Source organism: Streptomyces sp. NPDC006134, from assembly GCF_040628835.1.
Lineage (GTDB): Bacteria > Actinomycetota > Actinomycetes > Streptomycetales > Streptomycetaceae > Streptomyces.
The window spans coordinates 1-111,101 of the sequence record NZ_JBEXTV010000001.1 but is presented as its reverse complement, the minus strand read 5'-3'; the positions used below and the strand labels follow the sequence as shown (position 1 = coordinate 111,101).

Genomic DNA, 111,101 nt, shown 5'->3' with positions numbered 1-111,101 from the left:
CGTGTCCATCGGCCGCACGGTGAGGCCGGGGGTCGCGAGGACGCGTTCGGCGGATGCCCGGTAATCCGCCGGCGGTTCCCCGTCGCGGGGCATCGGAATGGAATAGGAGACGAGGTCCTTCGCCTTCCTGAATCCGCAGCGGGAGAAAAGCTCCGGGTAGTACGGGCGGGTGCGCGGGATGAGCAGGACGTGCGGCTGGTCGTGGCCCGCGATCTGGATGCCGCACTCGTCGTTGGTGGTGAGTCCGAGCGGGCCGAAGGTGCGGCGCATCCCGCGCGCGGCGAGCCAGGCGTCCGCCGTGTCGAACAGCGCGGCGGCGGCCACGGGGTCGTCGGCGCACTCGAAGAGCCCGATGACGCCGCAGTGCGGATCGTGCCGCTCGTTGAACCGCGGGTCGACGACGGCCGCGATCCGGCCGACGACGGTGCCCTGCCGGCGGGCGAGGAAGAGCCGGACGGCCGCGGTGCGGTGGTACGGGTTGCGGACCGGGTCCAGGAAGGACCGCCGTTCCCGCTCCAGCGGGGCGACCCACAGCGGGTCGTCGCGGTAGAGGGCGTACGGGAGCCTGATGAAGGAGGTCAGGTCGGAACGTCCGGCGACCGGGGTGACGGTGACGCTCATGAGACCCGGTCCATGACGGCGCACGCGGAGGTCTGCTGCCCCGGGGCGGCGGTGACGGACCCGGCGGGGCGGGCGGCGGGAACGGCGGGCGCGTCGGGGATCAGGCCGAGCTTTCGCCCCCCGGCCGCGAAGGCCGCCAGGATGCGCGCGATCTCCTCGTCGGTGTGCGTGGCCTGGAGCGACAGACGCACGAGGGAGCGCTCCTCGGGCACGGCGGGCGCGGAGACGGGGCTGGCGAGGACGCCCGCCGCGAGGACCTCCCGCCAGAGGGCGGTGGCCATGTCCGTACGGCCGGTGATGACGGGCACGATCGGGGTGACCGAGTCGCCGGTGTCGAAACCGAGGCCGCGCAGCCCGTCGCGGACCCGGCGGGCCACCTCCAGGGCGCGGGTACGGCGCTCGGGCTCCGTCTCGACGACGGTGAGGGCCGCCAGTGCCGCGGCGGCGGAGGCCGGGGGCATCGAGGTGGTGAAAATGACGGACCGTGAGGTGTGACGCAGATAGTGGATGACCTCGCGCGGCCCGGCCAGGAAACCGCCGATCGAGCCGAAGCCCTTGGAGAGGGTGCCGGTGTGGAGGTCGATCGCGTCCGGCAGTCCGAAGTGGTCGCCGACCCCGCGCCCCCGTGGACCGAGCAGGCCGATGTCATGGGCGCCGTCGACCACCAGGCGGGCTCCGTGGCGCCGGGCGAGCGAGGCGAGCTCCGGCAGCCGGCACAGGTCGCCCTCCATCGAGAACAGACCGTCCGTGAAGATCACCTTGGCGGCGTCCGGGTCGGCCGCCGCGAGCTTGCGCTCCAGGTCCGCCGTGTCCGAGTGGCGGTACCAGCGCCGGTCGGCGAAGCCGAGCCGCACGGCTTCGATCAGGGAGGCGTGGTTGGCCTTGTCGCTGAAGACCACGTCACCGCGGCCGAGGAGGGGAGCGAGCGCGAGGTTGGCCTCGAAGCCCGTCGTGGTCACGATCGCCGCCTCGCAGCCGAGGAACGCGGCGAGCCGGGCCTCCAGTTCTTCGTGCAGGGTGAGCGATCCCCCGATGAGCCGGCTCGCCGAGGACGAGGCGCCCCACCGGTGCGCGGCCTCGGCCGCGGCCCTCACGACCCGCGGATCGTGCGCGAGGCCCAGATAGTCGTTGCGGGCCGCCATGACCATGGGCTGTCCGTCGAGGAACACCTCACCGTCCCGCACCTCAAGGGCGTTGTAAATCGGCTTCGGCCGCATGCGGACCCCGTGCTCCATGACGGCCGTCAGCTGTTTGTCGAAAATATCTGCCACTGTATTCCTGTATTCGAATTCCAGCCCCGGATGGTCTTAGGAAGAGTGGTGGGGCGGCGACGGGAATCCTCTCAGCCGAACGAATCGAGAAGGAACTCGCCGCCTCGCCCGCTAGTCCGATCGAGTGAAAACGGGCTTCTTGTGTCGTGTTCTCGCCCCGTGGGGATCCTGAATGGGGTAAGGGGCGCGGCCCATCGGGCGGCCCATCAGGCGTGCGGGCGTCGCCCGGGGGTGTGCGGGCGTGCGGGTGTTGCCCGGGGTGCGGGCGTGCGGGCGCGGCCGGGGCCGGAGGTCTGGAGGTCTGGAGGTCCGACAGTTTATGGACTTCGAAATCCATAACGCGCTACAGTCGGCGGCATGGGCAGACCACGGTCGTTCAGGGAGTCCGACGTGCTCGACGCGGCGGCGGGGGAGTTCCGCGTGCACGGCTTCGCCGACACGTCGACCGAGCAGCTCTGTGAGGCGGCGGGCGTGCGGCGCAGCAGTCTCTACAACGCCTTCTCCTCCAAGGAGGAGCTGTTCGTAAGGGCGTTGGAGCACTATGCGAACGTCACCGGCGGCAAGCAGGAGTCGGTCCTGACCGACGAGAGACTCAGCGGCGCGGCACGCCTGGCCGGCCTGCTCGACCTCATCGTCGACGAGGAGCGCGAGGCGGCCGCCCGGGGGCACGCCGCTGGATGCATGGCGGTGAACACGCGCATGAATCCGGATCTGGGTGTGCGGGACGCCCGTGTCGAGCGGATCCTCGACAGGGCGCTGGACCGTCAGATCGCGCTGCTCGGCCAGGCCATCCGCGCGGGACGGCTCGACGGTTCCCTGAAGCCGGACCTGCCGGTGCGGGAGGCCGCGCTGTCCGTCGTCACCCTCATCTCCGGGCTGCGGGTCATGGCCCAGGCCGGTACCCGGCCCGAAGAGCTCGACCGGATCGCGCGGCTGACACTCGGGGCGCTCGCGGCCTGAGCCGGTCGCCGGCGGTCGGTCATCGACGGTCGGTCACCGGCGTGCGCGCGGGCGTCGCTCACGCATGCCCAAGTTTTGAATTCTCAGATACAGAACGGCGGATTCGCCGGTCGGTGAAGGAAGGACCTGAAGTGAAACGACAGCTCTATGTGCTCATGCTGACGATCCTCGTCGTGGTGATGAGCGAGCTCCAGATCGCCGGCATGATGCCGGTGATCGCCGACGACTTCGGTGTGAGCACCGGCCAGGTGGGCCTGCTGGTCTCCTTGTACGCCCTGGGCATGGCGATCGGGGGCCCGCTGCTCGCCTTCGTCTTCCGGCACAGCCCGCCCAAGCGGGCACTGCTGGGCGTGGTCGCGGCCTACGCCGTACTCGAGGTGATGGTTCCGCTCGTCCACGCGTACTGGTGGGTGGCCGTGGTCCGCACCGTGACGGGGTGCCTGGCCGGTGCCGGGTTCGGACTGTCGGTCACCTTCGGGGCGCGCCTGGCGCCGCGTCCGGAGAAGATCGGTGAGGCCATCTCGATCGTGCTCGGCGGGATCATGGTCGGGACCGTGACCGGCCTTCCCTTGTCCCACTTCATCGCCGGCCGGTGGGGATGGCAGCCCAGCTTCTACGTACTCGGGGCGGCCGCGTTCCTGCTGTTCCTGGTCAGCGTGGCCGCGCTTCCGCCGCTGGAGGCCGCCACCCAGGACGACGCCGCCCAGGACGTGCGCAACCTGCGCTCACCCCGGCTGTGGTCGCGGTACCTGGTCAGCCTGCTCACGGTCGGCGCCGCCTACGCCTCCTTCTCCTACTTCACTCCGCTTCTCGAGCAGAGCGCCGACTTCGCCACCGGCACCACGACCCTGATCCTGCTGGGGTACGGCCTCTGCTCCTACGTGGGCAACCTGATCGTCGGCAAGTTCGCCGACCGGCACGCGGTGACAGTGCTGCGGCTCGGGCACACGCTGCTGTTCGTCTCGCTGGGACTGCTGGCACTGCTCGGCCACGTGCCGGCCGTGGCGCTCGGGATGGTGCTCGTCGTCGGCCTCGCCGGGGTGACGATGAACCCCGCGCTGGTCACCCGGGTGGCCGAGGTCGGTGGTGTCGGGAACCTGGTCAGCACCGTGCACACCGCGGTCATCACCATGGGCGTCACCCTGGGGACCGCGATCAGCGCCCTCACCATCGGCCTGTTCGGGGACGACCCCGTCGTGGCGATGTGGACCGGTGCGGCCTTCGCCGTCCTGGCCGCCCTGGTGCTCGCGACGCAGACGAGGAGAACGGCGAGCACGAGCGTTCCGCCCGGCGAATCATGGGCGAGCTCGCCTGCCTCGGGTCTGTGACCAACCACCGGGCCGCCACCCGGCACCTGAGCGCTCCCGGTCCCGGCCCCGCTCCCGGCCCCGCTCCCGGTCCCGGCCCCGCTCCCGGTCCCGGCCCCGCTCCCGGTCCCGGCCCCGCTCCCGGTCCCGATTCCGGCCCCGGTCCCGGCCCCGGCCCCGGTCCCGGCCCCGGTCCCGGATCCGGTCCTGGCGGAGGCGAGTTCACCGGCCCCGGCGGCGAAGGCGGTCGCCGGGGCCGGGAAGGCCGCGGCTCGCCGACCGGGCCCCCATGGCCTGTTCCGGTCCCCCGGCCGGTTGTTAGCCTGCCGAACGGCCACATAGCCGAATAATCGAACGGTAGAGCAACCGTACGAGGATGGAGTCGCCGTGCCCCGCATCGCACTCGTCACCTGCCGTCCCCAGCCCGAGGTCGCCGCCGACCGCGACCTGCCGGTGCTGGTGCGGGCGCTCCGGGAGGCCGGGGCGGACGCGTCGGCCGTGGAGTGGGACGACCCCTCCGTCGACTGGGCCTCCTTCGACCTCGCCGTGATCCGCTCCACCTGGGACTACAGCTGGCGCGCGGCCGAGTTCACCGCCTGGGCCGAGGCGTGCGGCAAGGCGACGCGGCTGGCGAACCCGGCGGAGGTGGTGCGCTGGAACACCGACAAGCGCTACCTGGGCGACCTGGCGGCGGCCGGCGTCCCCGTCGTCCCCACCCGCTATCTCGCCCCCGGCGAGGCCGTCAGCCTCCCCGACGGCCACGAATACGTCGTCAAACCCACCTCCGGCGCCGGGGCCCGCTTCGCCGCCCGCTACACGCCCGACCGGCACGCCACCGCCGTACGGCAGGTGGAGCGCATGCACGCCGAGGGCTTCACGGCGATGGTCCAGCCGTACATGCGCGGCATCGACACCGCCGGGGAGCGGGCGCTGCAGTTCTTCGGCGGCCGGCTGCTGCACGCCAGCCGCAAGGGCGCGGTCCTCGCGCCCGGGACGCCGTACGACGAGCGGAAGGTGGCCCACCCCGGCCTGGAGCCCTGGCGGCCCACGGACGCCGAACTGGACGTCGCCCGGCGGGCCTTGGCGGCCGTCCCCGGGGCCGCCGGCCTGCTGTACGCCCGCGTCGACCTCGTGGACGGCGACGACGGCCGGCCGCATGTGATGGAGCTGGAACTGGTCGAGCCGAACCTCTTCCTCTTCCTCCACCCCGGCTCGGTGCCGGCCGTGACCGAGGCGATCCTGGCCGCGGCCACCCGCTGACCGCGGCTACCCGCTGACCACCGTCCGTTGCAGCAAGCCCCACGCGAACTCGGCGACGACCTCGTGCCGTACGCCGTGCGCGTCCGGGGCCGTGAAGGCCAGGCCCCACCGGCCCGGGGCCGACCCCTGCAACGGGCGGGCGGGTGCGAAGGCGCGGGTCGCCTCGTCGACGGTGCAGGACCAAGGGGTGAGGTCCTCAAGGACGGTCAGCCGTGGCGCGGGGGCGTCCGGCGCCCGCACCAGCCACGCGTTCCAGACCGTCCCGTCCCCGCCGACGAGCACCTCGAACCGCAGGTCCGGCCAGAGCGGCAGCGGCCACCGCCGGGCCTCGCACTCCAGGCCGCCCACGCGACGGACGGCCACCGACTCCGGCTCACCGAGCACCGCGCGGTAGCCGGCGGCGGCCGAACGGGCGCGCGGGGAGCGGACCATCGCCTGCCACCGCCGGTTGGCCTCCCGCATCCGCGCCGCCGGGACGCCCAGCTTCCGCCGCGCCTCCTCGACCAGCTCCGCGTTGAAGTCGGCCATGCGCCGCAACAGCACCAGCTGGAAGTCGAGAGGGGTGAGCGGGGTGAGCGGGGTGGGCGGGGCGTCGGGGCGCTTTCCGGAAGGCATGAATCCATCGTCGCCCCTCCCGGCCATTGCCCGCGTCACCCCTGTGTGTCTAGCCTGTGTTCGTCATGCCGATCGCCTGTTGATATCTCGAACAGCGGGATGTCTCCACCCAGGCGCCTGAGACACATAGGGAGGGGGCCGGTCGTGGGACGCCTCGTACCAGCCGTGACCCGGGCTCTCGACATTCTGGAGCTCTTCCTCGACGGGGACGGGACGCTCTCCGCCCCCGACATCGTGCGCAAGCTGCAACTGCCGCGCACCACCGTGCACGAGCTGGTCACCACGCTCGCCGCCCGGAAGTACATCACCCCGGTGCCCGGCCAGCCCGGACGCTACCGGCTCGGCGTACGGCCGTACCAGCTCGGCGCCCGCTACGCCGAGCACCTCGATCTCGCCGCCGAGGGCCAGCAGGTCGCCCGGACCGTCGCCGAGACCTGCGACGAGACCGTGCACGTGGCGATCCTGGAGGACACCGACGTCATCTACATCGCCAAGGTGGACTCCACGCACGCCGTGCGGATGGTGTCGGCGGCCGGACGACGGCTGCCCGCGCACTGCACCTCCGTCGGCAAGATGCTGCTGGCCTCCCTCCCCGAGCAGGAGCTCGCCGCCCGCATCCCGGACGGCGCCGAGCTGGTCGCGATGACCCCCAACAGCATCACCGACCCGGCCGCCCTGCGGCAGGCCCTGGCGGAGATCCGCGAGCGCGGCCTGGCACGGGAGAACCGCGAGTCCAACCCGGACGTCTCCTGCGTGGCCGCCCCGGTGCGCGACCGCACCGGCCGGGTCGTCGCCGCCCTGTCCATCTCCGTGCCGATGATCCGCTGGAGCGAGGAACGCCGCGCCGAGCTGGAGGAACTCGTGCTCAAGGGCGCCGCGGACCTGTCGGAGCGGCTCGGCTACCGGAGCGCGGCATGACCCACCACGGCACGAGGGGCACGGCGTACGAGGTGGCGGTACGGGCCGAGGCGGCCCTCGGCGAAGGCCCGGCCTGGGACACGGCGGAGAACCGGCTGATCTGGGTCGACATCCTGAACTCCCGCGTCCACACCTACGACCCGGCGACCGGCCGCCGCACGGTCCGCGCCACCGGGCAGCACGTGGGTGCCGCCAAGCCGCGCGCGGGCGGCGGGCTGGTCCTCAACCTGCGGGACGGGGTGGGCCTGGTGGACCCGGACGGCGCCTTCCGCTGGCTGCGCCACGACCCGGTCCCCGGCCGCCGCGGCAACGACGCCGCCGTCGCACCCGACGGCTCCCTGTGGGCCGGCACCATGCGCTACGACGAGGCGACGGGCGGCGGCACCCTCACCCGCCTCACTGCCGACGGGAGCGCCGAGACCGTCCTGGACGACGTGACGGTGAGCAACGGCATCGGCTGGAGCCCCGACGGGCGGCTGATGTACTACATCGACACGCCGACCGGGCGGATCGACGTCTTCGACGTCGACCAGGAGACGGGGCGGGCCGCCGGACGGCGCCCGTTCGCGCGGATCGAGGACGGCGCCGGTTTCCCCGACGGTCTCACCGTCGACGCCGACGGCTGCGTGTGGGTGGCCCTGTGGGAGGGCGCGGCGGTGCGCCGCTACACCCCGGACGGCAGGCTGGACCGGGTGATCGGGCTGCCGGTGCCCCGCGTGACGGCGTGCGCCTTCGGCGGCGCGGACCTGACCGACCTGTACATCACCACGGCCCGTACGGGTCTGACGGCGCCGCATCCGCTGGCCGGGGCGGTGTTCGTGGTGCCGGGCGCGGGCAAGGGCCTGCCGCAGCCGGCGTTCCCGGGCTGAGCCACCGGGCCACCCGCCCACGGCGACACCACCGGCCCACGGCAGCGTTACCGGCCCGTGGTGTCGCCACCGGCCCACGGTCGCGTTACCAGCCTGCGGTGGCGCCATCGTCCTACGGCGCCACCGGCCCACGGCCCCACCCCCGCCGCACGGCGGCCTCACCGCCCTACGGCAACCCCACCGCCTTGCGTTCCCGCACCGTCAGCGGCGGCCCGCTCAGCGCCGGCTTGAGGGGGCCGGCCGCCGCCGCCAGCAGGACCGACGGGGCCAGCAGCACCGCCGCGCTCCGCTCCAGCGACGTCACGTCGGTCACCCGGCGGGCGATCCGCCCGTTGCCGGTGGCCGTGTACATGAGCCGGCCGACGTACGCGGACAGGAGCCGGTCCCGCAGGGTGGGGCCGTGCTCCGCCGCGCCGGGGTAGAACACGTCCTGGCCCACGGCCAGGTCCCAGGCCGCGCCGATCACGCGCGCCACCGCCCGCTGGATCCGCCGCGCCAGCCCCGGCGCCGCCCACCCGTGACGGCCGATCACCTCCCGCAGGACGACGGCGCTCTGCGCGGAGGCCGACAGGCCGTGCCCGTAGAGCGGGTTGAACGCGGCGAGGGCGTCGCCGAGGACGGCGAAGTTCTCCGGCCAGGCGGGCATCCGCTCGTAGAAGTGGCGGCGGTTGACGGTGGTGCGGGTGAACGCCACGCCCGACAGCGGCTCGGCGTTCTCCAGGAGCCGGCCGATCACCGGGTGGCGCAGCTCCTCGCGGGCGAAGCGGACGAAGTCGTCGTCGGCGGGGGAGGGCTGCCCGCCGCGGGTGCCGGAGAGGGTGACGATCCAGCGGCCGTCCTCGATGGGCAGCAGGAAACCGGCCCGGCCCGGCCCGCCCTCGCGCGGATCGGGCTGGACGTTGACGACCGGGAACCCGCCCCGGGCCGCCTCGGGGGCGCGGTAGAGCCGGCTGGCGTACGCCAGTCCCGCGTCGACCTCGCGCCGCCGGGCCGCCGGCAGCCCGAGGGCCGCCAGCCACCGCGCCGCTCCGGAGCCGCGCCCGGTGGCGTCGACGACCAGATCGGCGGCGAGGGTCCGCTCGGGCCCGCCGTGCGGCCGTATCCGTACGCCGGTGACCGCGGCGGCCGTACCGGTCAGGCCCACCGCCTCGGTCCGCTCGGCGACCTCGACCCGGCCGCCGGCGAGGACCTGCGCGCGGACCGTGGCGTCCAGCAGGTCCCGTCCGGCCAGGATCACGTGGTGCGACTCGGGCCAGCGCCGGAACCAGCCCCGCGGCCCCAGGACGACCATGTCCGTGGTGACCGGCGCCCGCCGCGCCCCGGCCCGCTCCAGCGCCGCGCCGATCCCGGGCAGCAGGTCCTCCACGGCCCGTACCCCGCCCGACCAGAGCATGTGGGCATGGCGTGCCTGCGGCAGCCCCTTGCGGGGCGCGGGACGGGCGGGCAGCGCGTCGCGCTCCACGACGACGACGCGGCCGGCGTGCGCCGCCAGGGCGCGCGCCGCGAGCATGCCGGTGTGGGAGCCCCCCAGCACGACGGCGGTTTTGGAGGGCGCGGGACGTTCACTCATGGGTGGGCACTTTCTCCTGCCGGGGCGGTGGCGCGGGCGCGGACCGCCTCGATGTCGTCACGGCGCCGCAGGGCCCGGGAGACGGCCTGGATCTCCTGCAGCAGGTACGTGGTGTCGGGGCCGGACGGGGCGGCGGCGCTGTCGCTGTCCGGGGCGCGCTCCCTGATGGCGACGGCGTCCAGGATCATCACGGCGGCGGCCAGGGCGCGGGCCCGGCCGGGCTCGTGCCCCAGCGCGCGGGCCGCCTCGTACGCCCGCTGCCGCAGCTCCTCGTCGAGGTGCCGGGAGAGCTGGAGCAGCCCGTCGCGGACGAACGTCTCCCGGCGGATCAGGCGCACCTCCGCGCCGGCGCGCGGGGCGAAGGGCAGTCCGCCGCCGTTCACGGTGCGCATCAGCAGGTACAGGGGCCGCAGGCGCCGGTGGCCGCGCCGGATGCGCCACCGCTCGTGCAGGTACTGCCCGGAGTGCGGGAGGATGAAGCCGACCGCGACCAGGGTGGCCGACACACAGGCGGCCGAGGGCGCCAGGTCGGTGCTCAGCCAGTCCAGGTCGTGGCCGGTCATCCGGGCGCCGACCGCGGTGAGCTTGGCCGCGTCGAAGAGCAGGTTGGTCGCGTAGCCGACGCCCAGCAGCCGCAGACCCCAGCGCAGCCAGGCGTCGAGGCCGTCGGTGCGCACCCAGTTCCAGATCAGCCGGGCCGTGACGGAGCAGGCCACGGTGTGCGCGAGCAGGTAGAGCAGGATGCCCTCGCGCATGAACGGCGTGGTGGCGTAGTACGTGTCCAGGTCCTGGCGCCGCTCCACGGGCACGTCCGCGAGGACGAACAGCACCCACAGGGCGGCCACCACGCCCGCGTAGACGAGGACGACCCACCGGGCGGCGCGGCGCGTGGAGGCCGAGCGGTCGTCCAGGCCGTTGCGCCAGGCGACGATCAGCAGCAGCCAGGACGCGCACAACGCGGTGAGCAGCGAATACACCCAGGGTGCCGCGATGTTGGGGACGCCGGTGACGCGGTTGACCCAGCCGATGACCGGCGGGAACGCGAAGACGAAGACGGCGCAGGCGAACAGCAGCAGACCGCCGACGGCGCGCAGCAGCGGGTCCCGCCACATCCGGACCAGGCTGGGCAGCTTCATGGCCAGGGCCAGGGCCAGGGCCGCGATGGGCAGCCAGAAGGAGACGGAGAAGCCGCCGAGGACCCGGGCGGGGTCCAGGGCGAGACGTGCCGGGGTCACCGCTGCCGGCCTCCGCCGCCTCCGCGGTAGCCCAGCGACCGCTGCACCGGACCGGCGGGGGAACCGCCGTACGAGCCACCATAAGAGCCGTCGTACGAGCCGCCGTACGGACCGTCCGGGCGGCCGGTCACCAGCGGCCGGAACGCGGCGGCGAGCCGGTGGCCGAAGGCGTCGGCCTCGGCCTCGTCCGCCTCGCGGGAGCCGTTGCGGGCCGCGACGGGGGTGCCGCCCCGCCCGAGCGCGGCCGCCAGCCCGGCGGGCAGCGCGCCGCCCTTCCAGCCGGGTGCGCGGCCCGGTACGCGGTCCGGTGCGCGGCCCGGTGCGCGGCCCGGTACGCGGTCCGGTGCGCGGTCCGTGTCCGGACCGGCGACGTGGTGGTGTCCGTGCCCGGCGTGCAGGTGCCACAACTCGTGGCCGAGGATCACCAGTTGCTGCACGGCCTCGGCGCGCTCCTCGACGATGACCAGGTCGAAGTCGTGGAACTCCACCCACAGTCCGGTCACGTCGATCTCGTCGGGGAACCGCTCGAAGCGCAGTTCCACCGGCCGTCCGCCGCGCCGTGCGGCCATCTCCTCGCACACCGCCCGGCACACCGCCCGTACGTCGCCGGGGGGCCGGGTCCGGGCGTGGACCGCGGCGGCGAGGTCGCCGGCCAGCGCGCGCATGGCCGAGCCGGTGCGCGCGCGCCGGAGCGCCGCGACGAGCCGGGACGCCCTGCCGCGCGCGCCCGCCCTGTCCATCGGGTCCCCCTTCTCACCGCCGGTCGACGGCCGGTCCGAGCGTACGCGCCCGGGCCTGCCCGCGTCATGTGATCCGGTGACTGTTGTTCAACAAAGAACGATCACAAGTGAGCGGAAGTCCTGCGCAACCCATTGACGTGCAGGTCCTTCGACCTTACGGTCCCGTTCGAAGTTACGAGCGTCATTCGACATATCGAACGCCGTGGGCTTCGCGGTCGCATGCGGCGCCCGCGGGCCCCCAGCGCATCGAGCAACCGTTCACCGACAGATGGGCAGGGCATGGGACGACCTGGCCTCAATCGCAGGCAACTTCTGGCCGCGGCGGGCGGCCTGGCGGTCGCGGGCAGTTTCGGCTTCGCGGCCCTGGGCACGGGCGCCGACGCGCTGGCCACCGACGCGCGCACCCGGGTGCGCTACTGGAACCTCTTCAGCGGCGGCGACGGCGCCAACATGATCGCGATGCTGGACGCCTTCCGCAAAGACCACCCGGACATCGCCGTGAAGGACTCCACCCTCCAGTGGGGCAGCCCCTTCTACACCAAGCTCGCCATGGCGGCGGCGGGCAACCGCGCGCCGGACCTCGGCGTCATGCACCTGGGCCGCGTCACCGGCTTCTCGCCCGGCCGCCTCCTGGACCCCTGGGACGTGGACCTGCTCGCCGAGTACGGCGTGCACGAGGCGGACTTCAACCCGGAGCTGTGGAAGCGCGCCGTCATCGACGGCAAGCTCTACGCCCTGCCGCTCGACATCCACGTCCAGCTCTGCTTCTACCGCAAGGACGTGCTGAAGAAGGCGGGCCTGCTCGGCGCCGACGGGCGGATGGTGCCCGCGACCTCGCCCGAGGAGTGGTTCGGCATCCTGAAGGAGGCGAAGAAGGCCACCAAGAAGGGCTTGCAGACCCTCGGTTTCTGGCACAACGACCAGAACTTCCAGTGGTGGTTCTTCGTCGCCTTCTACACCCAGCTCGGCGGCACCTGGTTCGACGACGCCCGTACCGAGGTCACCTTCGACACCGGCAAGGCCACCCAGGTCCTGGAGTTCCTGCGCCGGCACATCACCGACGGGTACGCCCACCCGGGCTTCGGCGGCCAGGCGGGCGCCGAACAGTTCGTCAACGGCTCCCCCTTCGTCTGGGAGGGCAACTGGTCGGTGCCGGTCTTCGACACCGCGAAGCTGGACTACGGCGCCACCCCGCTGCCGCCCGTCTTCGGCAGGCAGGCCACCCACGCCGAGTCGCACGCCTTCGTGCTGCCGCACCAGGCGGAGCGCGGCGGCGCCGCCAACGACGCCGCCCACCGCCTCGCCGCCTACGTCGTCACCCACGCCCGGCAGTGGTCGGCCGGCGGGCACATCCCCGCCTACACGCCGACCCTGGCCACGGACGCGTACCGGAAACTCAGCCCGCAGAACGAGTACGTGACGGCGATGGACCACCAGGCCACCGAGCCCAAGGTGTGGTTCGCCGGCTCCACCGGCATCCTCGCCCAGCGCGTCGGCCCGATCGTCGTCTCCTCGACGATGGGCTCGGCCCGGCCCGAGGCCGCCGCCCGCCGGATGAAGGGCGTGCTCACCGAGCTGCTCGCCTCGAAGAACCCCATGGACGGCAGGACCGCCGCGCAGGGAGGTGCGGTCGCATGACGACCAGCGCTCAGACCGCCATCGCCCCGGCGCGCGCGAAGACCGCCGCGCACGGCGCCACCGTCCGCCGCAGGCAGGGCTTCCAGCACGGCGGCTGGTTCGTCGCCCCGTTCCTCGCGCTGTTCGCGCTCTTCGTGATCTGGCCGCTGCTGCGCGGCCTCTACCTCAGCTTCACCGACGCCAACATCTCCGGCGAGGGAGCGAGCTTCGTCGGCCTCGACAACTACCGCGAGGCCCTGCGGGACCCGCTGATGTGGGACGCGCTCGGCCACAGCGCGTACTTCACGCTCCTGGTCGTGCCCTGCATCACCGTCATGGCCTTCCTGCTGGCGATGCTCGCCCACCACATCGAACGCGGCAAGTGGCTGTGGCGGCTGTGCTTCTTCATGCCGTTCCTGCTGCCGTCCACCGTCGCGGGCAACCTGTGGCAGTGGCTGTTCAACCCCGGCACCGGCATGATCAACCACGTCTTCGGCCTGGAGACGCCGTGGCTGACCGACAAGTCGTACGCGATGCTCGCGGTCGTCATCACCACCCTGTGGTGGACGGTCGGCTTCAGCTTCCTGCTCTACCTCGCCGCGCTCCAGGGCATCCCCGCCCACCTGTACGAGGCCGCCAAGCTGGACGGCGCGAACGCCTGGCACCGCATGGTCCACATCACCCTGCCGATGCTGCGCAACATCACCGGCCTCGTCATCGCCCTCCAGATCCTCGCCTCGCTCCAGGTCTTCGACCAGGCCGTGGTGATGATGGACTTCGGGCCGGGCCCGGAGGGATCGACCCGCACCTTCGTGCAGTACACCCTCGAAGAGGGCTTCACCAGCTACCGCGTGGGCTACGCCTCCGCGATCTCCATCATCTTCTTCGTGCTCATCGCGGCCGTCGCCCTCGGGCGGATGTGGCTGCTGCGCAACCGTGAGGAGGGCGGCCGATGACCACCGCCGCAGCACCGGTGCGGACCAAGCCCCGCCGCACCTGGACCCCCGGCCAGATCGTGCTCACCCTCCTCGGCGTGGCCGTCTCCGCGGTGTTCCTCTCCCCGCTGGCCTGGGCGCTGTTCACCTCCCTGAAGGCGGAGACCGAGGCGGTCGAGGTGTCCCCGCACTGGCTGCCGAAGGAGTGGACCGGCCAGGCGTGGTCGGCCATGTTCGAGAACGGCAACATCGTCAACTGGTTCGTGAACTCCCTCGTCGTCTCCGTCTGTGTGACGGCCGTCGTGATGCTGGTGAGCGCGCTGGCCGGATACGGCTTCGCCCGCACCGAGTTCCGCGGCAAGGGCGCCCTGATGGGCCTGGTGATGGCGGGCCTGATGGTCTCCCCGGCCGTGCTCGGCGTCCCCCTGTTCACCACCGTCCAGCAGATGGGGATGGTCGACACCTACTGGGGCATGATCCTGCCGCAGTGCGCGCCCGCCGCGATGGTCTACATCCTCTACAAGTTCTTCCAGGGCATCCCGCGCGAGCTGGAGGAGGCCGCGTTCATCGACGGCGCCGGACGCTGGCGGGTCTTCTTCACCATCATCCTGCCGCTGTCCCGCCCCTCCCTCGCCGCGGTCGGCATCTTCACCTTCATCAGCTCCTGGAACAACTTCCTGTGGCCGTACATGGTGACCAACAACCCCGACCTGATGACCATGCCGAACGGCATCGCGACCGTCATGAACTCCTACGGCATCCAGTGGGCCCAGCTCATGGCCGGCGGACTGATGGCGGGCCTGCCGCTGATCGTCGTCTTCGTCTTCTTCCAGCGCCAGATCGTGGCGGGCGTCGCGCACACCGGCCTCGCCGGCCAGTGACCCCACCGGAAAGGCACACCCCGTGAAGCGCACCAGAGGGGCCGCCGTCCTCGCCGCGGCCGTCCTGTCCCTGCTCCCGGTCACCGCCCGGGCCGACACCGTCCACCCCGACCCCCAGCCGATCACCGGCCAGCAGATCATCCACGACCCCACGGTCCTGCGCCTGAAGTCCGGCGGCTACGTCGCCTACTCCACCGGCGGGATCATCGGCGCCCGCACCTCGGACGACCGCGTCCACTGGAAGGACGCGGGCAACGCCTTCGCCGAGCCGCCCGCCTGGTGGTACGAGTACAACGACACCGGCGACCCCTGGGCCCCCGACCTCTCCTACCGCGACGGCCGCTACTGGCTCTACTACGCCGTCTCCTCCTGGGGCACCAACCACTCCGCGATCGGCGTCGCCACCTCCCCCTCCGGCCTGCCCGGCACCTGGACCGACCACGGCAAGGTCTTCACCTCCGAGACCACCGACCACTGGAACGCCATCGACCCCGCCCTCATCAAGGCGGACGGCAGGCTGTGGATGGCCTTCGGCTCGTACTGGTCCGGCATCCGCATGGTCGAGCTGGACCCGCGCACCGGCAAGGCGCTCCCCGGCGCCCCCGTCCACCACCTGGCCACCCGCCCGGACGAGCCGTACGCCGTCGAGGGCCCGGCCGTCGTCAAACACGGCCGCTACTACTACCTGTTCGCGTCCCACGACGCCTGCTGCTCCGGCGTGAACTCCACGTACAAGATCAAGGTCGGCCGCTCCACGTCGGTGACCGGCCCGTACACCGACAGCACCGGCAAGCCCCTCCTGGAGGGCGGCGGCGACCTGCTCCTCGCGGGCCACGGCCGGTACGTCGGCACCGGCGGCCAGTCGGTCTTCCGCACCCAGGGCCAGGACTGGCTCGCCTACCACTACTACGACGCCGAGGACGCCGGCACGCCCAAGCTCGGTCTCAACCGCCTGAGCTGGGGCCGTGACGGCTGGCCCTCCGTCCGCTGACCCCCACCTCGAAAGGTCTCCATGCGCACCGCCCGCTTCACCCTCGACCCCGCCTTCACCGTCGCCGAGGTCAACCCCCGCCTCTTCGGCTCCTTCGTCGAACACCTCGGCCGCTGCGTCTACACCGGCATCTACGAGCCCGGCCACCCCGCCGCCGACGCCGACGGCATCCGCACCGACGTCCTGGACCTCGTCCGCGAACTGGGCGTCACCGCCATCCGCTACCCCGGCGGCAACTTCGTCTCCGGCTACAAGTGGGAGGACTCCGTCGGCCCGGTCGAGGACCGCCCCCGCCGCCTGGACCTGGCCTGGCGCTCCACCGAGACCAACCGCTTCGGCCTGTCGGAGTACATCGCCTTCCTGAAGAAGATCGGTCCCCAGGCGGAGCCGATGATGGCGGTCAACCTCGGCACCCGCGGCGTCGCCGAGGCCCTGGAGCTCCAGGAGTACGCCAACCACCCCTCCGGCACCGCCCTGTCGGACCTGCGGATCGAGCACGGCGACAAGGACCCCTTCGGCATCCGCCTGTGGTGCCTGGGCAACGAGATGGACGGCCCCTGGCAGACCGGCCACAAGACCGCCGAGGAGTACGGCCGCCTCGCCGCCGAGACCGCCCGCGCCATGCGCCAGATCGACCCGGGCCTGGAGCTGGTCGCCTGCGGCAGCTCGGGCCAGTCGATGCCCACCTTCGCCGAGTGGGAGGCGAAGGTGCTCCAGGAGACGTACGACCTGGTCGACTACATCTCCCTGCACGCCTACTACGAGCCGCTCGACGGCGACGTCGACTCCTTCCTCGCCTCCGCCGTGGACATGGAGTCCTTCATCGAGAACGTCGTCGCCACCTGCGACCACATCGGCGCCCGCCTGAAGTCCAAGAAGAAGATCAACCTCTCCTTCGACGAGTGGAACGTCTGGTACCTGTCGCGGACCGACGCCGAGGTCGCCGCCCTCGACTGGCCGGAGGCCCCCCGCCTGCTGGAGGACAACTACAGCGTCACCGACGCCGTCGTCTTCGGCTCCCTCCTCATCGCCCTGCTCCGCCACGCCGACCGCGTGACGGTGGCCTGCCTGGCGCAGCTCGTGAACGTCATCGCCCCGATCATGACCGAGCCCGGCGGCCCGGCCTGGCGCCAGACGACGTTCTTCCCCTTCGCCCAGGCGTCCCGGTACGGCCGCGGCGAGGTCCTCGACGTCCGCGTGGACTCGCCGACGTACGAGACGAAGAAGTACGGCGAGGCGGACCTGCTGCACGCCACCGCCGTGCGCGCCGAGGACGGCACGGTCACCGTCTTCGCGGTCAACCGCAGCCGCACCGAGGCCCTGCCGCTGGAGGTGGCGCTCAACGGCCTGGACCTGACCCGGGTGGTGGAGCACAGCGCCCTGTCGGACGCCGACCCCGACGCCCGCAACACCCTGGCGGAGCCCGAGCGGGTGACGCCGCACCGGGTGGACGGCACCGAGGTGCGGGACGGCCGGCTCACCGCCGCCCTGGAACCGCTGTCCTGGAACGTCATCAGGCTGGCCTGACGACCGCCCGGCCGGGGATATGGCCCGGTGGACAGCGCCCTCTTTGGCTCTGTCCACCGGGCCATGGCCACAGCAGGCTGAGGGGACCACCGACCTTGCGGAGATCCCCTTGAGTATCGCGTTCCTGCTGACCACCCTGGCCGTGGTGGTCACCCCCGGCACCGGCGTGGTGTACACGCTCGCGGCGGGGCTGTCCCACGGCCGCCGGGCGGGCGTCGTCGCCGCGTTCGGCTGCACCCTCGGCGCCGTGCCGCACCTCGTGGCGAGCATCGGCGGCCTCGCCGCGCTGCTGCACGCCCACCCCGCCGCGTACGAGACGGTGAAGTACCTCGGCGCCGGCTACCTGCTGTACATGGCGTGGGCCACCCTGCGGGACAAGGACGCGCTCGCGGTGGACGGCGGGGCCGAGCCGCGGCCGGCGCTCCGCGTGATCGTCTCCGCGGTGCTGGTGAACCTGCTCAACCCGAAGCCCACGCTGTTCTTCGTCGCGTTCCTGCCGCAGTTCGTCCCCGCCGGCGCGTCCGGCTCCGTCGGCGCGATGCTGTGGCTCGGCGCCGTCTTCATGGCGCTGACGTTCGCCGTCTTCACCGCGTACGGCATCTGCGCCGCCGCCGTACGGGACCGTCTGTCGGCCCGGCCGGGGGCGATGACCGGGCTGCGCCGGGCGGTCGCCGTCTGCTTCGTCGGCCTGGGCGCCCATCTGGCGGTGGCGTGAGCATGCGCTTCCGGCACGCGGACGTCCTCTGGTCCGCCCACCCCGGGCTCACCGCCGGCGCCCTGTACGCCACCGGTGCCGACACCGGCCCGCGTGCCGCCGGATACACCGAGCGCGCCCTGGCCCGGCTGGCCGGAGCCACCGAGAGCGAGTTCCCCGAAGTACTGGCCTGGCGGCGGGCGTTCACCCGGATGGGGCTCAGGCCGACGCAGTACCGGTGCGCCCGAGTTCGCCTTCGGCCCGTGACCTGTCCGGTGTGTTTGACCTGTCCGGTGTGTTTCCGGGACACGGGAAGCGGCGGCAAAGGGAAGCGGCCCCGGCGCTGAGCCGGGGCCGCTGGGGTCACGATCGCCGCTCGCCACGCGGTCAGCGAGGGCCGGACGGACCGTGGCGCCTGTCGGGGAGGAGAGCTTTCCCGGCGGTCGGGTCAGCGGTACTCGTGGTGCTTGACGAAGACGTTGGCCTGGGCGGCCTTGTCGCCCTCGTCCACGAGGTGGACTTCCTTCTTCTCCGACTGCTTCACGTTCTTCGAGCAGTCCAGGTTGTTGTTGGCCGCGGAGGCGATCGGGATGTCGAGGACCTCGACGACGTCGCAGCTCAGGATCTGGGTGTTGTTCTGGAACTTGGCGGTGTCGTCGTCGGCGGCGACGGCCGTGCCGGCGGCGGCACCGGCCAGGGCCAGCGCGGTGAAGGAGCAGGCGAGCGCCTTCTTGAGAGCCATGTGGGGGTCTCCTCTTAACTGGGGTGGGATCGTTCGTGAGGACGGGCGAATTCCCGGGGGAAAGCGACCGCGCTCGTGGGGCCACGCAGTTGCAGCTGCCGAACTTTTTCTACTGCAATTGTCGGCGCGACTGCTGATGTAACGAAGCCGGTGCTCGGCCGGTATTGCTCCGAAGAGGTGAAGTCGCTATCCGCGCGTCACGGACGTGACTTCCTCCGACTTGTAATTCTTCGAGCAGTCGATGTTGGTCTGTGCGGCAGACGCGATCGGCAGGTCGAGCACTTCGATATTCAGGCAGGAGAGGATCTGGGTGTTGTTCACGTACTGCTTGGTGTAGTGCTCGGTTTCGTCGTGCGCCTGGGCGGTTCCGGTGTGCAGGGCCGCCAGGGGCGCCGCGCACAGCGAGAGAACGGCGAGGCGAGTGCTCGGTTTCATGTTTCGGTCCTCGTCTGGTCGGGGGCGGGCTGCGGACGTGGACGGCATTCGCCTTCCTGTCTGTAGTTATGACAAGAAGTGCGCTCCGGCCGCGGTTCCTGCGGTCGCATATTAGTGGTCCGGACGGCTCGTGGCCGCCGAATCCCGCGTGGCTGCCAAAGGGGTGAACGAATTCCCCCGGAAGCACCAGGGGGCGAGGCCGCCCGGCGCGGCTCCCGAGGGCTTCGATTCCGGTTTCACTCGGTCGGAGCAACACCTGCGGGGTAAGGACTTCGTTGCATGAATAGCCACGCCGGGAACGCAGTCGTCATTTGGCTGTGTCCAACTGGCCGCGGCGTCACTGTCGAATGCAAGATGCTCATCGACGAGCGATTGCCCTCGGCATTCGAAACACACCCCAGTCAATGAGGAGACCCACACATGGCTCTCAAGAAGGCGCTCGCCTGCACCTTCACCGCGCTGGCCCTGGCCGGTGGCGCCGCCGGCACGGCCGCCGCCGGTGACGACGACACGTCGAAGTTCGACAACAGCCACCAGCTCCTGAGCTGCGACGTCGTCGAGGTCATCGACATCCCGATCCTCTCGGCGGCCAACAACAACATCGACTGCTCGAAGAACGTGAAGGAGTCGAAGAAGAAGGAAGTCCACATCGTGGACGAGGGCGACAAGTCCGCCCACGCCAACTTCTTTCTCAAGAACAAGGAAGACTAGTACCGACCGTCGGACGGGTGAGCCGTCGTCATCGACTGCTTGCCCGGACGAGGGACGGACGTGACGCGTCGCGTTGCATTCCGAGCGGCCCCCGATGCACACATCGGGGGCCGCTTCCCCGTTCCCGCGCGACGGCGCCGGACGGGTGGTTTTTCCGCGGCCGGTGCCGTCAGCCGGCCGTGCCGCCCCCGCCCATCAGGCCGACGAACATCGTCCGGTGCAGCACCTCGACATGGCGGCGGGCCGCCTCGCCGGCCGCGGCGGCGTCCTTGCGGCGCAGGGCGTCGAGGAGTTCCCGGTGCTCGCGGTTGGAGTCGCGCAGGGCGGCCATCGGATAGGGCAGGTAGTACCGGTAGAGCTCGCGCAGGACCGCTCCGTAGGGGCCGGTGAGGGAGGTGACGCCGGTCGCCTCGGCGAGCCGCAGGTGGAAGCGCTCGTCGCAGCCGTGGAACTCGGCCCAGCTCGGGGCGGTGTCCATCTCGTCGACCAGGTCCTGGAGCCGGGCGAGGTCCTCCGCGCGGGCGCGGGCGGCGGCCAGGTGCGCGATGCCGCACTCCAGGGCGAGGCGGTGGTCGATCAGCCGGTGCACGGCCTCGGCGTCCGCGCGGTAGGCGGCGGTGGCGAGGACCGCCTCCGGGGTCGGACTGGAGGCGACGAGAGTGCCGCCGCCGCGCCCCGGCCGCCGTACCAGGACACCGTCGGCGCACAGGGAGACCAGGGCCCGGCGCACGGTGATCTCCCCGACGTCGAGGGCCCGCGCGATCTGCGCGGTGCTCGGCAGCCGCTCGCCGGGCAGCAGCAGGCCCAGGTCCACGGCGAGGGCGATCCGGGCGCGCACCGCCTCCAGGGCGGACAGCCGGCGCACCCCGCTCAGCTCAAGCGCGGTGAAAGCGGCGGTGCCGGCGGTGGCAGTGGTATCGGCGGCGGTATCGGCTGAGGTGGCGGCGGTATCGGCTGAGGTGGCGGCGGTATCGGCTGAGGTGGTGGCAGTGGTCGAGGGCGTCTCAGGGGCGTCCATGACGTCACCCTAGCCAGCCCGGCGGGCCCCCTTCAGGAAAACTGCTCAAGATGAACACTCTTGTTTAAGTGCTCATCTTGAACTAGTTTCGCGTCCATGTCCCGACCCCTCCCTCTGGCTCTCGCCCAGCTGCCCCAGCACGACGCGCACGCACCGCTCACGGACTTCGCGGCCGAGGCGCAGAACCTCCTCGCCCGGTTCCCGCAGACCCGTCTGGCGGTCTTCCCCGAACTCCACCTGTGCGGCGTGGAGGGGGCGGGCGCCGAGGAGCACGAGCGGCTGCGGGAGATCGCCGAACCGCTCGACGGCCCCCGCGTCCGGCAGCTCGCCGAGCTCGCCGGGGACCTCGGCGTCTGGCTGCTGCCGGGGACGGTGTGCGAGCGAGGACCCGGCGGAGAGCTGTTCAACACCGCGCTGGCCTTCTCCCCGGAGGGCCGGCTCGCCGCCTGGTACCGCAAGGTGTTCCCCTGGCGCCCCAGCGAGCCGTACGACCCCGGTGACCGGTTCGTCGTCTTCGATCTCCCCGGGACCGGCCGGGTCGGCTTCGCCGTCTGCTATGACGCCTGGTTCCCCGAGGTCGCCCGCCACCTGGCGTGGCGCGGCGCCGAGGTCATCGTCAACCCCGTGATGACCACGACCGCCGACCGCGCCCAGGAGACCGTCCTGGCCCGCGCCAACGCCATCGTCAACCAGGTGTACGTGGTCAGCGTGAACACCGCGGGGCCGCGGGGCACCGGGCACAGCATGGTCGTCGACCCCGAGGGCCGCATCCGGGCCGAGGCGCCCGGCAACGGCCCCACCGTCCTCACCGACGTGATCGATCTGGACGACGTGACCCGCGTCCGGACGTACGGGACCGCGGGCGTGAACCGCATGTGGGACCAGTTCACCGAGGCCGACACACCGATCGAACTGCCGCTGTACGGCGGGCGCATCGACCCCCGCACCTGGCGCCCGGGCACCTGACGCCTGACGCCCGGCTCCTTCCCCTCCGTTCCTTCCCCCGGCCCTTCCCCGTGCGTCCCCGCCCCCGTACGTCCGGGCTCCTCCGCGCGTCCCCGTGCCTCCCCGCCCCCTCCCCGTGCGTCCCCGCCCCTCCCTGCGCGTCCCCGCCCCTCCCTGTGCGTCCCCGCCCCTCCCTGTGCGTCCCTGGAGACTCCATGTCCGTCGACACCTCCGGCGCGCCCGCCCTCGCGCGCACCCTCGGCCTGAGAGCCGTCGTCCTGTTCGGCCTGGCCTACATGACCCCGCTGATCGTGCTCGGCACGTTCGGCGTGGTCGCCGACACCACCGGGGGCGCCACCCCCACCGCGTACCTGCTCGCGCTCGTCGCGATGCTGTTCACCGCGCACAGTTACGGCCGGATGGCCGCGGCCCACCCCGTCGCCGGATCGGCCTACACCTACGTCCGCAAGGCCGTCGACGGGCGGCTGGGCTTCCTCGTCGGCTGGGTGACGCTGCTGGACTACTTCTTCCTGCCCATGGTCATCTGGCTCATCGGCGGGTCGTACCTCCAGGCGCAGTTCCCCGATGTGCCGTTCTGGGTGTGGATCGTCGGCTTCGTCGCCGTCACCACCGCGCTGAACGTCCGCGGCATCAAGACCGCCGAACGGGTCAACGACCTGCTGATGGTCTTCCAGGTGCTGGTCATCGGCATCTTCGTCCTGCTGTGCCTGCGCCATGTCGTCGCCGGAGAGGGAGCCGGGGGACTGGTGAGCGCGCACCCGTTCGTCAACGACGCCACCACGGCGGCAGGCATCTCGGCGGGTGCCGCCATCGCCGCCTACTCCTTCCTCGGCTTCGACGCCGTCACCACCCTGACGGAGGAGACGGTCGAGCCGCGGCGCACCATGCCCCGCGCCATCCTGCTCATCGCGCTGCTCGGCGGCGGGATCTTCGTGCTGGTCGCCTACGCCACCCAGCTCGCCCATCCGGGCAGCGCCTTCGACGACTCCGGCTCCGCCGCGTTCGAGATCGCGAAGACCATCGGCGGCGACCTGTTCTCCTCGGTCTTCCTCGCCGGTCTGGTGGTCGCCCAGTTCGCCTCCGGCATCGCCGCCCAGGCGAGCACCTCCCGGCTGCTGTACGCCATGGGCCGCGACGGCGCCCTGCCGCGCAAGGTCTTCGCCCGCCTCCACCGCGGCTACCGCACTCCCGCGGTGAACGTCCTGCTCACGGGCGCGGTCGGGCTGATCGCGCTGCGGCTGGACGTGGCGACCTCGACGTCGTTCATCAACTTCGGCGCGTTCGTCGCCTTCACCTCCGTCAACGTCGCCGTCATCGCGACGTACGTGCGGGCCCGGCGCGCGGGCCGGTCCCTCAACCCCCTGCCGTACGTCGTCGCCCCGGCGATCGGCGCCGCCGTCGACCTGTACCTCCTGTACAACCTGGACGGCAAGGCGCTCACTCTCGGCCTGATCTGGCTCGTCCTCGGCGTCGTCTACCTGGCCTGGCTGACCCGCCTGTTCCGCCTGCCGCCGCCGGAGCTGTCCTTCACGGACGCGGAGCCCGCCGGTTCCGAGCCGGCGCCCCCGGCGGACGGCGGTCGCTGAACCGCCCCGTCCCCGCCCCGCTCTCCGCCCTGCCCCCGCCCGCGGGGGCCCCGGCGACGATGGCACCATGAGCGCGATGAACGAGGGGGAGGCGGGCGGTGCCGCCGTCGGTTCCGATTTCCTGCAGCTCGACGTCCGGGACGCGCCGGACGGCGGCAAGGCGGACTGGCTGGCCGGGCGGCTGCGGCAGGCGATGGCCGACGGCCGGCTCGCGGTGGGCAGCAGGCTGCCGCCCACCCGGGTGCTCGCCGCCGAACTGCGCGTCTCGCGCGGGGTGGTGACGGAGGCGTACCGGCGGCTCGCCGAGGAGGGCCACCTCCAGGGGCGCCGCCGCGGCGGCACGGTGGTGGTCGCGGCCCCCGTCGCGCAGCCGCCCGCCGCCCCGCCCGCCGGACCGTCCGCCGCCCCGCCCGTGGTCCACCCCCCGGAGCCCGGCGCGCTGTTCGCGGGGGAGCCGGGCGCCGCCGTGTTCGACGCGCTGCGCGCCGCCCCCGCCCGCGCGGTGCTGCTCACCCCCGCCCACCAGTTCCCCACCGGCGTGGTGACCGGCGGCGGGCGCCGCCGTGAGCTGCTGCGCTGGGCGGTGGACGGCGGGCTGATCCTGGAGGACGACTACGACGCGGAGCACCGCTACGACCGGCCGCCGGTCCCGGCGCTGCGCGCCCTGCTGGCCGACCGGGTCTGCTACATGGGCAGCGTGTCCAAGCTGCTCGCGCCCGCGCTGCGGACCGGCTGGATGGTGCCGCCGCCCCGCCACCGGGACGCGCTGACCGAGGCCAAGCGCTTCACCGACCTGGGCAACGCCGTGCTGCCGCAGCTCGTGCTGGCCCATCTGATGGAATCCGGCGACCTGGAGCGGCACCTGCGGCTGCTGCGCGGCCGTCACCGGCGCCGCCGCGACGCGATGATCGGCGCCCTCGCCGCGCACCTGCCGGGCGCGGTCGTGCACGGTGCCGCGGCCGGCCTGCACCTGACCGTCACCTACCCGCACGACGTGCCCGACACCGCGCTGGCCGCCGCCGCGCTCGCCCGGGGCGTGAAGTGCCAGCCGCTGTCCTGGCACCGGCAGCGGGCGGGCCGCCCCGGCCTCGTCCTCGGCTACGCGGCCACCCCGCCCGGCGTGATCGCCGAAGGGGTGACCGCGCTCGGCGAGGCCCTGCGCGACCTGGCCTGACGCCCGGGGCGGGCGGCCTCACCGGCCGCGGAGGACATCGGCACACCGGCTGCCGGTGAGCACGGTCACGGTCCGGGCGGCGCGAGGGACCCGACGCGTTCCCCGCACGCGTGGCGGGCCTTGCCCTGGGCCGGGACCGCCGGGACGCCCCGGCGACGGGCGGGCAGCCGGCGGTGGCCGGCGCGGTGACCGTGAGGGTTCACCGGGCCGAGCCCTGCGGAATGATCGCGTCATGACTGAGATCGTGCTGATGTCGGAACCTGGCCACCTGTCGGGCAGCTCGCTTCATGAAGCGCGAGGTCAACCGCCGAGGGCGCCGACGAACTGCTGTACGGCCTCAAGCACGGGCAGACCGACGGCGCCCGCCAGCGACGCTACCCCGGCTACGGTCGTCAGTGCCCGATGCAGGCGAGAAGGGTCCGTTTGCTCGGCCGCCTCCAGCGCTGGAAGGTGCTCGTCGATCAGTCGCTGGTTTTGGTCGGAGACCTGTGTGCGCAGCTCTCGTACGGCGCTCAGAAGCTGGCTGTGAGCCTCTGAGCCGATCCCGGAGCCGTAGACTCTGTTGGTGCCGGTGTTGTAGTTACCCACCTGGTAGATGCGGTCACCGAAGTGGTAGTCACCGCTCATCGGCCAGCCCTCCCGATGTTGTGGTTACCGATCTGCTGGATCCTGTCACCGATCTGCAGGTTCTCGACCGTGACCTGGAACTCCGCCTGCGGGTCGTCGATCGCGTCCGTAATTTTGCGGACGAGGTCGTCGACGACGGCGCGGCTTTCGCTTGCGATCAGGGTGGAGGGCGGCCCGGAGGTTTCGATCACCAGGGCGTAGAGGATCTTCCTTGTGCAGATCTCGGCCATCGCCAAGATCAGGAAGAGGTAGAAGATGATCCCACCGACTTTCACTGTCCAGGTGAGAAATACCACGGGCCCCCACTCGGGGAAGATGCCCAGGAACCATAGTGCGATCACACCGAACAGCGTCATCGCGATGCCGATCCCGAATGCCTTGCCGGCTTCCTCGGCGCGCCGGGGCGGTATCTCCGCCGTTCTGGCGCGGGCGATGTTCTGTAGTGGGTAGGCGTCGCCGTCCAGCCACAGGACGCGACGACTGACGCGGACGTTGACTAACTCTCTTCTCGGCACCAGGCCCCCATGATTCCTGAGTGCTTATAAGGTCAGCATCCTAGGGCGTCAACCAAGCAAAGGGAAAGAGGTTGATTCATGCGGCCCGGGGGGCGGATTGCCCTGTGGGCCAGGCCGTCTTGGAGGAAGGGTGTCGTTGCCGCGCAGGTGAGCGGTTGCGCGGTATGTCCCAGATAAAAGATCGAGGAGCGCGCTGAAGCGAAGTGCCGGCAATCGACGGCAGCGGGGCAACCGGGGCGTGCAACGCCACCGTGCCCCTGGTGTGGCCGACGGCGTCCTTCGCACCCGAGAGTCCCGTGCCGTGCAGTCGTTGCGGTTGCCGGTGACCGGCCGGCCGACGGCGACGACGAGCCGGGTGCCGGCGTCGATGACGGACTGCTCGGCAACGGTCGTGGACCGGGCGAGTCGCGCGGAAAGCCGATCACCGGCCGGGGGCCCGGCCGGTACAGCCGTCGGGTGCTGCTTCACCGCGAGGGCGACGCGGACCGCGCCCGCCCACACCAGGGCGGCTCCCAACAGATGGAGGACGACCGCCACCGCGGGCAGCGAGGTCAGGGACTGGACCACACCGACCAACCCCTGCACCAGGAAGACGGCGAGGAACATCCCGGTGCGCCTGCGGGCCGGGGAACCGCCGGGCAGAGCGGTGAACAGCAGACCGCCCAGGACGAGGCATCCCGCCGCGATCACACCGTGCACCACGGTGACGCCCGCCCAGTCGAAGGGCATCCGGTGCACATCGGAGGAGTCACCCGCGTGCGGCCCGGAACCGGTGACCGCCGTGCCACCACGAGCGGCAGAGCCGTGGCGGCCGGCAGGGACCGGCTCAGGGCGACGGCGCGCCGCGGCAGGGCGGCCGGCCCGGGCACCTCGGGCTCCGGACCCCGCACGCGTTCCCAGGTGACCACCGCCGCGGTCAGCAGCAGCGTCGCGGCGAGGAAGTGCGCGGCGACGACGTACGGGCTGAGCCGCATCCATACGGTGACGCCGCCGACGACGGCGTTGAGGACGATGACCCAGAACTGGGCCCATGCCCCGCGCAGCACCGCGCGCGAGGGCTCACGCTGCAGCCGTGCCGCGATGATGAGCCAGCCGACCACCACGCACAACGCGCCGGTCAGCAGCCTGTTGCCGAACTCGATCGCACCATGCACGCCCATCTCGGCCGTGGGCGCCAGGCTCCGGCTGGTGCACGAGGGCCACGTCGGGCAGCCGAGCCCGGATCCGGTGACCCGCACGACACCGCCGGTGACGATGATCGCGACGGCCGCTGCCATCGACGCCACCGCGGCCACGCGCAGGCTGCGCGGCCCCCATGTGTACCGGCTGGCCAACCAGGACAGCGGTGTCCGCACGACGACTCCTCGCTGACGACGCGTGTATCACCCGTGGCCCACCCTGGCCAGGGCCGCGGGGTCCCCGGCTGCCGCCCTCCGCCTGGAACGGCGTGCGTCCGCCCGGTGCGCAAGTGGCCGTCCGGGTGGGCACGTCGTCCGGACCGCGCGACGCGCTGTTCCGGCTTGAGGCCCGGCTCCGCCCTTCGGGGAACCGGGCGGTTCGGGGCGGCGTCCTTCCACGCGTCCGCACGATCGGCTCGCTGAAGGACGCATCCGTGACCGGTACGGCCGCCCGCCACCTCTATCTCGCCCGTCACGGCGAGGCAACGCCGGACGAGAGCGCGTTGACGGATGCGGGGCGCCGCCAGGCCGTCCTGCTGGGGGAGCGGCTCCGCGGGGTCCCGTTGGCGGCGATCCACCACGGGCCCCTCGCCCGTGCCGAACAGACCGCCCGGCTGATCGGTGAGCAGCTCGACGGGGTTCCCCGCCGCCGTTCCGAAGCGGCCGGCGACTACCTCCCGTACCTGCCGGCGCGCGACGAACTGCCGCCGGAGGCAGCCGACGCCTGGACCGGGTTCCTGCACCGGTTCACGGCCGAGGAACGCGAGCGGGGCCCCGCGCTGGCGGCGGCGGCACTCGCGGAATTCACCGGCACCGTCGCCGGAGACGAACCGCAGCACGAGCTCGTCGTCACCCACGACTTCCTCATCGGCTGGCTCGTCCGGGCCGCCCTCGACGCGCCGAAGTGGCGGTGGCTGGGCCTCAACCACGCCAACGCGGCCCTGACCGTCATCCGCTACTCACCCGGCCGTCCCCCGGCGGTCCTCCTCTTCAACGACACCGGCCACCTCCCCGCCGGGCTCCGCTGGACCGGCTTTCCGCAGGAGCTTCACGTCTGAGGCCCGTGGCCGAGACCCGTGGCCGAGACCCGTGGCTGGGACCGGTGGCTGGGACCGGTGGCCGGACCCGTCGGGGTCCGGCTTCTCCCGGTCGCCTCACCGGCCGGGAGAGTCCACCGGTGTCACCGGCACCCCTCCGGCCGCCGCGCCCAGCAGGGTCAGCCGCACCTCGCCCGGCCCGGACGGGGTGGTGCCGTCGGCGAGGACGGCCAGCGCGAGGGTGTTGGCGCCCCGGGTGCGCAGGATGCCGTTGGGCAGGGCGACGGGGCGGCGCGGGCCCGCGTCGTTGACGTACTCGCCCATGTTCCAGCCGTTGAGGAAGACCTGGACGCGGTAGGCGCGGCCCGGGTCGTCGTCGAGGACCAGGCCGACGGAGGCGTCGACGTCCCGGGGCACCGACAGCCGGAACTCCGTCCGGTACCAGGTGACCCCCTGCCGCCGGTCGCCGCGCGGGAAGGCGGTCTCCTCCCAGCCGCCGTCGTCGTGGCCCGGCAGGTGCCAGCCGTGCCGTTCGCCGTACAGGCCGCCGTTGTTGAGCGGCCCGCGCACCGGGTCGGGGGCGCCGGCGCCCCGCAGCCGCCACCGGACCTCCGGCGACGCGCCCTGGAAGAAGGCGCCGGTCAGGCCGCGGGCCGCCTTGTGGGTGCCGCGGCCACCGCCGTCCTGGCCGTGCGCGGTCCGCCGGACCAGGACGGACAGGACGGGAGTGTCGTGCGGCCGGTCCCGCAGCCGTTCGCGCAGCCCGGCCGGCAGGCGGAAGCGGGCGGTCGCCGCCCAGGTGTCCTTGCCCGCCGGGTTCTCCTCCGGCGGCGGCATCCGGTGGGTGCCCAGCGGCTCCCCGTCCAGCCAGGCCATCAGCAGCCCGCCGGAGCCGGTGCGGTAGGCGAGGGAGACGGACGTCAGGCCGGCCGCCCCGGTCAGGCGGCCCCGGTACCACACGTCGCCGTAGTGGTAGCCGTAGTCGTCGGCGAAGAGGACGGGCTGCGCCTTGGGCACGGGCGTCGTGCCGTGCGAGGTCTTCCGCACCGCCGCCGTCCAGTCCCCGTCGTCGAAGCCGGGGCGGGCCTCCGGGTTCTCCGTCCTGCGGCGCCAGCCGCCGAGCGCGGGCAGCACCACGTGCGGCGCCCCGGGCAGCGGCCGCAGGGCGGTCAGGCCGCCGGAGCGGCTGGTGCGGACGGGGCGCGCGGTGCCGTTCCAGGTCACGTCCGTGACGCCGCGCGGCCCCCACACCTCCAGCCCGTTCTCCTCGGTCGTGTCGCCGGTGAGCCGCACCGTGCCACGGTCCACGGAGGCGGACCGCAGCAGCGCCGGGCCCTGGACGAGGAGCGGGCCCGACGGGGTCCGGCACGGCCACAGCCGCAGCGAGGTCTCGTCGTCGGCGAACAGCAGCAGCAGGGGCCGCTCGGAGCCGCCGCCGTCGATCCGCACCCGGATCAGCCCGCCGTCGCCGAGCGGCGCCGTCACCTGGAGCCGGCCGCGGTCGTCGTACGCCCACGCCGCCTCCTCGTCCAGCCGCCAGGGCCGGGGCGTGGCCGGGAAGTCCAGCACGACGTGCGCCATCTCGCCGCGCCGCCCCGTGAACACGGCGATGTCCCGCTCCCCGGCGGACAGGAACACCATCGGCTGCGCGGTGGAGTACGCCAGCTTCCGCCCTGCGCCCAGCGGCAACCCGGCGACCAGCAGCTTCGCGTCGCGGGCCGGGACGGTGACGGGTACGTCGATCCCGGTGCCCGGCAGCGGGGAGGAGACGTCGGCGGCGGAGTCGTTGCGCACGACGTACACGTGGGTGCCGGTGTCGGGGTTGGCCAGGTGGGCGACCGCCAGCCGCTCGTCGGCCCCGCGCACCTCCGCCGCCCGCTCCAGCCGGGCGAAGTCCGGTACGTGCCGCAGCAGATGGCCGATCTGGTGCGTGGCCGCGAGTTCGTCCGTCGGCTGCCGTCCCGCGTCCAGGGCCGCCCCGCGGTCGTACGCGGCGGGGGCGCCCGGCGCGGCCAGCCACCCCCACGAGGTGCCGCCGAACGCCAGCAGGGCGCCGGGCAGCGCGGCCCCGTCGGCGAGGCGGGCCAGCCCCAGCCGCCGCACCCCGGCGGCACCGTGCGCCGCGGTCTGTTCGGCGTACCCGCTCACGAGGGGTACGTCGACGCCGTCGGCGCGGATCTTCGCCCGCAGGTGCGCCGCGTACGCGTCGGCGTCGGCGGTGTCCGGGGCCTCCTCCGGCTGGTAGAGCAGGACCGTGCCCCGGCCCCGGGTGTACAGGTGCCGGACGGCGACGGCGTCGACGGCCGCCAGCCACGCGTCGGCGTGCCGCAGGTACGCCGGGTCGGTGGTCCGTGCCCGGCCCCGGGCCGCCGTCAGCCAGCCCGGGAGCCCGCCCGCGTCGAGACCGGCGCCCAGGTACGGGCCGGGCCGCAGGATCACGTACAGCTCGCACTCGGCGGCCGTGCGCAGGAACAGGTCCAGGTCGCGCACGCCGGTGAAGTCGTGGCGGCCGGGCGCGGGGGAGTGGACGTTCCACGGGACGGGGACGCTCACCGCGTTGAAGCCGTACGCGCGCATCTTCTCCAGCACGTCCCGCCACAGCGACGGGCTCGGCAGCCGGAAGTAGTGCATCTCGCCGGGCCACAGCACCAGGCGCCGGCCGTCCACCAGCAGCGAGTGCCGGTCGAACCGGACGTCGTGCCGCCGCCCGTCCGCGGCCGGCGGGGCGGGCGGGGCGCCGGTGGGTACGCCGGAGGACGCGCCGGACCCGGCCACGGCCCCGCTGCTGCCGCCGACACTGCCGCCGAGCGCCAGGCCGAGGACGGCGGTGCCCGCGAGGCCGCCGAAGGTACGTCTGCTGAGCGCCAAGGGAGCGCCTCCTCTTGCCTGTCCTGCCGCGGTGCGCGCCCGCGTCGATCGTGTGCGGGGGCCATTGTCCACAGCGGGCGGTGCCCGGGTCACACGAGGTACGGTCGAAAGACCGCGCGGACCAGGCACGTTGACCCCTGCGGGGGTGAGTACACGTACTCATGTGCGCGGTGGACGGCGCCCGGCAGGCTGCACGCATGCGCCTGCCATTCCTTCCCAAGCCCGTCGTGACGGCCGCGTTCGGCTGCCTGGTCCTGTCCCTGTCCCTGTCTCTGTCCGGCTGCGGCGGCGAGCCGGCCGCCACCGGCCGGACCCCCGCGACGAGCGCCGCCCCGGCGGCGGACCCCCTCGCTGCCGCGGCCGGCGCCGACGACCCGGAGCTGCGGGCCTTCGCGATGCTGACCCGCGTCATGGAGAGCTGCGACCCGGACGCCCCCGACGGCGGCGACGGCAGCGGTGGCGTGCCCGAGCCCGAGGATCTGCCGGGCTGGGAGGGCGGGGCCACACCGTCGTACGGGACCGGCGGGACCCCGTCGGGCGTCCCGGACGCGAAGGGCGAGATACCGGTTCCCCTGGACGCCCCCGCGCCACCGAAGTCGTCACCAACCCCCAGACGGCCCGGACCGGTCGGGGAAGTGCCGCTGGCGGACGGCGACAAGTGCGACGGCGAGGCACACGCGCGGCGCATCGGCGAGGCATTCGGCGGCACGGGACCGACCGGTCACCGGGAGATCCGTGAGAAGCTGACGGGCCTGGACTACCTGCCGTCGTGGATCCACCGGATGCCGGACCGGGCGGGCGCCCCCCGGGCCCGGCTCGACCTGCGCTTCATGGGCAGCCAACTGGCACTGGAGATCACCGGCACCGGCGACGGGGTGACCGTCGAGGCGTTCGGGGCTCCGGAGACGGAGGACGTGCGGGTGACCGACGTCGTGCGGAAGCGGGACAACGGAGGCGGACGGGCGTGAACAGGCGGCGGCGGAAGAAACTGGCGGCCCGGCTCGTCGGGGCGGCGATGCTCGGCGAGACCGCCGACGTACGCCGCCTGCTGCGCGCCGGGGCCGACCCGAACCGGCCCGACGCCGACGGCACGACGCCCCTGTACGCGGCCTCGGTCCACGGCGCCGCCGACACCGTCCGCCTGCTGCTCGGGGCCGGAGCCGCCCCCGACCTCGAGAGCGGCCACGGCTCGGAGGGCACGCCCCTGTGCGGGGCCGCCTGCTGGGGCCACACCGACGCCGTCCGCGCCCTCGTGGAGGGCGGCGCCGATCCGGGCCTGCGGGAGGACCACGGCACCGGGTACACCCCGCTGGAGTGGGCCGTGAAGGGCGGCCACGCCGAGACGGCGGCCCTGCTGCGGGCGGCGTCTACCGCAGGTGGGTGAGGAAACCGGCCCAGGAGGTGGGGGAGAGGGTGAGGTGGGGGCCCTGCCTGCCCTTGGAGTCGCGGACGTGGACGGTGTGGGGGCAGGCGGCTATTTCGACGCAGTCGCCGTCGCCACCGCTGCTGTAGCTGGATTTGCGCCAGGAGAGGGCGACCTCTGCGCAGTCGTCGCCCGAGGCGCTGCTGTAGGTGCTCTTGAACCAGGCCAGTTCCGGGGCGCTCATAGGTCTCCTCGCATTCGTTGCAACAGAGTCATGGAGTCCTGGAGGGTGAGAGCCTGTGAACGCATCCTGGCATACCGCCTCTGGAGTACGCCGACCACTTTTACGTCGGTGAGCAACTGCCCGCTTTCTTGGCCTTCGTCGTACGCGAACCACTTGTTCGCCGACGTCTCCAGCAGCCGGATGGGCCCTTGCAGCCCGGAGTGTGACGTCCGTACCAGCGGCATCACCTGGATCTCGACGTTGCGCAGCTCGGCGGCCATCGCCCGTACGTACGCCTCCGTCTGCAACAGCCCCGGCACCATCCGGCACTCGTACGTGTACAACGTGATCGCCACCTGCTCCAGCCGCGCCCACTGCCGGAACCACGCCGCCAGCCCCGGCTGCCGTGCCAGATGAGCCGACGTCCTCCGCAGTGCCCCCGTGTTGCCCAGTGCCTCCTCCGCCCGTTCCACGAACGCCGGGTCGGGCATCCGTCTGCCCAGCTCCACCGACGCCACCGTGTGCTTGGAGTACCGGACCAGCTCGCCGAGCTCCTTCCGGCTCAACCCCGCGTGTTCCCGCAGTCCTTGGACCATCGCCCCGAAGGTCCGCAGGCTGTCCGACGACTCAACGACCACTGCCGGTCACCTCCCACAGTCCCGGCCATGGTCACGGAAGGTGACACGTACTGTCCAGATCGTGACCGCGCACGCTGCCGCAGCGTACGTGGTGCCGACCTGGAGAAGTGCCGTCCCGGCAGGCCGGATTGGGCGCATGACAGCACCGCCTTCACGCCGACGCCCGGTTACCGTACGTGTGTTCACCCAGCGGCTGAGCTCCACGCCGCGCGGCGCCCGGCTCGCCCGGCGCCTGGCCGCCGCCCAGCTCGACGCCTGGGGCCTCCCGCACGGCACCGAGGCCGCCGACGCCGTCGTCGCGATCGTCGCCGAGCCGGCGGCGAACGCCGTCACCCACGGCCGCGTCCCCGGCCGGGACTTCGAGCTGCGGCTCTCGCTCGTCACGGGCGGCGTCCGTATCGAGGTGACCGACACGCACGGTGGCCCGCCGTGTCCGGAGGTGCGGCCCACCGGTGGCCTCGACGAGTGCGGCCGGGGTCTGTTCCTGGTGGACGCGCTCGCCGACCGCTGGGAGGTGCTGCGGCGCGATCCGTCGCCGGGAAAGACGGTCCGCGCGGAGGTGGACGTGCCCGGCTGGCTGTCCGTGGTGCGCGGAAGCTGCGCGAACCATTGACGCGCACGGGGAGGGGGCCTACGTTCCGTCCGAACTGGCGATCCATGTTCGACATTCCGAACAGGAGTCCTCCCCATGAGCCGCAAGAGCCGCATGAGCCGCACCAGAACCACCCTCCTCGCCCTCCCCTCAGCCGCCCTGCTCGCCCTCGTCCCCACCACGGCGTCGGCGTACCCGAACCCCGGCCGGGTCACCGGCTCCGTCGTCACCCACGACCCGACGATGATCCGCACCTCGTCGGGGCAGTACCTGCTCTACGCCACCGGCGGCGGCATCAGCAGCAAGACCTCCTCCGACCGCACCGCCTTCTCGGCCGGCGCCGACGCCTTCTCGTCCCGGCCGGGCTGGTGGCGGACCTATTCCTCGGTCCCGGAGTCCTGGGCGCCGGACATCTCGTACCACGGCGGCAAGTACCTGATGTACTACTCCGTCTCGTCGTTCGGCTCGAACACCTCGGCCATCGGGCTGGCCGGTTCGACGACGGGCCTGCCGGGCAGCTGGACCGACTACGGCGTCGTCTACACCTCGAACGCGTCCAGCGACTACAACGCCATCGACCCCAACCTCTTCGTCGACGACGACGGGAAGTGGTGGCTGTCCTTCGGCAGCTGGTGGACCGGCATCAAGATGATCCGGATCGACCCCGCCACCGGGAAACAGCTCGCCTCCGACACCACCCGCTACTCGCTCGCCTCCCGCCCGACCGGCACCAAGGCCGTCGAGGCCCCCTTCATCGTCAAGCGGAACGGGTACTACTACCTCTTCGCCTCGTACGACACCTGCTGCGCCGGGACCAGCTCGACGTACAAGGTGAAGGTGGGGCGGGCCACCAAGGTCACCGGGCCGTACCTCGACAAGAACGGCGTGTCGATGATGAACAACGGCGGCACGCCCGTCCTGGAGTCGCACGGCAGCGTCGTCGGCCCCGGCGGACAGTCGATCATGAAGGACGTCGACGGGGACCTGATCGTCTACCACTACTACGACGCCAACGACAACGGCACGCCCAAGCTCGGCGTCAACCTCCTGAACTGGAGCAGCGGATGGCCCGTCGCCTACTGACCCTGCTGGCCGCGCTGCTGCTCGCGCTGTCGCTCGGGCAGCCGTCCGCGAACGCGGCCTCGTTCACCAATCCGGTCAAGCCGGTCAAGGGCGCCGATCCCTGGATCTCGTACCACGACGGCAACCACCACCTGGTGACGACGAGCTGGACCGACGTCATCACCATCCGCAAGGCACCCACCCTGGCCGGGCTCGCCACCGCGCCCGGCGTGCAGGTCTGGAAGGGCGACGCCGCCTCCCGGTGCTGCAACATCTGGGCGCCCGAGCTGCACTTCCTCAACGGGCGCTGGTACCTGTACTACGTCGCCGGGCAGAACGTGTCCGACTACAACCCGACGCAGCGCAGCCACGTCCTGGAGAGCGCCGGGTCCGATCCGATGGGGCCGTACACCTACAAGGGGCAGCTCAACTCCGCCTGGATGCTGGACCCGAGCGTGCTGAACGCGGGCGGCCGGCTGTACATGCTGGGCAGCACGCACGACGGGACCCAGAACATCGTCATCGCGCCGATGGCGAACCCGTACACTGTCGGCGGCCCGTACCGGACGATCTCCACACCGACGTACGCCTGGGAGCGGCAGGGCGGCGCGGTCAACGAGGGGCCCGAGGTGCTCCAGCGCGGCGGGCGCACGTTCCTCGTCTACTCCGCCAGCGGCTGCTGGACCCCCGACTACAAGCTGGGACAGTTGGAGCTGACCGGCTCCGACCCGCTGGCCGCGTCCTCCTGGACGAAGAAGTCCACGCCCGTCTTCCAGCGCAGTGACGCCAACGGCGTCTACGGGCCCGGCCACAACGGCTTCTTCACCTCCCCGGACGGCCGGGAGAGCTGGATCGTCTACCACGCCAACGACGGCGCGGGCGAGGGCTGCGACAACGGGCGGACGACCCGGGCGCAGAAGTTCACCTGGAACGCGGACGGCACGCCGAACTTCGGCACGCCGGTCCGTCTGGGCGCCTCGCTCACCGGACCGTCCGGGGAGCCGGCCGCCTCCTCCGGCACGTACACGCTCACCAGCCGCAGCAGCGGCAAGTGCCTGGAGGTGGCGGGCGGTTCGGCCGCCGACGGGGCCGACGTCCGGCAGTGGGCGTGCGGTGGCGGCGGCCATCAGCGCTGGCGGCTGGAGGACCTCGGCGACGACACCCACCGGCTCGTCAACGCGGCCACCGGGAAGGTGCTCGACACCGAGAACTGCTCCGGTGCCGACGGGGCCGACCTCAGGCAGTGGTCCTGGCTGGACAACACCTGCCAGCGGTTCCGCTTCGTGGCCACCGACGGCGGCCACGTCCGGATCGTCAACCAGGCCACCGGCAAGGTGGCCGACGTCGCGGACTGCTCCACCGCGGACGGTGCCGACGTACGGCAGTGGACCTGGCTGAACAACGCGTGCCAGCAGTGGAGGCTCACTCCCGCGTAGTGCCCGCGGAACCTCCGCCGGGGGTGGCCCGTGCCCGACGGCACGGGCCACCCCCCCCGGGACGGATCGCGGACCGGCGCCGAGGAGGAAACCGCGTGGAGGAGCGAGGAGCGCGGCCGAGGCGTGGTCCCGCGTCACCCGCCGGCCGGCCGGGAACGCGCCTGCCCGCGCCGACGCGTCGGTCCCGTCCGCCCGTCCTCGGGCCGGGACCGGGACATCAGGGCGGCTGGGGCAGGGCGATGCCGGTGGGCACGGTGGCGCGACCCCGCGCAGCCGCCGCGTTCACCGGCCCGCGGGGCCTCGGTCCGGAGCACGCGCAAACCGGAGCGACGCTTTCGGCAAGTTCACGCTCCGCGGGCCCGGTCGCCGCGCGAATCCAGCAGTTCACCGCACGGTCGGCGGCACTTCCGGGCGCGGGCGAAGGGCGGAGCTACTGAATCGGTTCCGCGTCGCCCGGAAGGCCTCACCCGATCAGCGGCCCGGTCGATAAATTCGCCGCATGACCAGTTCCCGCCGCTTGGCGAAAGCCGTCATCCCGGCCGCCGGACTGGGCACGCGATTCCTTCCGGCGACCAAAGCCGTGCCGAAGGAAATGCTGCCGCTGGTGGACAAGCCGGCCATTCAGTACGTGGTGGAAGAGGCTGTCTCGTCCGGCCTCTCCGACATCCTGATGGTGACGGGGCGGAACAAGCGCCCCGTGGAGGACCACTTCGACCGCGGTTTCGAACTCGAGACCACGCTGCGGGAAAGAGGCGAGGACACCAAGCTGTCCCGGCTCACCTCTCCCGCTTCTTTCGCGAACATCCACTATGTGCGCCAGGGAGACCCGCGGGGACTCGGCCACGCGGTGCTGCGGGCGGCGTCCCACGTCGGCGACGACCCCTTCGCGGTCCTCCTCGGCGACGATCTGATCGACCCCGGGGATCCGCTGCTGGCCCGCATGGCCGAGGTCCGCGACCGGTACGGCGGCAGCGTGCTGGCCCTGATGGAGGTCGCCCCGCACGAGACCTCCCGGTACGGGTGCGCCGCGGTCACCGAGACCGGCGAGGACGACGTCCTGCGGGTGACGGCGCTGGTGGAGAAGCCGTCTCCGGACCGGGCGCCGAGCCGCTACGCGGTGCTGGGCCGCTACGTCCTCGACCCCGGCGTCTTCGGCGTTCTGCGCCGCACCGGGCCGGGGCGCGGGGGCGAGATCCAGCTCACCGACGCCCTCGACACGATGTGCGGGACCGGGGTCGCGGGCCCGGTCCACGCGGTGGTCTTCTCCGGGCGCCGCTACGACACCGGTGATCCCGGCGAATACCTGCGCGCCGTGGTCCGGCTGGCCTGGGAACGCGAGGACCTGGGTCCGGATTTCCGGCGGTGGCTCGGCGAATTCGTTGCCTCCCGCACGCGCCCTCCGGCAGCCGTGGAAGACCTGGAAGCCGCTTGAGGAGAAGGGAATACGGAAAGGAGTCCTTGTGGATCTGGAACTCGCCGGAAAGGTGTACGTCGTCACCGGTGCGTCGGCCGGGATCGGCGCGGCCGTCGCGCAACTGCTGGCCGCCGAGGGCGCCCGCGTGGTCGGTGTGTCCCGTCGCGCCGAGAAGTGCGATCCGGATGACGGAAACATATGGGCATTCGCCGCGGACGTCACCGATCCCGAGGCCGCCGAGCGCATCGCCGAAGCCGCGCTGAGCCGGTACGGGCGTATCGACGGCCTGGTGAACAACGCCGGTGGCCTGACGTCCCGTACGGGTTTCCTCGACACCACCGACGCCGACTGGAAAGCCTCCTTCGAGCTGAACCTGCATGCCGCGGTGCGGATGACCCGGGCGGTGCTGCCGACGCTCGTCGGGCAGCGCGCGGGAAGCATCGTGCACATCGCGAGCGAGGCCGCCCGCTTCCCGGCCCCGCCCCTGCTGGACTACGCGGCGGCCAAGACGGCGCTGCTGTCGGTCTCGAAGTCCCTGTCGGCGGAGTTCGCGCCCGTGGGCGTGCGTTCCAACGTCGTCTCCCCGGGCCCGACCCGCACCGAGCTGTTCGACGCGCCGGGCGGCTTCGCCGAGCAGCTCGCGCAGCGCTACGGCACCTCTCCCGACGAGGCCGTGGACCGCTTCATCCGCGAGGAGCGCCGGCTGCCGATCGGGCGCATCGGTCACCCGCGGGGCGTGGCCGCGGTCGTCGCCTATCTGCTCTCCCCCCTGGCCCGCCAGGTCACCGGCGCCGAATGGGCCGTCGACGGCGGCGCGCTGCGCCAGATCTGACGTCCTCCCGCAGGCACCGCCTCACCCCGGCAAGCGATCGCCCTTCCCCTGCCCGCCCCATCGACCTTGAGTGAGGTGTACATGACATCCCGTTCCGCGGTGTCCGCGCGCGAGACCGCCGCGTCCCTGGACCGCCGCTCCCTCCTCGCCCGCGGCGCCGCCCTCGCCGGCGGTGTCACGGCGGCGGCCGCCGGGCTGACCACCGCCGCCTCTCCCGCGCACGCCGCCGAGCCGTACGAGACGGGCGCGCTCATCGGCCCCGACGACCCGCGCTACCCGCTGCTGACCACGGGGAACAACCAGCGCTACGTCGCCCGGCCCGACTACGTGAAGATGATCCGCTCGACCCAGGACGCCGAACGCGCGCTGAGCGCCGCCCACCGGGCCGGCAAGCGGGTCTCCGTGCGCAGCGGAGGCCACTGCTTCGCCCCGCTGGTGTGCAACCCGGAGGTCGAGGTGATCCTGGACTTCTCGGAGATGACGGACGTCGGCTACGACCCGGCCAGACGCGCCTTCTACGTCGAACCCGGCGCCCGGCTGCTCAACGTGTACGAGGCGCTGTACAAGGGCTGGGGCGTCACCATCCCCGGCGGCATCTGCTACAGCGTCGGCGCCGGCGGCCACATAGCGGGCGGCGGCTACGGACTCCTCTCCCGCGCCCACGGCCTGGTCGTCGACCACCTGTACGCGGTGGAGGTCGTCACCGTCGACGAACGGGGCCGGGTGCGCACCACGGTCGCCACCCGCGAGGCCGACGACCCCGCCAGGGACCTGTGGTGGGCGCACACCGGCGGGGGCGGCGGCAACTTCGGCCTGGTCACCCGCTACTGGTTCCGCTCGCCCGACGCCAGGGGCACCGCCCCCGAGGACCAGCTGATGTCCCCGCCCTCCAAGGTCCTGGTCCACGCGGTCGACCTGCCCTGGGAGGACCTCGACGAGGCCCGGTTCACCCGGCTGCTGAAGAACTTCGGCGCCTGGCACGAGGCCAACAGCGCACCGGACTCCCCCTACCGGCACCTGTCCAGCCTCTTCAACGTCAGCTCGCGGGCCCATGGCAGCCTGGGCATGTTCACCCAGGTGGACGCGACCGTGCCCGGCGCCCGCAAGCTGCTGGACGACTACTTCGCCGCGATCACCGCCGGCACCGGCCTGACCGCACGGCCGATGGCCAAGGGCAACGGGGAGATCCCGCACCTGCCGGACCTGGCGGAGCCCCGCGTGATGCCGTGGCTGAACGCCGCCCGGCTGGTCGGCACGAACAACCCGACCATCACCGACCCCACGTCCCGGGCCGCGCACAAGTCCGGCTACATGCGCCGCAACTTCAGCGACCAGCAGATCGCCGCCCTGTACAAGTACATGACGCGGCCCGACTTCAAGAACCCGGACACCATGCTCGTGCTGTTCTCCTTCGGCGGCCGGGTCAACGCGGTCGCACCGGACGCCACGGCGAACGCGCAGCGCGACTCCGTGTTCAAGATGACCTTCCAGACCTTCTGGCCCGACGCGCGGGACGACGATTTCCACCTGGACTGGATCCGCGGCCTGTACGCCGAGTTCTTCGCCGAGACCAAGGGGGTCCCGGTGACCGACGGCCGCACGGACGGCTGCTACATCAACTACTGCGACACCGACATGGCGGACCCGCGCCACAACCGCTCGGGCATCCCCTGGCACACCCTCTACTACAAGGACAACTACCCCCGGCTGCAGCAGGTCAAGAAGCGCTGGGACCCGGGCTGCTTCTTCCGCCACGCCCTGTCCGTCGAGCCGGCCGGGACGTGACCCCCACCGCCTCGGTCCGACATCCGAATCGGGAGACACCTGATGCGAACCGTCGCCGTGGTCCTGGGCACCCGCCCGGAGGCCATCAAACTCGCCCCGGTGATACACGCTCTGCGGGGGGACCCCCGTTTCGAGCCGATCGTGATCTCGACCGGCCAGCACCGGGAGATGCTGGACGAGACGATGCGGGAGTTCGATCTGAGCCCCGACATCGACCTGGCGGTCATGGTCCCGGGACAGACGCTCTCGCAGACCACCTACCGCGCGCTGCGCGAACTGGAGGGACAGCTCGACTCCCTCAAGCTGGAGGCCGTGCTGGTGCACGGCGACACCGCCACCACCATGGCCGGCGCGCTCGCCGCCTTCCACCACCGGATCCCGCTGATCCATGTGGAAGCGGGCCTGCGCAGCGGGTTCCTCGGGTCGCCCTTCCCGGAGGAGGGCAACCGCCGCATGATCGCCCAGATCGCGGCGCTGCACCTGGCCCCCACCCCGGGCAACAAGGCGAACCTGCTGAGCGAGGGCATCGCCGAGGAGACGATCGCGGTGACCGGCAACACGGTCATCGACGCCCTGCACTGGGCCGGGAACAAGGCGGACAGCTTCGGCCACCCGGCGCTGGAGGACCTGGACACCGACACCCGCAAGGTCGTCCTCGCCTCCGCGCACCGGCGGGACGCCTGGCCCCACCTGCCGCAGATAGCCCGCGCCTTCGCCGCCATCGCCGACGAGCCCGGCACCCGTGTCGTCGTACCGCTGCACCGCAACCCGGCGGTGCGCGAGGCGGTGCTGCCCGAGATCGAGGGCCACCCGGACATCACCGTCGTCGACCCGCTGCCGTACCTGAACTTCTGCCGGCTCATGCGGCGCGCCGACATCATCCTGTCGGACAGCAGCGGCGCCCAGGAGGAGGGCCCGGCGCTGGGCAAGCCGACACTGGTGATCAGCAACGTCACCGAGAGGTCGGAGGCCGTGGTCGCGGGCACCGCCCGGCTGGTCGGCACCTCCTACGACGGCGTGTACACCCACACGGTCGAGCTGCTGCGGGACGAGGAGGCCTACGCGCGGATGGCCTCCACCGCCAACCCGTACGGTGACGGGCGCGCCACCCGGCGCACCGTCGACGCGATCGCGCACTTCTTCGGCGACGGCCCGCCGGCCGAACCGTTCGTGCCGGAGACCGAGACCGAGACCGCGACCGAGACCGAGACCGAGACCGCGACCGAGACCGACGAGCTGAGCCTGGAGCCGGCCCGGACAGCGGAGTTCGCGCGCTCATGACGGAACCGGTGACCACTCGGACCATGGACGCCGGTGCCGTGGGCGCGGTGCGCGCCCTGGACCTCGGCGGCGGCCACGTCACGGCGACCGCGGTGGCGGACGCGCGCGAGTACCGGGTCGACGGGCGGGCGATCGTCGTCAACTGCGGGACGCGCGACGCGTACGTCGCCGAGTCCCCACGCCGGCCGATCCCCCCGCTGACCTCGACGACCGTGACCGACACGGTGATCGGCGAGGCCGGGCTCCTGCTCGTGCTGCGCACGGACGACGAGGACGCGGCGGACATCGGCGGCATCACGCGGACGCCGGGCTGGGCCCGGCTCGGCGAGCTGCTGGGCGACCGGATCGCGGACGGGCCCGGCACCACCGGCGGTGTGCCGTTCGACGCGCGGATCCCGCTGTGGCGGGGCCCGCAGGAGACCGCCGGACGGGTCGCGTTCGACCCGGCGCACATCCTGCGCGAGACCCCGGTCCCCGGAGCCGCGGAGCTCTTCGAGGTGCGGGTGAACCTGTGGTTCGCCCCGGCGGGGACCGACTGCTTCATCCACAACCGGCACGAGTTCATCGAGGTCCACACGCAGGTGGCCGGCCGGGGGCGGATGCAGAAGTTCCGGCGGCAGGACCACGGCACGCTCTACCAGGACCTGCCGATGAGCCCCGGATACACCACGCCGGACCCGTTCTGCTCGCTCGGGCCGGACGGTGCCTTCGTCTACCCCTGGCACCAGTACCACGCCGACACCGACTGCGTGTGGCTGGCGATCGAGTACCACCGCTTGGCGCGGTGACCGTTCAGCGGAGTGAGGACATGAGCGACATCAGGATCCCGAAGTTCACCCCGGAGCTGGTGGCCGGCCAACTGCGGGACGGCTACTGGCTGGAGGCCCCGGACATCGACGGGGACGGCCGGCCCGACCTGTTCGGCTACGGGCTGCGCCTGGGCGAGATCTACTGGTACCAGAACGACGGCGAGTGGACCCGGCGCCTGGCGGCCGACGGCTTCCGCATGCCGGTCGGCGCGGACTTCGCCGACGTCAGCGGCAACGGCTCGCCCGACATCATCGTCTGCTACGAGCTGTACGGGCCGATCGGCACCATCGTCGACCCCGACCCGCAGGGCGGCAAGATCGCCTGGCTGGAGAACCCGGGCGCGCCCGACAAGGACCCCACGCGCTGGACGAAGCACTACGTCGGCCGCGCCACCGGCATGCACCGGCTGCGGGCGGGCTACTTCACCCAGTCGGAGCGGCTGGAGATCATCGGTCTGCCCATCGTGGCCGAGGCCGACGTGCACGCGGTGCTGCCGGTGGTGCTGTTCACCCAGCCCGATGACGTGCTGACCGCCGGGGAATGGCCGATGACGGTCATCGACGACACGAACTTCCGCATGATCCACGGAGCGGAGAAGAAGCGGGGGCTCATCCCCGGCTCGGACCGGGACTCGCTGCTGCTGGCCTCCGACGAGGGGGTCACCTGGCTGTACTACGACGCCGAGCGCGGCGAGTGGGTCCGCGAACACATCGGCGCCGGCGAGCTGACCCAGTTCGAGCGGACCGGTTTCCGGGGCAGCGGTGACCTGGACGCCGGGCGGCTGGGGGACGACCCCATGGCGTACGTCGCCGCGGTGGAGCCGTTCCACGGCAACACGGTGGCCGTGTACACCAAGCGGGAGGACGGGACCGGCTGGCAGCGGACGCTGCTGGACGTCTACGGCGACCCGAACGAGAACGGCGAGGGACCCGGCCACCAGATCGTGTGCGCCGACTTCGACGGCGACGGCGACGACGAGTTCCTGGTGGCGCTGCGCGGCCCGTGGCCCTGGCAGGGCGTCATGTACTACAAGGCCGTCGACGCGGCCAAGGGCATCTGGACCAAGTGGCGGGTGTCGGACGAGTCCGTCGCGCGCATCGCCACGGCCGACTTCAACGGCGACGGCCGGCTCGATTTCGCCACCATCGCGTACTCGGTGCAGAACTACTACGTGGCCGAGGACGCGAAGATCGTCGTTCACCGCAACGAGACCGACACGGCCGGCGGCACCGCCGGGTAAGGCGCGCGCCGGAGGTCCGGGGCGGTCGCGACAGGCCGCCCCGGACCGTTTCCCCCTGGCGACAGGGGTTCTCCGAGACCGGGAAAGGCCCCACAGGAGCTTCATCTCATGAGCATGTCCACAGTGCGTTCCGCCGCGGACACCGGGCCCGCGGGTCCGGCCCGGCTGCCGTCGCTGACCGGCCTGAGGTTCTTCGCGGCACTGCTCGTCTTCCTCTTCCACACCTCCCTGTCCAACTCGCCCATCCCGCCCAACGACCCGATCAACCCGTTCGCCGACGCCGGTATCGCGCACGCCTACGAGAAGGCGTTCCTCAACACCGGGTACATCGGGGTGTCGTTCTTCTTCGTGCTCTCCGGCTTCGTGCTGACCTGGTCGGCCCGTCCGGGGCAGTCCGCACGCGCCTTCTGGCGCCGCCGGATGACCAAGATCTTCCCGAACCACGTCGTGGTGTTCACGGCCTCGCTCGTCCTCTTCGCCGGGGCCACGATCACGTCCGTCGGGCAGTGGCTGCCCAACCTGCTGCTGGTGCACACCTTCTTCCCGCAGCCGGAGATCAACCTCAGCATGAATCCGCCGAGTTGGTCCCTCGGCAGCGAGTTGCTGTTCTACCTGCTGTTCCCGCTGCTGATCGTGCCGGTGCGCAGGCTCCGGGAGGGCGCGCTGTGGGGCTGGGCGGCGGTCATGGTCGCCGGCACCGTGGTGGTCCAGCTCGTCTCGACGTACCTGGTGCCGGACACCCCCAAGTCGGCGATCACCCCGATCTCCGACAAGCAGTTCTGGTTCGGCTACCTGTTCCCGCCGGGCCGCCTGTTCGAGTTCGTGCTCGGCATCCTGCTGGCGCGTATCGTGCTGGCCGGCCGCTGGCCGCGGTGGATGGGCACCGGCGTGTCGCTCGCGCTGTGCGCGCTGGGGTACGCGGCCGGGTTCGTCGTGCCGTTCCCGTACACGTTCGTCGTCGCGACGATCGTCCCGATCGGCGCGCTGATCGCCTCGGTGGCGGCGGCCGACGTCGCCGGGCGCGCCACCTGGCTGCGCAGCCGGCCGATGGTCTGGCTCGGCGAGGTCTCCTTCGGGTTCTACCTCGTGCAGGGCGTGTCCATCTTCTACCTGCGGTCCCTGCTGGACGGCGCCACCTACGGCGTGCCCGTGGCGCTGCTGGTCGTCGCCGGGTTCTTCTGCACCTCCCTGCTGGGCGGCTGGCTGCTGTACCGGTTCGTGGAGATGCCGGCCATGCGCCGCTTCAGCCGCAGCCGCAAGGCGGTCCGCCCGGCACCGGCCGAGCCGGTCGTCGCGGCCGAGCCGGCCGCCCCGGCCGAGCCCGCCGGGCCGCGGCCCACGTCGCTGGGCGCCCACTGAACTCCGGGAGCACGGGCGGGGGACCGGGAACGACCCGGCCCCCCGCGCCGTGTTCTGCGCCCGGCCCCTCACACGTCGGCCGGGGCGAGCGGCACGCCGGCCGCGGAGAACTCGGCGAGCAGCCGGTACGAGGACAACCGGTCCCGCGGGTCACAGGCCAGCGTGTTGACCATGATCTCGTCGACGCCGTGCTCCTCGGCCAGCGCGGCGAGCCGCCGTACCACCTGCTCCGGTGTCCCCCACACCAGGGAGGCCCTGTGGACGGCGGCGCGCTGCACCTCCAGGGAGGTCCAGCGGTGGCCGACCGCCTCCTCGGGGGTGGGCAGCGGGAGGTCCTCGCCCAGGTCCTTGCGGCTGCGCCACAGGAGGACGCTGTGCGCGAGCGCCTCGGCCCGGTCCTCGCTCTCGGCGGTGACCACGCGCACCGCCAGGACGCCGCCCGGTGCGGGCCGGCTCGCCCGCTCGGCGAAGGCCGTACGGTAGGCGGCGAGCGACTCCCGCGCGGGACGGGGGTCGAGGAAGTGGGCGAACGCGTAGTCCGTCCCCAGCTCCCCCGCGAGCGCGGCCGACCCGCCGCCCGCGCCCAGCAGCCACATCCGCGGCGGCACGGGCGGGACCTGCGTCCCTTCCCCCGCTTCCGGCCCGGCACCGTCCATGCCGAGGAGCACCCGCAGCGCCCGCACCCGCTCGGGGAAGTCGTGCGCCGGACCGCCCGCACGGCCGAGGCCCAGGTCGACCCGGTCCGGGTACAGCGAGGCCAGCACGCCGAAGACCTCGGCGACCTTCACCGGCGAGTAGCGGGGCAGCAGCACCCCGCCGGTGCCCACCCGCATCCGGCCCGTGCGGGCCAGCAGGACCGCCGCCAGGATCTCCGGGGCACTGCCGGCGAACCCCGGCGATCCGTGGTGCTCGGCCACCCAGTAGCGGACGTATCCCCACTCCTCGGCGGCCTGCGCCAGGTCGACCGAGGCGCGCAAGGCGTCGGCCGGGGTGAAGCCCGCGCCGACGGGCGACTGGTCCAGCACCGACAACCGCGGGACCATCGGCGCTCCTCCTCTCACTGTCCCGCCCGCACGACGGCGGGCACGATCCGGTAGTCGCGCTGGAAGACGAGGTTGTGCAGATCGCCGGTGGCGATGGCCCGCAGCGTGGGCACCTCGGCCGCGGCCTGCTCGGGGGTGAACACGTTCAGCGGCCAGTCGTGGACGGTCGCGCCCCGCAGGTGCGGGTGGTGGAAGCCCCGGCCGTAGAAGGCGAGCAGCGTGATGGGGGCGATCCGGGCCTCCCGCTGTTCGGGCCAGGACAGTGTCCACTCGGCCCCGAGCCCTCCGTCCGCGGTGCGCCGCACGCCGCTCGCCGTCACCTCGCCGGTGTTCAGCAGCAGGGCGGTGTCGAACTCCCGGAGGACCTGGACGGCGTAGGGGTGGAGCAGTTCCACGGCGTGCTCGAAGTGCCGTTCCTTGCCCCGGCGCGTGACCGTGTCGCCGCCCTCGCCGTGGGTGCCGTCCCGCAGGTCGGCGAAGTGCCGGGCCAGTGCGGCGAGGTGGGGCAGCTCGGTCTCGGTGTGTGCGGTGGTCATGTCGTCTCCTTCGGTGACGTGAGGTGCCGGCGCAGGGCCGTGCCGAGCCAGCGCCGCAGACGTGGGTCCCCCCGACCGGGGCCGTGACCGGCGAGGAAGACCGCGTGCGGGGTGTGCGGGAAGACCCGCAGCCGCACGGAGGTGCCCGCCTCGCGCAGCCGCCGGGCGTACTCCGTCACGTCGTCGCGGACCGGGTCGAGGTCCCCGACGGCGAGCACGGCCGGTGCCAGTCCGGCGAGCCGGCCGGCCTCCAGGGGGGTGCTGTACAGCGGTACGCCGCCACGTACGGCCGTACCCGCGCCGCCGCGGTACATCCGCCACGCCCGCCGCAGGTCGTCCGCGGCCGGGAACGCGCCCGGGTCGCGCGTGTAGGCGGGGGCGGTGCAGCCGGGGTCCAGCGGCGGGTAGGCCAGCACCTGCGCGGCCAGCGGCTCGTTCCGGTCGCGCCGGGCCAGGGCCGCGCAGGCGGCCAGCGTCCCGCCCGCGCTGTCCCCGCCGACCGCCAGCGGCTCGCCGCCCGCCTGCTCCTCGGCCCAGGCGAGGGCGGTGAGCAGGTCGTCGAGCTGGGCCGGGTGCCGGTAGCGGGGGGCGAGGCGGTAGCCGGTGCTGACCACGGTGCATCCCGACACCCGCGCCAGGTCCGTGACCGGCTGGTGCCAGTGCTCCAGGGAGCCCGCCTGCCAGCTGCCGCCGTGCGCCCAGACGAGCCAGCCGAAGGCGTCCGCGCCGGGGCGGTAGACCCGGACCGGGACGCGGTGCGTGCCGGCGTCGAGCCACAGCGCCTCCCAGGCGGGCCCGCCGGGCCGACGGCCGTCCGGGCGGGCCGCTACGGCCTCGCGGCGGCCCGGACGGTCGTCGTGCGGCGCGTACCGCCGGGCGTTACCGAGCACGGGAGGCCGCGCCGCGCAGGAAGACGGCGCTGGTGAGCACGCCCAGGAGCACGATGGCGGCGTTCACCGCGATCGCGACCTTCAGGCCGCCGAGGATGGCCGAGGCACCGGTGCCGGCCATCGCGGCGGTGGCGATGGCGCTCATGATCGGCGTGCCCATGGTGATGCCGATCTGCTGCGTCATGGTGGCGAGCCCGGTGGCCAGGCCCTGTTCGTGGTCGGCCAGCCCGGCGGTGGCGGTGACCATGAAGCCGACGATGACGAGCATGTTGCCGACGCCGCCGGCGAAGGTGGCGGCCAGCAGCAGCCACATCCACCCGCGGTCGTCGCCGAGGCCGAGCAGGGCCGCCGTGAACACCGTCTGCAGCAGTCCGCCGGCGATCAGCGTGCTCTTGCTGCCGATCTTCCCGATGACCTTCGGGGCGACGGAGCCGCCGACGACCGTGCCGATGCCCAGCACGCCGAAGGACAGGCCCGCGGCCAGCGGCGAGAAGCCCAGGACCTCCTGGAGGTAGAGGGTGAGCAGGAAGACCAGGGAGGTCTCGGTGAGGAAGGCGATCAGACCGGCGAGGTTGCCCCAGGCCACCGACCGCTTGCCGAGCACGCCGAGCGGCACCAGGGGCACCGCCACCTTGCGCTCGACGGCGTAGAAGACCAGGAGCAGCACGACACCGGCGGCCAGGGGCAGCAGCGCCGAGGACGAGCCCCAGCCGTGTTCGCCGGCCTGCGTGAGGCCGAAGACGATGGAGAGCAGACCGAGCGTGACACTGACGGCACCGGGCACGTCCAGCTTCGGGCGCTCGTCGGGACGGGACTCCTTGATGACGGTCGGCGCGGCGAGGAGAACGGCGAGGGCGACGGGCACGTTGATGAAGAACGCCCATCGCCACGACAGCAGGTCGGTCAGCAGACCGCCGAGGATGGCGCCGGCGGTGAACCCGGCGGACATCAGCGCGCCGTTCAGGCCGAGGGCCTTCTCGCGCAGCGGCCCCTCGGGGAACGACGTGGTCAGCAGGGACAGGCCGGCCGGGGTCACCGCCGCGGTGGCCAGGCCCTGGAAGACCCGCGCCGCGATCAGCACCTCGGGGCTCTGTGCCAGGCCGCCCACCAGCGAGGCCACGCCCAGTACCGCGAGGCCGCCGAGGAACAGCCGCCGGCGCCCGAACAGGTCGGCGACACGTCCGAACAGCAGGGTGAAGCCGGCCGCGCACAGGGCGAACGCGGTTCCGATCCACTGCAGGTGCGCCAGGGAGAAGCCGAGGCCCTCGCCGATCACCGGCAGGGCGACGTTCAGGATGGAGAAGTCCACGGCCAGCATGAACTGGGCCGCGAGCAGCAGCACCAGCACCAGCCGCAGCCGGGGGGTGAGGACGGCCGGGGCCGTACCGGCGGCCGCACCGGGGGCACCGGCAGGACCGGCCGTACCGGCGGCCGCACCGGCAGTACCGGCGGTTTCCGCATCGGTGATGGACATGAGGTCGGTATCCCTTTCTCTCGAGCGCGGGCGTCTTGCGCGCCGCTCGGGAAAGAGACTCGTCCGCGTCGGGGAGGCCAGCCAGAACCCTGTCTCGCACAGTCAGCGCAAGGGTGGTCATCTCATGACCACCCTCACCGCTCCCGACGGCCGTGACCCGCGGGCATCATGGACGAAGAGCCGCTCACCACCGCAGGCACCGTCGCCCGGCGACCGTGCGGCCGGGCACGTACGACACGGGAGGCATCGATGGACGCTCCGTCCGAGCTGGGAGACTTCCTCAAGTCCCGCCGTGCCGCACTCCGGCCCGAGGACGTCGGCATCACGCCGCATCCGACCCGCCGCCGCGTCACCGGGCTGCGCAGGGAGGAGCTGGCCATGCTCGCCGGCGTCAGCATCACCCACTACACCCGGCTCGAACAGGGCCGTGCCACGAGTGCTTCGGACACCGTGCTGGACGCGATCGCCCGCACCCTGCGGCTCACCGAGGACGAGACCGCGCACCTGAAGGACCTGGCCCGGCCCTCCGCCGCGTCCCGCCCGGCACCGCCGCGGGTGGAACACGCCAGTGCCTCCGCACGCCAGCTGCTGGCCGCGATGACGGACGTGCCGGCGCTCGTCCTGGACCGCCGCAACGACGTCCTCGCCTGGAACGTGCTGGGTCACGCCCTGCTCGCCGGGCACCTGCCGTCCGACAGCCCCGACACCCCGGGCGACCGCCCCAACCTGACGCGGATGCTCTTCCTGGACGAGCAGTACCGCGAGCTGTACACCGACTGGAACGAGGAGGCGCAGCTCGCCGTCGCCTCCCTGCGCCTGGTGGCCGGCCGCCACCCCGACGACCGCCGGCTGGCCGAGCTCGTCGGCCAGCTCACCGTCCAGTGCGACGAGTTCGCCTCCCGCTGGGCACGGCACCCGGTGCGCACCTGCACCTCGGGCGTGAAGCGGCTGCACCATCCGCTCGTCGGCGCGATGGACCTCAGCTTCGAGAACCTCGTCATCCCCGGTACGTCCGGACAGCGGCTGATCGCTTACACCGCCGAGCCCGGCTCGCCCTCCGAGGCGGCGCTCCGCCTGCTGGGCAGCGTGGCCGCCTCCGAGGGCTCGACGGACGAGGATGTCTCCCCGGCCGCGCGGCGCTGACGGCGCGCGCCTGCGGCCGGGACCGCCCGCCCGGCCGGGACCGGCCGGGCGGCCCGACGCGGACGACCTGGTGCGGACGGCCCGGTGCCGGCGGTCCGGTGGGGCGGGTGGTCCGGCGCGGGCGGCCCGGCGCGGACGAGACGGTCCGGCGCGGGCGGCCCCGGCTCAGGCGGGGCGGCGCCCGGCCGGCACCAGCACGGCCGGACGGGTGGAGCCGACCAGCCGCAGATGGGCGTACGCGGCGGACACCATGGTCATGTGGTGGTGCCAGGCGGGGAAGGAACGCCCGGTGAAGTCCAGCAGCTCGTACCGGCCGTCCATGCACTCGGTCGTGTCGAGGGCGCTGACGTAGCAGCGGGCCAGCTCCAGGAGTTCGTCCAGGCGGTGGTGCACGAGGTTGGTGAGCCAGAGCCGGGAGTCCGGCGCCCCGTCCGGGCCGAGCTCGCTGAACAGCCGGTAGGCCCGCCGCTCACCGCCGGCCCCCGGCCTCTCCCGCTCGGGCCGCCAGACCAGCGCGGACAGCACCTGGGTCTGCCGGAAGCGGCCGTCGGAGCCGGTGACGGCAGCGGCGTGGCGGTTCCACATCCGCGGCACGCCCGCGTCCGCCGCGCCGCCTGCCGCGCCCCCCCGGCCCGCGCCGGGGCCGCCCCCGCAGCGCCCCGCGCGGAGGCCCGGCCGGGCGCCCCTCGCCGGCCCGTCCCGCGCCCGCGGACAGAGCGCGCGGGTGGACGGCGACGACGAAGTCCCACCCGGCGGCGTCGAGCAGTTCGGTCAGCTCCGACACGTCGGGCGCCTCGGTCATGTCGGCCACCACCGGCACCCGCGGTGAGCCGGTGCGGCCGGCCCGGTCGGCGATCAGGTCCAGGGCGTGCCGCCACTGCGGACGGAAGCGCTCGGCCTCGGGGATGCGTGCCCGGCGGCGCAGCCCGGGGTCGTCGGTCCACTGCCGGGGCAGGAACAGCCGCCAGTCGACGGGGAAGTTGGCCCCCGGGCACGACAGGAAGAGGACCGTGGCCGTCTGGCAGTTGACGGTGCGTCCGGACAAGGGGTCGAAGCGCTGGTGCACGCCCACCGACTGGTCCCCGCGCTTGGGCAGGATCACCGGGGTGACGGTCCACGCCCGGACCGACGAGCGCTGTCCGATCCACCGGACGAGCGCGTCACGGCCCGGCTCCCAGTCCCAGGGGCTGCTGTTGATGAACTGCTGCAGCGAGTACCAGACGGTCGGCGAGTCGGACACGGCCCCGGCCAGTCGGCGCACCGACTTCTTGCCGTCGGTGAGCAGCAGTCCTTTCAGATAGGTGCCGGCCCACCGGCGTTGATCAGCGCGCGGCAGGTACCCGAAGATCTGCTGGGCGAAGACTTCGACGGAACGCGCGCCCATGTCCGCTGGGGTCTGATGTGCGGATAACGAGAACACGGCCGTTGCTCCCTCTGCACAGTGCGAGAACAAGTCGGTTGCGCATCAAACCATTTGCGACCGGTAGGGGCCGTGACGTAGACCTCACGACCAGCCGACAGAAGATTAAATGTGCGTATCGATCGCTGAAAGCAGGCAGAGTGCGGTCGCCGTTGCCCCCGCCCGGTGCGGGCCGGGCCGCGCGGTCGCCGCGGCTCGGGCCGTCGAGACCGCCCGGCGCCCAGGAGGAGAAGCGTCCACCGGCGCGCCGAGCGGCACGGCCCGCGCTCCCCGCGCGGGCCGTGCCGCTCACCCGTCTCCCTCACCCGTGCCGTGCGCGGACCTCAGGCGCCGAACGAGTGGATCGTCGTCGTCCGGTACGTCTGCCCCGGCCGCAGCACGGTCGACGGGAACGACGGCTGGTTGGGGGCGTCCGGGAAGTGCTGGGTCTCCAGGCACAGGCCGTCGCCCTGCCGGTACAGGCGCCCGCTGGTGCCGGTCAGGGTGCCGTCGAGGAAGTTGCCGGAGTAGAACTGGAGGCCCGGCTGGTCGGTGGCGATCCTCAGGGTGCGGCCGGAGGACGGCTCGCGGAGCGTGGCGATGTGCTCGGGGCGGGCGGTGACGCCCTTGTCGAGGACCCAGTTGTGGTCGAAGCCCTGGGCCGTGACGAGCTGCGGGTGGGCGGCGCGGAGGTCCCGGCCGACCGGCTTGGCGCGGCGGAAGTCGAGCGGGGTGCCCGCGACCTTCGCCAGCTCGCCGGTGGGGATCAGGCCCGCGTCGGTGGGCGTGTAGCGGGACGCGGCGATCGACAGCTCGTGGTCCTCGATGGTGCCGCTGCCCTCGCCGGCCAGGTTCCAGTAGACGTGGCTGGTGAGGTTGACGACGGTGGCCTTGTCGGTGGTGGCCTCGTAGTCGATCCGCCAGTCGCCGCCGCGGGTGAGCGTGTACGTCACCGTCGCCCTCAGCGTGCCCGGGTAGCCCATCTCGCCGTCGGCGCTCGTGTAGGACAGGCGCAGGCCGACGTCGGAGCCCTCGGCGAACGGCTCCACGTCCCACACCCGCTTGTCGAAGCCCTGGGCGCCGCCGTGCAGGCTGTTGTCGCCGTCGTTGACGGAGAGCTGGTACTCCTTGCCGTCCAGGGTGAAGCGGCCCCGGTCGATGCGGTTGCCGTAGCGGCCGATCAGGGCGCCCATGTACGGGCTGGAGGCGACGTAGTCGTCGAGGTTGTCGAAGCCCAGGGAGACGTTGGTGTACCGGCCCCGGCGGTCCGGGATCTCCAGGGACTGCACGATGCCGCCGTAGGAGAGGACCTTCATCCGCGTGCCGCCGTTCTCCAGCGACCAGCGGTGGACCTTCGTCCCGTCGGCGAGCTTCCCGAAGAGTTCCTTCACCGGCTTCCTGCCTCCCGTGGCGTGTGCGGGGCCGGCCGTGGTGGCGGCGGCGAGGCCCGCCGCGGCGGCGCCCGCGATGACCGTGCGTCTGCTCAGTTCCATGTGCGGCTCCTGCGAAAGGAAGGGCCCCGCCGTCCGGCGGGGCCCGGATGGCTTACGAACCGACCCTGCGCTTGTTCCACACGTCGAACCCGACCGCCGCCAGCAGCACCAGGCCCTTGATGACCTGCTGCCAGTCGGTGCCGATGCCGACGAGGTTCATACCGTTGTTCAGCACGCCCAGCACCAGGCCGCCGATGATCGCGCCGAGGACCGTGCCGACGCCGCCGCTCATCGACGCGCCGCCGATGAACGAGGCCGCGATGGCCTCCAGCTCGAAGTTGAGGCCGGCCTTGGGCGAGGCCGCGTTGAAGCGGGCGGCGAAGACCAGGCCCGCCAGGGCCGCGAGCATGCCCATGTTCAGGAAGACCAGGAAGGTGACCTTCTTGTCCTTCACGCCCGACAGCTTCGCCGCGGGCAGGTTGCCGCCGATGGCGTAGATGTGGCGGCCGACGACCGCGTTGCGCATCACGTAGCCGAAGCCGACGACCAGCGCGCCGAGGACGAGCAGCACGATCGGGGCACCCTTGTAGCTGGCCAGCAGCAGCGTCACCACCAGGACGGCGGAGACCAGCGCGACCAGCTTCAGCAGGAACAGCTTGGCGGGCAGCACCTCCAGCGCGAACTCCTGCTGCCGCTTGCGGTCGCGCAGCTCCTGGAAGACCACGAACGCGATCACCGCCAGGCCCAGCAGCAGCGTCAGGTTGTGGTAGTTCGTCTCCGGGCCGACCTCGGGCAGGAAGCCGTTGGCGACCTTCTGGAGCCCCGACGGGAACGGGCCGATGGTCTGGCCCTCCAGGAAGATCTCCGTCAGACCGCGGAAGAGCAGCATGCCCGCCAGGGTCACGATGAACGACGGGATGCCCAGATACGCGATGAAGAAGCCCTGCACGGCACCCGCCGCCGCGCCGATCGCCAGGCACAGCACCAGCGCCAGCGGCCAGGCGATGTCCTGCTCCACCATCAGCACCGCGGCCACCGCGCCCACGAACGCCGTCAGCGAGCCCACCGACAGGTCGATGTGGCCCGCGATGATCACCAGCATCATGCCGATCGCGAGGATCAGGATGTAGCTGTTCTGGAGGACCAGGTTGGAGACGTTGCGCGGCAGCAGCAGGTCGCCGCCGGTCCACACCGCGAACAGCGCCACGATCAGGCCGAGGGCGATCAGCATGCCGTACTGCCGCATGTTGCGCCGCAGGCCGTCGAGCATCAGCCCCAGCAGGCCCTGGCCGCCGGCCGGTCCGCTCTTGCCGGGCGGCGCGGGCGCCGGGCTCTCGGCGGTGACATCCGTGCTCATCGGGTTACCTCTTTGTCCTTCGTCATCTGACGCATCAGCGCTTCCTGCGAGGCCTCGGCCCGCGAGAACTCACCCGTCAGCCGCCCCGCGGCCATCGTGTAGATGCGGTCGCACATGCCGAGCAGCTCCGGCAGCTCGGAGGAGATGAAGACGACCGCCTTGCCCTGGGCGGCCAGCCGGTCGATGACCGTGTAGATCTCGTACTTGGCGCCCACGTCGATGCCGCGCGTGGGCTCGTCCAGGATCAGCACGTCGGGACCGGCGAAGATCCACTTGCTGAGCACGACCTTCTGCTGGTTGCCGCCGGACAACTTGCCCACCGGCTCGAACACGGTCGGCGCCTTGATGTTCATGGACTTGCGGAAGCCCTCGGCGACCTGCCGCTCCTCGTGCTCGTCGACCACACCCCGCCGGGCGACCTTCCGCAGCGCGGTCAGCGAGATGTTCCGGTTGATGGTGTCGATGAGGTTCAGGCCGTAGTGCTTGCGGTCCTCGGTGACGTACGCGATGCCGTTGCGGACCGCCTCGGGCACGGTCTTCGTACGGATCTCCCGGCCGTCCTTGAGGACCGTGCCGCCCGCGTACCGGCCGTAGGTGCGCCCGAAGACGCTCATCGCCAGTTCCGTGCGGCCTGCGCCCATCAGGCCGGCGATGCCGACGATCTCCCCGCGCCGCACGGTCAGCGACACGTCGTCGACCACCTTGCGCTGCTGGTCGATGGGGTGGTGCACGGTCCAGCCGCGGATCTCCAGCGCCGGTGCCGCGCCCTCCTCCGGCCGGTGCGGGGTGCGCTCCGGGAAGCGGTGCTCCAGGTCGCGGCCGACCATCCCGGCGATGATCCGGTCCTCGGTCGTCTCCGGGGCCTTCACGTCGAGGGTCTCGATGGTGCGCCCGTCGCGGATGATCGTCACCGAGTCGGCGACCTTGCGGATCTCGTTCAGCTTGTGGCTGATGATGATGGAGGTGATGCCCTGGTCCTTCAGCTGGAGGATCAGGTCGAGGAGTTTGCCGCTGTCCTCGTCGTTGAGCGCCGCCGTCGGCTCGTCGAGGATGAGCAGCTTCACCTTCTTCGACAGCGCCTTGGCGATCTCCACCAGCTGCTGCTTGCCCACGCCGATGTCGGCGACGCGGGTCTCCGGGTGCTCGTCCAGGCCGACCCGGCGCAGCAGTTCGGAGGCGTGCCTGAGCGTGTCGTTCCAGTCGATGAAACCGCGCGCGGCGTGCTCGTTGCCGAGGAAGATGTTCTCCGCGATCGACAGGAACGGCACCAGCGCCAGCTCCTGGTGGATGATCACGATGCCGCGCTGTTCGCTCGCCCGGATGTCCTTGAACCGGCAGGGCTGCCCCTCGAAGAGGATCTCCCCTTCGTAGGTGCCGTGCGGATGGACGCCGGAGAGCACCTTCATCAAGGTCGACTTGCCGGCGCCGTTCTCCCCGCAGATGGCGTGGACCTCGCCCTGGCGGACGGTCAGGGTGACGTCCGACAGCGCTTTGACACCGGGGAAGGTCTTGACGATCGAGCGCATTTCCAGGACGGGTCCCGCCATGGTCGTGCCTTCCAATCCTTCGGTGGGCCCGGTTACTTGAGGTCGTTCTCGGTGTAGTAGCCGTCGTCGATGAGCGCCGTCTTGTAGTTGGACTTGTCGACGCTGACCGGCTGGAGCAGGTACGCGGGGACGACCTTGGCACCGTTGTCGTAGGTCTTGGTGTCGTTGACCTCGGGCTTCTTGCCGTTCAGGGAGGCGTCGACCATGTTCGCGGCGACCTTGGCGAGCTTGCGCAGGTCCTTGTAGACGGTCTGGGTCTGCTCACCCGCGATGATCGACTTCACGGAGGCGAGCTCCGCGTCCTGGCCCGTGACGACCGGCATGGGCTTGGCCTCGGAGCCGTAGCCGTCCGACTTCAGGGCGGACAGGATGCCGATGGAGATGCCGTCGTAGGGGGAGAGCACCGCGTCGACCCGGGCGCTGCGGTAGCTGGAGGTCAGCAGGTCGTCCATGCGCTTCTGCGCGGTGCCGCCGTCCCAGCGCAGGGTGGTGACCTGGTTGAGGGCGGTCTGCTTGGACCGGACGACCAGCTGGCCCTTGTCCATGTACGGCTTCAGGACGTTCATCGCGCCCTGGAAGAAGTACTTGGTGTTGTTGTCGTCGTTCGAGCCGGCGAACAGCTCGATGTTGAACGGCCCCTTCTTGCCCGCCTTCAGGCCGAGCTTCTCGGCGATGTAGCCGCCCTGGAGCTCGCCGACCTTCTCGTTGTCGAACGAGGCGTAGTAGTCGACGTTCTCGGTGCCCAGGATCAGCCGGTCGTAGGAGATCACCGGGATGTCGGAGTCCTTGGCCTGCTGGAGCACGTTGTTCAGGGACTTGTTGTCGATCGCGGCGATGATCAGGGCGTCCACACCCTGCGTGATCATGTTCTCGATCTGGGAGACCTGCTGGTCGGGGTCGTCCTCGCCGTAGACGAGCTTGGTCTTGTACCCCTTGGCCTTCAGTTCCTTCTCGACGTTGGCGCCGTCGGCGATCCAGCGCTCGGAGGACTTGGTCGGCATCGCGATGCCGATGGTGGCATCCTTCGCGTCCCCCGCGCCCTCCTCGCTGCCACCCTCGCTGTTCTGGCCGCAGGCGGTCAGGGCCAGGGCGAGGGAGGCGGAGGCGGCTATCGCGGCGAGTGCGGCTCTGCGGTTGCGCATGGTCATCATCCTTGATGTGTGTGCAGGGCTCGGGCCTGGCGGCTCGCAGGACGCTCCGAAAGGGGTGGTGCGGGGAGAGTGCGGGGAACGACCGAGAGCAGGTGTGTGGGATTGTGCGCGGCTGTGTCTTCTTGTGTGAAGAGAAATTCCGTAACGTTATGAAGCAGTCCGCGTGATGAAGCAGTCCGCATGATGAAGCAGTCCGTTTCATGACGCGGTCCGCGTCACGACGTGGTCTCGAACCGGTTGAGCGTGCCGGGCAGCCGCGAGCCCAGCGGGGCCATGTCGCCGTCCGCCCCGTGCCGCGCCAGCAGGTCCAGCGCGAGCCGGCCGCGCCGCACCCGCTCCTTCGCGGTGGCCAGCGTCAGCTCCCGCATGTGGTGCCCGTAGGGGTAGATGCCGGGCGCCTTGGCGAGGCCGAACTTCAGGTAGAGCGGGGCGCCGCGCCGGATCAGCTCGGCCACCTCGTACATGCGCACGTAGCCGCCGAGGTCGTCCGGGGCCTCGATGTACATGTCCATCGGGGCCGCCGACACCCGCCGGATCTCGGTGAGGTGGTCCAGCGTCAGGTCGCTGGGCACGTTGACGGAGTCCGCGCCGAGCCGCTCGTACACCGCGAACGACGCCGGGTTGACCGGCCCGACCAGCGCCGAGACCTTCAGGGTGGTGTCGGCGGGGATGATGCCGGCGGCCCGCGCCCGGTGCAGCGTCCACAGCACGCCCTCGTCGGCCACGAGCAGGCACTTCACGCCCAGCTCGGTCGCCCGGACGGCGTCCTCGACGCACCCGGCGACGGCGTCGTGGCCGCGCGCCCGCAGACCCGCCCCGCCCGAGTCGGTCCGGGTGGAGCCGCCGATGTCCCAGGTGCCGCGCGGGCCGGTGAACAGGCACAGCTCGATGTCCCGTTCGGCGGTGGCTTCGACCATCTCCGTGATCTCGGCGTCGGTGAGCATCCACACACCGCTGCCCTGGCTGATGCGGTGGATCGGCACGTCCAGCCGCGAGGACTCCTTCAGGACCACCGCCAGCGCCTCGGGCCCCTCGCAGGAGGGGATCTCGGTGCGCCAGCGACCGCCGCCGGGGAAGGAGTGCGGCGAGGCGTCGGCGGGGTCGGGGGCGGGCGCGGCCAGGCCCAGGGCGGCGAGCGCGGGCTCACCCGGCTTGCGGGCTGCCGTGGCGGAAGCGTCGGTCACAAGCTGTCCTTAGTGTTCGGTATATCGGACGAAGTTCGCGGCTCAAGGCGTGCGGGGGGCTGGGGTACGCCGGTACGGCGGACGTCAGGTCACCCCGTACCGGCGTACGACTACGGGCGGAGCGATTACGGGTGCAGCAGGACCTTGCCCACCTTCGGATCGCCGGACCCCACCAGCTCCAGGGCGCGGGAGAACTCGGCGAGTTGCAGCTCGTGCGTCACCAGCGGCAGCGGGTCGAGCAGCCCGGCGCCGAAGACCCGCACCGTGTGCGCCCAGGCGTCCGGCGGCGCCCCGAAGACGGTGTGCACCTCCAGCTGCCGCACCACCAGGTCGGTCGGGTCCAGTCCGGCCGCGCCCGGCGCCGGGATGCCCGTCAGCACCAGGCGCCCGCCGCGCCGCAGCAGCCCGGCGGAGGTGCGGGCCGCGTCGGCCGACCCGGCCGTCTCGATGACGACGTCGAAGTCGCCGGGGAGCTCCTGGTCCTTGGTGCGGAAGTCGGTGGCACCGAACCGCCGGGACAGCGCCTCCCGGTCGGGACGGCTCCCGACCACCAGCAGCTCCGCCGGGGAGGCGGCCCTGAGGAACTGCACGGCGAACATGCCGAGCGTGCCCGTGCCGACGACGGCGACCCTCTCGCCCGGCCGCGCGTTCGCCTTGAGGGCGGCGGCGGCGATGCAGGCGGCCGGCTCCAGCAGGGCGGCGGCGGTGAGGTCGGCGCCGTCCGGCAGGGGGTGCAGCAGGCGCGCCGGGAGGGTGAGGGTGGGGGCCATGGCGCCCGGCTGGGTGAAGCCGGTCTCCTCGTACCCCGCCGTGCACAGGGTCGTCTCGCCCGCGTGGCAGCGGTCGCAGACCTGGCAGTTGCGGAACCCCTCGCCGACGACCTTGCGGCCGGTCAGGGAGTCGGGGACGCCCGCGCCGACCCGCTCCACGGTCCCGGACCACTCGTGGCCGGGCGTGAGCGGGTAACGGACGTACCCCTCGGGCCGGTTGCCCTGGTAGACCTCGCGGTCGCTGCCGCAGATGCCGACGGCGTGCACGCGGACCAGGGCCTCGCCCGGACCGGGGTCGCGGGGCGTGTGCTCGGCCAGGTGGAAGGCGCCCGGGGCGTCGACGACGACGGCGGAGCTCACTGGGCTTCCTTCGGGTTCCGCTTCTCCCAGCCCTCGGCCCACAGGTCGAAGTGGGCCCGCTGCTGCGGGAACTCGGCGGCGGCGTCCACGTCCAGCTCGACGCCGAGGCCGGGCGCGTCGGAGAGGTGGAAGTACCCGTCGACCACCTGGGGGGCGCCCTTGACGACCTTCTTGATCTCCGCGTCCGCGAAGTCGTTGAAGTGCTCCAGGATCTTGAAGTTCGGGGAGGTGAAGCCGACCTGGAGGCTCGCGGCGGTCAGGACGGAGCCGCCCACGTTGTGCGGGGCGACCAGCATGTAGTGGGTCTCGGCGGTGGCGGCCAGCTTCCGCGTCTCCCAGATGCCGCCGATGTGGCCGACGTCCGGCTGGATGATGTCCACGGCCTGGCTGTCGAACAGCTCACGGAACTCGATCCGGTCGTGGATGCGCTCACCGGTGGCGACCGGGATGTCCACCTTGGCGGCGATCTTCTCCAGCGCCTTCAGGTTCTCCGGCGGGCAGGGCTCCTCCAGCCAGGCCGGCTTGAACGGCGCCATCTCCTTGGCCAGCCGGACGGCGGTGGCGGGGGAGAAGCGGCCGTGCATCTCCAGCATCAGCTCGGCGTCGGGGCCGATGGCGTCGCGGACGGCCTCGATGAGGGAGACGGCGTACAGGGTCTGCTCGTGGTCCAGCTCGAAGTGGCCGGTGCCGAAGGGGTCGATCTTCAGCGCCTTGTAGCCGCGCTCCATGACCCCCTGGGCGGCCTTGTGGTACGCCTCCGGCGTCCGCTCGGTGGTGTACCAGCCGTTGGCGTACGCCTTCACCTTGTCGGTGACCTTGCCGCCCAGCAGCTGCCAGACGGGGACGCCGAGGGCCTTGCCCTTGATGTCCCAGCAGGCCATCTCGATGACGGCGATGCCGGACATCACGATCTCGCCGGCGCGCCCGTAGTCGCCGTACTTCATGCGCTTGACGAGGTCCTCGACAGCGAACGGGTCGGAGCCGAGAATGTGGTTGACCTCGGCCTCCTTGAGGTAGCCGAGCAGGGCGTCGGTGTGCCCCAGCATCCGGGTCTCGCCGACCCCCGTGATCCCCTCGTCGGTGTGCACCTGGACGTAGGTCAGGTTGCGCCACGGCGTTCCGACCACGTGCGTGCTGATTCCGGTGATGCGCACGGCAGTTGCCCCTCGCTCTGTTCGATATTTCGGCACTCGTTCGAAATGCTGGCGTGACAGTAAGGAGGGTCCGGCGGGGGTGTCAATGGGTCGCGCGCATAACGGTTTCCCACACAACCTTCACAGCCGGATCTAGGAACGCGACCGGCGCGGAATCTAGTCTTCCCGCGTCATGGACTACTGCCACCCGTGCCGACGGCACCTCAACGGCGCCCTCGCGTGCCCGGGGTGCGGCACGTTCGCCGACAGGCTCCCCGCGTACGCCGGGGAACCGGCCGCGCAGCCGCACGGAGGCGCGGCGTACGGAGGCGCGGTGGCGACCGGGGACGAGTGGAGCGGGTCGTACGGCGACGCGGCGTACGGCGGCACGGCGTACGGCGGCACGGCGTACGGCGATGTGGCGTACGGCGATGTGGCGTACGGCGACGCGGTGTACGGAGGCGCGGAGACGGCCGGGGCCGAGAGGGCCGAGCCGGACGGTGGCGCGGGGGAGTGGGCCGAGAGGGCCGAGGCGTGCGGCGATGCGGGCGAGCGGGCGGATCGCGCCGCTCCGGCGGGCCCGGCCGACCGGACCGCCCACCCCGGTCCGGGGCGTGCCGGGGCCGGCCGCCGGGACCGCAAGGCCGCGGCGCACCGCCGTCGGCGGCGCCGGACCCTGTTCGTCGCGGCGGGCTTCGCGCTGGCGGCCGGCGGGCTGAGCCTCGCCGAGCTGGGCGTGGACAAGCAGGGCGGGCCGCCGCGGCCCGTGGCCGCCGGGGGCGACGCCCCGGAGGAGGTGGCACCGGCGGAGGCCGGGCAGTCCGCGGTTCCCCGCGACGGCACGCCACTCCCCGGCGGAACGGCGTCCGCCGCGCCGGGAGCCTCCCCGTCCGCCGCGCCGTCGGAGTCGGCCTCCGCGTCGCCGACGGGCGAGGCGTCGCGGGTGGCGGAGGGCGAGGCGGTCGACGCGGATCCCCGGCCCGCCTCCACGGCCCCGCCCTCGGCACATCAGGCCGTACGCCCCTCGGCGCCGGGCGCGACGCACTCGTCGGCACCGGCCGCGGAGCCGACGAGTGCGGCTCCGTCCCCGCCTCCGTCCCCGGCGCCGACCGAGACGTGCGACCGCTTCCTGTGGTGGTGCACGTAGCCCTCCGGGCCACGCGCTTCCGTCTGCCGTCACCTGCCGCTGCCTTCGGTCACCAGCCGCTGTCTGCCGTCACCCGCCGCTGCCTTCGGTCGCCAGCCGCTGTCTGCTGTTACCAGCCGCCGTCTGCCGTCACCTGCCGTCTGCGGGTCGCCACCCGTCTCCGCCGCCGCACCCTTGCCTACACATACGGCCGACCGTATTCTCACTGCATGGATACGCAGCTCACCGAAGAGTCGGATCCGTTCTGCCTGACGCCGCTGGACGCGGCGGCGCTCCTCTTCGACGCCCCCTGGTCCCGCTACGCCGTGATCGGGGACAGCCTGTCGGCGGGCACGGGAGACCCCCGCCCCGGCTACACCGGCCTGGGGTGGTCCGACAGGTTCGCCCGCGTCCTGCGCCGCGTGCGGCCGGACCTGGAGTACCTCAACCTCGCGGAGGCCGGCGCCACCACCGCCCGCACCATGGAGAAGCAGGCGGACGGCATGCTGGAGTTCGGCCCGGACCTGCTGCACCTGCCGTGCGGCGCGAACGACCTGGTGTGCCGCGCCCCCGACTTCCGGGCCGTGGAGCGGGAGATGCGGCGCATGTACGAGGTGGCGGCCGGCACCGGGGCGCGGCTGACCACGTTCACCCTGGGGAAGGCGTACGTCGTGCCGGGCTTCCCCGACTGGTCCGACCGGGTGGCCAGGGTCAACGAGATCACCCGGTCCCTGGCCGCCGAGTACGCAGCCGTGGTGGTCGACATGTGGGACCACCCGGTCAACGCCCGGGAGGACCTGCTGAGCGAGGACCGCATCCACTTCTCGGCGTCCGGGCAGGCGGTCATGGCGGCCGAGATGGTCAAGGCCCTGGCGTACACGCTCGGCCGCGCCGCGCACGTCTGACCTGCAGCGCCCAGCCCTCACACCCCGAACCAGATACGATCGAACGTATGCAGGAAACGGCGGAGATCACGGACAAGCGCCTGCTGCGCGGCGCCCGGACGCGCGGGATCGTGCTGCGGCGGGCCGTGGACCTCGCCTCGCTGGAAGGGCTGGACCACCTGTCCTTCGGGCGGCTGGCCGGCGACACCGGTCTGAGCAAGGCCGGCATCCAGACCCTGTTCCGCACGAAGGAAGCGCTGCAACTGGCGACCGTCGGCTTCGCCCGAGAGATGTTCGTCGACGCGGTCGTCCGCCCGGCCGCTTCCGCTCCGCGGGGCCTGCGGCGGCTGTCCGCGCTGCTCGACCGCTGGGCGGAGTACGCCGAGGCGCCGCTGTTCGCCGGCGGCTGCTTCTGGGCCGCCAACCTCGCCGGCTTCGACAGCAAGGCGGGCCCGGTGCGGGACGCCCTCTTCCGGGACCAGCGGGAGTGGCGCGAGACCCTCGCGAGCGAGCTGCGCTACGCCGTGGCGGCCGGGGAGATCGCCGCACTCGACATCGACCTCGCCGCCTTCCAGATCGACGCGCTGCTGAGCGCCGCCAACACCGCCCTGCGCACCGGGGACGACGACGTGGTGGACAAGGTCCGGCGCATCATCGACGGCTCCCTGACCGTACGCGGCTGAGGCGCCCCGCCCGGAGGGGCGCGGACGGCCCCGGCGACCGCCCCCGGTCCGCCGCCCGCGCCGTTTGCTCCGTCTGCTCCGTCGGCTTGTTCCGTCTGCTCCGTCGGCTTGTTCCGTCTACTCCGCCAGCATGCGCCGCAGCGCGTCCCGCAGCGCCAGCCGCTCCGGCTCCGACAGCCCCGCCAGCGGTTCCCGCGCGAACCGCAGGGAATCACGCAGGCCGCGCGCCACCCGGCGCCCCTCGGCCGTCACCGCCGCCACCTTCACCCGCCGGTCGCCGGGGTCCGGCCGCCGCTCCACCAGCCCCCGCGCCTCCAGCCGGTCCACGATCCCGGTCACGTTCGACGGCTCGCAGCGCAGCCGCTGGGCGAGCCTGCGCATCGGCAGCGGCTCCAGCGACAGCAGGCTCAGCAGCCGGGCCTGCGCGCCCGTGAGCGAGTGCTGCGCGGCGGCCTCCTCGTAGTCGGCGTGGAAGCGGGCCACGGCCTCGCCTATGAGCTCCACGACCTCCAGGGTCAGGGCGTCGGAACGGGGGGCCGGGTGTGAGGTGACCATGGGTTCAGGGTACCCAGTTGTTTGACAACCTGAAATGTTCAGGAGCATGGTTGTTTCAGGTACTGAAGTAAACGCCGTGCTCCCGAGAGGAAAGGCGCTCCCCCATGACCGACTCCCCCACCCTCCCCGCCGTCAACCGTGAATGGCACCTGCTGAGCCGGCCGGTGGGCTGGCCCAAGCCCGAGGACTTCGCCCTGGTCGAGGCGGAGATGCCGGAGCCGGGCGAGGGGCAGGTGCTGGTGCGCAACCTGTACCTGTCCGTCGACCCGTACATGCGCGGCCGCATGAGCGCCGCCAAGTCCTACGTCGCCCCCTTCGAGCTGGGCAAGGTCATGCAGGGCGGCGCGGTCGGCGAGGTCGTCGCCTCGAACGCCGAGGGCATCGCCGTCGGCGACCACGTCCTGCACTTCTTCGGCTGGCGCGAGTACGCCGCCGTGGACGCGAAGCACGCCGTGAAGGTGGACCCCGAGGCCGCGCCGCTGTCGACGTACCTCGGCGTGCTCGGCATGACCGGGCTGACCGCCTACGCGGGCCTGCTGCGCACCGCCGCCTTCAAGGAGGGCGACGCCGTGTTCGTCTCCGGCGCCGCCGGGGCCGTGGGCAGCCAGGTCGGGCAGATCGCCAAGCTGAAGGGCGCCTCGCGGGTCATCGGGTCCGCCGGGTCGGCGGAGAAGGTCAAGCTGCTCGTCGAGGAGTACGGGTTCGACGCCGCCTTCAACTACAAGGACGGGCCGGTGGACGAGCAGCTGCGGGCCGCCGCCCCGGACGGCATCGACGTCTACTTCGACAACGTGGGCGGCGACCACCTGGAGGCCGCCATCGGCTCGCTGAACGAGGGCGGGCGCATCGCGATCTGCGGCATGATCTCCGTCTACAACAACACCGAGCCCGCGCCGGGTCCGAGGAACCTGGCCCGGCTCATCCAGACCCGGGGCCGGATCGAGGGCTTCCTCGTCGGCGACCACTACGACCTCCAGCCGCAGTTCGTGCAGGAGGTCGGCCCGTGGGTCCGCGACGGCCGCCTGAAGTACCGCGAGACCGTCGTCGAGGGCATCGAGAACAACCTGGAGGCGTTCCTCGGCGTCCTGCGCGGCGACAACATCGGGAAGATGGTCGTCAAGCTCTGACGCCCACGCGCCCACGCGCCCGCACGGCCACGCGCCCGCACGGCCACGCGCCCGCAGGCGCACGCGTCCGCACGGCCGTACACGCGGGCTGCCGTACGCGCAGGTGGCCGTACACGCGGGAGATCGCACGTGCGGACGACCTCCCACCCCGGCGCCCTTCACCGGGTTTCCGGCATGCGGTAAATTCTTTCCAGTATCTGTCGCGATCGTGGGCGCGAGTCGCGGCGGACCGAGGAGGAAGACAACCGCATGCCGATTCAGCAGTCCGACGTCCTGTACACCGCCGTCGCCACCGCCGAGAACGGCCGTGACGGCCGGGTGGCCACCGATGACGGCAAGCTCGACGTCGTCGTCAACCCGCCCAAGGAGATGGGCGGCAGCGGCGCCGGCACCAACCCGGAGCAGCTGTTCGCCGCCGGGTACAGCGCCTGCTTCCAGGGCGCGCTCGGCGTCGTCGCCCGCGAGGAGGGCGTCGACGTCTCCGGCTCCACCGTCACCGCCAAGGTCGGGATCGGCAAGAACGACGAGGGGTTCGGCATCATCGTCGAGATCTCCGCGAACATCCCGGGCGTGGACGCCCAGGCCGCCAAGGAGCTCGTCGAGAAGGCCCACCAGGTGTGCCCGTACTCCAAGGCCACCCGCGGCAACATCACCGTGACGCTCGTCTGAGCGCGGTCGTTGACCACGGCGAAGGCCGCACCCTCGGACGTGGGGTGCGGCCTTCGCCCGTCTCGCGGACCTCAGAGGGCGGCCCGGTGCACCGCCCGCACGAACGCCTCGTTCTCCGGCGCCGCCCCGCCCGGGAACGCGCACCGGCGCCGCGTGTAGCCGTACGCCAGGCCGCTGCGCGGATCGGCGAACGCCTGCGAGCCCCCGGCCCCGCTGTGCCCGAAGGCGCCGGCGCCCAGGAACGGGTACCAGACGTGTCCCGTGGCCTGGAAGCCGAACCCGTACGCCCGGTGGACACCGGCCACCAGGTCGTGGCCGACGGAGTGGACCTGCCCGGCCAGGGCGAGGGTGTCGGGTTTCAGCAGCGGCGGCCGGCCGTCCACCTCGCTGATCGCCGCCGCGTACATCCCGGCGAGCCCGCGCGCCGAGGCGACACCGCCCGCGGACGCCGGGCCCTTGGCGCGCACCAGGCGCGAGTTGGCGTGGTCCACCAGCTCACCCGCCCCCGGCACATGGGTGTTGAACGCGATCGAGGCGAGCGTGTGCGGCCCCGTCGGCGTCCCGTCCAGCACCGCCTGCTGCTCGGGCGTCGGCGCCATCGGCTGCACCGGCCGGAAGCGGGGCTCCTCGGACTCGGGCAGCCCCAGGTGGAAGTCCAGCCCGTAGGGGGCGCGCACCCGCTCCTCGTACAGCTCCCGCACCGTGCGGCCGGTGGCCCGCCGTACGACCTCCCCGCCGAGCGCGCCGGCCGTCAGCGCGTGGTAGCCGAAGGCGGCGCCGGGCCGCCAGAACGGCCGCTGCCCGGCCAGCCGTTCGGCGATCACCCGGTCGTCGGCCAGCTCCTCGTCCGTGAACCCGGCGTCCAGCCCGATCAGACCCGACCGGTGCGCGAGCAGGTCCCGCAGGGTCAGCCCGTCCTTGCCCTCGGTCCCGAACTCCGGCCAGTACTCCGCCACCCTGCGGTCCGGGTCCAGCACGCCGTCCTGCACGAGCAGCGCGACGACCAGGTACGCGGCGCCCTTGGTGGAGGAGAAGACGCCGTACAGGGACTCGGCGGTGACCTCCGGGCCCGCCCACAGGTCGACGACCTTGCGGCCGTGCACATAGGCGCACAACTGGCCCTCGTAGTCGGGGCGTTCACCCTTCACGAACGCGGCGAACTCCTCCCGGACCTCCTCGAAGCCGTCGGCGACGGTGCCGTGGATCTCCTGCGTCATACGCTCTCCTCAGCCGCTCTTCGGGGGACTGCGGCAGGGATCGTACGACGGGCGACATCTGTTCGGCTGGTCGATCGGTCCGGCACGGGAGACGGGAGGCCGCGGCCTTCGTCCCGCCCGGTAGAGTGCGCCCATGCGCGATCTTGGGGCGGGGTTCCGGTACCTCCTGGAGGGCCAGCGCTGGGTGGCCCGGCACGGCAAGAGCTACGGCTTCGGACTGCTCCCGGGCCTGATCACCCTGGTGCTGTACGCGGCGGCGCTGGCCGCGCTGGCGCTGTGGGGCGAGGACGCCGTGGCCTGGGCGACGCCCTTCGCCGACGACTGGGCGAGCCCCTGGGCCGGGCTGTTCCGCGGCTTCCTCACCGCCGTGCTGTTCGCGCTCGCGCTCCTGCTGGCCGTGCTCACCTTCACGGCGGTCACCCTGCTGGTCGGCCAGCCCTTCTACGAGAGCCTCTCCGAGCAGGTCGACCGGGACGTCTCCCCGGACGGCACCGCCCCCGAGTCGGGCCTGCCGCTCTGGCGCGAGCTGTGGGTCTCCGCCCGGGACAGCCTGCGGATCGTGGTCCGGGCCGCGGTCTGGGGCGTGCTGCTCTTCGCCCTCGGCTTCATCCCGGTGGCGGGCCAGACCGTCGTACCGGTGATCGGCTTCTTCGTCACCGGCTTCTTCCTCACCGAGGAGCTCACCTCCGTCGCCCTCCAGCGCCGCGGCGTCGTCCTGCGCGACCGGCTCGCCCTCCTCCGCTCCCGCAAGACGCTCGTCTGGGGGTTCGGCACCCCCCTGGGCCTGGCCTTCCTCGTCCCGTTCGTCGCGGTGTTCCTGATGCCGGGTGCGGTCGCGGGCGCCACCCTCCTCGCCCGCGAGCTGCGCGGCGAGGAGAACCGCGGCCGGGACGAGGACCCCGCCGCCGCGGACGGAGCGGACGGAGCGGAGGAGCGGAGCCTCCGGCAGTGACCGGGTGACCGGGTGACCGGATGACACCGGGCGAGCGAGTGCCCCACGCGAAGGTGACCGGGATGCTCGCCGGCGCCGGCACCACCGCCCCGGCGGTCCCCGGCGTCAGCCTCGCGTCCGCTCCGCCGCACCGAGCGCCACGGCCACGATCGCGCGCACCTGCGCGACGATGTCCAGCCGGTTGCGCACGAACCGCGGGTCGGTGACCTCGGTGGTGTTCCCGGCGCCGAACTCCAGCACCGGCGTGTGCACATGCCCGCCCGGCAGCGTCCCGCGCAGCCCCAGCCGGTCCCGCAGCAGCGTCGCCCGGTAGGCGATCTCGTTGGAGAGGTAGTCCCCGCCGCCCCCGGCCCGGGCCGTCGAGCCGGGAGTCGGCCCGTCCGGCCGGACGACGGGCTCGGTGCCCCCCGCCGGGATCTCGGTCACGCCCGTGTTGTCGTACACGGGGAAACGCCCGGTCGCCGCGGCCGTGATCTCCCGGTACGGCAGGGTGGTCGTCGTCCACTGCGGCTGCGAGGCCGGGTCGGCGACCGGGACGGTCTCCGTGCGGGAGACGTTCTCGTTGTCCGGGAAACCGCCCCGCCAGGCCCCGTTCGTCCGCTCGATGTCGAACCGCCCGGCACGGCCCTGGCTCACGGTCGCGAATAGATCGGCCCGCGGCAGGTACGGCCGCAGCGTCCGCTCCACCGTCCCCTCCCCGAAGTCCCGCCAGCGCACCGGGAACACGGCCGTCTCCACCCGCGCCGGACCGGCCGCCGTCTCGATCACCGTGCCGTCGAGGGCGAGCGCGGCGGCACCGGAGGGGTTGGAGGTGCGGATGTCCCGGTCCAGGGTGAACGGGTCGAAGCCGGTGACCAGGACCCGCTTGAGGCCCTCGCCACGGGGGTGGCGCAGGTCGGCCTGGCCGCGCGAGGTGCGCTCCAGCTCGCCGAGGAGCCGGGCCCGTTGCCGGTCGCCGAGCCCGAACTCCGGCTCCCAGGTCCGTATCTCCCGGGCCATGGCGAGCCGCGCCCAGTACAGCGGCCGGTCGTCGTCCCGGCTGAGGTCCCCGCCCGCCGGGCCCCGGCCCTGCGCCCGGTCCACGGCCCGCCGCCACAGCGCCGAGCCCTCGCGGACGACGGTCCGGCGGGCCTCGGCACAGGAGCGCGCCCGGCCCAGTGCGCGGGCGAAGTCCGCCGTCAGGGAGTCGAATCCGGAGCGCCGCAGGATCTCCTGCGGCACGGCCCGGTCGAGCCGCCGCTCCTCGACGGTGGGGGAGGGGGCCGCCGTGGCCGGCGGGGAGGCCGGAACCGCCGCGGCCGTCGTCGCCGGGGCCGCGAGCCCCGCCACCAGGACCAGGCCGGCCAGGCCGATGCGGACAGGTGTGGATCTCACGAGGACTCAGGTCCTTCCGTCGCCGTGGGGTGCCGCCGGACCGCGGCAGTATCCCGTGACGGCAGGGGCGTACGCCATGGTGCGTGGCGCACGAGGCGGCCGGTGCGCCTTCCTTGTGCTCCCGTACGGGAGACGGGACGACCGGTTCGTGTCGGTGTGTGAAGGGTTCGTACGGACCCCGGGCGGGTCGCGCGATCCCGGGGCGTGGGCCCGCCGCGACGGCTAACGTCTGACCCGGTAATCCCTCCACCCCCCGCCGGCAGCCCCGGCCCGGGACCTGACGGCCGGGCCGGGGCTCACGGCGTCCGGCCCCGGTGCGCAATGAACACCCAGCATGTGGTGGATGCACAGCGCACGTCGGACGCTCAGCGCATGACGGTCGCTCAGCGCGTGGTGAAGCCGTACACCGTCTCGGACCGGTACACCTCGCCCGGCCGCAGCACCGTGCTCGGGAACTCCGGGCGGTTCGGGGAGTCGGGGAAGTGCTGCGTCTCCAGCGCGATGCCGGCACCGGGTCCGAAGGGCTCGCCCAGGTGGTCCGCCGTGTAGAGCTGGAGGCCGGGTTCGGTGGTCGCCACCGTCAGCGCCCGCCCGGACGCCGGGTGATACAGCTCGGCGACCTCCACGGGCGTGGCCGTCACACCCTTGTCCAGGACGAAGTTGTGGTCGTAGCCCGTCCCGGCCGGGCGCGCCCGCCGGAAGTCGAACCGGGTCCCGGTGACGTCCTCGGGCGCCCCCGCCGGGATCAGGTCCGCGTCGACCGGCGTGTACCGGGAGGCCGCCAGCCGCAGTTCGTGGCCGCCCACGCCGCCCGCGCCGCCCGTACCGCCCGCGCCGCCCAGGTCGAAGTAGCTGTGGTTGGTCAGGTTCACCACGGTCGGCGCGTCGGTGACCGCCTCGTAGGCGATCCGCAGCGCCCCGGACGCGTCGAGCGTGTACGTCGCCGAGACCTCCAGGCGCCCCGGGAAGCCCTCCTCGCCGTCCGGGCTGACCCGGGACAGGCGGACCCCGTGGTCGACGGGGGAGGCGTCCCACACGTGCTGGTCGAAGCCGCGCGCGCCGCCGTGCAGGCAGTTCGGCCCGTCGTTCCGCGCGAGCGTGTGCGTCCGCCCGTCCAGCGTGAACCGGCCGCCCGCGATCCGGTTGGCGTACCGCCCGACGAGGGCGCCCAGGTACGGCTCCGGGTGCGCCAGGTAGCCGTCCAGGTCCGCGAACCCCAGCACCACGTCGGCACGCCGCCCGTCCCGGCCGGGGACCTCGGCGGACTGCACGATGCCGCCGTAGGACAGGACGCGGACCCGCACGCCCGCCCGTTCCAGGGTCCAGCGGTGGACGGGCGTGCCGTCGGGAAGTGTGCCGAAACGTTCGTTCATGTGCGGAACTCTAGGTCACCGCTCCTCGGCCGTGACCGTCCGGTAAGCGATCTCCGCCAGCCGCGCCTGCCCGTCCACGCTCGGGTGGAACCAGTCCCAGTGGCTCAGCTGCTCCGTGCCGAAGCGGAACGCGTGCACCGCGCCGCCGTCGCTGCGGCACCGGCGGTCCCGCGCGCAGACCTCGCGCAGGACCGCGTTGTACTGCGCCACCCGCCGCTCCACCGCGTCCCGGCGCTGTACGGCCGCCGCGTCCAGGGCGTCCGCGTCTCCCAGCATCGACGGGCAGACGCCCAGCTTCCACACCTGCTTGCCCAGCGGGTTGGTACGCCCCTGCGACCACAGCCGCTTCAGGTCGGGGATGCTCGCCACGTACACCTGAGACTTGGGCAGGGCTTTGCGCAGGGTGCGCATCGCGTCCTCGAAACCGGCCCGGAAGTCCGCCACCGGGGTCATCGCCGACACCGAGGCCCGGCAGGCGTCGTTCGCCCCCACCATCACCGCCACCAGCTCCGGCCGGCGCGCCGCAGCCCGGGCCATCTGCCCGGGCAGGTCCGCCATCCGCGCCCCGGTGACCGCGTAGTTCCAGCTCCGCTCCGCCGCCTTCGCCCTCCCCAGCAGCCGCACGGCGAGACTGTCCACCTCCGGGCTGCTCCCCGTCGCCCACGACACCTCCGGGCAGTCCGACAGGACCGAGCAGGCGTCGAAGCCGCGGGTGATGGAGTCGCCCACGGCGGCGACCGAACCGGGGCTCGGGTCCCAGACCGGGGCCGGAGGCGTCCGCCGCGCCTCGGGGGCGGAGGAGTCCCCGCCGGCCGCGTCACAGCCCGCGACGCCCACGACGGCGGCGGCGAGCACACTGAGGACCGCCCGCGTACGGCGGCGTCGGCTCCGCATTCCCTGGTCCCTTCCGGGTCCGTGTCCTCGGTCCCTCGGTCGTCCCGGTCGTCCTTCCTTGCCCAGCAGAACCCATGACAGCGCGTCAGGGTTCCCCGGGGCGGCGATGCGGCGGCTCACCGCCCGTACAAGCGTCCTGCCGGGTGAATGGCCGATGATTCCCGGCACCGGGACCGACGGTACGTCACACTCCGCGCCTCGCCGCACGGTAGCCTCGCCTCAACGTGACCTGCCCGGTCACGGCCGTTCCGCCCGTTCCGAGATGTCCCGCTCTGCCCGGAGGTTCCGGTGACGACACGTGGAGTTCTGTACGTGCACTCCGCGCCGCGCGCGCTCTGCCCGCACGTCGAGTGGGCCGTCGCCGGTGTGCTCGGCACCCGCGTCAGCCTGGACTGGATCCGGCAGCCCGCCGCCCCCGGCACCTGGCGCTCGGAGTTCTCCTGGCAGGGCCAGGCCGGCACCGCCTCCAAGCTGGCGTCCGCGCTGCGCGGCTGGCACCTGCTGCGCTTCGAGGTGACCGCCGAGCCCAGCGCCGCCGCCGAGGGCGAACGCTACAGCTGCACGCCCGATCTCGGTATCTTCCACGCCGTCACCGGCATCCACGGCGACATCCTGATCCCGGAGGACCGGCTGCGCGCCGCCCTGGTCCGCTCCCAGCGCGGCGAGACCGACCTGGAGGCCGAGCTCGCCAAGCTGCTCGGCAAACCGTGGGACGACGAACTGGAGCCGTTCCGGTACGCGGGCGAGGGCGCGCCGGTGCGCTGGCTGCACCAGGTGGTGTGACCCCCGGCCCCGCCGCCGAGCACCGCCGAGCACGCGAGAAGGGCCCCCACCCAGTAGTGGTGGGGGCCCTTCTCGGCTGCGTACGGGCGGCTGCCGTACCGTCGGCTCAGACGGTGCGGAACGCCAGCACCACGTTGTGCCCGCCGAAGCCGAACGAGTCGTTCAGCGCGGCGATGCGGCCCTCGACGGGCAGCTTGCGCGCCTCGTCGCGGACGATGTCGGCGTTGGCCTCGGCCTCGGGGTCCAGGTTCTCGATGTTGATGGTCGGCGGGGCCACCCGGTGGTACAGGGCGAGCACGGTCGCGACGGACTCCACGCCGCCCGCGCCACCGAGCAGGTGACCGGTCATCGACTTGGTCGCGGAGACCGCGAAGTGGTCGGTGTCGTCGCCGAACACCTTGCGCAGCGCCTTCAGCTCGGCGATGTCACCGGCCGGCGTGGAGGTGGCGTGCGCGTTGACGTGCACGATCTCCTTCGGGTCCAGGTCGGTGCGGTCCAGCAGGTTCTGCAGGGCGTGCGCGATGCCGCGGCCCTCCGGCTCCGGCTGCACGATGTCGTGGCTGTCGGCGGAGATGCCCTGGCCGACCGCCTCCGCGTAGACGCGGGCGCCGCGCGCGGCGGCGTGCTCGGCGGACTCCAGGACGAGCACGCCGGCGCCCTCGCCGAGGACGAAACCGTCACGGGCGACGTCGAAGGGGCGGGAGGCGCCCTGCGGGTCGTCGTTGTTCTTGGACATCGCCATCATGTTGCCGAACGCGGCGATGGGCAGCGGGTGGATCGCCGCCTCCGTACCGCCGGCGACGACGACGTCGGCACGGCCGGTGCGGATCATCTCGATGGCGTAGCCGATGGCCTCGGCGCCCGACGCGCAGGCGGAGACCGGCGTGTGCACGCCCGCCCGGGCGCCCACGGCCAACCCCACGTTGGCCGACGGGCTGTTGGGCATCAGCATGGGAACGGTGTGCGGGGAGACGCGGCGGACGCCCTTCTCCTTCAGCACGTCGTACTGGTCCAGCAGGGTCGTCACGCCGCCGATGCCGGAGGCGATGACCGCGCCGAGCCGGTCGGGGTCGATGGCGGCGCCCTCGCCGGCCTTCGCCTCGAAGCCGGCGTCGGCCCAGGCCTCCTTGGCCGCGATCAGCGCGAACTGCGCCGAGCGGTCCAGGCGGCGGGCCTGCGGACGCGGGATGACCTCGGTCGGCTCCACGGCGACCGGGGCCGCGATGCGGACCGCCTGCTCGGCGGCCCACTCCTGCTCCAGGGGCTTGGCGCCGGAACGACCGGCGACCAGGCCCTCCCAGGTCGAGGCTGCGTCGCCACCCAGCGGTGTGGTTGCGCCGATACCGGTGACGACCACGGTGCGATTGGTCGGGCTCACGGGAATTCTCTCTCCAACGTTGACGAGGATCAGCGGCGCCACCGCCGGGTGGCGGGGCCGGGGCACCGGCCCGAGCAGACTCAGGCCTGGTGCTTGAGGATGTAGTCGGTCGCGTCGCCGACGGTCTTGAGGTTCTTGACGTCCTCGTCCGGGATCTTGACGTCGAAGCGCTCTTCGGCGGCGACGACGACCTCGACCATGGACAGCGAGTCGACGTCCAGGTCGTCGGTGAAGGACTTGTCCAGCTGGACGTCCTCAACCGGGATGCCGGCGATCTCGTTCACGATCTCCGCGAGACCGGCGACGATCTCTTCCTGAGTGGCGGCCATGGTGGCGCTCCTTCGTTGTGTTCCAGAGGATCCAGAGAATGCGGCACCCGCCGCGTCAGCGGCAGGAGGCGCGGGTTCCCGTACCGGGGAATGATCCGGTACGAAAGTGCCTAAGGGAGGGTAACGACCGTCGCGGCGTAGACGAGACCCGCCCCGAAGCCGATGACGAGCGCGGTGTCGCCGCTCTTCGCCTCGCCGGTCGCCAGGAGCCGCTCCATCGCGAGCGGGATCGAGGCGGCCGAGGTGTTGCCGGTGGTGCGGATGTCACGGGCGACCGTGACGTGCTCCGGCAGCTTCAGGGTCTTCACCATCGAGTCGATGATCCGCACGTTGGCCTGGTGCGGGATGAAGACGTCCAGCTCGTCCGGGGTGATTCCGGCCGCGTCCAGCGCCTGCTGGGCGACCTTCGCCATCTCGAACACGGCCCAGCGGAACACCGCCTGGCCCTCCTGCGTGATCGCAGGAAACTTCACGTTGCCCTCGTTGTCGAGGGGCAGCTCGGAGACGTCGCCGATGCGGTACTTGTTCCACGGGACCGTCTGCTTGATCGTTTCGGCCTTGTCGCCCTCCGAGCCCCACACGGTCGGGCCGATCGCCGGCTCCTGGGAGGGGCCGACCACGACCGCGCCCGCGCCGTCGCCGAAGAGGAAGGCCGTCGCCCGGTCCTCCAGGTCGGTCAGGTCGGAGAGCCGCTCCACGCCGATGACGAGGACGTACTCCGCCGAACCCTCGACGACCATGCCCTTGGCGAGGGTGAGGCCGTAGCCGAAGCCCGCGCAGCCCGCCGAGATGTCGAAGGCGGCGGCCTTGTCCGTGCCCAGCTTGTCGGCGATCTCGGTGGCGACGGCCGGGGTCTGGCTGAAGTGCGACACCGTCGAGACGACCACGGCGCCGATCTGTCCGGCGTCGATCCCGGCGTCCGCGAGGGCCTTGCCGGAGGCCTCGATGGACATCGCCGCGACCGTCTCCTCCGGCGACGCCCAGTGCCGGGTCTCGATGCCGGAGCGGGAGCGGATCCACTCGTCGGACGAGTCGATCTTCTCCAGGATCACCTCGTTCGGCACCACCCGGGTCGGGCGGTAGCCGCCGACACCGAGGATGCGCGCGTACGGGGCGCCCTTGCTGGGCTTGATCTTCGACATGTTCTCGGGCTCCTTGTCAGGCGCCCGCCGCGTCGGCGGCAGGTGTTGACGTCTCGGCGACGAGCTCGCGAGCGGCGTCGAGGTCGGCGGGGGACTTCAGAGCCAGCGTCTTGACCCCGGGCAGTGCCCGCTTGGCCAGCCCGGTGAGGGTGCCGCCGGGGCACACCTCGATCAGGGCGGTGACGCCGAGCTCCTTGAAGGTCTCCATGCACAGGTCCCAGCGGACCGGGTTGGCGACCTGGCCGACCAGGCGGTCGAGCACCTCGGCGCCGGAGGCGACGGCCTGCCCGTCCCGGTTGGAGACGTAGGCGACCTTCGGGGCGGCGGGCGTGAGTGCCTGGGCGGCCTCGGCCAGCTTCTCCACGGCGGGCGCCATGTGGTGGGTGTGGAAGGCGCCGGCGACCTTCAGCGGGACGACCTTGCGGACGCCCTCGGGCTTGTCCTCGTTCAGCGCGGCGAGCTGCTCCAGGGTGCCGGCCGCGACGATCTGGCCCGCGCCGTTCATGTTGGCCGGGGTCAGGCCCAGCTTCTTCAGGTGCGCGACGCTCACCTCGGGGTCGCCGCCGAGCAGCGCCGACATGCCGGTCTCGGTGACCGCGGCGGCCTCGGCCATGGCCAGGCCCCGCTTGCGCACGAGGGACAGCGCGGCGGTGTCGTCGAGGACGCCCGCGAAGGCGGCGGCGGTGATCTCGCCGACGCTGTGGCCCGCGACCGCACCCGGGGCGATCTCGGTCATGTCACCGAGTGCCGCGGCCGAGAGAATCCCGGCGGCGACGAGCAGCGGCTGGGCGACGGCGGTGTCGCGGATCTCCTCCGCGTCGGCCTTCGTGCCGTAGTGGACGAGGTCGAGTCCGATGGCGTCCGACCACGCGGCGACGCGGTCGGCGGCACCGGGCAGTTCGAGCCATTCAGTCAGGAAGCCGGGCGTCTGGGCGCCCTGGCCGGGAGCGACGAGTACGAGCACTCTCACACTCTCTCTTGGGGACGGCCGCGGCCGCCCGTGGGGACAGGGACGAAGAACACGAGGGGGTTTTGTAGGTCCTCGACAAAAGACTAGGTTTGCTGATCTCCGTCGGCCAGACGCCCCAGGATCAGCGCGATCCGCAGCGTGAACGCCGAGCGTACATCGGAGGGCGACCAGCCGGTGACGTCAGTCACACGTCGGAGCCGGTAGCGCACGGTGTTGGGGTGGACGAACAGCATCCGGGCGGCCCCTTCCAGACTGCTCGCCTGCTCCAGGTAGACGCTCAGCGTCTCCAGCAGCGCGGCCCCGGCCTCCTCCAGCGGTCTGTAGATCTCCTCCACCAGCTGCTCGCGGGCCGAGGGGTCTCCGGCGATCGCGCGCTCCGGAAGCAGATCGTCCGCCAGCACCGGCCGCGGGGCGTCCTGCCACGCCGAGCACGCCTTCAGCCCGGCCGCGGCGGCCTGCGCGGACCGGGTCGCCGCCTGGAGGTCCGGCACGACGGGCCCGGCGACGACCGGGCCCTGCGCGAACGGCCCGATCAGCGACTTCGCGACGGCGAGGGGGTTGTCGCTGCCGCCCGCGATGACGACGAGCCGGTTCCCGAGCACCCCGGTCAGCACCTGGAGCTTGGCGTGCCGGGCGGCCCGCCGGATCGCCTCCACGGTCAGCTCCGAGTCGCCGTCGGGTGCCGTGCCCAGCACCACGCACACGTGCTCCGGGGAGTTCCAGCCCAGCGCGGCGGCCCGGGACACCGCCCCCTCGTCGGCCTCCCCGCTGAGCACCGCGTTCACCACGAGGGACTCCAGCCGCGCGTCCCAGGCACCGCGTGCCTCGGCGGCCTGGGCGTACACCTGCGCGGTGGCGAAGGCGATCTCGCGGGCGTACACCAGCAGCGCCTCGCGCAGCACCGACTCGTCCCCGGGGGCGGCGACCTCGTCGATCGCGGACTCCATCACCTCGATCGTGGTCCGCACCATCTCCACGGTCTGCCGCAGCGTGATCGCCCGGGTCAGCTCGCGCGGCGCGGTCCCGAAGACGTCGGTGGAGATGGCCTGCGGGGCCTCCGGGTGCCGGAACCACTCGGTGAAGGCGGCGATGCCCGCCTGGGCGACCAGCCCGATCCAGGAACGGTTCTCCGGCGGCATGGCCCGGTACCAGGGCAGTGTCTCGTCCATCCGCGCGATCGCCTGCGCGGCGAGGGAGCCGGAGGACTGCTCCAGCCGCCTCAGGGTCGCGGTGTGCGGATGGGCGGGGTGCGGGGCGGGTTCGGGCCTGCTGGTTTCGGGTTCGGGCACGGGACAAGACTGCCTCATCCGGACGGCGGCGCGTGCCGCCGGGTCTACGGTGGACGCCGTGATCGACGTACGCCGCGCCGACGAGCGCTACCCGGGAGGCGAGGCGGAAGCCGGCATCACCACCCGGCACGCCTTCTCCTTCGGCCCCCACTACGACCCCGAGAACCTGCGCTTCGGCGCCCTGATCGCCTGCAACGAGGAGCGGCTCGCCCCCGGCGCGGGCTTCGACGAGCACCCGCACCGCCACACCGAGATCGTCACATGGGTGGTGGAGGGCGAGCTGACCCACCGGGACAGCACCGGGCACGAGACGGTCGTGCGCCCCGGGGACGTGCAGCGGCTCAGCGCGGCGGGCGGGGTGCGGCACGTGGAGCGCAACGACGGGGACGCGCCCCTGACCTTCGTGCAGATGTGGCTGGTCCCGCGGGAGGCGGACGGCGACCCGCGCCACGAGGTCGTCCGCGGCCTCGCCGACGCCGCCCCCTACGCCGTCCCGGAGGCCGGCGCGGTCCTGCGCGCGCACCGGCCGGGGGCGGGGCAGCGGTGGGCGGTGCCGGACGCGCCGTACGTGTACGTCCACGTCGTCCGCGGGACGGTACGGCTGGCGGACACCGAGCTGGGCCCCGGGGACGCGGCGCGCCTCACCGGGGAGCGGGGCGTGGCGGCGGCCGGGGTGACGGACGCCGAGGTGCTGGTGTGGGAGATGTCCGCCTAGCAACTGCCCGGCGGGTCTTGGCTGACGGTCTCCAGCAGATGTGCCACCAGGGGACTTGGGTCGTCCTTGCGCCAGGCGACGGCGACCCGCGTACGGGCGGTGCCGGGCTCGATCCCGCGGAAGGCGACGCCCTTGAGGCGGATGCGCCGGATGCTCGCCGGGGCCAGGGAGACGCCCAGACCGGTTTCCACCAGGGCGCACACGGTCTGCCACTCCACCGCGTGCTGGGCTGTCCGCGGGGTGAACCCCGCCGCGGCGCACAAGCCGGTGATCTGGTCGTGCAGGCCCGGGCCGACCGCGCGGGGCAGCAGCACGAAGGGCGAGTCCGCCAGCTGCTCCAGCCGCACGGTCCGCCGGGCCGCCAGGGGGTGGCCGGCCGGCAGCACCGCCACGAACGGCTCGCGCAGCACCGTCCGGAAGCCGAGCTCCGGCTCGTCGTCGGGAGGCTCGCGCAGCAGGCCGACGTCGATGGCCTTGTCGTGCAGAGCGGCGATCTGCGGCGCGGTGGTCATCTCGTGGATGTCCAGGCGCACGTCAGGGAACCGCTGCCGGAAGGTGCGCAGCAGGCCGGGCAGGACGGTCAGGGCGAGGGAGGCGGCGAAGCCGATCCGCAGGCGGCCGGTCCGGCCGCCGCCGACGGCCCGGGCCGCGGCCAGGCCGTCCGCGAGGTCGGCGAGGGCCCGCCGGGCGGCGGGCAGCAGTTCCCGGCCCGCCGGGGTGAGCGCGACGCGTCCCGGTTCCCGGCTGAACAGGGCGTGGCCGACCTTGTCCTCCAGGCGGCGGATCTGCTGGCTCAGCGGCGGCTGGGCGATGCCCAGGCGGGCGGCCGCGCGGCCGAAGTGGAGTTCTTCGGCGAGCACGACGAAGGCGTGCAGCTGCCGCAGGGGCAGTTCGGGGCGCTCCATACCCCTAGGGATATCAGGCCATGCCGCACGCTGTATTAGACGTATCCGGGCCGGCCGCTTAGCGTTCGGCGCATGACAGAGCGACGCGCGATCCTCAGCGGCTCGGCCTTCGAGGAGCAGATCGGCTATGCCCGTGCCGTGGTCGACGGCGACTGGGTGCACGTGTCCGGGACGACCGGGTTCGACTACACCACCATGACGATCTCCGACGACGTGGTGGAGCAGGCGCGGCAGTGCCTGCGCAACATCGAGGCCGCGCTGGCCGAGGCGGAGTGCACCTTCGCCGACGTGGTGCGGGTGCGCTACCTGCTGCCCGACCGCGAGGACTTCGAGCCCTGCTGGCCGGTCCTGCGCCAGGCCTTCGGCGAGGTGAGGCCGGCGGCCACCATGCTCGTGTGCGGCCTCGCCGACCCCCGGATGAAGATCGAGACAGAGGTGTACGCGCGGCGGCCCGCCGCGTGACGGCCCGCACGGTCCGCCGCGGGGGAACGCGGGCGCCGTGCCCGGGCCGTCACCGTGGCCGTGGCCGTGACCACGGTCCGTTCGCGGCTCCTACCTCGATCCGCCGGACAGGCCCCGGCGTGCCTCGGCGAGGACCGCGTCCGTGAACGGCGGCCACGCCTCGACCGCCCAGGGGCCGAACGCCCGGTCCGTCAGGGCGACGCAGGCGAGGCCCGCGTCGGGGTCGATCCACAGGAACGTACCCGACTGGCCGAAGTGCCCGAACGTGCGCGGCGAGGACGACGCGCCCGTCCAGTGCGGGGACTTGCCGTCGCGGATCTCGAAACCGAGGCCCCAGTCGTTGGGGTTCTGGTGGCCGTAGCCCGGCAGGACGCCCTTGGTGCCCGGGTACTGCACGGTCATCGCGTCGGCGACCGTGCGCGCATCCAGCAGGCGCGGCGCCTGCACCTCGGCGGCGAACCGCAGCAGGTCCTCCACCGTGGACACCCCGTCCTTGGCGGGGGAGCCGTCCAGCGTGGTGGACGTCATGCCCAGCGGCTCCAGCACCGCCTGGCGCAGGTACTCGGCGAACGGGATGTCCGTCGCCTTGGCGATGTGGTCGCCGAGCTGCTCGAAACCGGCGTTGGAGTACAGCCGCCGCTCACCGGGCGCCGCCGTCACCCGGTGCTCGTCGAAGGCGAGGCCGGAGGTGTGGGCGAGCAGGTGGCGGACGGTCGCGCCGGGCGGCCCGGCGGGCTCGTCCAGCTCGATCGCGCCCTCCTCGTAGGCGACGAGGGCCGCGTACGCCGCGAGCGGCTTGGTGACCGAGGCCAGCGGGAACCGCCGCCCGGCCGGGCCGTGCACCCCCGCCACCGTGCCGTCCGCGCGTACGACGCCCGCCGCGGCGGCGGGAACCGGCCAGTTCTCGATCAACGCAAGGCTCTTCAAGGACATGCCTGTGAGCCTAAGCGGCTCACGGGTACGGCCGCACCGAGGGGTCGGAGTCACACGTGAAGCCCGGCGGCCGGTACGGCGGCCCGGCGCCGGGGACGCGGCCGGCGTCACGTGCCCGGCGCCGCGCTCGCGGAACCAGGCGAGGAGTTCCTCCATGCAGGCGCGCGCGTGGCCGCGCCGCCGCGCGTCCGGGTCGGTGGCGACGCTGAAGACGTATCCGGTCATCCCGTGCGGGTTGCCCGCCCGGCCGATCCGGTACTCCAGCGTCCCGGCCACCAGTGCCGCCAGCGCCCCCGGCCGCCGGGGGTGATCCACGACGAACGCGGCGAAGTCCCCGTCCGGGTCGGCCGGTTTCCTCCGCAGGAGCGGCAGGGACGCCGCGTGCCACTCGGCGGACGTGGGCGCGGCGGCCATCGAGTCGATCATCACTTGGCGCAGACGCAGGACTTCCCCGGCGTCCTCCGGCACGGCACGGCACGGCGTACGAGAGTCATGGTGGTGCACGCCGGCCGGCGGTAGCGTGACGCGTCCCGCGCATTTCCCGTCGCCGGCGCTTGCTTGGAGTGCGCTCCAAGGTTCTAGCTTGGGGCCATGACGGTGACGGAGACCACGACCACCCGGACCGGCGGCTGCGCCGGACCGCCCCAGGGCGACCGGCGTCCGGACGGGCAGGACAGGTACACCATCAGTGAGGTCGCCACCCTCACCGGCCTGACGGCGCACACCCTGCGCTGGTACGAGCGGATCGGGCTGATGCCGCACATCGACCGCTCGCACACCGGCCAGCGCCGCTACCGCAACCGCGACCTCGACTGGATCGAGCTGGTCGGCAAGCTCCGGCTGACCGGCATGCCGGTCGCGGACATGGTGCGGTACGCCGAACTCGTGCGGGCGGGCGACCACACCTACGCCGAACGCTTCGCACTGCTGAAGGCGACCCGGGAGGACGTCCTGGCCCGGATCGCCGAACTCCAGGGCACGCTCGCCGTGCTCGACCGGAAGATCGATTTCTACGCGGACGCCGGGCGGGCCCTGGCGTCGGAGAGGTCCCGATGACGGACAGCACCCTCACGACAGTGACGCTGGGCACGGACGGCCCCGAGGTGGGCGTCCAGGGCCTGGGCTGCATGGGCATGAGCTTCGCCTACGGGCCCGCGGACGCCGGCGCCTCCCGGGCGACCCTGGAACGGGCGCTGGAACTCGGCGTCACGCTCTACGACACGGCGGACGCCTACGGGGCGGGGGAGAACGAGCGGTTCCTCGCGCCGTTCTTCGCGGCGCACCGCGACGAGGTCGTCATCGCGACCAAGTTCGCCCTGTCGATCCCGCCGGACGACCCGACCAAGCGGATCATCCGCAACGACCCGCCCTACATCCGCCAGGCCGTCGAGGCCAGCCTCAAGCGCCTCGGCGTCGACGTGATCGACCTCTACTACATGCACCGGCGCGACGTGAACGTGCCGATCGAGGAGAGCGTCGGCACCATGGCGGAGCTGGTGCGCGAGGGCAAGGTCAAGCACCTCGGGCTGAGCGAGGTCACCGCCGACGAGCTGCGGGCCGCGCACGCCGTGCACCCGATCGCCGCCGTGCAGTCGGAGTGGTCGCTGTTCAGCCGGGACATCGAGGCGCGGGTGGTGCCGGCCGCCCGTGAGCTGGGCGTGGCCCTCGTGCCGTACTCGCCGCTGGGCCGGGGCTTCCTCACCGGGGCGTTCGTCCAGGCCGAGAAGGACCTGACCGCCGACGACTTCCGCCGCCAGCAGCCCCGGTTCACCGGTGACAACGCCGCCGCCAACGCGGCGCTGCTCCAGCCGGTGCGGGCCGTGGCCGAGGCCCACGGCGCCACCCTCGGGCAGATCGCGCTGGCCTGGGCGCAGCAGCGGGCGGCGGTGCACGGCCTGCCGGTGGTGCCGATCCCGGGCACCCGCAAGCCGGAGCGGGTGACGGAGAACGTGGCGGCCACGCGGATCGTCCTGACGGAGGATCAGCTGGCGCTGCTGGAGCCGATCGCGGGCAAGGTGGCGGGGGACCGGTACGCGGACATGGCGTTCACGTCGGCGGGGCGGGAGTGAGCGGACGGGAGTGAGCGGGCTGGGACGAGCGGGCTGAGTGAGCCGGTGGCCGCGGGGCGGCCGGCGGTCACAACTCGGCCAGCAGCTGGGCCTTCTTGGCGGAGAACTCCTCGTCCGTCACCAGTCCCGCCTGGTGCAACTCGCCCAGGTGACGGATGCGCTCGGCGATGTCGGCGGGGTCGCGGCGGGCCGCCGCCACCGGGAGGGCGGCCACCGGGCCGCGCTCCCGGACCGCCGCCAGCACGGCGGCGGCCAGCGGCAGCGACTCGTGCACGGCCCCGTAACCGAGCCCGAACACCACGGCCGCCGGGTCCTGGTCGGCCTGCGCGGGCGGCGCGGCCCCGTCGCGCCGCAGCAGCCGCAGATACCCCTCGAACACCTCCGGCGAGCGCCACTCCACCCCGGCCAGGTCGGTGACCTCGAACGTCTGGTCACCGGCCTTCCACTTCGCCGACGAGGCGCCCGTCCAGAACCACCGGAAGAACACCGACGTGCCGTCGAAGGACGCCTTCCCGTCGTACGCCTTGAACTGCAGCGGCGGCTCGGGCGCGGCCACCAGGTGACGCTCGGCCGGACCGCTCTCGGTCAGCAGCGCCCGCAACTCGTCGGCGTAGTACTCGGCGAGCGTCTCCCGCTCGGCCGGCAGCACCAGCCGGTACGGGTCGCACGCCTCCTTCAGCTGTCCCGCCGCCGCCTCCATCAGCGGATCGGCGCCGGGGCGCGGCTCGGCGCGCAGGACCACGGTGCCGCGCCTGCCGGGCGTCAGCGTGACGTCCGCGAGCGCCTCCAGGGGGATCCGGCGTTCCCCCAGCACCTGCAGCAGCTTCGGTGTCCGTATCCCCCGTTCGTAACGGATGAGCACGGAGTCGGACTCGAACTCCCAGGCGGCATGAAATCCGGCCAGTACGTCACCCATGCGGCTCATCGTATGCGGCATGAGCTCTTCCGTCCCCTCCTCGCGCAGGCCGCAGTTCCTGCGGTCTCTACGCGCGTCCGGCCGCCGTCGTGGCGGACAAACCCGCCCGGCAGGTGTCGTCCTGTCCGGCGCAGGCGACCGAGCGGTACGCGCCGACGCCGATCCCGGCGAAGTTCGCCAGGCTCTGGGTGCCCGGGACGAAGTAGCCCCCGTGCCCCTCGGCGCCCCGCGCCGACAGCACCCGCGCCCCGAAGGCCGCCGACACCGGGTCGGCGCCGTGGCCGAACCCGCCGACCTCCAGGTACGGCACATCCTGGATCCAGTCGTCGGCGTCCCGCATCGCCCACACCCGGGCCGAGGTGCGCAGGTGGGCGGCGCTCGCGGCGCGCATGCCGGGGCTGCCGGCCACCGCGATGTCGGACACCCGGCCGGGCAGCGCGGGGGCGGCCCGGCCGCACACCACCGAGCCGTAGCTGTGGCAGAACAGCGAGACGGGCGCGTCCCCGGGCAGCGCCCGCACCAGCGCGTCCAGCCGGACGGCACCGGCGTCGGCGCGCATCGCCGTGGCCGACTCCACGCCGAGCCCGCTGGGCGCGGTGTAGTCGGCCCAGGCGATCACGGCCGTCCGGGTCGAGGGGCTCGCCTCGCGCTCGGCCGCGTACAGCGCCTCGGCCATGCCGGCCGGCGCCGTGTACTTGCGCCGGGTGCGCTGGTAGGTGAGCAGGTCGGTGTCGACGCCCGGGACGACCACGGACACGCGCTCGGCGCGGTCCAGGTCCCCGAAGACCTCCGCGACCCGGCCGGAGCCCTCCGGGTCGAAGGCCAGGATGTGCCGTTCGGGCCGCAGCAGCGCCTCCAGGCGGTGCATACGGCGGGCCGCCTCCTGCTGCCCGGCAGGGCTGAGGCGGCTGTCGTGCAGGCGCGTGAGCTCGGCCTCGCGGGCCTGGCCGAGCGCGATCCGGTTGGCGCGGTAGCGCAGCTCGACGGGCGCGCCGTTCATGTTGCCGACCGCGAGCGGGTAGCGGCGGGCGAGGTACGCCCGCTGCCCCTCGGTGAGGGAGGCGAAGAAACGGGCCAGCCGGGCGGGGGCGTCCTGCGCATCCGGCAGCCGGCGGCCGTCGATCCGGCCGTGCTCCCAGGCGCCGACGGAGGCGGCGAGGGGCGTGGCTTCCCGCTGGGTGCGCAGGGCGGTCCAGCCGGTGGTCGCCAGCATCACGAACACCACGGCCAGGGCGAGCAGCGCCCGCCAGAGGTTCGGCTGCGGGGAGGAGCCGAGCAGGTGCGGGGAGGTGTCGGACGGACGAGGGGAGGCGTCGAGCAGGTGCGGGGAGGTGTCGAAGGAAGTCACTGGGAGGACACACTAGGAGAACGAGACGGTCTCGCGTGAGCCAAGTGTCGCGGATCACGTTTCGGTCGCGCGGGGAGGGTCAGGGCCTCCCGGTCCGCCAGTTCCCGGTCAGCGCCGGTTCCACCTGGGCCAGGTAGGAGGAGGTCAGGTCGCGCAGGGCGCCCAGAGTGGCCTCCTCCCCCACGGACCAGATCCGCTCCGTGACGCGGATCACCGCGCCGAAGACGGCCACCACCACGCGCGGGCGCGGGTCGGCGTCCACGTCCAGGCCCTCGCGGTCGGCGATGACGCGCGCAATCTCCTCCTCCAGCTCCGTCGCGCGCCGCAGGTGGGCGGCGAGCAGCGCGGGAGTCGACTCGATCACCTGGTAGAAGCGCATGTGCAGCTCCAGCGGCACGAGCTGCTCGACGGCCTCGCCGATGGAGTCCCAGCTCTCCGCGAGGGACTGGCGCAGCGCCTCCAGGGGCGGCTCGTCCGCGGGCCGTGCGCGCACCGCGTCGACGAAGCGCGCCTCCGCGAGCCGCGACACGAAGAACGCGGCCTCCTCCTTGCTGGCGAAGTAGCGGAAGAAGGTGCGCTGCGAGACGTCGACGGCCTCGGCGATCTCGTCGACGGTCGTCCGCTCGTACCCCCGCGCGGTGAACAGCTCCAGGGCGGCCCGCAGCAGCGCGTCCCGGGTGCGCTGCTTCTTGCGCTCGCGCAGTCCGAGGCGGGGCGTGGCGTGTGCGGTGCCCGCGGGCTCCGGGGTGCCCGCGGGCTCCGTGGTGCCCGCGGGTTTCGTGGTGCCTGCCGGCTCCGCCGCTTCTGCTGCCTTCAAGGGTTTCCTGGCCTCTCGACGAACTGTTTTCCCAGTTCAGGCTATAGCGGAGTGTCCTGTCAGTTACCGACTTGTGAATTGGTTTGTCAACTGTCAGCGGCTGTCACTAGCCTCGAATGTATGACTAGTCAGATCACCATTGACGCGACGGGGCCGGGGGACGGGGCGCCGGCCGCCCCGTCGGGCCGGGCGCCGGGCAAGGGCCTGCGCGGCCATCCGTGGTTCACCCTCGTCACCGTGGCCGTCGGGGTCATGATGGTGGCCCTGGACGGCACCATCGTGGCCATCGCCAACCCGGCCATCGGCAAGGACCTCGGCGCCAGCTGGTCCGAGCTGCAGTGGATCACCAACGCCTACTTCCTCGCCCTGGCGGTCTCCCTGATCACCGCGGGCAAGCTCGGTGACCGCTTCGGCCACCGGCAGACCTTCCTCATCGGCGTCGTCGGCTTCGCCGCCGCCTCGGGGGCCATCGGGCTGTCCGGCAGCATCGCGATGGTCGTCGTCTTCCGTGTCTTCCAGGGGCTGTTCGGCGCGCTGCTCATGCCGGCCGCGCTCGGTCTGCTGCGGGCCACCTTCCCCGCCGAGAAGCTCAACATGGCCATCGGCATCTGGGGCATGGTCATCGGCGCGTCCACCGCGGGCGGTCCGATCCTCGGCGGCGTGCTGGTCGAGCACGTCAACTGGCAGTCGGTGTTCTTCATCAACGTGCCGGTCGGCGTCCTCGCCGTCGCCCTCGGTGCCGTGATCCTGCTCGACCACCGCGCCGAGAACGCGCCGCGCTCCTTCGACATCCTCGGCATCGCCCTGCTGTCGGCGGCGATGTTCTGCCTGGTCTGGGCCCTGATCAAGGCCCCGGAGTGGGGCTGGGGCGACGGTTGGACGTGGACGTTCGTCGCGGTCTCCGTCGTGGGCTTCGCGCTCTTCGCCGTCTGGGAGACGAAGGTGAAGGAGCCGCTGATCCCCTTGGCGCTGTTCCGGTCCGTGCCGCTGTCGGCGGGCGTCGCGCTGATGGTGCTGATGGCCATCGCCTTCATGGGCGGCCTGTTCTTCGTCACCTTCTACCTCCAGAACGTGCACGGCATGAGCCCGGTCGACGCCGGTCTGCACCTGCTGCCGCTCACCGGCATGATGATCGTCGGCTCGCCGCTGGCGGGCGCGCTGATCACCAAGGCCGGTCCCCGCATCCCGCTGGTCGGCGGCATGGCGCTGACCGCGATCGCCATGTACGGCATGTCCACCCTGGAGAAGGACACGGGCAGCGGCGTCATGTCGCTGTGGTTCGCCGTGCTGGGCCTCGGCCTCGCGCCGGTCATGGTCGGTGCCACGGAGGTCATCGTCGGCAACGCCCCGATGGAACTGTCCGGCGTGGCCGGCGGTCTCCAGCAGGCGGCCATGCAGATCGGCGGCAGCCTCGGTACGGCGGTGCTGGGCGCGGTGATGGCCTCCAAGGTCGACAACGACCTGCCGGGCAACTGGGCGCGGGCGGGACTGCCGGAACTGAGCCCCGAACAGCTCGGCCAGGCGGCGGAGGCGGTGCAGCAGGGTGTCGCGCCGGTGCCCGGGGGTACGCCGGAGCCGGTCGCGGCCAAGATCACGGAGGTCGCGCACGACACGTTCATCTCCGGCATGAGCCTGGCGTCGCTCGTCGCCGCCGGGGTCGCCGTGGCGGCGGTGCTGGTCGCGCTCCTCACCAAGAGGGGGGAGAACGCGGCGGCCGGTGCGGGCGTGGGGCACATCTGACGGGCCGTCGGGCGGCGGGCTCCGGGCCGGGACCGGTTCGCCTATCAGGGTGACAGTGCGGGCGAACCCTCCCCTGTGGTGGGAGCCGCAGGTCACAGTGGGTCAAGTCCTCCGCAGGACATGGAGGACGCCGAGGCTGCGGCGCGCTGCTGGAGGGGGGCAGCGCGCAGGCAGCATTTTTTGTGCCCGGACTGCTTGGACGCGGGACCCGGGGTACTCGCATCGTTGACGCCGGAGAATCTTCGGCGGCCTGAACCGGCCGGGGATTTCCGGAAATCGGCGAGGGCGGGCTTCGGGTGCGGCACGCGCGGGAGCCCCTGTCCACGTGGCCGGACGGGGTTACGGGACAGGCCGGATCGCGCGATGCCCCGGCGGTCACCCCGGCGCCGGGCAACCGGCGGACGGTCCCGCCTACCGCCGCTCCCGCAGCGCCGTCACCTCCGCCCGCAGCCTCCGTACCTCCTCCGTCAGCGCCCGGATCGCCTCCGTCTGCTGCCGTTCCTCCGCGTCGTCCTTCTCGAACCGCGCGAGGAACCACGCCGCGATGTTCGCGGTCACCACACCCAGCAGCGCGATCCCGGACAGCATCAGCCCCACGGCCAGCAGGCGCCCCACCCCGGTGGTCGGCGCGAGATCCCCGTACCCCACGGTCGTCATCGTCGTGAACGACCACCACACCGCGTCACCCAGCGTCCGGATGTTCCCGCCCGGCGCGTCCCGCTCCACGGACAGCACCGCCAGCGAGCCGAACATCAGCAGGCCCACCACCGACCCGGCGACGTACGTCGTCAGCCGGATCTGCGAGGCCATCCGTGCACGCCGGCCCACCAGCAGCAGGGTCGAGACGAGCCGCAGCAGCCTGAGCGGCTGGACGAGCGGCAGCGCCACCGCGATCAGGTCGAGCCAGTGGGTGCGTACGAAGTGCTTCCGGTTCCCGGCGAGCCCCAGCCGCACCCCGTAGTCGACGGCGAAGGCGCCCCACACCACCCACTCGGTCACCGCGCAGGCGAAGGCGACCGGCCGGCCGACCGAGCCGTCCACGATCGGCACGGCGTAGGCCACGGCGAACAGCACCGCCAGCGCCAGCAGGGGCCGCTGCGTGCGCCGCTCCCAGCGTTCCTGTGCCGTCGGTTCCTCGGTGCCCGGGTTCATGCCCCGCATCGTAAGGAGGCCGGGCGCCGGGAGACGGAGGAGGGCGGTGGGGCCTGCCCACCGCCCTCCTCGTACCGCCGGTCCTCCTACGCGTCGCCGCCGGCCGCGCCGGGGTCGGCCGCCGTCACGTCCAGGACCCGGTAGCGGTCGATGGCCTGCTTCAGGGCGGAGCGGTCGACCTTGCCCTCGCGGGCCAGCTCGGTGAGGACCGCCACCACGATCGACTGGGCGTCGATGTGGAAGAAGCGGCGGGCCGCGCCCCGCGTGTCCGCGAAGCCGAAACCGTCCGCGCCGAGGGACTGGTACCGGCCCGGGACCCAGCGCGCGATCTGGTCCGGCACCGACCGCATCCAGTCGGAGACGGCCACGAACGGGCCCTGGGCGCCGCTGAGCTTGCGGGTCACGTACGGCACCCGCTGCTCCTCCTCCGGGTGCAGCAGGTTGTACTCCTCGCAGGCCACCGCATCGCGCCGCAGCTCGTTCCAGGAGGTCGCCGACCAGACGTCGGCCCGCACGTCCCAGTCCTCGGCGAGGATGCGCTGGGCCTCCAGGGCCCAGGGGAGCGCGACGCCGGACGCCATGATCTGCGCCGGGACCGTGCCGGAGGTGCCCTCGCTGAAGCGGTGGATGCCCTTGAGGATGCCCTCCACGTCCACGTTCTCCGGCTCGGCCGGGTGCTGGATCGGCTCGTTGTAGACGGTGAGGTAGTAGAAGACGTCCTCGCCGTGCGGGTGCTCCGGGGAGCTGCCGTACATGCGGCGCAGGCCGTCCTCGACGATGTGCGCGATCTCGAAGCCGAAGGCCGGGTCGTACGCCACGCACGCGGGGTTGGTGGAGGCCAGCAGCTGGGAGTGGCCGTCGGCGTGCTGGAGGCCCTCGCCGGTGAGGGTGGTGCGGCCCGCGGTCGCGCCCAGGACGAACCCGCGCGCCAGCTGGTCGGCCATCTGCCAGAACTGGTCGCCGGTGCGCTGGAAACCGAACATCGAGTAGAAGACGTAGACCGGGATCAGCGGCTCGCCGTGGGTCGCGTAGGCCGAGCCCGCGGCGATGAGGGAGGCCGTGCAGCCTGCCTCCGAGATGCCGTCGTGCAGCATCTGGCCGTTCGGGGCCTCCTTGTAGGCGAGGAGGAGGTCGCGGTCCACCGCCTCGTACTGCTGGCCCAGCGGGTTGTAGATCTTCGCACTCGGGAAGAACGAGTCCATGCCGAAGGTGCGGTACTCGTCGGGGGCGATGAGGACGAAGCGCCTGCCGATCTCCTTGTCCCGCATGAGGTCCTTGAGGAGGCGGACGAAGGCCATCGTGGTGGCGATGGACTGCTGGCCCGACCCCTTCTTCACGGTCGCGTACGTCTTGCCGCCCGGGAGGGGCAAGGGCTTGGAGCGGACGACGCGGGTGGGGACGTAGCCGCCGAGCGAGCGGCGGCGGTCGTGCATGTACTGGATCTCCTCCGAGTCCCGGCCCGGGTGGTAGTACGGCGGCAGGCCGGACTCCAGCTCCTTGTCGGAGATCGGCAGGTGCAGGCGGTCGCGGAAGCGCTTGAGGTCGTCGACCGTCAGCTTCTTCATCTGGTGGGTGGCGTTGCGGCCCTCGAAGTTCGGGCCGAGCGTCCAGCCCTTGACCGTCTTGGCGAGGACGACCGTCGGCTGGCCCTGGTGCTCGACCGCCGCCTTGTACGCCGCGTAGATCTTCCGGTGGTCGTGACCGCCGCGGCCCAGGTGCAGGATCTGGTCGTCGGTCATGTTCTCGACCATCGCGCGCAGCCGGTGGTCGCCGCCGAAGAAGTGGTCGCGGATGTAGGCGCCGGACTCGGTGGCGTACGTCTGGAACTGGCCGTCCGGCGTCGTGTTCATCTTGTTGACCAGGGTGCCGTCCCGGTCCTGGGCGAGCAGCGGGTCCCAGGTGCGGTCCCAGATCAGCTTGATCACGTTCCAGCCGGCGCCCCGGAAGACCGACTCCAGCTCCTGGATGATCTTGCCGTTGCCGCGCACCGGGCCGTCCAGCCGCTGGAGGTTGCAGTTGACGACGAAGGTCAGGTTGTCCAGGCCCTCGCGGGCGGCGAGCGTGAGCTGGCCGAGCGACTCCGGCTCGTCCATCTCGCCGTCGCCGAGGAACGCCCACACGTGCGACTTCGAGGTGTCCGCGATCCCGCGCGCGTGCAGGTAGCGGTTCATGCGCGCCTGGTAGATCGCGCCGATCGGGCCGAGACCCATCGAGACGGTGGGGAACTCCCAGAAGTCCGGCATGGAGCGCGGGTGCGGGTACGAGGAGAGCGCGTAGGGGGCCTTCGACTTCTCCTGGCGGAAGCCGTCCAGGTGCCGTTCGGTGAGCCGGTCCAGCAGGTACGCGCGCGCGTAGATGCCCGGTGAGGCGTGCCCCTGGAAGAAGATCTGGTCGCCGCCGTCGCCCTCGTCCTTGCCGCGGAAGAAGTGGTTGAAGCCGACGTCGTAGAGCGAGGCGGAGGAGGCGAAGGTGGCGATGTGGCCGCCGACGCCGATGCCGGGCCGCTGCGCGCGCGAGACCATCACCGCCGCGTTCCAGCGGGTGGCGTTGAGGATCCTGCGCTCGATCTCCTCGTTGCCGGGGAAGAACGGCTCGTCCTTGGTGGCGATGGTGTTGACGTAGTCCGTGCTGCGCATCTCGGGCACGGCCACGCGCCGGGCGCGGGCCCGCTCGATCAGCCGCAGCATCAGGTACCGGGCCCTCTCCCGCCCCCGCTCGTCCACGGCTGCGTCGAGGGAGTCGAGCCACTCCTGGGTTTCCTCGGGGTCGAAGTCAGGGACCTGGCTCGGAAGGCCGCCAATGATGATCGGGCTGCGATCGGATGCGGAAGCCACGCTGTTCCTTACCTGTCGGAGGGCCACTGTGCGGTATGCCTGCGCCGATCCCCATCGTGTACCTCGGGGAGGCGCACGTCATCTCTACCGAGAGGTAACCAATGGGGCCCGTCGGGCATGGCACACTCATTCGGAACCCGTACCCACGGATGGTTCCCAACCGCGCAAACAGGGCAGAAGGGTGTGGTGTGTGTCACCTCTCTCCTGACGGTGTGCCTGAAGTTGCGGCGACACGGCCAGGATCGTCACCGTTTCGGCGGTCTGGACGGCCGGGTACTTGCGCGATCCGTCCCGCCCGTGTGGACTACGGCCAATGCTTCGCGCACGCGCGTGGCTGAGACTCCCCCGAGCTCCGGACGAGCAGGGGGTACCCCCCATACGAAGACATGATCAGGAGGCAACCCGTGAGCGCGACCGCGGACCACGCGGAGGAGCGGACGAACCCTGCCGCCAGGCTGGGGTTCCAGCCCGGGCAGGTGGTCCAGGAGATCGGCTACGACGACGACGTGGACCAGGAGCTCCGTGAAGCCATCGAGGAAGCCATCGAGGGCGACCTGATGGACGAGGACTACGACGACGTGGCCGACGCCGTTGTGCTGTGGTTCCGTGATGACGACGGCGACCTGACGGATGCGCTGGTGGATGCCACCACGTACATCGAGGAGGGCGGGGCGATCCTGCTCCTCACGCCGAAGACCGGCCGTGCGGGCTACGTGGAGCCGAGCGACATCTCGGAAGCCGCGACCACGGCGGGACTGACGGCGTCCAAGAGCGTCAGCGTCGGCAAGGACTGGAGCGGCAGCCGGCTGGCGACCCCGAAGGCCGCCAAGTCCAAGCGGTAGTCCCGCCGCCGTCCGGCCGGTACCGGACGGGCCGACGACGGTCGGCCCGTCCGCAGGCCGGTGACGGTCCCTGCGTAGGGTGTTCCCAGTGAACGGACCCGACGAAGGGATCAACAGGACCATGGCCATCCAGGTCGGCGACAAGGCCCCCGACTTCGAGCTCAAGGACAACCACGGCGCCACCGTGAAGCTGTCCGACTTCCGCGGCCACAAGAACGTGGTGCTGCTCTTCTACCCCTTCGCCTTCACCGGCGTGTGCACGGGCGAACTGTGCGAGGTGCGGGACAACCTGCCGCAGTTCTCCGACCGCGACACCCAGGTGCTCGCCGTCTCCAACGACTCCATCCACACCCTGCGCGTCTTCGCCGAGCAGGAGGGGCTGGAGTACCCGCTGCTCAGCGACTTCTGGCCGCACGGCGAGGTCTCGCGCGCCTACGGCGTCTTCGACGAGGACAAGGGCTGCGCCGTCCGCGGCACCTTCGTCATCGACAAGGAGGGCGTCGTGCGCTGGACCGTGGTCAACGGCCTGCCGGACGCCCGTGACCTGAACGAGTACGTGAAGGCGCTCGACACCCTGTGATCCTTCGGCCGCAGGGTCTGCGGGGGGCGGGAACCCGTCACTAGGATCGAGTCGTTGATCCGGCATTCGACGCAACTCAGGGGCTTCCCGCCCCGGAAACCTAGGGAGGACTCGTGGGAGTCAGCCTCAGCAAGGGCGGCAACGTATCGCTGACCAAGGAGGCTCCGGGCCTGACCGCGGTCATCGTCGGTCTGGGATGGGACGTCCGCACCACGACCGGCACCGACTTCGACCTCGACGCCAGCGCGCTGCTGCTGAACAGCTCCGGCAAGGTCGCCAGCGACCAGCACTTCATCTTCTTCAACAACCTCAAGAGCCCGGACGGCTCCGTCGAGCACACCGGTGACAACCTCACCGGCGAGGGCGAGGGCGACGACGAGCAGATCAAGGTCGACCTGGCGAACGTCCCGGCCGACGTCGAGAAGATCGTCTTCCCGGTCTCGATCTACGACGCCGAGAACCGCCAGCAGTCCTTCGGCCAGGTCCGCAACGCCTTCATCCGCGTGGTGAACCAGGCCGGCGGCGCCGAGATCGCCCGTTACGACCTGAGCGAGGACGCCTCCACCGAGACCGCCATGGTCTTCGGCGAGCTGTACCGCCACGGCACCGAGTGGAAGTTCCGCGCCATCGGCCAGGGCTACGCCTCCGGCCTGCGCGGCATCGCCCAGGACTTCGGCGTCAACGTCTGACGTCCGTCCGTCCGCCCTCACCGTCCGGCGCCGCGCGTTTGCGCGCGGCGCCGGACGCGCAGGAAACCCAGGAAGCACCACACGGGGAGGGACCACAGACATGGGCGTCACGCTTGCCAAGGGAGGCAATGTCTCCCTGTCCAAGGCCGCGCCGGACCTCACGCAGGTGATGGTCGGACTCGGCTGGGACGCGCGCTCCACCACCGGAGCCCCCTTCGACCTCGACGCCAGCGCGCTGGTGTGCGGCGGCGGCCGGGTGCTCGGCGACGAATGGTTCGTCTTCTACAACCAGCTCACCAGCCCGGACGGCTCCGTCGAGCACACCGGCGACAACCTCACCGGTGAGGGCGACGGCGACGACGAGTCGATCCTGGTCGACCTGTCCCGCGTACCCGGCCGGTGCGACCGGATCGTCTTCCCGGTCTCCATCCACCTGGCCGACGAGCGCGGGCAGACCTTCGGGCAGGTCGCCAACGCCTTCATCCGCGTCGTCGACCAGGCCGACGGCCGGGAACTCGCCCGCTACGACCTGAGCGAGGACGCCTCCACCGAAACCGCGATGATCTTCGGTGAGCTCTACCGCCACGGCGCCGAGTGGAAGTTCCGGGCGGTGGGACAGGGGTACGCGTCGGGCCTGCGAGGCATCGCTCTAGACTTCGGAGTCAACGTTTCGTAAAGCCGGGTACGGCGCGGGGGAGGCCCGTAGGCCCGTACACAAGGGATTGGGTAGCCAGTGGTTCTGAAAACCTTCGGCTGGTCGTTCGCGGTCACCGCGCTCGGCCTTGTCGCGGCGGTCTTGTACGGGGGGTGGGCCGCCTTCGGTGTCGTGGCGATCCTCTCCGTCCTCGAGATCTCGCTGTCCTTCGACAACGCGGTCGTCAACGCCGGAATCCTGAAGAAGATGAATGCCTTCTGGCAGAAGATCTTCCTCACGATCGGCATCCTGATCGCCGTCTTCGGTATGCGGCTGGTCTTCCCCGTCGTGATCGTCGCGGTCAGCGCCCAGCTCGGACCGATCGAGGCCGTCGACCTCGCGCTCACCGACAAGAACCGTTACCAGGAGCTGGTGACGGACGCCCACCCGGCGATCGCCGCCTTCGGCGGCATGTTCCTGCTGATGATCTTCCTCGACTTCATCTTCGAGGACCGGGACATCAAGTGGCTCACCTGGCTGGAGCGCCCGCTGGCCAAGCTCGGCAAGGTCGACATGCTGTCGGTCTGCATCGCCCTGATCGTGCTGCTCATCACCTCGATGACCTTCGCCACCCACGCCCACCAGCACGGCGGCGCCCACGTCGACAAGGCGGAGACGGTCCTGCTGTCCGGCATCGCCGGCCTGATCACCTACATGATCGTCGGCGGTCTCTCCGGCTTCTTCGAGGACAAGCTCGAAGAGGAGGAGGAACGCGAGCACGAGGCCGAGGAGCAGGCCGCCCGCGAGGGCAAGCCCAAGTCGGCGGTCGCCCTGGCCGGCAAGGCCGCCTTCTTCATGTTCCTCTACCTGGAGGTCCTGGACGCCTCCTTCTCCTTCGACGGGGTCATCGGCGCCTTCGCCATCACCAACGACATCGTCCTGATGGCCCTCGGCCTGGGCATCGGCGCCATGTACGTCCGCTCCCTCACCGTCTACCTGGTCCGCCAGGGCACCCTCGACGAGTACGTCTACCTGGAGCACGGCGCCCACTACGCCATCGGCGCCCTCGCCGTGCTGCTCCTGGTCACCATCCAGTACGAGATCAACGAACTCGTCACCGGCTTCATCGGCGTCGCCCTGATCGGCGCCTCCTTCTGGTCCTCCGTGCGCCGCAACCGCGCGCTCGCGGCGGCCGAGGCGGGCGGCGGTTCCGGCGGCAAGGCGGAGGTCTCCTCCGGAGTGTGAAACCTCCCGCACCCGGGCCGGTTCGCTTCCGGTGCGCCACGGCCGCCGGTGTGAACCGCGCCCGGGTGAGGAACGCTCTGAGCGGGGCGGCCGACGAGGACGACTCCTCGGGGCCGCCCCGTCGGCGTCCGGGGCCGCGGGGGGCGGTGCCGCCCCCCGCGGGCCCTTGCAGTGCGCGCGGGCCGGACGGCCCGCCGTCCGGTGAACGGAGATGGGGGCGGGAATGGGCTTCTTGGACGGGCTGTGGCGCGGTCGCGAGACCGAGTTCGACTCGGGCAGCGCGGCCACCAACGCCATCGAACTGACCAAGCGCAACGGCCAGGTCTCCCTGACCAAACAGGGCGCGGCCACCGGCCATCTGCGCATCAACCTGGCCTGGCGGATGCGGACCTCCGACATCACCGGCCCCCAGCGGGAGAGCCTGCTGCGCCACCCTTTCAGGGCGCTCAAGCCCCCGGAGGTCCTCGGACACAGCCAGAGCATGGTCAACGTGGACCTCGACCTCGGCTGCCTGTACGAGCTCCAGGACGGCACCAAGGGCGTCGTCCAGCCGCTCGGCGGCTACTTCGGCGACGTCAACGCCCCGCCGTACGTCAAGCTCAGCGGCGACGACCGGTTCGGCTCGGCGTCCGGCGAGACCATCTACGTCAACCTCGACCACCGGGACGCCATCAAACGGCTCCTCGTCTTCGCCTACATCTACGACCAGACGCCCGCCTTCGACCGTACGCACGCCATCGTCACGCTCTACCCGAGCAACGGCCCCCGCATCGAGATAGGGATCGACGAACGCCAGCCGCAGGCCCGCTCCTGCGCGGTCGTGATGATCGAGAACGTCAAGGGCGAGATCGTCGTCCGCCGCGAGGTGAAGTTCGTGTACGGCTTCCAGGGGGAGCTGGACCGGCTGTACGGGTGGGGGCTCCAGTGGGGGCGGGGCTACAAGACGAAGGTGGAACGCTGAGACCGGGCGGTGGCCGGGCCCGCCGTCCCCTGTTCTTCCTTGCCGCCCCTGCCGCCCTCTACCGCCCGATGAACTGCGGCCCCTGCGGCGGCAGCCGGAAGTCCGGGTCCGGGACCGGGGCGGACGGGGGCGGATAGCCGTAGCCCGACGGCGCGCCGGTGGCGGCCGAGGCGGTGGGTGCCTGCGGATGGCCGTACGCGGGCCGGGCGGCCGGGTGCGGATAGCCGTAGGCCGGTGAGGCCGTCGCGGGCTGCTGCGGGTAGCCGTACGCCGGCTGCGACGGCTGCGCGGGCACGGCGGGCGGCTGCTCCGGGGGCAGCGGGCGGGACGCCTCCGGGGCGGGCCGGGCGGGAGCGGCGGCCGGCAGGGGGACCGTGGGCGGCGCCGCCTGGGGCGCGGACGCCTGGGGGTCCGTGGGGTGGGACGCGAAGGTCTGGGGGTCTGCGGGACCGGCCGGTGCCGACGGGTCCGCCGCCGGGGACTCCTGGGCCGCCTGCGACTCGTCCACCGAGATGCCGAAGTCGGTCGCCAGGCCCTCCAGCCCGTTGGAGTAGCCCTCGCCCAGGGCCCGGAACTTCCAGCCGTCCCCGCGCCGGTACAGCTCCCCGCAGATCAGCGCGGTCTCCGCGCCCGTCTCCGGCGTGACGTCGAAGTACGCGAGCGGCTCGGCGTCGGCGGCCGCCGCGTCGTACAGCAGGATGCGCAGGTCCCGGACCCGGTCGAAGGCGACGCCGTCCGCCGACGCGACCAGCAGGATCCGTCGCACGCCGGGCTCGACACCGGGCAGATCCGTCTGGATCGTGTCGGTGAGGTCCTCGGCGACGCGCTTCTTGCCGAGCCGCCAGACCTTCCCGGAGGGGTGCCGGGGCTGGTTGTAGAAGACGAAGTCCTCGTCGTCGCGCACGCGGTCGTCGGGGCCGAGGAGCAGCGCGGAGGCGTCGACGTCCGGGACTCCCTGTCCGGGCGTCCAGCGCAGGACGGCGCGTACCGTCGTGGCTTCCAGCGGGACGTTCGACCCCTTCAGCATGGCGTGCGTCATGCCGTCATCCTGCCCTCTCGGTCCTGGTCACGACAATGCGGGGGCGGGTACCCGGGCCGTGCCGCCGGCTGCCGCCGGTGGCACCGACACAACCGGGACACCTGATATTCACACCGGGCGGGAACCCTCGCCATGGATCCCTACGTACTATTACCGGCCACCTTCAGACAGTTCACGGGTCGCCCAGATCCCGCGGGGGAGCTTGTATGCGTCATTTCGGGCAGATCGCCCCTGAGGTGCGGAAGCGCCTCTTCCATCAGGAGCCGTGCGAGTTCGGCGCGGACTCCCCGGCCCGGCTGCTCTCCGCCGCCCTGGGCGCCACCCTGTACAGCCCGGCCACCCGGCCGCGCCTCGCCGACGACGTCCTCAAGCAGGCGGCGCGCGGCGTGGTCTCGATGGTGCTGTGCCTGGAGGACTCGATCGACGACGCGGACGTGCCGGCCGGCGAGGAGAACCTCGTACGGCAGCTCACCGATCTCGCCGGCCGCCCCGGGGCCGACCTGCCGCTGCTGTTCGTCCGGGTCCGCGTCCCCGAGCAGATACCCGACCTCGTGCACCGCCTCGGCCCGGCCGTGCGGACGCTGTCCGGATTCGTTCTGCCGAAGTTCACCCAGGAACGCGGCGTGCCCTTCCTGGAGGCCCTCTCCGCCGCGGAGGCGGCGTGCGGGCGGCGGCTGTTCGCCATGCCGGTGCTGGAGTCGCCGGAGCTGCTGTACCGGGAGACGCGCGTGCAGACCCTGGAGGGCATCTTCCGCGCGGTGGACAAGTACCGCGACCGCGTCCTCGCGCTGCGCCTGGGCGTGACCGATTTCTGCTCCTCCTACGGGCTGCGCAGAGGCCCCGACATGACGGCCTACGATGTGCAGATCGTCGCCTCCGTGATCGCCGACGTGGTGAACATGCTCGGCCGGGCCGACGGCACCGGCTTCACCGTCACCGGGCCGGTGTGGGAGTACTTCCGGGTCCAGGAGCGCATGTTCAAACCGCAGCTGCGGCAGAGCCCCTTCCTCCAGGTGCAGGCCGCCGAACTGCGCACCCGGCTGATCGAGCACGCCATGGACGGCCTGCTGCGGGAGATCTCCCTGGACCAGGCCAACGGCCTGCTGGGCAAGACCTGCATCCACCCCTCCCACGTGCTGCCGGTGCACGCGCTGTCCGTGGTCAGCCACGAGGAGTTCAGCGACGCCCAGGACATCCTCCGGCCCGAGCGCTGCGGCGGAGGCGTCCTGAGGTCGGCGTACACCAACAAGATGAACGAGGTGAAGCCGCACCGCGCCTGGGCGGAGCGGACGCTGCTGCGCGCCGAGGTGTTCGGCGTGGCCAACGAGGACATCGGCTTCGTCGAGCTGCTCGCCGCGGGCCTGTCCGACTGACGCGGGGACGCGTGGACGACGCGGTGGACGACGCGGTGGACGAGGCAGTGGACGACGCGGTGGACGAGACGGCGGGCGGCGCGGTGGGCGACGCAGTGGACGAGGGGAGACACGAGGGCATGGACGAGGGAGAGCACGCCGGGGTGTGGTCCGGCAGCTGGGTCGCCGAGCGGCTCGGCGTGGAACTGGCCGGTGACGAGGGGCTCACCGACCTGCTCGGGCTCGCGCTGCGCCGCAACCCGAAGCGGGCCCACCTGCTCGTGTCGAACGTGCTCGGCAAGCACGTCCCGCAGTCCCCGTCCGTGGTGTACGGCTGCGGCTTCGCCCTCGGCCGGCGGGTGCGCGACCTGCTGGGCGACGAGGAGGCCGGCGCGGCCGTCGTCCTCGGCTACGCGGAGACCGCCACCGGCCTCGGCCACTCGGTCGCCGACGGCCTGGGCGGCGCCCCCTGCCTGCACTCCACCCGCCGCCCGGTCGCCGGGGTCGCCCGCGCGGGCGGCTTCGAGGAGTCCCATTCCCACGCGACCTCCCACCTGCTGCTGCCCGAGGACCCGGCGCTGCTGGCCGGCGACGGGCCGCTGGTCCTGGTCGACGACGAGTTCTCCACGGGCAACACGGTGCTCAACACCCTCCGTGCCCTGCACGAGCGCCACCCCCGCGCGCGGTACGTCGTGGTCGCCCTGGTGGACATGCGCTCGCCCGCCGACGCCGGCCGCCTGGACGGCTTCGCCCGCGAGATCGGCGCCCGGGTCGACCTGGTGACCCACGCCCGCGGCACGGTCCGCCTGCCCGCCGACGTGCTGGCGAAGGGGCAGGAGCTGGTGGCCCGCCACGAGACGGAACCGGCCGCCGCCCCGCCAGCGCCGGCCGTGCCCGTCCCGCGCGTCGACCTGTGCTGGCCCCGCGGGCTGCCCGACGGCGGCCGGCACGGGTTCACGCCCGCCCACCGGGCGCGGCTGGAGAGCGCCCTGCCCGCCATGGCCGCCCGCGTCGCCGAGGCGCTGCCCGCCGGTGCCCGCCGGGTCCTCGTCCTCGGCTGCGAGGAGCTGATGTACGCGCCGCTGCGGCTCGCCCGCGAGCTGGAGCAGATCGTCGGCGCCGAGGTGCGCTACTCCACCACCACCCGCTCGCCCGTCCTCGCCGTCGACGACCCCGGCTACGCGATCCGCACCCGCCTGGTCTTCCCCGCGCACGACGACCCCGCCGACGGCCCCGGCGAGCGCTACGCCTACAACGTGGCGGGCGCCGGCTTCGACGCCGTCGTCGCCGTCGTCGACTCGGTGGCCGACACGCCCGCGCTGCACGCGCCGGGCGGCCTGCTGGCCCAGCTCGCCGCCCACGTCCCGCACGTCCGCCTCGCGGTCGTCCCCTCGTACATCCCCCCGTACGCCCTCTCCCGCGCCCCCTATGCCCCCTCCCGCGGCGCGTCCCCGCTCGCGCCCGAAAGGCCCACCATGCTGCCCGAGCCCCTCCGCGGCCCCGCCTTCTCCTCGTACGCGCCCGACGAGGTCGGCTGGCTGCTCCAGGACCTCTCGGACGTGACCCTGGAGGCGCCCACCGAGGAACGCGAGGAGGCGATCCAGCGCGGCGGCGCGCACTACGCGGAGTCCCTGCCGGTGGAGTACCAGCCCAGCGAGCGGTACCAGGAGCTGTTCCACGAGGCGCTGCGGGCGTCCGCCACCCGGCTCGCGCAGGCCGTCGGCACCGTCACCGAGATTGTGCTCACCGAGAGGTCCGCCCGCCCCGTCCTGGTCTCCCTCGCCCGCGCCGGCACGCCCGTCGGCATCCTCATGCGCCGCTGGGCCCGCTTCCGGCACGGCCTGGACCTGCCGCACTACGCCGTGTCGATCGTCCGGGGCCGCGGCATCGACGCCAACGCGCTGCGCTGGCTGGCCGCCCACCACGACCCCCGCGACGTCGTCTTCGTCGACGGCTGGACCGGCAAGGGCGCCATCACCCGCGAACTCGCCGACGCCGTACGGGCCTTCGAGGCGACCGACGGCATCACCGGATTCAACCCCGAGATCGCCGTCCTGGCCGACCCCGGTTCCTGCGTGCGCACCTACGGCACCCGTGAGGACTTCCTCATCCCCTCCGCGTGCCTCAACTCCACCGTCTCCGGCCTGATATCCCGCACCGTGCTCCGCGCCGACCTCGTCGGCCCGCACGACTTCCACGGCGCGAAGTACTACCGCGAACTCGCCGGCGCGGATGTGTCGGTGGCCTTCCTCGACGCCGTCTCCGCGTGCTTCGGCGAGGTCGCCGACACGGCCGACGCCCGCGCCAAGGAACTGCTGTCCGCCGACCGGGAACCCACCTGGGCGGGCTGGGCCGCGGTGGAGCGCATCAGCGAGGAGTACGGCATCCACGACGTGAACCTGATCAAGCCCGGTGTCGGCGAGACCACCCGGGTGCTGCTGCGCCGGGTGCCGTGGAAGGTGCTCGCGCGCGCGGACGCCGGCCGCGACCTGGACCACGTCCGGCTGCTCGCCGAACAGCGGGGCGTGCCCGTGGAGGAGGTCGCCGACCTGCCCTACACCTGTGTCGGACTCATCCACCCCCGGTACACGCGCGGCGCGACGGGCGCCGACGGCAAGGCGGTGACCGTCTGATGCCGGTGCTCGTCGCCAGCGACCTCGACCGCACGCTGATCTACTCCGCCGCCGCCCTGGCGCTGACCGTGCCCGACGAGCGGGCGCCCCGGCTGCTGTGCGTGGAGGTGTACGACGGCAAGCCGCTGTCGTACCTGACCGAGACCGCCGCCCGCCTCCTGGCCGAACTCGGCGACACGGCCGTCTTCGTCCCCACCACCACCCGCACGCGCGAGCAGTACCGGCGCATCACCCTGCCCGGCCCTCCGCCGAAGTACGCGATCTGCGCCAACGGCGGCCACCTCCTGGTGGACGGGGTCACCGACGCCGGCTGGCACGCGCGGGTGAGGGCGCGGCTGGCCGACGAGTGCGCTCCGCTGGCCGAGGTGCGCGAGCACCTCATGTCCGCCGCCGACCCGCTGTGGGTGCGCAAACACCGGACCGCCGAGGACCTCTTCGCCTACCTCGTCGTCGAACGGGAGCTGCTGCCACCGGACTGGGTGAAGGAACTCGCCGTATGGGCCGAGAACCGCGGCTGGACCGTCTCCCTCCAGGGCCGCAAGGTCTACGCCGTTCCCAAACCGCTCACCAAGAGCGCCGCCGTCCGGGAGGTCGTCCGCCGCACCGGCGCCGAGCTCACCCTCGCGGCCGGTGACTCCCTCCTCGACGCCGACCTGCTGCTGGCGGCGGACCGGGGCTGGCGCCCCGGCCACGGTGAGCTGGCCGACACCGGCTGGACGGCACCGACGGTCAGCGCCTTGCCCGAGCGGGGGGTATGGGCCGGGGAGCGGATCCTGCGCGAGTTCCTGCGGGCGGTCCGCCCGGCCGGGTGACCCCCGCCGGAGCGGCGGCGTCCTCGGCGGCCGGCCCGTCCTCGGGCCGCCCGTGCCCGCCCCGCCTGCGCCGGCCGGCCCCCGGCCGCAGCAGGCGCAGGCAGACGAAGACCAGCACCGCGAGGGCGGCGCCCGCGAGGACCACCTTCGAGTACGCGGAGACCACCTGCGTGACCTGGGACCAGTTGTCCCCCAGCGCGTACCCGGCGAGCACGAACGCGGTGTTCCACAGCGCGCTGCCGAGCGTGGTCAAGGCCAGGAAGACGGGCAGCCGCATCCGCTCGACACCGGCCGGCACGGAGATCAGGCTCCGGAAGACCGGAATCATCCGGCCGAAGAACACCGCCTTGGTACCGTGCCGGAGGAACCACGCCTCCGTCTTCTCTATGTCCGCCACCTTCACCAGCGGCAGCCGTCCCGCCATCGCCACCGTCCGGTCACGGCCCAGCAGCGCCCCGATCCCGTACAGGGCGAGCGCGCCGATCACCGAACCCGCCGTCGTCCACAGCAGGACGGCCGGCAGGTCCATCCGGCCGGAGCTCGCCGCGAACCCGGCGAGCGGCAGGATCACCTCGCTCGGCAGGGGAGGGAACAGGTTCTCCAGGGCGATGGCGATGCCGGCGCCCGGCGCGCCCAGCGCGTCCATGAGGTCGTTGATCCACTGCGGTGCGGCCCCGCTGTCCGCGGCCGTCTGCGCTGCGATGGCTGTCATGCCGACCACGCTAGGAAATCGTGGCTGAAGGGACCCTGAGGAAGACCGCACGATCCGCTGCGGCGAACCGCAGCCGGACAGTGCGGTTTTCCGCAGTGTGCACCGGGCCCGCCCGCGGCTAGCCTCGCGATCATGCGAGACATGGCGCGACGCGGAGCGCGGTACGGGGTGGGCCTGATCACGGGAGCCGCCGCGGCCGTCATCGAGCTGCCCTTCGCCGTCCTGGCGGGGGCGGCCCTGCTGCCGGTGGCGGCCTGGCCCGCCGGACGCCGCGCCGTGCTCCGCCCGGTCCTCGTGTGCGCGCGGAGACTGGCGGAGCTGGAGCGGGCCCGGCTGCGGATCTGGCTGGGCGTCCGCGTCCCGCCCGCGCACGAGGACCTGCGGGCCCTGCGGTACGTGGCGTGGCGGTGGGCCCTGGGTCTGCTGGGCGGGGTCGTGATGCTGTCGGCGGCGACCGGCCTCGGGTACGGCCTGTTCTGGACGTACGGCTGGATCCTGGTGGACGGCATACGCGACCCCGCCTCGATCGCCTTGAGCAGTCTCGGCGGGTTCTTCCTGCTCTTCCTCGCCGTGCAGGGGGTCTTCGGCGTCGCAGGGCTGGAAGGGCAGTGGGCGCGGTACTGCTTCGGCCCCCGCCACCAGGAGGAGCTGGAGCGGCGCATCGCCGAGCTGGCGGCGACCCGGGCCGCCGTCGTCGACGCGGTGCACGACGAGCGCCGCCGCATCGAGCGCGACCTGCACGACGGGGTGCAGCAGCGCCTCGTCGCCCTCGGGATGCTGCTCGGCCGCGCCCGGCGCAGCCAGGACGCCGGCCGCAGAGACCGTCTGCTGGGCCAGGCCCACGAGGAGAGCCGCCGCGCCCTGGACGAGCTGCGCGAGGTGGCCTGGCGCATCTACCCCACCACGCTGGACGAGGCGGGGCTGCGCGCGGCGCTGGAGACGGTCGCCGAGCGGGCCTCCGTACCGGTGCGGGTGGAGTACCGCCTCACCGAGGAACCCGAGCGGGCCGTCGCGACCGTCGCCTACTTCGTGGTGTGCGAGGCGGTCACCAACGCGGTCAAGCACGCCGCGCCGAGCCGGATAACCGTCGCCGTCGGCGGCGCCGAGGAAGGGATGGTGCATGTGGCGATCCAGGACGACGGCTGCGGCGGGGCCGACGCCGCCGGCAGCGGACTGTTCGGGCTGGCCCGGCGCGTCGCCGCGCTGGACGGCAGCCTGGCCGTGGTCAGCCCGCCGGGCGGCCCCACCCTCGTGGCCGCGGAGCTGCCATGCGACTGATCCTGGCCGAGGACTCGACCCTGCTGCGGGAAGGACTGGTCCGCCTGCTGGCGGAGGAGGGCCACGAGATCCTCGCGGCCGTCGGCGACGCCGAGTCGCTGCTGAAGGCGGTCGCCGAGGACCCGCCGGACGTGGTCGTCGCGGACGTCCGGATGCCGCCGAGCCACACCGACGAAGGTCTGCGCGCGGCCCTGGAGATACGCGCGCGATGGCCGCGGGTCGGGGTGCTGGTGCTCTCGCAGTACGTCGAGAAGCGGTACGCGACGGAGCTGCTGACCGGGGAGACGGAAGGAGTGGGTTACCTGCTCAAGGACCGGGTGGTCCAGGTCGACGAGTTCCTCGACGCGCTGGAGCGGGTGGCCGACGGCCGGGCCGCCTTCGATCCGGAGGTCGTACGCCAGCTCCTGGGCCGCACGACCCACACCGACCTGCTCGCCCGGCTGACCGCGCGGGAGCGGGCCGTGCTCGCCGAGATGGCGCAGGGCCACACCAACGCGGCGATCGCACGGCGGCTGCACATCTCCCAGAGCGGTGTCGAGAAGCACATCAACGCGATCTTCGACAAGCTCGAACTGTCCGGGGGTGAAGGCTATTCGCGCAGAGTGCTCGCGGTCCTGCGGTACCTGGGGAGCTGAAGCGCCGCCCGGGCCCGGCGGGGCGGGAGTCAGCCGCAGCAGCCCCCGCCGCAGCAGCCGCCTCCGCCGCCCGCCGGGGGCGCGGAGGCCGGTGCGGCGGCCGAACCGCCGACCGCGACCGTCGACAGGAGCTTCACCGTGTCGTCGTGCCCGGCGGGGCAGGGGGCGGGAGCGGAGGACTCGGCCATGGGACGGCTCAGTTCGAACGTGTCGCCGCAGGTCCGGCAGCGGTACTCGTAACGAGGCATGGGCACAGGTTAACCGGCGCCGCCGTCCTTGTCGTAGGGCGGAAGACGGGCGCCGGGGCCGGGCGGCGACGGAGCTCTCAGTGGCCCGGGGCGCGGTCCTCGCGGATCTGGGTGACCACGCGGGCCACCGTCCGGCGGACGGCTTCCGTCTCGGTCAGGAAGTGCCAGTAGTCGGGGTGCCGGCCGTCGAGCGTGGTGATCGCGCGCTCCAGGCGGGCCACGGCGTCGTCCAGGGGACGGGCGTGCCGGGGATCGGGGGTGGTACGGCCCGCCATGGCCAGCCGCTGGGCGTCGCGGAGGGCGAAACGTGTCCGCTCGATCTCCTGCCGGGGATCCTTCTGCACGGCGTTCAGCCGCTGCAGCCGGTCGCCGGCGGCGGAGACCGCCTCGTCGGTCTCGTTCAGCAGGGCCCGTACCGTCGACAGCAGCGCGGTCGCGTCGGGCCAGCGCTGTTCGTCCCGCGCGGCCTGCGCCTCGGCCAGTTTCCGCTCGGCCCGGCGGACGGTCTCGGCCGCCTGTTCCGGCACGTGCTGGAGATCCTGCCAGCAGGCGAGGGCGAAGCGCCGCCGCAGCTCGCTGAGGACCGGTTCGACCTGTTCGGCGCGGGTGGTGAGCGCCTGGGCGCGGGTGCGCAGGGAGACGATGCGGCGGTCGGTCTCGGCGGCGCGCTCGGGCAGCCGCTCCGCCTCGGCGCGGACGGTCTCGGCCTCGCGGGTGACCCGTTCGGCCCGTTCGAGGGTCTGCGGCACGCCGTGCTGTCCGGCGCCCTGGTTGAGCTTGGTCAGCTCCGGGCCGAGAGCGGCCAGGCGCGCGGCGAGGTCGTCCGCCTTCAGCCCGGAGCCCCGGGCGGTGTCCAGGGCGTCGGAGGCGGCGCGCAGGGACTGCCGGGCCCGTTCGACGGCGGGGGCGAGCCGGGCCAGCCGGGTCTCGGCCTTGCCGATCAGCGGGCCGAGGCCCTCGGCGAAACGGTCCAGTTCCCGCTTGACCCGGCCGAGCTCGTCCTGGGCGGCGGTCAGGTCGGCGCGGGCGCGGGAGGCGGCCGACGCCTCCAGGTCGTCGCGGTCCAGGTCGTGGGCGTCGACGGCGTCGATGTACCGGCGGCTGGCCTCGTCGATGCGCCGCCCCAGCTCCTCGAAGCCGGCGACCGCGCGCCGGACGGCGGGGGAGTCGTCGACGGCCGTGATGGTCTCGATGGAGATGCGCAGGTCCCGCTGGGCGGTGTCCAGTTCGTAGAAGGCCGCCGCGGCGGCGTCCTTCGCGGCCTGCGCCTCGGCCCGCTGGTTCTCGGCCCGTCCGCCGAACCAGCGCCGGGTGCCGCCGCCGGCGAACGCGGCGGGCAGCGCGAGAACGGCGACGAGCGGCAGGCCCAGCAGGGTGAACGCGTCGCGGAGCGCGCCGGTCCGGTGGGGGCGCCGCGCCCGGTGCCCGGCCCGGCGGGTGTGCTGCGACCGGTGCGGCGGGCGAGGCGCGCGCGGCTCCATCGGCGGCGTATACGGCTGCGATGGTGTCGCCGTCACATCCCTCTCCCGTGTCGTCCGCCCTGCCCGGGTTCATTCTCCCACCCGTAAGGGACGAACACACGGGCCGGTCAGTTCGCCGTGCGGACGGTGACTTTTCCGTCGGCGGTACGGGCGTTCACCACATGGGGGCTGGAGTCGTCCCGGGGCACGGACACGTCGACCGAGCCGTCATCGGTGTGGGTCGACACCTTGTACGTGCCCCGGGGCAGCCCGACGGTCACCGAGCCGTCGTCGCTGCGGGCGTCCACCAGGTCGGGTACGGCGCCGAGTTCCAGGCGCACCGAGCCGTCCCGGGTGCGGGCCTCCACCCGGCGCGAGGAGACCTCCGCGCGGACCGAGCCGTCGTCGCTGCGCAGGACCAGCGGCCCAGTGGAGTCGGTGACGCGGACGGACCCGTCGGCGGTGCGGATGCTCAGCGCGTCCCGGAACCCCCGCGCCCGTACGCTGCCGTCCTTGTCGTCGACCTTCACGGCGACGCCGCGGGGCACCTCGATCCGGTGCCTGGCCGCGCAGTCGGCGACAAAGCCCGAGCAGTGCATCCGCAGGACCAGCCGGTCGTCCTCCATCTTCCAGCTCACCTTCGGCGCCTCGCCGAGGGTGACCGAGCCGGAGAACCACCGGGTGACCCGGACACGGCCCGGCTCGTTCCCGTCCGCGGCGACGATCTCCAGCGCGGAGTCGTCGGAGTCGATGGTGAGGGTCCTGCCGCTCAGCGGGAAGGAGCGGCGGTCGGGGTCCTCGTCGTCCCCGGGGGAGGCGCAGGCGCCGAGGCCCGCGACGAGAACCACGACGGCGCCGGCGACGGCGACGGCGCGAGCAGGAACGGTACGGGCCATGACAATCTCCCCAGATATCCCGGATGTCACCGGGCATGACGACGAGGCGCCTCACCCGGGCCCGGGCGGGCCCTGCGCGGTGAGGCTCTTCGACCGTACGGACCCGGCACCCGCGCCGGGATCCGGGCGGCTCCCGGACCGGTGGTGGGGTTAACCCCCGGATCGGTCCCAGGGGCGCGGGCCCCAGGGCCAGGGAGGGGAACGGGTGCGCGATACGGGTTTGCGGGACAGGGCCCCGGGCAAGGTAGGCTGTCGACTCGTTCAGGGTGCGTAGCTCAGGGGTAGAGCGCCTGCCTTACAAGCAGGATGTCGGCGGTTCGAAACCGTCCGCGCCCACCGGAACCGGTGGACGAGCACCGGCGGAGAGGCTCCCGGAGACAGACCGGGGGCCTTTCTTCGTGTCTCCGCTTCGGGTCTCCGGCGGCCTCGGCGCCCTATGAGCCCGGCCCGTTGCCCTCGGCGCCCTCGGGCGGGGTCTCGTGGACGTGCTTCAGCCGGGAGCGGGCCGCCACGCGGTCGGCGCCGTCGAGCTCGGACCAGTAGCGGTGGGTGCTGACGAAGACGGCGAGTTCGCGTTCCCGTTGCCGCAACTTCTCGACCTCGGCCTGTTCGTCGGCCGACCAGCCGGGCGAGGCGGGTCGCTCGACCTTGCGCCAGCCGTTGTCGTCGCTGAAGCCGTCCAGGGGCTCGACCGACCAGGGGAGCCGCTTCAACAGGGCCGACAGCTCGGCCCGGACCTGATGCAGTTCCTGCTGACCGGCGAGGAGGTCACTCGGGAAGTCATAGGTCGTTGCCACGCAGAGATGATACGTCTGTTCGAATATGGGGGATGCGGTACTCCGCGGGATCCGCGCCCCGGTTCACTCGAACGTGTGTCCCGGGGTGCGGGCCCCGTCACCGCCGTACGGCGTCCCTCAGTTCCCGCACCACGCGGGCGGTCACCGGGACCGGTACGCCGTGCCGCTCGGCCGCGCGCAGCAACGCGCCGCCGATGGCGTCCAGTTCGAGCGGACGGCCGGACTCGGCGTCGCGCTGCATGGACGATCTGGTCTGCGGCGGGAACGCGTCGTAGCGGGCGAGGGCCTGGGCGGGGTCCGCGGGGCCGCCGCAGGCACGGCTGACCGCGGCCGTCTCCTCCACCAGGGCCGTCAGCTCGTCGCGGTGCCGGTCGCGCACGGCACCCAAAGGGAGCCCGTAGCGGGTGGTGAGCAGGGCGAGCGGCGCGAGGAACGACATCTTCGCCCACAGGGCGGCCGTCTCGTCCTCCACGACGCGGGTGACCGGGCCGGCGGCGGACAGCGCCGCCGCGAGGGGGTCGAGGCGTGTCCGCGGCACCGGTGCCGGGGAGCCGGCCAGGTCGATCTCGGCGAAGGGGCTGCCGTGGTCGATGACGCCCGGGGCGACACGGGTGGACTCGACGCGGATGACCGCGGGGGCCACCTGCCCGGGGCGGTAGCGGGCGCGCAGGGCCGCGGGGTGCTCGACGCCGTTCAGGAACGGTACGAGCAGGCCGTCGCCCAGCGCCGCGGCCGGTACGCGGGCGAGCGCCGCGTCCAGCGCGGTGTGCTTGACCGCGATCAGGCACGCGTCGACCGGTTCCCGCAGGGTGGTGCCGGCCTCGACGCGGGCCGTGAAGTCTCCGAACAGTCCGCTGCGGACCCGGAGGCCGTCCGTGCGCAGCGCGTGCGCCGTCTCCTCGCCGGCCAGGCAGATCACCCGGTGCCCGGCCCGGGCCAGGAGCGCGGCGAGCAGGCCGCCCACTCCGCCGGGGCCCAGGACGGCCACGGTGAGGCCGGTGCCGGTCGTCGTGCCGTCGGCCGTGGTGCCGTCGGCCGTGGTGCCGTCGGTCGTCGTGTCGTCGGCCGTGGTGCCGTCGGTCGTCGTGTCGTCGGCCGTGGTGCCGTCGGTCGTGGTGTCGTCGGTCATGGTGTCGTCATCCTCTCGTCGGTCGGCCCCTCGGAAGGTGGCCGCCTTCGCGGTGATCATGACAGAGGGGCGGGGAGAAGGACAGACGGCGGCAGGCACGGGGTCGGGCAGAGGTGACGGGGGAAGGACAAAGGGAGAAGGACAAAGGGAGAAGGCCCGGATCGTGGGCAAGTGCGGGCGGCGGCAGGACCGGTGGACGACACTGGGACCATGTGCCGCAGCATCAAGACGCTTCGCCCGCCCGTGCTGGCCGAGGAGGCCACCGAGGAGGAGATCCGGGCCGCCGCCCTGCAGTACGTGCGGAAGGTCTCCGGTTTCCGGGCGCCGGCCGCGCACAACCAGGAGGTGTTCGAGCGGGCCGTGGAAGCGGTCGCGCGGGCCACGGCCGAGCTGCTGGACGGGCTGGAGGTGCGGGGCGCCGCAGCCCGGCGGGCGGGATGACGCCGCCCGCGGGGCACCTCGCGCCGGACCGCTTCCCCTGTGGACGTGACAGGAGTGCCGGTTGGACGTGACAGGGGTGCCGGTCGTCACCGGGGCCCGTCACGGCGCCTCCGCGGCCGGCGGCGGCTGCCTGCGCACCAGGAAGGCCGCCCCGGCGCCCGCGCCGAACAGCGCCAGCAGCGACACCCCCGCCGCCAGCCAGGTCGCGCCCAGCCACTGGCCGCCGACGTAGCCGAGGGTGACGCTGTAGCCGGCCCAGGACAGGCCGGCCAGCGCGGACCAGGGGAGGAACTCGCGGGCCCGGCGGTGGGCGGCGCCCGCGAGGAAGGAGACGACCGAGCGGCCGGCGGGGGCGAAGCGCGCGAGGACGACGAGGACGCCGCCGCCCCGGGCGAGGGCCGTGCCGAGACGTTCCTGCGCGGCGGACAGGCGGCGGGAGCGGGAGAGGGCGCGGTCCAGCCGCGCACCGCCGCGCCGGGCGAGGCGGTAGGCCACCAGGTCGCCCAGGACCGAGGCGGTGGTGGCGCACAGCACCAGGACCAGGATGCCGGGCAGACCGTGCGGGACCCGTCCGGTCGCCGCGCCCGAACCCGCGGCCGCCGCGGTGGCCGCCGCGATCACCAGGACCCCGCTGGGCAGCATCGGCAGGAACACGTCCAGGAGGACCGAGAGGGTCACCACGGCGTAGATCCAGGGGCTGCTGACCAGCGAACCCACGTTCCCGAGACTCTCGACCACCACGACTCCCCGTGACTCCCCCGTGGGCCAGACCGTGCCGCGGTGCGCGGGGGAGCGGCAGGAGCGGCCGATGACAGCCATACAGCGTACGCCTGGGGTGTGACAGAGCGTTCACAGGGGGCTCGTGTGTTCGACACATTCCGCTCACTCGGCGGCTCTCGCCCCTGCGCCGTCTCCGCCCCCGTCACCCGACTGCCGCCTCCCGGGAGCGGCGGGCGGGGGTGTCCCGTAGCAACGACGGTGGGGTGTGGCCCGGCGCAGGCCCGGACCGCGCGAGCGACGGCCGGCGCGCCGCCCCGACGCCGGCCATTCCACCGGAACCCGAGGAACGGAACACATCATGGTGGCAGGAATATGCGCGGGCGCCGTGGCCGCGGCCGTGCTCGCGAGCGGCGCCGCCGACGGCGGCACCCGTGACCACACGGTGCGCGTGGACGGGCGGTTCGCGCCGCCCGCCGGCGGGACGGCGCCCGCGGCGGTGACGTACGACGAGAAGCTGGTCCCGGCCGGTTCACGCATCGAGGTCAGGCAGCACGTCGCCGGGAACGGGGCGACCACCGTCGAGCTGCGCGTGACGGGGATGAAGCCCGGCCACACGTACGGCGTGCACGTGCACCGCGCGCCCTGCGGTGCCGACCCCGCCGCCGCGGGCGGGCACTACCAGCACCGGCCGTCCACCGATCCGGCCGACGCCAACCCGGAGAACGAGGTCTGGCTCGACTTCACCGCCGACGCGCGGGGCGCGGGCCGGGCGAGCGCGCGTCACGACTGGGGTTTCCGGCGCGGTGAGGCGTCCTCCGTCATCCTCCACGACGAACCGGGCAACGCGGGGACCCGCGCCGCCTGCTTCACGGTGCCGTTCGCCGGGACCGGCTGAGCGCCGCCCGCGGCCGGAACACCCGTGGTGGGGGCCCCCCCGGGGGGGGGGGCCCCCGCGCGGCGGCCGCCGCCGGGCCGGGGGGGGGGGGGCCCGCGGGTGGGGCCGGAACAGTAAAAGAAAACACAAAAAAAAACAAAAAAC

The 111,101-nt window shown here is 72.7% G+C and carries 107 protein-coding genes, 1 tRNA gene and 2 pseudogenes (1 of these 110 running past the window's edge); 55 read left to right on the top strand and 55 right to left on the bottom strand.

Going from position 1 to position 111,101, the window contains the following annotated elements:
* Both ABZ340_RS00550 and ABZ340_RS00545 read right to left on the bottom strand, forming a co-directional pair.
* Positions 1-621 carry the 5' portion of a GNAT family N-acetyltransferase gene (locus ABZ340_RS00550; protein ID WP_358779517.1) on the bottom strand. It extends 570 nt beyond the left edge of the window, so the window shows 621 of its 1,191 coding nt (coding positions 1-621); the start codon lies at positions 619-621; its stop codon lies off the left edge, out of view.
* The gene (locus ABZ340_RS00545; protein ID WP_358779516.1) at positions 618-1,892 is read right to left on the bottom strand and encodes an aminotransferase class I/II-fold pyridoxal phosphate-dependent enzyme; all 1,275 of its coding nucleotides are present in this window, start codon (positions 1,890-1,892) and stop codon (positions 618-620) included. Before ABZ340_RS00545 ends, ABZ340_RS00550 begins: the two co-directional genes overlap by 4 nt.
* Positions 1,893-2,249: 357 nt before the next feature.
* Here ABZ340_RS00545 and ABZ340_RS00540 point away from each other — a divergent pair, with 357 nt between their 5' ends.
* From ABZ340_RS00540 to ABZ340_RS00530, 3 genes are all read left to right on the top strand, one after another.
* Positions 2,250-2,852: a TetR/AcrR family transcriptional regulator gene (locus tag ABZ340_RS00540; RefSeq protein ID WP_358779515.1), complete on the top strand. Its 603-nt coding sequence runs from the start codon at positions 2,250-2,252 to the stop codon at positions 2,850-2,852.
* Positions 2,853-2,983: 131 nt separating this feature from the next.
* Positions 2,984-4,180, top strand: a complete 1,197-nt coding sequence (locus ABZ340_RS00535; protein WP_358779514.1) for an MFS transporter — start codon at positions 2,984-2,986, stop codon at positions 4,178-4,180.
* 366 nt (positions 4,181-4,546) lie between these two features.
* Positions 4,547-5,419, top strand: coding sequence for a hypothetical protein (locus ABZ340_RS00530; RefSeq protein ID WP_358779513.1), 873 nt, complete (start codon positions 4,547-4,549; stop codon positions 5,417-5,419).
* A gap of 6 nt (positions 5,420-5,425) precedes the next feature.
* Here ABZ340_RS00530 and ABZ340_RS00525 read toward each other — a convergent pair whose 3' ends face one another.
* The gene (locus ABZ340_RS00525; protein WP_358779512.1) at positions 5,426-6,034 is read right to left on the bottom strand and encodes a hypothetical protein; all 609 of its coding nucleotides are present in this window, start codon (positions 6,032-6,034) and stop codon (positions 5,426-5,428) included.
* Positions 6,035-6,178: 144 nt separating this feature from the next.
* Here ABZ340_RS00525 and ABZ340_RS00520 point away from each other — a divergent pair, with 144 nt between their 5' ends.
* Together ABZ340_RS00520 and ABZ340_RS00515 are read left to right on the top strand one after the other, a co-directional pair.
* Positions 6,179-6,952, top strand: coding sequence for an IclR family transcriptional regulator (locus tag ABZ340_RS00520; RefSeq protein ID WP_358779511.1), 774 nt, complete (start codon positions 6,179-6,181; stop codon positions 6,950-6,952).
* Positions 6,949-7,821 (top strand): SMP-30/gluconolactonase/LRE family protein, encoded by an 873-nt coding sequence (locus tag ABZ340_RS00515; protein WP_358779510.1) that lies wholly within the window; start codon positions 6,949-6,951, stop codon positions 7,819-7,821. Before ABZ340_RS00520 ends, ABZ340_RS00515 begins: the two co-directional genes overlap by 4 nt.
* A gap of 166 nt (positions 7,822-7,987) precedes the next feature.
* On the opposite strand, the gene ABZ340_RS00510 is transcribed toward ABZ340_RS00515, so the two are convergent.
* The 3 genes from ABZ340_RS00510 to ABZ340_RS00500 are packed head-to-tail and all read right to left on the bottom strand — an operon-like array spanning position 7,988 to position 11,366.
* Positions 7,988-9,391 carry a pyridine nucleotide-disulfide oxidoreductase gene (locus ABZ340_RS00510; RefSeq protein WP_358779509.1) on the bottom strand — a complete coding sequence of 468 codons (1,404 nt, stop codon included), beginning with the start codon at positions 9,389-9,391 and terminating at the stop codon, positions 7,988-7,990.
* Positions 9,388-10,626: an MAB_1171c family putative transporter gene (locus ABZ340_RS00505; protein ID WP_358779508.1), complete on the bottom strand. Its 1,239-nt coding sequence runs from the start codon at positions 10,624-10,626 to the stop codon at positions 9,388-9,390. Before ABZ340_RS00505 ends, ABZ340_RS00510 begins: the two co-directional genes overlap by 4 nt.
* Positions 10,623-11,366, bottom strand: coding sequence for a toxin-antitoxin system, toxin component family protein (locus tag ABZ340_RS00500; protein WP_358779507.1), 744 nt, complete (start codon positions 11,364-11,366; stop codon positions 10,623-10,625). Before ABZ340_RS00500 ends, ABZ340_RS00505 begins: the two co-directional genes overlap by 4 nt.
* 279 nt (positions 11,367-11,645) lie before the next feature.
* Here ABZ340_RS00500 and ABZ340_RS00495 point away from each other — a divergent pair, with 279 nt between their 5' ends.
* The 6 genes from ABZ340_RS00495 (at position 11,646) to ABZ340_RS00470 (ending at position 18,032) form a co-directional block, all read left to right on the top strand.
* Positions 11,646-13,004, top strand: a complete 1,359-nt coding sequence (locus ABZ340_RS00495; protein ID WP_358779506.1) for an extracellular solute-binding protein — start codon at positions 11,646-11,648, stop codon at positions 13,002-13,004.
* Positions 13,001-13,939, top strand: a complete 939-nt coding sequence (locus tag ABZ340_RS00490) for a sugar ABC transporter permease (protein WP_358779505.1) — start codon at positions 13,001-13,003, stop codon at positions 13,937-13,939. The genes ABZ340_RS00495 and ABZ340_RS00490 overlap by 4 nt, the downstream gene beginning before the upstream one ends.
* On the top strand, positions 13,936-14,799 hold the full coding sequence (locus tag ABZ340_RS00485) for a carbohydrate ABC transporter permease (RefSeq protein ID WP_358779504.1): 864 nt from the start codon (positions 13,936-13,938) through the stop codon (positions 14,797-14,799). Before ABZ340_RS00490 ends, ABZ340_RS00485 begins: the two co-directional genes overlap by 4 nt.
* A 22-nt stretch (positions 14,800-14,821) precedes the next feature.
* Positions 14,822-15,790, top strand: a complete 969-nt coding sequence (locus tag ABZ340_RS00480) for an arabinan endo-1,5-alpha-L-arabinosidase (protein WP_358779503.1) — start codon at positions 14,822-14,824, stop codon at positions 15,788-15,790.
* Between the two features lie 21 nt (positions 15,791-15,811).
* Entirely contained in the window at positions 15,812-17,317 is a 1,506-nt protein-coding gene (locus tag ABZ340_RS00475; RefSeq protein WP_358779502.1) for an alpha-N-arabinofuranosidase, read from the top strand.
* A gap of 109 nt (positions 17,318-17,426) precedes the next feature.
* On the top strand, positions 17,427-18,032 hold the full coding sequence (locus ABZ340_RS00470; RefSeq protein ID WP_358779501.1) for a LysE family translocator: 606 nt from the start codon (positions 17,427-17,429) through the stop codon (positions 18,030-18,032).
* Positions 18,033-18,459: 427 nt separating this feature from the next.
* On the opposite strand, the gene ABZ340_RS00465 is transcribed toward ABZ340_RS00470, so the two are convergent.
* Both ABZ340_RS00465 and ABZ340_RS00460 read right to left on the bottom strand, forming a co-directional pair.
* Complete coding sequence (locus ABZ340_RS00465; RefSeq protein ID WP_358779500.1) at positions 18,460-18,753, bottom strand: hypothetical protein; 294 nt, start codon at positions 18,751-18,753, stop codon at positions 18,460-18,462.
* A gap of 186 nt (positions 18,754-18,939) precedes the next feature.
* Positions 18,940-19,188, bottom strand: a complete 249-nt coding sequence (locus ABZ340_RS00460) for a hypothetical protein (RefSeq protein ID WP_358779499.1) — start codon at positions 19,186-19,188, stop codon at positions 18,940-18,942.
* Positions 19,189-19,608: 420 nt separating this feature from the next.
* On the opposite strand from ABZ340_RS00460, the gene ABZ340_RS00455 reads away from it, so the two are divergent.
* Positions 19,609-19,899 (top strand): hypothetical protein, encoded by a 291-nt coding sequence (locus ABZ340_RS00455; RefSeq protein ID WP_358779498.1) that lies wholly within the window; start codon positions 19,609-19,611, stop codon positions 19,897-19,899.
* A gap of 169 nt (positions 19,900-20,068) precedes the next feature.
* Here the strand turns inward: ABZ340_RS00455 and ABZ340_RS00450 are convergent, their stop codons facing one another.
* Positions 20,069-20,917, bottom strand: a complete 849-nt coding sequence (locus ABZ340_RS00450) for an FCD domain-containing protein (RefSeq protein ID WP_358779497.1) — start codon at positions 20,915-20,917, stop codon at positions 20,069-20,071.
* A gap of 96 nt (positions 20,918-21,013) precedes the next feature.
* Here ABZ340_RS00450 and ABZ340_RS00445 point away from each other — a divergent pair, with 96 nt between their 5' ends.
* The 3 genes from ABZ340_RS00445 (at position 21,014) to ABZ340_RS00435 (ending at position 24,643) form a co-directional block, all read left to right on the top strand.
* Positions 21,014-21,883, top strand: a complete 870-nt coding sequence (locus ABZ340_RS00445) for a carbon-nitrogen hydrolase family protein (protein ID WP_358779496.1) — start codon at positions 21,014-21,016, stop codon at positions 21,881-21,883.
* A gap of 194 nt (positions 21,884-22,077) precedes the next feature.
* On the top strand, positions 22,078-23,469 hold the full coding sequence (locus tag ABZ340_RS00440) for an APC family permease (RefSeq protein ID WP_358779495.1): 1,392 nt from the start codon (positions 22,078-22,080) through the stop codon (positions 23,467-23,469).
* 67 nt (positions 23,470-23,536) lie between these two features.
* Positions 23,537-24,643 (top strand): PLP-dependent aminotransferase family protein, encoded by a 1,107-nt coding sequence (locus ABZ340_RS00435; RefSeq protein ID WP_358779494.1) that lies wholly within the window; start codon positions 23,537-23,539, stop codon positions 24,641-24,643.
* Positions 24,644-24,943: 300 nt separating this feature from the next.
* Here the strand turns inward: ABZ340_RS00435 and ABZ340_RS00430 are convergent, their stop codons facing one another.
* From ABZ340_RS00430 to ABZ340_RS00415, 4 genes and pseudogenes are all read right to left on the bottom strand, one after another.
* Positions 24,944-25,270 carry a hypothetical protein gene (locus ABZ340_RS00430; RefSeq protein WP_358779493.1) on the bottom strand — a complete coding sequence of 109 codons (327 nt, stop codon included), beginning with the start codon at positions 25,268-25,270 and terminating at the stop codon, positions 24,944-24,946.
* Positions 25,267-25,785, bottom strand: a complete 519-nt coding sequence (locus tag ABZ340_RS00425) for a DUF6232 family protein (protein WP_358779492.1) — start codon at positions 25,783-25,785, stop codon at positions 25,267-25,269. The genes ABZ340_RS00430 and ABZ340_RS00425 overlap by 4 nt, the downstream gene beginning before the upstream one ends.
* A 259-nt stretch (positions 25,786-26,044) precedes the next feature.
* Positions 26,045-26,163: pseudogene (locus ABZ340_RS00420) on the bottom strand (IS5/IS1182 family transposase); the annotation flags it as partial.
* Positions 26,164-26,471: 308 nt separating this feature from the next.
* Positions 26,472-27,140, bottom strand: coding sequence for a COX15/CtaA family protein (locus ABZ340_RS00415; protein WP_358779491.1), 669 nt, complete (start codon positions 27,138-27,140; stop codon positions 26,472-26,474).
* 257 nt (positions 27,141-27,397) lie between these two features.
* Here ABZ340_RS00415 and ABZ340_RS00410 point away from each other — a divergent pair, with 257 nt between their 5' ends.
* Positions 27,398-28,021 (top strand): histidine phosphatase family protein, encoded by a 624-nt coding sequence (locus ABZ340_RS00410; RefSeq protein ID WP_358779490.1) that lies wholly within the window; start codon positions 27,398-27,400, stop codon positions 28,019-28,021.
* Between the two features lie 96 nt (positions 28,022-28,117).
* Here ABZ340_RS00410 and ABZ340_RS00405 read toward each other — a convergent pair whose 3' ends face one another.
* Positions 28,118-30,868 carry a beta-galactosidase gene (locus ABZ340_RS00405; protein WP_358779489.1) on the bottom strand — a complete coding sequence of 917 codons (2,751 nt, stop codon included), beginning with the start codon at positions 30,866-30,868 and terminating at the stop codon, positions 28,118-28,120.
* Between the two features lie 197 nt (positions 30,869-31,065).
* On the opposite strand from ABZ340_RS00405, the gene ABZ340_RS00400 reads away from it, so the two are divergent.
* Positions 31,066-31,836 carry a hypothetical protein gene (locus ABZ340_RS00400; RefSeq protein WP_358779488.1) on the top strand — a complete coding sequence of 257 codons (771 nt, stop codon included), beginning with the start codon at positions 31,066-31,068 and terminating at the stop codon, positions 31,834-31,836.
* Positions 31,833-32,252 carry an ankyrin repeat domain-containing protein gene (locus ABZ340_RS00395; RefSeq protein ID WP_358779487.1) on the top strand — a complete coding sequence of 140 codons (420 nt, stop codon included), beginning with the start codon at positions 31,833-31,835 and terminating at the stop codon, positions 32,250-32,252. The genes ABZ340_RS00400 and ABZ340_RS00395 overlap by 4 nt, the downstream gene beginning before the upstream one ends.
* Here ABZ340_RS00395 and ABZ340_RS00390 read toward each other — a convergent pair.
* On the bottom strand, positions 32,236-32,475 hold the full coding sequence (locus ABZ340_RS00390; RefSeq protein WP_358779486.1) for a DUF397 domain-containing protein: 240 nt from the start codon (positions 32,473-32,475) through the stop codon (positions 32,236-32,238). The two genes, ABZ340_RS00395 and ABZ340_RS00390, sit on opposite strands and share 17 nt — an antisense overlap.
* A complete protein-coding gene (locus tag ABZ340_RS00385; RefSeq protein WP_358779641.1) occupies positions 32,472-33,050 on the bottom strand; it encodes a Scr1 family TA system antitoxin-like transcriptional regulator in 579 nt (192 codons plus the stop codon). The genes ABZ340_RS00390 and ABZ340_RS00385 overlap by 4 nt, the downstream gene beginning before the upstream one ends.
* Positions 33,051-33,228: 178 nt before the next feature.
* Between ABZ340_RS00385 and ABZ340_RS00380 the strand changes: the two genes are divergently transcribed.
* The 10 genes from ABZ340_RS00380 to ABZ340_RS00335 all read left to right on the top strand — a co-directional run bounded on the left by ABZ340_RS00380 (position 33,229) and on the right by ABZ340_RS00335 (position 44,903).
* Positions 33,229-33,705 carry an ATP-binding protein gene (locus ABZ340_RS00380; protein ID WP_358779485.1) on the top strand — a complete coding sequence of 159 codons (477 nt, stop codon included), beginning with the start codon at positions 33,229-33,231 and terminating at the stop codon, positions 33,703-33,705.
* Positions 33,706-33,780: 75 nt separating this feature from the next.
* A complete protein-coding gene (locus ABZ340_RS00375) occupies positions 33,781-34,767 on the top strand; it encodes an arabinan endo-1,5-alpha-L-arabinosidase (protein WP_358779484.1) in 987 nt (328 codons plus the stop codon).
* Positions 34,749-36,182: a family 43 glycosylhydrolase gene (locus ABZ340_RS00370; RefSeq protein WP_358779483.1), complete on the top strand. Its 1,434-nt coding sequence runs from the start codon at positions 34,749-34,751 to the stop codon at positions 36,180-36,182. Before ABZ340_RS00375 ends, ABZ340_RS00370 begins: the two co-directional genes overlap by 19 nt.
* A gap of 499 nt (positions 36,183-36,681) precedes the next feature.
* On the top strand, positions 36,682-37,614 hold the full coding sequence (locus ABZ340_RS00365) for a UTP--glucose-1-phosphate uridylyltransferase (protein ID WP_358779482.1): 933 nt from the start codon (positions 36,682-36,684) through the stop codon (positions 37,612-37,614).
* A 28-nt stretch (positions 37,615-37,642) separates the two neighbouring features.
* Complete coding sequence (locus ABZ340_RS00360; RefSeq protein WP_358779481.1) at positions 37,643-38,428, top strand: SDR family oxidoreductase; 786 nt, start codon at positions 37,643-37,645, stop codon at positions 38,426-38,428.
* A gap of 81 nt (positions 38,429-38,509) precedes the next feature.
* The gene (locus ABZ340_RS00355) at positions 38,510-40,213 is read left to right on the top strand and encodes an FAD-binding protein (RefSeq protein ID WP_358779480.1); all 1,704 of its coding nucleotides are present in this window, start codon (positions 38,510-38,512) and stop codon (positions 40,211-40,213) included.
* A 42-nt stretch (positions 40,214-40,255) separates the two neighbouring features.
* Complete coding sequence (gene wecB, locus ABZ340_RS00350; RefSeq protein ID WP_358779479.1) at positions 40,256-41,494, top strand: UDP-N-acetylglucosamine 2-epimerase (non-hydrolyzing); 1,239 nt, start codon at positions 40,256-40,258, stop codon at positions 41,492-41,494.
* Positions 41,491-42,282 (top strand): hypothetical protein, encoded by a 792-nt coding sequence (locus ABZ340_RS00345; RefSeq protein WP_358779478.1) that lies wholly within the window; start codon positions 41,491-41,493, stop codon positions 42,280-42,282. The genes wecB and ABZ340_RS00345 overlap by 4 nt, the downstream gene beginning before the upstream one ends.
* Positions 42,283-42,302: 20 nt before the next feature.
* The gene (locus ABZ340_RS00340; protein WP_358779477.1) at positions 42,303-43,544 is read left to right on the top strand and encodes a VCBS repeat-containing protein; all 1,242 of its coding nucleotides are present in this window, start codon (positions 42,303-42,305) and stop codon (positions 43,542-43,544) included.
* Positions 43,545-43,652: 108 nt separating this feature from the next.
* Positions 43,653-44,903 (top strand): acyltransferase, encoded by a 1,251-nt coding sequence (locus ABZ340_RS00335; protein WP_358779476.1) that lies wholly within the window; start codon positions 43,653-43,655, stop codon positions 44,901-44,903.
* Between the two features lie 68 nt (positions 44,904-44,971).
* On the opposite strand, the gene ABZ340_RS00330 is transcribed toward ABZ340_RS00335, so the two are convergent.
* From ABZ340_RS00330 to ABZ340_RS00315, 4 genes are read right to left on the bottom strand one after another with little or no spacing between them, the layout of a single operon-like run.
* Positions 44,972-45,946 (bottom strand): MsnO8 family LLM class oxidoreductase, encoded by a 975-nt coding sequence (locus ABZ340_RS00330; RefSeq protein WP_358779475.1) that lies wholly within the window; start codon positions 45,944-45,946, stop codon positions 44,972-44,974.
* A 14-nt stretch (positions 45,947-45,960) separates the two neighbouring features.
* Positions 45,961-46,482 (bottom strand): hypothetical protein, encoded by a 522-nt coding sequence (locus tag ABZ340_RS00325; protein ID WP_358779474.1) that lies wholly within the window; start codon positions 46,480-46,482, stop codon positions 45,961-45,963.
* Positions 46,479-47,372 (bottom strand): alpha/beta hydrolase fold domain-containing protein, encoded by an 894-nt coding sequence (locus ABZ340_RS00320; RefSeq protein ID WP_358779473.1) that lies wholly within the window; start codon positions 47,370-47,372, stop codon positions 46,479-46,481. Before ABZ340_RS00320 ends, ABZ340_RS00325 begins: the two co-directional genes overlap by 4 nt.
* A complete protein-coding gene (locus ABZ340_RS00315; RefSeq protein WP_358779472.1) occupies positions 47,362-48,846 on the bottom strand; it encodes an MFS transporter in 1,485 nt (494 codons plus the stop codon). Before ABZ340_RS00315 ends, ABZ340_RS00320 begins: the two co-directional genes overlap by 11 nt.
* Positions 48,847-49,095: 249 nt before the next feature.
* Here ABZ340_RS00315 and ABZ340_RS00310 point away from each other — a divergent pair, with 249 nt between their 5' ends.
* On the top strand, positions 49,096-49,989 hold the full coding sequence (locus ABZ340_RS00310; RefSeq protein ID WP_358779471.1) for a helix-turn-helix transcriptional regulator: 894 nt from the start codon (positions 49,096-49,098) through the stop codon (positions 49,987-49,989).
* Positions 49,990-50,154: 165 nt separating this feature from the next.
* Here the strand turns inward: ABZ340_RS00310 and ABZ340_RS00305 are convergent, their stop codons facing one another.
* The 9 genes from ABZ340_RS00305 to ABZ340_RS00265 form a co-directional block, all read right to left on the bottom strand.
* The gene (locus ABZ340_RS00305; protein ID WP_358779470.1) at positions 50,155-50,514 is read right to left on the bottom strand and encodes a hypothetical protein; all 360 of its coding nucleotides are present in this window, start codon (positions 50,512-50,514) and stop codon (positions 50,155-50,157) included.
* A complete protein-coding gene (locus tag ABZ340_RS00300; protein ID WP_358779469.1) occupies positions 50,459-51,373 on the bottom strand; it encodes a transposase in 915 nt (304 codons plus the stop codon). Before ABZ340_RS00300 ends, ABZ340_RS00305 begins: the two co-directional genes overlap by 56 nt.
* Before the next feature lie 359 nt (positions 51,374-51,732).
* Entirely contained in the window at positions 51,733-52,881 is a 1,149-nt protein-coding gene (locus tag ABZ340_RS00295) for an aldose epimerase family protein (protein WP_358779468.1), read from the bottom strand.
* A 52-nt stretch (positions 52,882-52,933) separates the two neighbouring features.
* Positions 52,934-54,178, bottom strand: a complete 1,245-nt coding sequence (gene mmsB, locus ABZ340_RS00290) for a multiple monosaccharide ABC transporter permease (RefSeq protein WP_358779467.1) — start codon at positions 54,176-54,178, stop codon at positions 52,934-52,936.
* Complete coding sequence (gene mmsA / locus ABZ340_RS00285) at positions 54,175-55,725, bottom strand: multiple monosaccharide ABC transporter ATP-binding protein (RefSeq protein WP_358779466.1); 1,551 nt, start codon at positions 55,723-55,725, stop codon at positions 54,175-54,177. The genes mmsB and mmsA overlap by 4 nt, the downstream gene beginning before the upstream one ends.
* A 32-nt stretch (positions 55,726-55,757) precedes the next feature.
* Entirely contained in the window at positions 55,758-56,867 is a 1,110-nt protein-coding gene (gene chvE / locus ABZ340_RS00280) for a multiple monosaccharide ABC transporter substrate-binding protein (protein WP_358779465.1), read from the bottom strand.
* 224 nt (positions 56,868-57,091) lie between these two features.
* The gene (locus ABZ340_RS00275; RefSeq protein ID WP_358779464.1) at positions 57,092-58,060 is read right to left on the bottom strand and encodes a hypothetical protein; all 969 of its coding nucleotides are present in this window, start codon (positions 58,058-58,060) and stop codon (positions 57,092-57,094) included.
* 125 nt (positions 58,061-58,185) lie between these two features.
* On the bottom strand, positions 58,186-59,190 hold the full coding sequence (locus ABZ340_RS00270) for an alcohol dehydrogenase catalytic domain-containing protein (protein ID WP_358779463.1): 1,005 nt from the start codon (positions 59,188-59,190) through the stop codon (positions 58,186-58,188).
* The gene (locus tag ABZ340_RS00265) at positions 59,187-60,344 is read right to left on the bottom strand and encodes a mandelate racemase/muconate lactonizing enzyme family protein (RefSeq protein ID WP_358779462.1); all 1,158 of its coding nucleotides are present in this window, start codon (positions 60,342-60,344) and stop codon (positions 59,187-59,189) included. The genes ABZ340_RS00270 and ABZ340_RS00265 overlap by 4 nt, the downstream gene beginning before the upstream one ends.
* Before the next feature lie 172 nt (positions 60,345-60,516).
* On the opposite strand from ABZ340_RS00265, the gene ABZ340_RS00260 reads away from it, so the two are divergent.
* The 3 genes from ABZ340_RS00260 to ABZ340_RS00250 all read left to right on the top strand — a co-directional run bounded on the left by ABZ340_RS00260 (position 60,517) and on the right by ABZ340_RS00250 (position 63,016).
* On the top strand, positions 60,517-61,470 hold the full coding sequence (locus ABZ340_RS00260) for a hypothetical protein (RefSeq protein ID WP_358779461.1): 954 nt from the start codon (positions 60,517-60,519) through the stop codon (positions 61,468-61,470).
* 209 nt (positions 61,471-61,679) lie between these two features.
* Positions 61,680-62,354 carry an SGNH/GDSL hydrolase family protein gene (locus ABZ340_RS00255; protein ID WP_358779460.1) on the top strand — a complete coding sequence of 225 codons (675 nt, stop codon included), beginning with the start codon at positions 61,680-61,682 and terminating at the stop codon, positions 62,352-62,354.
* Between the two features lie 47 nt (positions 62,355-62,401).
* A complete protein-coding gene (locus ABZ340_RS00250) occupies positions 62,402-63,016 on the top strand; it encodes a TetR/AcrR family transcriptional regulator (protein WP_358779459.1) in 615 nt (204 codons plus the stop codon).
* A 117-nt stretch (positions 63,017-63,133) separates the two neighbouring features.
* Here the strand turns inward: ABZ340_RS00250 and ABZ340_RS00245 are convergent, their stop codons facing one another.
* Positions 63,134-63,571, bottom strand: coding sequence for a MarR family transcriptional regulator (locus tag ABZ340_RS00245; protein WP_358779458.1), 438 nt, complete (start codon positions 63,569-63,571; stop codon positions 63,134-63,136).
* Positions 63,572-63,675: 104 nt separating this feature from the next.
* Between ABZ340_RS00245 and ABZ340_RS00240 the strand changes: the two genes are divergently transcribed.
* Positions 63,676-64,698 (top strand): NADP-dependent oxidoreductase, encoded by a 1,023-nt coding sequence (locus ABZ340_RS00240; RefSeq protein ID WP_358779457.1) that lies wholly within the window; start codon positions 63,676-63,678, stop codon positions 64,696-64,698.
* A 249-nt stretch (positions 64,699-64,947) separates the two neighbouring features.
* Positions 64,948-65,367: an organic hydroperoxide resistance protein gene (locus tag ABZ340_RS00235; protein WP_358779456.1), complete on the top strand. Its 420-nt coding sequence runs from the start codon at positions 64,948-64,950 to the stop codon at positions 65,365-65,367.
* 71 nt (positions 65,368-65,438) lie between these two features.
* On the opposite strand, the gene ABZ340_RS00230 is transcribed toward ABZ340_RS00235, so the two are convergent.
* Complete coding sequence (locus ABZ340_RS00230) at positions 65,439-66,584, bottom strand: serine hydrolase domain-containing protein (RefSeq protein ID WP_358779455.1); 1,146 nt, start codon at positions 66,582-66,584, stop codon at positions 65,439-65,441.
* 133 nt (positions 66,585-66,717) lie between these two features.
* On the opposite strand from ABZ340_RS00230, the gene ABZ340_RS00225 reads away from it, so the two are divergent.
* The gene (locus ABZ340_RS00225; protein WP_358779454.1) at positions 66,718-67,536 is read left to right on the top strand and encodes an EI24 domain-containing protein; all 819 of its coding nucleotides are present in this window, start codon (positions 66,718-66,720) and stop codon (positions 67,534-67,536) included.
* A gap of 105 nt (positions 67,537-67,641) precedes the next feature.
* On the opposite strand, the gene ABZ340_RS00220 is transcribed toward ABZ340_RS00225, so the two are convergent.
* From ABZ340_RS00220 to ABZ340_RS00210, 3 genes are all read right to left on the bottom strand, one after another.
* Positions 67,642-68,910, bottom strand: coding sequence for a pyroglutamyl peptidase (locus tag ABZ340_RS00220; protein WP_358779453.1), 1,269 nt, complete (start codon positions 68,908-68,910; stop codon positions 67,642-67,644).
* Positions 68,911-69,293: 383 nt separating this feature from the next.
* Positions 69,294-70,283: an aldose epimerase family protein gene (locus ABZ340_RS00215; RefSeq protein WP_358779452.1), complete on the bottom strand. Its 990-nt coding sequence runs from the start codon at positions 70,281-70,283 to the stop codon at positions 69,294-69,296.
* 15 nt (positions 70,284-70,298) lie between these two features.
* Positions 70,299-71,177: an SGNH/GDSL hydrolase family protein gene (locus ABZ340_RS00210; RefSeq protein WP_358779451.1), complete on the bottom strand. Its 879-nt coding sequence runs from the start codon at positions 71,175-71,177 to the stop codon at positions 70,299-70,301.
* A 288-nt stretch (positions 71,178-71,465) separates the two neighbouring features.
* Here ABZ340_RS00210 and ABZ340_RS00205 point away from each other — a divergent pair, with 288 nt between their 5' ends.
* Entirely contained in the window at positions 71,466-71,960 is a 495-nt protein-coding gene (locus ABZ340_RS00205) for a DUF3145 domain-containing protein (protein WP_358779450.1), read from the top strand.
* 106 nt (positions 71,961-72,066) lie between these two features.
* Here ABZ340_RS00205 and fabF read toward each other — a convergent pair whose 3' ends face one another.
* From fabF to fasR, 5 genes are all read right to left on the bottom strand, one after another.
* Entirely contained in the window at positions 72,067-73,338 is a 1,272-nt protein-coding gene (fabF, locus tag ABZ340_RS00200; RefSeq protein WP_358779449.1) for a beta-ketoacyl-ACP synthase II, read from the bottom strand.
* A gap of 80 nt (positions 73,339-73,418) precedes the next feature.
* Positions 73,419-73,667 carry an acyl carrier protein gene (locus tag ABZ340_RS00195; protein WP_030341284.1) on the bottom strand — a complete coding sequence of 83 codons (249 nt, stop codon included), beginning with the start codon at positions 73,665-73,667 and terminating at the stop codon, positions 73,419-73,421.
* A 110-nt stretch (positions 73,668-73,777) separates the two neighbouring features.
* A complete protein-coding gene (locus ABZ340_RS00190) occupies positions 73,778-74,809 on the bottom strand; it encodes a ketoacyl-ACP synthase III (RefSeq protein WP_358779448.1) in 1,032 nt (343 codons plus the stop codon).
* A 16-nt stretch (positions 74,810-74,825) separates the two neighbouring features.
* Positions 74,826-75,773, bottom strand: coding sequence for an ACP S-malonyltransferase (locus tag ABZ340_RS00185; protein ID WP_358779447.1), 948 nt, complete (start codon positions 75,771-75,773; stop codon positions 74,826-74,828).
* An 89-nt stretch (positions 75,774-75,862) separates the two neighbouring features.
* The gene (gene fasR, locus ABZ340_RS00180; RefSeq protein WP_358779446.1) at positions 75,863-77,068 is read right to left on the bottom strand and encodes a fatty acid biosynthesis transcriptional regulator FasR; all 1,206 of its coding nucleotides are present in this window, start codon (positions 77,066-77,068) and stop codon (positions 75,863-75,865) included.
* Between the two features lie 49 nt (positions 77,069-77,117).
* Between fasR and ABZ340_RS00175 the strand changes: the two genes are divergently transcribed.
* Positions 77,118-77,783 (top strand): pirin family protein, encoded by a 666-nt coding sequence (locus ABZ340_RS00175; RefSeq protein ID WP_358779445.1) that lies wholly within the window; start codon positions 77,118-77,120, stop codon positions 77,781-77,783.
* Here the strand turns inward: ABZ340_RS00175 and ABZ340_RS00170 are convergent.
* Entirely contained in the window at positions 77,780-78,688 is a 909-nt protein-coding gene (locus ABZ340_RS00170) for a LysR family transcriptional regulator (protein ID WP_358779444.1), read from the bottom strand. The two genes, ABZ340_RS00175 and ABZ340_RS00170, sit on opposite strands and share 4 nt — an antisense overlap.
* Before the next feature lie 72 nt (positions 78,689-78,760).
* On the opposite strand from ABZ340_RS00170, the gene ABZ340_RS00165 reads away from it, so the two are divergent.
* The gene (locus tag ABZ340_RS00165; protein ID WP_358779443.1) at positions 78,761-79,150 is read left to right on the top strand and encodes a RidA family protein; all 390 of its coding nucleotides are present in this window, start codon (positions 78,761-78,763) and stop codon (positions 79,148-79,150) included.
* A 90-nt stretch (positions 79,151-79,240) separates the two neighbouring features.
* Here ABZ340_RS00165 and ABZ340_RS00160 read toward each other — a convergent pair whose 3' ends face one another.
* Positions 79,241-80,083: a serine hydrolase domain-containing protein gene (locus ABZ340_RS00160; RefSeq protein ID WP_358779640.1), complete on the bottom strand. Its 843-nt coding sequence runs from the start codon at positions 80,081-80,083 to the stop codon at positions 79,241-79,243.
* Positions 80,084-80,206: 123 nt separating this feature from the next.
* Positions 80,207-80,497 (bottom strand): annotated as a pseudogene (locus ABZ340_RS00155) (GNAT family N-acetyltransferase); the annotation flags it as partial.
* 177 nt (positions 80,498-80,674) lie between these two features.
* Here ABZ340_RS00155 and ABZ340_RS00150 point away from each other — a divergent pair.
* Positions 80,675-81,139: a MerR family transcriptional regulator gene (locus ABZ340_RS00150; protein WP_358779442.1), complete on the top strand. Its 465-nt coding sequence runs from the start codon at positions 80,675-80,677 to the stop codon at positions 81,137-81,139.
* Positions 81,136-82,152, top strand: coding sequence for an aldo/keto reductase (locus ABZ340_RS00145; RefSeq protein WP_358779441.1), 1,017 nt, complete (start codon positions 81,136-81,138; stop codon positions 82,150-82,152). The genes ABZ340_RS00150 and ABZ340_RS00145 overlap by 4 nt, the downstream gene beginning before the upstream one ends.
* Positions 82,153-82,219: 67 nt before the next feature.
* Here the strand turns inward: ABZ340_RS00145 and ABZ340_RS00140 are convergent, their stop codons facing one another.
* The 3 genes from ABZ340_RS00140 to ABZ340_RS00130 form a co-directional block, all read right to left on the bottom strand.
* Positions 82,220-83,068, bottom strand: coding sequence for a DUF4429 domain-containing protein (locus ABZ340_RS00140; protein WP_358779440.1), 849 nt, complete (start codon positions 83,066-83,068; stop codon positions 82,220-82,222).
* A 67-nt stretch (positions 83,069-83,135) separates the two neighbouring features.
* Complete coding sequence (locus ABZ340_RS00135) at positions 83,136-84,347, bottom strand: alpha/beta hydrolase (RefSeq protein WP_358779639.1); 1,212 nt, start codon at positions 84,345-84,347, stop codon at positions 83,136-83,138.
* 148 nt (positions 84,348-84,495) lie between these two features.
* Positions 84,496-85,119, bottom strand: coding sequence for a TetR family transcriptional regulator (locus ABZ340_RS00130; RefSeq protein ID WP_358779638.1), 624 nt, complete (start codon positions 85,117-85,119; stop codon positions 84,496-84,498).
* 234 nt (positions 85,120-85,353) lie between these two features.
* Here ABZ340_RS00130 and ABZ340_RS00125 point away from each other — a divergent pair, with 234 nt between their 5' ends.
* Positions 85,354-86,973: an MFS transporter gene (locus tag ABZ340_RS00125; protein ID WP_358779439.1), complete on the top strand. Its 1,620-nt coding sequence runs from the start codon at positions 85,354-85,356 to the stop codon at positions 86,971-86,973.
* 411 nt (positions 86,974-87,384) lie between these two features.
* On the opposite strand, the gene ABZ340_RS00120 is transcribed toward ABZ340_RS00125, so the two are convergent.
* Positions 87,385-88,125, bottom strand: coding sequence for a potassium channel family protein (locus ABZ340_RS00120; RefSeq protein ID WP_358779438.1), 741 nt, complete (start codon positions 88,123-88,125; stop codon positions 87,385-87,387).
* A gap of 86 nt (positions 88,126-88,211) precedes the next feature.
* On the bottom strand, positions 88,212-90,959 hold the full coding sequence (gene aceE, locus ABZ340_RS00115) for a pyruvate dehydrogenase (acetyl-transferring), homodimeric type (protein ID WP_358779437.1): 2,748 nt from the start codon (positions 90,957-90,959) through the stop codon (positions 88,212-88,214).
* A gap of 404 nt (positions 90,960-91,363) precedes the next feature.
* On the opposite strand from aceE, the gene ABZ340_RS00110 reads away from it, so the two are divergent.
* The 6 genes from ABZ340_RS00110 (at position 91,364) to ABZ340_RS00085 (ending at position 95,910) form a co-directional block, all read left to right on the top strand.
* Positions 91,364-91,801, top strand: a complete 438-nt coding sequence (locus tag ABZ340_RS00110; RefSeq protein WP_029384739.1) for a DUF3052 domain-containing protein — start codon at positions 91,364-91,366, stop codon at positions 91,799-91,801.
* A gap of 121 nt (positions 91,802-91,922) precedes the next feature.
* Complete coding sequence (locus ABZ340_RS00105; protein ID WP_358779637.1) at positions 91,923-92,381, top strand: peroxiredoxin; 459 nt, start codon at positions 91,923-91,925, stop codon at positions 92,379-92,381.
* A 113-nt stretch (positions 92,382-92,494) separates the two neighbouring features.
* Positions 92,495-93,070, top strand: coding sequence for a calcium homeostasis/redox stress adaptation protein (locus ABZ340_RS00100; RefSeq protein WP_358779436.1), 576 nt, complete (start codon positions 92,495-92,497; stop codon positions 93,068-93,070).
* 100 nt (positions 93,071-93,170) lie between these two features.
* Entirely contained in the window at positions 93,171-93,746 is a 576-nt protein-coding gene (locus tag ABZ340_RS00095; RefSeq protein ID WP_358779435.1) for a TerD family protein, read from the top strand.
* A gap of 57 nt (positions 93,747-93,803) precedes the next feature.
* Positions 93,804-94,949 (top strand): DUF475 domain-containing protein, encoded by a 1,146-nt coding sequence (locus ABZ340_RS00090; protein WP_358779434.1) that lies wholly within the window; start codon positions 93,804-93,806, stop codon positions 94,947-94,949.
* Between the two features lie 223 nt (positions 94,950-95,172).
* Positions 95,173-95,910, top strand: coding sequence for a Tellurium resistance (locus ABZ340_RS00085; RefSeq protein ID WP_358779433.1), 738 nt, complete (start codon positions 95,173-95,175; stop codon positions 95,908-95,910).
* 58 nt (positions 95,911-95,968) lie between these two features.
* Here the strand turns inward: ABZ340_RS00085 and ABZ340_RS00080 are convergent, their stop codons facing one another.
* Entirely contained in the window at positions 95,969-96,949 is a 981-nt protein-coding gene (locus ABZ340_RS00080; RefSeq protein WP_358779432.1) for a TerD family protein, read from the bottom strand.
* A 206-nt stretch (positions 96,950-97,155) separates the two neighbouring features.
* Between ABZ340_RS00080 and ABZ340_RS00075 the strand changes: the two genes are divergently transcribed.
* The 3 genes from ABZ340_RS00075 to ABZ340_RS00065 all read left to right on the top strand — a co-directional run bounded on the left by ABZ340_RS00075 (position 97,156) and on the right by ABZ340_RS00065 (position 101,746).
* A complete protein-coding gene (locus ABZ340_RS00075) occupies positions 97,156-98,322 on the top strand; it encodes an HpcH/HpaI aldolase/citrate lyase family protein (protein WP_358779431.1) in 1,167 nt (388 codons plus the stop codon).
* Between the two features lie 119 nt (positions 98,323-98,441).
* Complete coding sequence (locus ABZ340_RS00070) at positions 98,442-100,934, top strand: phosphoribosyltransferase (protein WP_358779636.1); 2,493 nt, start codon at positions 98,442-98,444, stop codon at positions 100,932-100,934.
* Complete coding sequence (locus ABZ340_RS00065) at positions 100,934-101,746, top strand: HAD family hydrolase (protein WP_358779430.1); 813 nt, start codon at positions 100,934-100,936, stop codon at positions 101,744-101,746. The genes ABZ340_RS00070 and ABZ340_RS00065 overlap by 1 nt, the downstream gene beginning before the upstream one ends.
* Here ABZ340_RS00065 and ABZ340_RS00060 read toward each other — a convergent pair.
* Positions 101,664-102,458 (bottom strand): DedA family protein, encoded by a 795-nt coding sequence (locus ABZ340_RS00060; RefSeq protein WP_358779429.1) that lies wholly within the window; start codon positions 102,456-102,458, stop codon positions 101,664-101,666. The two genes, ABZ340_RS00065 and ABZ340_RS00060, sit on opposite strands and share 83 nt — an antisense overlap.
* Positions 102,459-102,590: 132 nt before the next feature.
* Here ABZ340_RS00060 and ABZ340_RS00055 point away from each other — a divergent pair, with 132 nt between their 5' ends.
* A complete protein-coding gene (locus ABZ340_RS00055) occupies positions 102,591-103,736 on the top strand; it encodes a histidine kinase (protein ID WP_358779428.1) in 1,146 nt (381 codons plus the stop codon).
* Positions 103,727-104,371, top strand: coding sequence for a response regulator transcription factor (locus ABZ340_RS00050; RefSeq protein WP_358779427.1), 645 nt, complete (start codon positions 103,727-103,729; stop codon positions 104,369-104,371). The genes ABZ340_RS00055 and ABZ340_RS00050 overlap by 10 nt, the downstream gene beginning before the upstream one ends.
* A gap of 29 nt (positions 104,372-104,400) precedes the next feature.
* Here ABZ340_RS00050 and ABZ340_RS00045 read toward each other — a convergent pair whose 3' ends face one another.
* The 3 genes from ABZ340_RS00045 to ABZ340_RS00035 form a co-directional block, all read right to left on the bottom strand.
* Positions 104,401-104,619, bottom strand: a complete 219-nt coding sequence (locus ABZ340_RS00045; RefSeq protein ID WP_358779426.1) for a zinc ribbon domain-containing protein — start codon at positions 104,617-104,619, stop codon at positions 104,401-104,403.
* 77 nt (positions 104,620-104,696) lie between these two features.
* Positions 104,697-106,136 (bottom strand): hypothetical protein, encoded by a 1,440-nt coding sequence (locus ABZ340_RS00040; protein WP_358779425.1) that lies wholly within the window; start codon positions 106,134-106,136, stop codon positions 104,697-104,699.
* Between the two features lie 71 nt (positions 106,137-106,207).
* Positions 106,208-106,975, bottom strand: coding sequence for a DUF4097 family beta strand repeat-containing protein (locus ABZ340_RS00035; protein WP_358779424.1), 768 nt, complete (start codon positions 106,973-106,975; stop codon positions 106,208-106,210).
* 264 nt (positions 106,976-107,239) lie between these two features.
* Between ABZ340_RS00035 and ABZ340_RS00030 the strand changes: the two genes are divergently transcribed.
* Positions 107,240-107,311, top strand: a tRNA-Val gene (locus ABZ340_RS00030).
* Positions 107,312-107,409: 98 nt separating this feature from the next.
* On the opposite strand, the gene ABZ340_RS00025 is transcribed toward ABZ340_RS00030, so the two are convergent.
* Together ABZ340_RS00025 and ABZ340_RS00020 are read right to left on the bottom strand one after the other, a co-directional pair.
* Positions 107,410-107,772 (bottom strand): hypothetical protein, encoded by a 363-nt coding sequence (locus ABZ340_RS00025; RefSeq protein ID WP_358779423.1) that lies wholly within the window; start codon positions 107,770-107,772, stop codon positions 107,410-107,412.
* A 97-nt stretch (positions 107,773-107,869) separates the two neighbouring features.
* Entirely contained in the window at positions 107,870-108,901 is a 1,032-nt protein-coding gene (locus tag ABZ340_RS00020; RefSeq protein WP_358779422.1) for a 2-dehydropantoate 2-reductase, read from the bottom strand.
* 210 nt (positions 108,902-109,111) lie between these two features.
* Here ABZ340_RS00020 and ABZ340_RS00015 point away from each other — a divergent pair, with 210 nt between their 5' ends.
* Positions 109,112-109,342 carry a DUF2277 domain-containing protein gene (locus ABZ340_RS00015; RefSeq protein ID WP_358779421.1) on the top strand — a complete coding sequence of 77 codons (231 nt, stop codon included), beginning with the start codon at positions 109,112-109,114 and terminating at the stop codon, positions 109,340-109,342.
* A 99-nt stretch (positions 109,343-109,441) separates the two neighbouring features.
* Here the strand turns inward: ABZ340_RS00015 and ABZ340_RS00010 are convergent, their stop codons facing one another.
* Positions 109,442-110,080: a VTT domain-containing protein gene (locus ABZ340_RS00010; protein WP_358779635.1), complete on the bottom strand. Its 639-nt coding sequence runs from the start codon at positions 110,078-110,080 to the stop codon at positions 109,442-109,444.
* Positions 110,081-110,420: 340 nt separating this feature from the next.
* On the opposite strand from ABZ340_RS00010, the gene ABZ340_RS00005 reads away from it, so the two are divergent.
* Positions 110,421-110,957: a superoxide dismutase family protein gene (locus tag ABZ340_RS00005; protein WP_358779420.1), complete on the top strand. Its 537-nt coding sequence runs from the start codon at positions 110,421-110,423 to the stop codon at positions 110,955-110,957.
* Positions 110,958-111,101: the final 144 nt, after the last annotated feature.

Excerpts from the sequence above, each read along its gene's own strand:
- ABZ340_RS00540 (WP_358779515.1), top strand. The coding sequence starts at position 2,250 with ATGGGCAGACCACGGTCGTTCAGGGAGTCCGACGTGCTCGACGCGGCG.
- ABZ340_RS00525 (WP_358779512.1), bottom strand. The coding sequence starts at position 6,034 with ATGCCTTCCGGAAAGCGCCCCGACGCCCCGCCCACCCCGCTCACCCCG.
- ABZ340_RS00515 (WP_358779510.1), top strand. The coding sequence starts at position 6,949 with ATGACCCACCACGGCACGAGGGGCACGGCGTACGAGGTGGCGGTACGG.
- ABZ340_RS00510 (WP_358779509.1), bottom strand. The coding sequence starts at position 9,391 with ATGAGTGAACGTCCCGCGCCCTCCAAAACCGCCGTCGTGCTGGGGGGC.
- ABZ340_RS00500 (WP_358779507.1), bottom strand. The coding sequence starts at position 11,366 with ATGGACAGGGCGGGCGCGCGCGGCAGGGCGTCCCGGCTCGTCGCGGCG.
- ABZ340_RS00495 (WP_358779506.1), top strand. The coding sequence starts at position 11,646 with ATGGGACGACCTGGCCTCAATCGCAGGCAACTTCTGGCCGCGGCGGGC.
- ABZ340_RS00490 (WP_358779505.1), top strand. The coding sequence starts at position 13,001 with ATGACGACCAGCGCTCAGACCGCCATCGCCCCGGCGCGCGCGAAGACC.
- ABZ340_RS00485 (WP_358779504.1), top strand. The coding sequence starts at position 13,936 with ATGACCACCGCCGCAGCACCGGTGCGGACCAAGCCCCGCCGCACCTGG.
- ABZ340_RS00475 (WP_358779502.1), top strand. The coding sequence starts at position 15,812 with ATGCGCACCGCCCGCTTCACCCTCGACCCCGCCTTCACCGTCGCCGAG.
- ABZ340_RS00465 (WP_358779500.1), bottom strand. The coding sequence starts at position 18,753 with ATGGCTCTCAAGAAGGCGCTCGCCTGCTCCTTCACCGCGCTGGCCCTG.
- ABZ340_RS00460 (WP_358779499.1), bottom strand. The coding sequence starts at position 19,188 with ATGAAACCGAGCACTCGCCTCGCCGTTCTCTCGCTGTGCGCGGCGCCC.
- ABZ340_RS00455 (WP_358779498.1), top strand. The coding sequence starts at position 19,609 with ATGGCTCTCAAGAAGGCGCTCGCCTGCACCTTCACCGCGCTGGCCCTG.
- ABZ340_RS00450 (WP_358779497.1), bottom strand. The coding sequence starts at position 20,917 with ATGGACGCCCCTGAGACGCCCTCGACCACTGCCACCACCTCAGCCGAT.
- ABZ340_RS00445 (WP_358779496.1), top strand. The coding sequence starts at position 21,014 with ATGTCCCGACCCCTCCCTCTGGCTCTCGCCCAGCTGCCCCAGCACGAC.
- ABZ340_RS00440 (WP_358779495.1), top strand. The coding sequence starts at position 22,078 with ATGTCCGTCGACACCTCCGGCGCGCCCGCCCTCGCGCGCACCCTCGGC.
- ABZ340_RS00435 (WP_358779494.1), top strand. The coding sequence starts at position 23,537 with ATGAGCGCGATGAACGAGGGGGAGGCGGGCGGTGCCGCCGTCGGTTCC.
- ABZ340_RS00430 (WP_358779493.1), bottom strand. The coding sequence starts at position 25,270 with ATGAGCGGTGACTACCACTTCGGTGACCGCATCTACCAGGTGGGTAAC.
- ABZ340_RS00400 (WP_358779488.1), top strand. The coding sequence starts at position 31,066 with ATGCGCCTGCCATTCCTTCCCAAGCCCGTCGTGACGGCCGCGTTCGGC.
- ABZ340_RS00390 (WP_358779486.1), bottom strand. The coding sequence starts at position 32,475 with ATGAGCGCCCCGGAACTGGCCTGGTTCAAGAGCACCTACAGCAGCGCC.
- ABZ340_RS00385 (WP_358779641.1), bottom strand. The coding sequence starts at position 33,050 with ATGGTCCAAGGACTGCGGGAACACGCGGGGTTGAGCCGGAAGGAGCTC.
- ABZ340_RS00380 (WP_358779485.1), top strand. The coding sequence starts at position 33,229 with ATGACAGCACCGCCTTCACGCCGACGCCCGGTTACCGTACGTGTGTTC.
- ABZ340_RS00375 (WP_358779484.1), top strand. The coding sequence starts at position 33,781 with ATGAGCCGCAAGAGCCGCATGAGCCGCACCAGAACCACCCTCCTCGCC.
- ABZ340_RS00370 (WP_358779483.1), top strand. The coding sequence starts at position 34,749 with ATGGCCCGTCGCCTACTGACCCTGCTGGCCGCGCTGCTGCTCGCGCTG.
- ABZ340_RS00365 (WP_358779482.1), top strand. The coding sequence starts at position 36,682 with ATGACCAGTTCCCGCCGCTTGGCGAAAGCCGTCATCCCGGCCGCCGGA.
- ABZ340_RS00355 (WP_358779480.1), top strand. The coding sequence starts at position 38,510 with ATGACATCCCGTTCCGCGGTGTCCGCGCGCGAGACCGCCGCGTCCCTG.
- wecB (WP_358779479.1), top strand. The coding sequence starts at position 40,256 with ATGCGAACCGTCGCCGTGGTCCTGGGCACCCGCCCGGAGGCCATCAAA.
- ABZ340_RS00345 (WP_358779478.1), top strand. The coding sequence starts at position 41,491 with ATGACGGAACCGGTGACCACTCGGACCATGGACGCCGGTGCCGTGGGC.
- ABZ340_RS00340 (WP_358779477.1), top strand. The coding sequence starts at position 42,303 with ATGAGCGACATCAGGATCCCGAAGTTCACCCCGGAGCTGGTGGCCGGC.
- ABZ340_RS00335 (WP_358779476.1), top strand. The coding sequence starts at position 43,653 with ATGAGCATGTCCACAGTGCGTTCCGCCGCGGACACCGGGCCCGCGGGT.
- ABZ340_RS00330 (WP_358779475.1), bottom strand. The coding sequence starts at position 45,946 with ATGGTCCCGCGGTTGTCGGTGCTGGACCAGTCGCCCGTCGGCGCGGGC.
- ABZ340_RS00325 (WP_358779474.1), bottom strand. The coding sequence starts at position 46,482 with ATGACCACCGCACACACCGAGACCGAGCTGCCCCACCTCGCCGCACTG.
- ABZ340_RS00315 (WP_358779472.1), bottom strand. The coding sequence starts at position 48,846 with ATGTCCATCACCGATGCGGAAACCGCCGGTACTGCCGGTGCGGCCGCC.
- ABZ340_RS00310 (WP_358779471.1), top strand. The coding sequence starts at position 49,096 with ATGGACGCTCCGTCCGAGCTGGGAGACTTCCTCAAGTCCCGCCGTGCC.
- ABZ340_RS00300 (WP_358779469.1), bottom strand. The coding sequence starts at position 51,373 with ATGGGCGCGCGTTCCGTCGAAGTCTTCGCCCAGCAGATCTTCGGGTAC.
- ABZ340_RS00295 (WP_358779468.1), bottom strand. The coding sequence starts at position 52,881 with ATGGAACTGAGCAGACGCACGGTCATCGCGGGCGCCGCCGCGGCGGGC.
- mmsB (WP_358779467.1), bottom strand. The coding sequence starts at position 54,178 with ATGAGCACGGATGTCACCGCCGAGAGCCCGGCGCCCGCGCCGCCCGGC.
- mmsA (WP_358779466.1), bottom strand. The coding sequence starts at position 55,725 with ATGGCGGGACCCGTCCTGGAAATGCGCTCGATCGTCAAGACCTTCCCC.
- chvE (WP_358779465.1), bottom strand. The coding sequence starts at position 56,867 with ATGCGCAACCGCAGAGCCGCACTCGCCGCGATAGCCGCCTCCGCCTCC.
- ABZ340_RS00260 (WP_358779461.1), top strand. The coding sequence starts at position 60,517 with ATGGACTACTGCCACCCGTGCCGACGGCACCTCAACGGCGCCCTCGCG.
- ABZ340_RS00255 (WP_358779460.1), top strand. The coding sequence starts at position 61,680 with ATGGATACGCAGCTCACCGAAGAGTCGGATCCGTTCTGCCTGACGCCG.
- ABZ340_RS00250 (WP_358779459.1), top strand. The coding sequence starts at position 62,402 with ATGCAGGAAACGGCGGAGATCACGGACAAGCGCCTGCTGCGCGGCGCC.
- ABZ340_RS00245 (WP_358779458.1), bottom strand. The coding sequence starts at position 63,571 with ATGGTCACCTCACACCCGGCCCCCCGTTCCGACGCCCTGACCCTGGAG.
- ABZ340_RS00240 (WP_358779457.1), top strand. The coding sequence starts at position 63,676 with ATGACCGACTCCCCCACCCTCCCCGCCGTCAACCGTGAATGGCACCTG.
- ABZ340_RS00235 (WP_358779456.1), top strand. The coding sequence starts at position 64,948 with ATGCCGATTCAGCAGTCCGACGTCCTGTACACCGCCGTCGCCACCGCC.
- ABZ340_RS00230 (WP_358779455.1), bottom strand. The coding sequence starts at position 66,584 with ATGACGCAGGAGATCCACGGCACCGTCGCCGACGGCTTCGAGGAGGTC.
- ABZ340_RS00225 (WP_358779454.1), top strand. The coding sequence starts at position 66,718 with ATGCGCGATCTTGGGGCGGGGTTCCGGTACCTCCTGGAGGGCCAGCGC.
- ABZ340_RS00215 (WP_358779452.1), bottom strand. The coding sequence starts at position 70,283 with ATGAACGAACGTTTCGGCACACTTCCCGACGGCACGCCCGTCCACCGC.
- ABZ340_RS00210 (WP_358779451.1), bottom strand. The coding sequence starts at position 71,177 with ATGCGGAGCCGACGCCGCCGTACGCGGGCGGTCCTCAGTGTGCTCGCC.
- ABZ340_RS00195 (WP_030341284.1), bottom strand. The coding sequence starts at position 73,667 with ATGGCCGCCACTCAGGAAGAGATCGTCGCCGGTCTCGCGGAGATCGTG.
- ABZ340_RS00190 (WP_358779448.1), bottom strand. The coding sequence starts at position 74,809 with ATGTCGAAGATCAAGCCCAGCAAGGGCGCCCCGTACGCGCGCATCCTC.
- ABZ340_RS00170 (WP_358779444.1), bottom strand. The coding sequence starts at position 78,688 with ATGGAGCGCCCCGAACTGCCCCTGCGGCAGCTGCACGCCTTCGTCGTG.
- ABZ340_RS00165 (WP_358779443.1), top strand. The coding sequence starts at position 78,761 with ATGACAGAGCGACGCGCGATCCTCAGCGGCTCGGCCTTCGAGGAGCAG.
- ABZ340_RS00160 (WP_358779640.1), bottom strand. The coding sequence starts at position 80,083 with ATGTCCTTGAAGAGCCTTGCGTTGATCGAGAACTGGCCGGTTCCCGCC.
- ABZ340_RS00150 (WP_358779442.1), top strand. The coding sequence starts at position 80,675 with ATGACGGTGACGGAGACCACGACCACCCGGACCGGCGGCTGCGCCGGA.
- ABZ340_RS00145 (WP_358779441.1), top strand. The coding sequence starts at position 81,136 with ATGACGGACAGCACCCTCACGACAGTGACGCTGGGCACGGACGGCCCC.
- ABZ340_RS00140 (WP_358779440.1), bottom strand. The coding sequence starts at position 83,068 with ATGGGTGACGTACTGGCCGGATTTCATGCCGCCTGGGAGTTCGAGTCC.
- ABZ340_RS00125 (WP_358779439.1), top strand. The coding sequence starts at position 85,354 with ATGACTAGTCAGATCACCATTGACGCGACGGGGCCGGGGGACGGGGCG.
- ABZ340_RS00120 (WP_358779438.1), bottom strand. The coding sequence starts at position 88,125 with ATGAACCCGGGCACCGAGGAACCGACGGCACAGGAACGCTGGGAGCGG.
- ABZ340_RS00105 (WP_358779637.1), top strand. The coding sequence starts at position 91,923 with ATGGCCATCCAGGTCGGCGACAAGGCCCCCGACTTCGAGCTCAAGGAC.
- ABZ340_RS00095 (WP_358779435.1), top strand. The coding sequence starts at position 93,171 with ATGGGCGTCACGCTTGCCAAGGGAGGCAATGTCTCCCTGTCCAAGGCC.
- ABZ340_RS00085 (WP_358779433.1), top strand. The coding sequence starts at position 95,173 with ATGGGCTTCTTGGACGGGCTGTGGCGCGGTCGCGAGACCGAGTTCGAC.
- ABZ340_RS00080 (WP_358779432.1), bottom strand. The coding sequence starts at position 96,949 with ATGACGCACGCCATGCTGAAGGGGTCGAACGTCCCGCTGGAAGCCACG.
- ABZ340_RS00075 (WP_358779431.1), top strand. The coding sequence starts at position 97,156 with ATGCGTCATTTCGGGCAGATCGCCCCTGAGGTGCGGAAGCGCCTCTTC.
- ABZ340_RS00070 (WP_358779636.1), top strand. The coding sequence starts at position 98,442 with ATGGACGAGGGAGAGCACGCCGGGGTGTGGTCCGGCAGCTGGGTCGCC.
- ABZ340_RS00065 (WP_358779430.1), top strand. The coding sequence starts at position 100,934 with ATGCCGGTGCTCGTCGCCAGCGACCTCGACCGCACGCTGATCTACTCC.
- ABZ340_RS00060 (WP_358779429.1), bottom strand. The coding sequence starts at position 102,458 with ATGACAGCCATCGCAGCGCAGACGGCCGCGGACAGCGGGGCCGCACCG.
- ABZ340_RS00055 (WP_358779428.1), top strand. The coding sequence starts at position 102,591 with ATGCGAGACATGGCGCGACGCGGAGCGCGGTACGGGGTGGGCCTGATC.
- ABZ340_RS00050 (WP_358779427.1), top strand. The coding sequence starts at position 103,727 with ATGCGACTGATCCTGGCCGAGGACTCGACCCTGCTGCGGGAAGGACTG.
- ABZ340_RS00045 (WP_358779426.1), bottom strand. The coding sequence starts at position 104,619 with ATGCCTCGTTACGAGTACCGCTGCCGGACCTGCGGCGACACGTTCGAA.
- ABZ340_RS00035 (WP_358779424.1), bottom strand. The coding sequence starts at position 106,975 with ATGGCCCGTACCGTTCCTGCTCGCGCCGTCGCCGTCGCCGGCGCCGTC.
- ABZ340_RS00020 (WP_358779422.1), bottom strand. The coding sequence starts at position 108,901 with ATGACCGACGACACCACGACCGACGGCACCACGGCCGACGACACGACG.
- ABZ340_RS00015 (WP_358779421.1), top strand. The coding sequence starts at position 109,112 with ATGTGCCGCAGCATCAAGACGCTTCGCCCGCCCGTGCTGGCCGAGGAG.
- ABZ340_RS00005 (WP_358779420.1), top strand. The coding sequence starts at position 110,421 with ATGGTGGCAGGAATATGCGCGGGCGCCGTGGCCGCGGCCGTGCTCGCG.